At 71.0% G+C, this 114466-nt stretch carries 103 protein-coding genes, 1 tRNA gene, 3 pseudogenes and 1 riboswitch (2 of these 108 running past the window's edge); of the genes and pseudogenes, 64 read left to right on the top strand and 43 right to left on the bottom strand.

Annotated elements, in window-relative coordinates:
• The 4 genes and pseudogenes from OCT49_RS15975 to OCT49_RS15960 form a co-directional block, all read left to right on the top strand.
• Nucleotides 1-822, top strand: partial view of an IS5 family transposase gene (locus OCT49_RS15975; protein ID WP_283852558.1) — the 3' portion only. Its footprint begins 18 nt before the window's first position; only the last 822 of its 840 coding nucleotides appear in the window; the start codon falls outside the window, past its left edge; its stop codon occupies nt 820-822.
• Nucleotides 823-1200: 378 nt separating this feature from the next.
• A complete protein-coding gene (locus tag OCT49_RS15970) occupies nt 1201-2043 on the top strand; it encodes a hypothetical protein (protein WP_283852557.1) in 843 nt (280 codons plus the stop codon).
• Between the two features lie 123 nt (nt 2044-2166).
• Nucleotides 2167-3462, top strand: a complete 1296-nt coding sequence (locus OCT49_RS15965) for a DUF6602 domain-containing protein (protein ID WP_283852556.1) — start codon at nt 2167-2169, stop codon at nt 3460-3462.
• A 229-nt stretch (nt 3463-3691) separates the two neighbouring features.
• A pseudogene (locus OCT49_RS15960) lies at nt 3692-4442 on the top strand (transposase).
• A 6-nt stretch (nt 4443-4448) separates the two neighbouring features.
• Here the strand turns inward: OCT49_RS15960 and OCT49_RS15955 are convergent.
• The 3 genes from OCT49_RS15955 to OCT49_RS15945 form a co-directional block, all read right to left on the bottom strand.
• Nucleotides 4449-6305, bottom strand: coding sequence for a coiled-coil domain-containing protein (locus tag OCT49_RS15955; protein WP_283852555.1), 1857 nt, complete (start codon nt 6303-6305; stop codon nt 4449-4451).
• Nucleotides 6306-6473: 168 nt separating this feature from the next.
• Entirely contained in the window at nt 6474-7295 is an 822-nt protein-coding gene (locus OCT49_RS15950) for a hypothetical protein (protein ID WP_283852554.1), read from the bottom strand.
• A 519-nt stretch (nt 7296-7814) separates the two neighbouring features.
• Nucleotides 7815-8090, bottom strand: a complete 276-nt coding sequence (locus OCT49_RS15945) for an NUDIX hydrolase (protein ID WP_283855815.1) — start codon at nt 8088-8090, stop codon at nt 7815-7817.
• Nucleotides 8091-8156: 66 nt separating this feature from the next.
• Between OCT49_RS15945 and OCT49_RS15940 the strand changes: the two genes are divergently transcribed.
• Nucleotides 8157-9409 (top strand): IS3 family transposase gene (locus tag OCT49_RS15940; RefSeq protein WP_283852553.1). Its coding sequence is split into 2 segments (ribosomal slippage): nt 8157-8439 and nt 8439-9409, totalling 1254 coding nucleotides; the frame shifts between segments, so codons are not numbered across the junction.
• Here the strand turns inward: OCT49_RS15940 and OCT49_RS15935 are convergent.
• Entirely contained in the window at nt 9367-9621 is a 255-nt protein-coding gene (locus tag OCT49_RS15935) for an NUDIX hydrolase (protein ID WP_283852552.1), read from the bottom strand. The genes OCT49_RS15940 and OCT49_RS15935 overlap by 43 nt on opposite strands.
• Before the next feature lie 94 nt (nt 9622-9715).
• Entirely contained in the window at nt 9716-10633 is a 918-nt protein-coding gene (locus tag OCT49_RS15930) for an FkbM family methyltransferase (protein ID WP_283852551.1), read from the bottom strand.
• Nucleotides 10634-10731: 98 nt separating this feature from the next.
• Here OCT49_RS15930 and OCT49_RS15925 point away from each other — a divergent pair, with 98 nt between their 5' ends.
• Entirely contained in the window at nt 10732-11235 is a 504-nt protein-coding gene (locus tag OCT49_RS15925) for a P-loop nucleotide/nucleoside kinase family protein (RefSeq protein WP_283852550.1), read from the top strand.
• Here OCT49_RS15925 and OCT49_RS15920 read toward each other — a convergent pair.
• Genes OCT49_RS15920 through OCT49_RS15905 form a run of 4 tightly spaced genes read right to left on the bottom strand, consistent with a single transcriptional unit; the run spans nt 11193 to nt 15182 of the window.
• Nucleotides 11193-12083: a glycosyltransferase family protein gene (locus OCT49_RS15920; protein WP_283852549.1), complete on the bottom strand. Its 891-nt coding sequence runs from the start codon at nt 12081-12083 to the stop codon at nt 11193-11195. The two genes, OCT49_RS15925 and OCT49_RS15920, sit on opposite strands and share 43 nt — an antisense overlap.
• Nucleotides 12083-13324: a glycosyltransferase gene (locus tag OCT49_RS15915; RefSeq protein ID WP_283852548.1), complete on the bottom strand. Its 1242-nt coding sequence runs from the start codon at nt 13322-13324 to the stop codon at nt 12083-12085. The genes OCT49_RS15920 and OCT49_RS15915 overlap by 1 nt, the downstream gene beginning before the upstream one ends.
• Nucleotides 13321-14025 carry a hypothetical protein gene (locus OCT49_RS15910; RefSeq protein ID WP_283852547.1) on the bottom strand — a complete coding sequence of 235 codons (705 nt, stop codon included), beginning with the start codon at nt 14023-14025 and terminating at the stop codon, nt 13321-13323. The genes OCT49_RS15915 and OCT49_RS15910 overlap by 4 nt, the downstream gene beginning before the upstream one ends.
• Complete coding sequence (locus OCT49_RS15905; RefSeq protein WP_283852546.1) at nt 14022-15182, bottom strand: glycosyltransferase family protein; 1161 nt, start codon at nt 15180-15182, stop codon at nt 14022-14024. Before OCT49_RS15905 ends, OCT49_RS15910 begins: the two co-directional genes overlap by 4 nt.
• Before the next feature lie 164 nt (nt 15183-15346).
• On the opposite strand from OCT49_RS15905, the gene OCT49_RS15900 reads away from it, so the two are divergent.
• Nucleotides 15347-16297, top strand: a complete 951-nt coding sequence (locus tag OCT49_RS15900; protein WP_283852545.1) for a helix-turn-helix domain-containing protein — start codon at nt 15347-15349, stop codon at nt 16295-16297.
• Nucleotides 16294-16860, top strand: coding sequence for a peptide deformylase (locus OCT49_RS15895; protein WP_283852544.1), 567 nt, complete (start codon nt 16294-16296; stop codon nt 16858-16860). Before OCT49_RS15900 ends, OCT49_RS15895 begins: the two co-directional genes overlap by 4 nt.
• A gap of 45 nt (nt 16861-16905) precedes the next feature.
• Here OCT49_RS15895 and OCT49_RS15890 read toward each other — a convergent pair whose 3' ends face one another.
• From OCT49_RS15890 to OCT49_RS15875, 4 genes are all read right to left on the bottom strand, one after another.
• Nucleotides 16906-18573, bottom strand: coding sequence for a relaxase/mobilization nuclease domain-containing protein (locus OCT49_RS15890; protein WP_283852543.1), 1668 nt, complete (start codon nt 18571-18573; stop codon nt 16906-16908).
• A complete protein-coding gene (mobC, locus tag OCT49_RS15885) occupies nt 18574-19020 on the bottom strand; it encodes a plasmid mobilization relaxosome protein MobC (RefSeq protein WP_283852542.1) in 447 nt (148 codons plus the stop codon).
• A 269-nt stretch (nt 19021-19289) separates the two neighbouring features.
• A complete protein-coding gene (locus OCT49_RS15880) occupies nt 19290-20087 on the bottom strand; it encodes a DUF2637 domain-containing protein (protein WP_283852541.1) in 798 nt (265 codons plus the stop codon).
• 198 nt (nt 20088-20285) lie between these two features.
• Complete coding sequence (locus OCT49_RS15875) at nt 20286-21542, bottom strand: DUF3631 domain-containing protein (RefSeq protein ID WP_283852540.1); 1257 nt, start codon at nt 21540-21542, stop codon at nt 20286-20288.
• A 270-nt stretch (nt 21543-21812) separates the two neighbouring features.
• On the opposite strand from OCT49_RS15875, the gene OCT49_RS15870 reads away from it, so the two are divergent.
• From OCT49_RS15870 to OCT49_RS15860, 3 genes and pseudogenes are all read left to right on the top strand, one after another.
• Nucleotides 21813-22325 carry a helix-turn-helix domain-containing protein gene (locus OCT49_RS15870; protein WP_283852539.1) on the top strand — a complete coding sequence of 171 codons (513 nt, stop codon included), beginning with the start codon at nt 21813-21815 and terminating at the stop codon, nt 22323-22325.
• Nucleotides 22326-22474: 149 nt separating this feature from the next.
• The gene (locus OCT49_RS15865; protein ID WP_349632827.1) at nt 22475-22732 is read left to right on the top strand and encodes an excisionase family DNA-binding protein; all 258 of its coding nucleotides are present in this window, start codon (nt 22475-22477) and stop codon (nt 22730-22732) included.
• Nucleotides 22732-23918: pseudogene (locus OCT49_RS15860) on the top strand (tyrosine-type recombinase/integrase). The gene OCT49_RS15865 and the pseudogene OCT49_RS15860 overlap by 1 nt, the downstream one beginning before the upstream one ends.
• Before the next feature lie 72 nt (nt 23919-23990).
• On the opposite strand, the gene OCT49_RS15855 reads toward OCT49_RS15860, so the two are convergent.
• Entirely contained in the window at nt 23991-25646 is a 1656-nt protein-coding gene (locus tag OCT49_RS15855; protein WP_283852537.1) for a hypothetical protein, read from the bottom strand.
• Nucleotides 25647-25816: 170 nt separating this feature from the next.
• Nucleotides 25817-25890, bottom strand: a tRNA-Gly gene (locus OCT49_RS15850).
• 466 nt (nt 25891-26356) lie between these two features.
• Here OCT49_RS15850 and dcd point away from each other — a divergent pair.
• Together dcd and OCT49_RS15840 are read left to right on the top strand one after the other, a co-directional pair.
• The gene (gene dcd, locus OCT49_RS15845; RefSeq protein WP_283852536.1) at nt 26357-26932 is read left to right on the top strand and encodes a dCTP deaminase; all 576 of its coding nucleotides are present in this window, start codon (nt 26357-26359) and stop codon (nt 26930-26932) included.
• Between the two features lie 6 nt (nt 26933-26938).
• Entirely contained in the window at nt 26939-27454 is a 516-nt protein-coding gene (locus OCT49_RS15840) for a phosphoribosyltransferase (protein WP_283852535.1), read from the top strand.
• Nucleotides 27455-27575: 121 nt separating this feature from the next.
• On the opposite strand, the gene OCT49_RS15835 is transcribed toward OCT49_RS15840, so the two are convergent.
• The 3 genes from OCT49_RS15835 to OCT49_RS15825 form a co-directional block, all read right to left on the bottom strand.
• Nucleotides 27576-28553 (bottom strand): Yip1 family protein, encoded by a 978-nt coding sequence (locus OCT49_RS15835; RefSeq protein WP_283852534.1) that lies wholly within the window; start codon nt 28551-28553, stop codon nt 27576-27578.
• A 196-nt stretch (nt 28554-28749) separates the two neighbouring features.
• Complete coding sequence (locus OCT49_RS15830) at nt 28750-31017, bottom strand: (Fe-S)-binding protein (RefSeq protein WP_283852533.1); 2268 nt, start codon at nt 31015-31017, stop codon at nt 28750-28752.
• An 88-nt stretch (nt 31018-31105) separates the two neighbouring features.
• A complete protein-coding gene (locus tag OCT49_RS15825; RefSeq protein ID WP_283852532.1) occupies nt 31106-31825 on the bottom strand; it encodes a sugar transferase in 720 nt (239 codons plus the stop codon).
• A 364-nt stretch (nt 31826-32189) separates the two neighbouring features.
• On the opposite strand from OCT49_RS15825, the gene dnaK reads away from it, so the two are divergent.
• The 5 genes from dnaK to OCT49_RS15800 all read left to right on the top strand — a co-directional run bounded on the left by dnaK (nt 32190) and on the right by OCT49_RS15800 (nt 37253).
• A complete protein-coding gene (gene dnaK, locus OCT49_RS15820; RefSeq protein WP_283852531.1) occupies nt 32190-34043 on the top strand; it encodes a molecular chaperone DnaK in 1854 nt (617 codons plus the stop codon).
• Nucleotides 34040-34690, top strand: a complete 651-nt coding sequence (gene grpE, locus OCT49_RS15815; protein WP_283852530.1) for a nucleotide exchange factor GrpE — start codon at nt 34040-34042, stop codon at nt 34688-34690. The genes dnaK and grpE overlap by 4 nt, the downstream gene beginning before the upstream one ends.
• A 93-nt stretch (nt 34691-34783) precedes the next feature.
• A complete protein-coding gene (dnaJ, locus tag OCT49_RS15810) occupies nt 34784-35968 on the top strand; it encodes a molecular chaperone DnaJ (protein ID WP_283852529.1) in 1185 nt (394 codons plus the stop codon).
• Between the two features lies 1 nt (nt 35969).
• Nucleotides 35970-36416 carry a heat shock protein transcriptional repressor HspR gene (locus OCT49_RS15805; RefSeq protein ID WP_283852528.1) on the top strand — a complete coding sequence of 149 codons (447 nt, stop codon included), beginning with the start codon at nt 35970-35972 and terminating at the stop codon, nt 36414-36416.
• 345 nt (nt 36417-36761) lie between these two features.
• Nucleotides 36762-37253 carry a hypothetical protein gene (locus OCT49_RS15800; RefSeq protein WP_283852527.1) on the top strand — a complete coding sequence of 164 codons (492 nt, stop codon included), beginning with the start codon at nt 36762-36764 and terminating at the stop codon, nt 37251-37253.
• A 259-nt stretch (nt 37254-37512) separates the two neighbouring features.
• Here the strand turns inward: OCT49_RS15800 and OCT49_RS15795 are convergent, their stop codons facing one another.
• Nucleotides 37513-38529: a helix-turn-helix transcriptional regulator gene (locus OCT49_RS15795; RefSeq protein ID WP_502963383.1), complete on the bottom strand. Its 1017-nt coding sequence runs from the start codon at nt 38527-38529 to the stop codon at nt 37513-37515.
• 101 nt (nt 38530-38630) lie between these two features.
• Here OCT49_RS15795 and OCT49_RS15790 point away from each other — a divergent pair, with 101 nt between their 5' ends.
• Nucleotides 38631-38939 carry a hypothetical protein gene (locus OCT49_RS15790; protein ID WP_283852525.1) on the top strand — a complete coding sequence of 103 codons (309 nt, stop codon included), beginning with the start codon at nt 38631-38633 and terminating at the stop codon, nt 38937-38939.
• Entirely contained in the window at nt 38936-39256 is a 321-nt protein-coding gene (locus OCT49_RS15785; protein ID WP_148836352.1) for a Rieske (2Fe-2S) protein, read from the top strand. The genes OCT49_RS15790 and OCT49_RS15785 overlap by 4 nt, the downstream gene beginning before the upstream one ends.
• A gap of 124 nt (nt 39257-39380) precedes the next feature.
• Here OCT49_RS15785 and OCT49_RS15780 read toward each other — a convergent pair whose 3' ends face one another.
• Nucleotides 39381-39785 (bottom strand): pyridoxamine 5'-phosphate oxidase family protein, encoded by a 405-nt coding sequence (locus OCT49_RS15780; RefSeq protein ID WP_283852524.1) that lies wholly within the window; start codon nt 39783-39785, stop codon nt 39381-39383.
• A 218-nt stretch (nt 39786-40003) separates the two neighbouring features.
• On the opposite strand from OCT49_RS15780, the gene clpB reads away from it, so the two are divergent.
• The 3 genes from clpB to OCT49_RS15765 all read left to right on the top strand — a co-directional run bounded on the left by clpB (nt 40004) and on the right by OCT49_RS15765 (nt 45031).
• Nucleotides 40004-42625: an ATP-dependent chaperone ClpB gene (clpB, locus tag OCT49_RS15775; protein ID WP_283852523.1), complete on the top strand. Its 2622-nt coding sequence runs from the start codon at nt 40004-40006 to the stop codon at nt 42623-42625.
• Between the two features lie 496 nt (nt 42626-43121).
• Nucleotides 43122-44387, top strand: coding sequence for an MFS transporter (locus tag OCT49_RS15770; RefSeq protein ID WP_283852522.1), 1266 nt, complete (start codon nt 43122-43124; stop codon nt 44385-44387).
• An 83-nt stretch (nt 44388-44470) separates the two neighbouring features.
• A complete protein-coding gene (locus OCT49_RS15765) occupies nt 44471-45031 on the top strand; it encodes a type III secretion system chaperone family protein (RefSeq protein ID WP_283852521.1) in 561 nt (186 codons plus the stop codon).
• Between the two features lie 97 nt (nt 45032-45128).
• Here the strand turns inward: OCT49_RS15765 and OCT49_RS15760 are convergent, their stop codons facing one another.
• Complete coding sequence (locus OCT49_RS15760; protein WP_283852520.1) at nt 45129-46304, bottom strand: pyridoxal phosphate-dependent aminotransferase; 1176 nt, start codon at nt 46302-46304, stop codon at nt 45129-45131.
• Nucleotides 46305-46479: 175 nt separating this feature from the next.
• On the opposite strand from OCT49_RS15760, the gene OCT49_RS15755 reads away from it, so the two are divergent.
• From OCT49_RS15755 to OCT49_RS15680, 16 genes are all read left to right on the top strand, one after another.
• On the top strand, nt 46480-46767 hold the full coding sequence (locus OCT49_RS15755) for a hypothetical protein (protein WP_283852519.1): 288 nt from the start codon (nt 46480-46482) through the stop codon (nt 46765-46767).
• A gap of 521 nt (nt 46768-47288) precedes the next feature.
• Nucleotides 47289-47810, top strand: a complete 522-nt coding sequence (locus tag OCT49_RS15750) for a DUF2617 family protein (RefSeq protein WP_283852518.1) — start codon at nt 47289-47291, stop codon at nt 47808-47810.
• A gap of 84 nt (nt 47811-47894) precedes the next feature.
• Nucleotides 47895-49493: a polyamine aminopropyltransferase gene (locus tag OCT49_RS15745; protein ID WP_283852517.1), complete on the top strand. Its 1599-nt coding sequence runs from the start codon at nt 47895-47897 to the stop codon at nt 49491-49493.
• A 73-nt stretch (nt 49494-49566) separates the two neighbouring features.
• Nucleotides 49567-50757, top strand: a complete 1191-nt coding sequence (locus tag OCT49_RS15740; protein WP_283852516.1) for an SRPBCC family protein — start codon at nt 49567-49569, stop codon at nt 50755-50757.
• A gap of 25 nt (nt 50758-50782) precedes the next feature.
• Nucleotides 50783-51583: an aldose epimerase family protein gene (locus tag OCT49_RS15735; protein WP_283852515.1), complete on the top strand. Its 801-nt coding sequence runs from the start codon at nt 50783-50785 to the stop codon at nt 51581-51583.
• 144 nt (nt 51584-51727) lie between these two features.
• The gene (gene pyrE, locus OCT49_RS15730) at nt 51728-52267 is read left to right on the top strand and encodes an orotate phosphoribosyltransferase (protein ID WP_283852514.1); all 540 of its coding nucleotides are present in this window, start codon (nt 51728-51730) and stop codon (nt 52265-52267) included.
• A 212-nt stretch (nt 52268-52479) separates the two neighbouring features.
• Nucleotides 52480-53511: a class II fructose-bisphosphate aldolase gene (gene fbaA, locus OCT49_RS15725; protein ID WP_283852513.1), complete on the top strand. Its 1032-nt coding sequence runs from the start codon at nt 52480-52482 to the stop codon at nt 53509-53511.
• 207 nt (nt 53512-53718) lie between these two features.
• The gene (locus OCT49_RS15720; RefSeq protein WP_283852512.1) at nt 53719-54972 is read left to right on the top strand and encodes a MalY/PatB family protein; all 1254 of its coding nucleotides are present in this window, start codon (nt 53719-53721) and stop codon (nt 54970-54972) included.
• A 187-nt stretch (nt 54973-55159) separates the two neighbouring features.
• Nucleotides 55160-56767, top strand: coding sequence for an MFS transporter (locus tag OCT49_RS15715; protein ID WP_283852511.1), 1608 nt, complete (start codon nt 55160-55162; stop codon nt 56765-56767).
• A 124-nt stretch (nt 56768-56891) separates the two neighbouring features.
• Entirely contained in the window at nt 56892-57305 is a 414-nt protein-coding gene (locus OCT49_RS15710) for a DUF3151 domain-containing protein (protein ID WP_283852510.1), read from the top strand.
• A gap of 257 nt (nt 57306-57562) precedes the next feature.
• A complete protein-coding gene (locus OCT49_RS15705; protein WP_283852509.1) occupies nt 57563-58411 on the top strand; it encodes a tryptophan 2,3-dioxygenase family protein in 849 nt (282 codons plus the stop codon).
• Nucleotides 58404-59645, top strand: a complete 1242-nt coding sequence (gene kynU / locus OCT49_RS15700; RefSeq protein ID WP_283852508.1) for a kynureninase — start codon at nt 58404-58406, stop codon at nt 59643-59645. The genes OCT49_RS15705 and kynU overlap by 8 nt, the downstream gene beginning before the upstream one ends.
• Before the next feature lie 174 nt (nt 59646-59819).
• Nucleotides 59820-60743 (top strand): alpha/beta hydrolase family protein, encoded by a 924-nt coding sequence (locus OCT49_RS15695; RefSeq protein WP_283852507.1) that lies wholly within the window; start codon nt 59820-59822, stop codon nt 60741-60743.
• A 220-nt stretch (nt 60744-60963) separates the two neighbouring features.
• Nucleotides 60964-62334, top strand: coding sequence for a sensor histidine kinase (locus OCT49_RS15690; protein WP_283855814.1), 1371 nt, complete (start codon nt 60964-60966; stop codon nt 62332-62334).
• A complete protein-coding gene (locus OCT49_RS15685; protein ID WP_283852506.1) occupies nt 62331-63008 on the top strand; it encodes a response regulator in 678 nt (225 codons plus the stop codon). The genes OCT49_RS15690 and OCT49_RS15685 overlap by 4 nt, the downstream gene beginning before the upstream one ends.
• Before the next feature lie 254 nt (nt 63009-63262).
• Entirely contained in the window at nt 63263-64492 is a 1230-nt protein-coding gene (locus tag OCT49_RS15680) for a cytochrome P450 (RefSeq protein ID WP_283852505.1), read from the top strand.
• A gap of 178 nt (nt 64493-64670) precedes the next feature.
• Here the strand turns inward: OCT49_RS15680 and OCT49_RS15675 are convergent, their stop codons facing one another.
• Together OCT49_RS15675 and OCT49_RS15670 are read right to left on the bottom strand one after the other, a co-directional pair.
• Nucleotides 64671-66305 (bottom strand): ABC transporter permease, encoded by a 1635-nt coding sequence (locus OCT49_RS15675; protein ID WP_283852504.1) that lies wholly within the window; start codon nt 66303-66305, stop codon nt 64671-64673.
• Nucleotides 66302-67228, bottom strand: coding sequence for an ABC transporter ATP-binding protein (locus tag OCT49_RS15670; RefSeq protein WP_283852503.1), 927 nt, complete (start codon nt 67226-67228; stop codon nt 66302-66304). Before OCT49_RS15670 ends, OCT49_RS15675 begins: the two co-directional genes overlap by 4 nt.
• A gap of 109 nt (nt 67229-67337) precedes the next feature.
• Between OCT49_RS15670 and OCT49_RS15665 the strand changes: the two genes are divergently transcribed.
• Complete coding sequence (locus tag OCT49_RS15665) at nt 67338-67868, top strand: GbsR/MarR family transcriptional regulator (RefSeq protein WP_283852502.1); 531 nt, start codon at nt 67338-67340, stop codon at nt 67866-67868.
• A gap of 340 nt (nt 67869-68208) precedes the next feature.
• Here OCT49_RS15665 and OCT49_RS15660 read toward each other — a convergent pair whose 3' ends face one another.
• Complete coding sequence (locus OCT49_RS15660; protein ID WP_283852501.1) at nt 68209-69069, bottom strand: diacylglycerol kinase family protein; 861 nt, start codon at nt 69067-69069, stop codon at nt 68209-68211.
• Between the two features lie 187 nt (nt 69070-69256).
• Here OCT49_RS15660 and OCT49_RS15655 point away from each other — a divergent pair, with 187 nt between their 5' ends.
• From OCT49_RS15655 to OCT49_RS15645, 3 genes are all read left to right on the top strand, one after another.
• Entirely contained in the window at nt 69257-70540 is a 1284-nt protein-coding gene (locus tag OCT49_RS15655) for an adenylosuccinate synthase (protein WP_283852500.1), read from the top strand.
• A gap of 234 nt (nt 70541-70774) precedes the next feature.
• Nucleotides 70775-71650, top strand: coding sequence for a glycoside hydrolase family 19 protein (locus OCT49_RS15650; RefSeq protein ID WP_283852499.1), 876 nt, complete (start codon nt 70775-70777; stop codon nt 71648-71650).
• Nucleotides 71651-71882: 232 nt separating this feature from the next.
• Nucleotides 71883-72773, top strand: coding sequence for a glycoside hydrolase family 19 protein (locus OCT49_RS15645; RefSeq protein ID WP_283852498.1), 891 nt, complete (start codon nt 71883-71885; stop codon nt 72771-72773).
• A gap of 105 nt (nt 72774-72878) precedes the next feature.
• Here OCT49_RS15645 and OCT49_RS15640 read toward each other — a convergent pair whose 3' ends face one another.
• The 6 genes and pseudogenes from OCT49_RS15640 to OCT49_RS15615 form a co-directional block, all read right to left on the bottom strand.
• The gene (locus OCT49_RS15640) at nt 72879-74534 is read right to left on the bottom strand and encodes a PucR family transcriptional regulator (protein WP_283855813.1); all 1656 of its coding nucleotides are present in this window, start codon (nt 74532-74534) and stop codon (nt 72879-72881) included.
• Nucleotides 74535-74731: 197 nt separating this feature from the next.
• Nucleotides 74732-74878: a DUF397 domain-containing protein gene (locus OCT49_RS15635; RefSeq protein WP_283852497.1), complete on the bottom strand. Its 147-nt coding sequence runs from the start codon at nt 74876-74878 to the stop codon at nt 74732-74734.
• A pseudogene (locus OCT49_RS15630) lies at nt 74875-75039 on the bottom strand (transcriptional regulator); the annotation flags it as partial. The gene OCT49_RS15635 and the pseudogene OCT49_RS15630, both read right to left, overlap by 4 nt.
• A 29-nt stretch (nt 75040-75068) precedes the next feature.
• Nucleotides 75069-77051 carry a serine/threonine-protein kinase gene (locus OCT49_RS15625; protein ID WP_283852496.1) on the bottom strand — a complete coding sequence of 661 codons (1983 nt, stop codon included), beginning with the start codon at nt 77049-77051 and terminating at the stop codon, nt 75069-75071.
• A gap of 166 nt (nt 77052-77217) precedes the next feature.
• On the bottom strand, nt 77218-77703 hold the full coding sequence (locus OCT49_RS15620; RefSeq protein WP_283852495.1) for a MarR family winged helix-turn-helix transcriptional regulator: 486 nt from the start codon (nt 77701-77703) through the stop codon (nt 77218-77220).
• A complete protein-coding gene (locus OCT49_RS15615) occupies nt 77700-78305 on the bottom strand; it encodes a type 1 glutamine amidotransferase family protein (protein WP_283852494.1) in 606 nt (201 codons plus the stop codon). Before OCT49_RS15615 ends, OCT49_RS15620 begins: the two co-directional genes overlap by 4 nt.
• Before the next feature lie 243 nt (nt 78306-78548).
• On the opposite strand from OCT49_RS15615, the gene OCT49_RS15610 reads away from it, so the two are divergent.
• The 3 genes from OCT49_RS15610 to OCT49_RS15600 all read left to right on the top strand — a co-directional run bounded on the left by OCT49_RS15610 (nt 78549) and on the right by OCT49_RS15600 (nt 81730).
• Nucleotides 78549-79913 carry an aspartate aminotransferase family protein gene (locus OCT49_RS15610; RefSeq protein WP_283852493.1) on the top strand — a complete coding sequence of 455 codons (1365 nt, stop codon included), beginning with the start codon at nt 78549-78551 and terminating at the stop codon, nt 79911-79913.
• A 200-nt stretch (nt 79914-80113) separates the two neighbouring features.
• The gene (locus tag OCT49_RS15605; RefSeq protein WP_283852492.1) at nt 80114-80926 is read left to right on the top strand and encodes a GntR family transcriptional regulator; all 813 of its coding nucleotides are present in this window, start codon (nt 80114-80116) and stop codon (nt 80924-80926) included.
• A gap of 153 nt (nt 80927-81079) precedes the next feature.
• Nucleotides 81080-81730: a putative DNA-mimic protein gene (locus OCT49_RS15600; RefSeq protein WP_283852491.1), complete on the top strand. Its 651-nt coding sequence runs from the start codon at nt 81080-81082 to the stop codon at nt 81728-81730.
• Nucleotides 81731-82055: 325 nt separating this feature from the next.
• On the opposite strand, the gene OCT49_RS15595 is transcribed toward OCT49_RS15600, so the two are convergent.
• Entirely contained in the window at nt 82056-82844 is a 789-nt protein-coding gene (locus OCT49_RS15595) for an SLATT domain-containing protein (RefSeq protein WP_502963469.1), read from the bottom strand.
• A gap of 443 nt (nt 82845-83287) precedes the next feature.
• On the opposite strand from OCT49_RS15595, the gene OCT49_RS15590 reads away from it, so the two are divergent.
• The 4 genes from OCT49_RS15590 to OCT49_RS15575 all read left to right on the top strand — a co-directional run bounded on the left by OCT49_RS15590 (nt 83288) and on the right by OCT49_RS15575 (nt 87550).
• Complete coding sequence (locus OCT49_RS15590; protein WP_283852489.1) at nt 83288-83623, top strand: YbaB/EbfC family nucleoid-associated protein; 336 nt, start codon at nt 83288-83290, stop codon at nt 83621-83623.
• Nucleotides 83624-83876: 253 nt separating this feature from the next.
• Entirely contained in the window at nt 83877-84476 is a 600-nt protein-coding gene (recR, locus tag OCT49_RS15585; RefSeq protein ID WP_283852488.1) for a recombination mediator RecR, read from the top strand.
• A gap of 137 nt (nt 84477-84613) precedes the next feature.
• Nucleotides 84614-85273 carry a DUF5063 domain-containing protein gene (locus OCT49_RS15580; protein ID WP_283852487.1) on the top strand — a complete coding sequence of 220 codons (660 nt, stop codon included), beginning with the start codon at nt 84614-84616 and terminating at the stop codon, nt 85271-85273.
• A gap of 156 nt (nt 85274-85429) precedes the next feature.
• The gene (locus tag OCT49_RS15575) at nt 85430-87550 is read left to right on the top strand and encodes a LamG domain-containing protein (protein WP_283852486.1); all 2121 of its coding nucleotides are present in this window, start codon (nt 85430-85432) and stop codon (nt 87548-87550) included.
• Between the two features lie 75 nt (nt 87551-87625).
• Here the strand turns inward: OCT49_RS15575 and OCT49_RS15570 are convergent, their stop codons facing one another.
• Nucleotides 87626-87937, bottom strand: a complete 312-nt coding sequence (locus OCT49_RS15570; RefSeq protein WP_283852485.1) for a hypothetical protein — start codon at nt 87935-87937, stop codon at nt 87626-87628.
• Nucleotides 87938-88186: 249 nt separating this feature from the next.
• Between OCT49_RS15570 and OCT49_RS15565 the strand changes: the two genes are divergently transcribed.
• From OCT49_RS15565 to OCT49_RS15550, 4 genes are all read left to right on the top strand, one after another.
• On the top strand, nt 88187-89458 hold the full coding sequence (locus tag OCT49_RS15565; protein WP_283852484.1) for an aspartate kinase: 1272 nt from the start codon (nt 88187-88189) through the stop codon (nt 89456-89458).
• On the top strand, nt 89455-90519 hold the full coding sequence (locus tag OCT49_RS15560; RefSeq protein WP_283852483.1) for an aspartate-semialdehyde dehydrogenase: 1065 nt from the start codon (nt 89455-89457) through the stop codon (nt 90517-90519). The genes OCT49_RS15565 and OCT49_RS15560 overlap by 4 nt, the downstream gene beginning before the upstream one ends.
• Nucleotides 90520-90878: 359 nt before the next feature.
• Entirely contained in the window at nt 90879-91454 is a 576-nt protein-coding gene (locus OCT49_RS15555) for a SigE family RNA polymerase sigma factor (protein ID WP_266417417.1), read from the top strand.
• Between the two features lie 95 nt (nt 91455-91549).
• The gene (locus OCT49_RS15550; protein WP_283852481.1) at nt 91550-93055 is read left to right on the top strand and encodes a hypothetical protein; all 1506 of its coding nucleotides are present in this window, start codon (nt 91550-91552) and stop codon (nt 93053-93055) included.
• A gap of 138 nt (nt 93056-93193) precedes the next feature.
• Here the strand turns inward: OCT49_RS15550 and OCT49_RS15545 are convergent, their stop codons facing one another.
• Complete coding sequence (locus tag OCT49_RS15545; RefSeq protein WP_283852480.1) at nt 93194-94087, bottom strand: SURF1 family protein; 894 nt, start codon at nt 94085-94087, stop codon at nt 93194-93196.
• Between the two features lie 80 nt (nt 94088-94167).
• A complete protein-coding gene (locus OCT49_RS15540; protein WP_502963382.1) occupies nt 94168-96081 on the bottom strand; it encodes a prolyl oligopeptidase family serine peptidase in 1914 nt (637 codons plus the stop codon).
• Nucleotides 96082-96234: 153 nt separating this feature from the next.
• Here OCT49_RS15540 and OCT49_RS15535 point away from each other — a divergent pair, with 153 nt between their 5' ends.
• Nucleotides 96235-96381 carry a hypothetical protein gene (locus OCT49_RS15535; RefSeq protein ID WP_283852479.1) on the top strand — a complete coding sequence of 49 codons (147 nt, stop codon included), beginning with the start codon at nt 96235-96237 and terminating at the stop codon, nt 96379-96381.
• Here OCT49_RS15535 and OCT49_RS15530 read toward each other — a convergent pair.
• Entirely contained in the window at nt 96378-98006 is a 1629-nt protein-coding gene (locus tag OCT49_RS15530; protein ID WP_283852478.1) for a transposase, read from the bottom strand. The two genes, OCT49_RS15535 and OCT49_RS15530, sit on opposite strands and share 4 nt — an antisense overlap.
• On the bottom strand, nt 97999-98574 hold the full coding sequence (locus OCT49_RS15525) for an IS607 family transposase (RefSeq protein WP_283852477.1): 576 nt from the start codon (nt 98572-98574) through the stop codon (nt 97999-98001). Before OCT49_RS15525 ends, OCT49_RS15530 begins: the two co-directional genes overlap by 8 nt.
• A gap of 81 nt (nt 98575-98655) precedes the next feature.
• On the opposite strand from OCT49_RS15525, the gene OCT49_RS15520 reads away from it, so the two are divergent.
• From OCT49_RS15520 to OCT49_RS15510, 3 genes are all read left to right on the top strand, one after another.
• Complete coding sequence (locus OCT49_RS15520; protein ID WP_283852476.1) at nt 98656-98802, top strand: hypothetical protein; 147 nt, start codon at nt 98656-98658, stop codon at nt 98800-98802.
• A 399-nt stretch (nt 98803-99201) separates the two neighbouring features.
• Nucleotides 99202-100038 carry a class I SAM-dependent methyltransferase gene (locus tag OCT49_RS15515; protein WP_283852475.1) on the top strand — a complete coding sequence of 279 codons (837 nt, stop codon included), beginning with the start codon at nt 99202-99204 and terminating at the stop codon, nt 100036-100038.
• A 51-nt stretch (nt 100039-100089) separates the two neighbouring features.
• Nucleotides 100090-100479 (top strand): nuclear transport factor 2 family protein, encoded by a 390-nt coding sequence (locus OCT49_RS15510; RefSeq protein WP_283852474.1) that lies wholly within the window; start codon nt 100090-100092, stop codon nt 100477-100479.
• A gap of 201 nt (nt 100480-100680) precedes the next feature.
• Here the strand turns inward: OCT49_RS15510 and OCT49_RS15505 are convergent, their stop codons facing one another.
• From OCT49_RS15505 to OCT49_RS15495, 3 genes are all read right to left on the bottom strand, one after another.
• The gene (locus tag OCT49_RS15505; RefSeq protein WP_283852473.1) at nt 100681-101484 is read right to left on the bottom strand and encodes an SGNH/GDSL hydrolase family protein; all 804 of its coding nucleotides are present in this window, start codon (nt 101482-101484) and stop codon (nt 100681-100683) included.
• Between the two features lie 611 nt (nt 101485-102095).
• Nucleotides 102096-102263: a hypothetical protein gene (locus OCT49_RS15500; RefSeq protein ID WP_283852472.1), complete on the bottom strand. Its 168-nt coding sequence runs from the start codon at nt 102261-102263 to the stop codon at nt 102096-102098.
• Nucleotides 102264-102479: 216 nt separating this feature from the next.
• Nucleotides 102480-103160, bottom strand: a complete 681-nt coding sequence (locus OCT49_RS15495; protein ID WP_283855811.1) for a TetR/AcrR family transcriptional regulator — start codon at nt 103158-103160, stop codon at nt 102480-102482.
• 113 nt (nt 103161-103273) lie between these two features.
• Between OCT49_RS15495 and OCT49_RS15490 the strand changes: the two genes are divergently transcribed.
• From OCT49_RS15490 to cobM, 4 genes are all read left to right on the top strand, one after another.
• Entirely contained in the window at nt 103274-103444 is a 171-nt protein-coding gene (locus OCT49_RS15490; protein WP_283852471.1) for a hypothetical protein, read from the top strand.
• A 149-nt stretch (nt 103445-103593) separates the two neighbouring features.
• Nucleotides 103594-103998, top strand: coding sequence for a VOC family protein (locus tag OCT49_RS15485; RefSeq protein WP_283852470.1), 405 nt, complete (start codon nt 103594-103596; stop codon nt 103996-103998).
• A gap of 234 nt (nt 103999-104232) precedes the next feature.
• Entirely contained in the window at nt 104233-105534 is a 1302-nt protein-coding gene (gene cbiE / locus OCT49_RS15480) for a precorrin-6y C5,15-methyltransferase (decarboxylating) subunit CbiE (protein ID WP_283852469.1), read from the top strand.
• Entirely contained in the window at nt 105531-106280 is a 750-nt protein-coding gene (cobM, locus tag OCT49_RS15475; protein ID WP_283852468.1) for a precorrin-4 C(11)-methyltransferase, read from the top strand. The genes cbiE and cobM overlap by 4 nt, the downstream gene beginning before the upstream one ends.
• A gap of 83 nt (nt 106281-106363) precedes the next feature.
• Here cobM and OCT49_RS15470 read toward each other — a convergent pair whose 3' ends face one another.
• Nucleotides 106364-107479, bottom strand: coding sequence for a cobalt-precorrin-5B (C(1))-methyltransferase (locus OCT49_RS15470; RefSeq protein ID WP_283852467.1), 1116 nt, complete (start codon nt 107477-107479; stop codon nt 106364-106366).
• Between the two features lie 11 nt (nt 107480-107490).
• On the opposite strand from OCT49_RS15470, the gene OCT49_RS15465 reads away from it, so the two are divergent.
• Entirely contained in the window at nt 107491-108255 is a 765-nt protein-coding gene (locus OCT49_RS15465; protein ID WP_283852466.1) for a cobalt-precorrin-6A reductase, read from the top strand.
• 77 nt (nt 108256-108332) lie between these two features.
• On the opposite strand, the gene OCT49_RS15460 is transcribed toward OCT49_RS15465, so the two are convergent.
• The 3 genes from OCT49_RS15460 to cobG all read right to left on the bottom strand — a co-directional run bounded on the left by OCT49_RS15460 (nt 108333) and on the right by cobG (nt 112012).
• On the bottom strand, nt 108333-109856 hold the full coding sequence (locus tag OCT49_RS15460; protein ID WP_283852465.1) for a precorrin-2 C(20)-methyltransferase: 1524 nt from the start codon (nt 109854-109856) through the stop codon (nt 108333-108335).
• Complete coding sequence (locus OCT49_RS15455) at nt 109853-110479, bottom strand: precorrin-8X methylmutase (RefSeq protein ID WP_283852464.1); 627 nt, start codon at nt 110477-110479, stop codon at nt 109853-109855. The genes OCT49_RS15460 and OCT49_RS15455 overlap by 4 nt, the downstream gene beginning before the upstream one ends.
• Nucleotides 110480-110596: 117 nt before the next feature.
• Complete coding sequence (cobG, locus tag OCT49_RS15450) at nt 110597-112012, bottom strand: precorrin-3B synthase (protein ID WP_283852463.1); 1416 nt, start codon at nt 112010-112012, stop codon at nt 110597-110599.
• Between the two features lie 253 nt (nt 112013-112265).
• Nucleotides 112266-112340: riboswitch (cobalamin riboswitch) on the top strand.
• A gap of 91 nt (nt 112341-112431) precedes the next feature.
• Between cobG and cobN the strand changes: the two genes are divergently transcribed.
• A protein-coding gene (gene cobN / locus OCT49_RS15445) for a cobaltochelatase subunit CobN (protein WP_283855810.1) crosses the window boundary here: on the top strand, nt 112432-114466 show its 5' portion. Its footprint extends 1562 nt past the window's final position; only the first 2035 of its 3597 coding nucleotides appear in the window; its start codon is at nt 112432-112434; its stop codon lies beyond the right edge, outside the window.

Below are 114466 nucleotides of genomic sequence, written 5' to 3'. Positions count from 1 at the left end.
TACCCCAGCGACCTTTCCGACGCCCGGTGGGCCTTGATCGAGCCCACCCTGACGGCATGGAGGAAAGACCGGCTTGACCGCAGACCCACCGGCCAGCCGGCGAAAGTCGAACTCCGCGACGTGTTCAACGCGATCCTCTACGTGAACCGCACCGGAATTCCCTGGAAATACCTCCCGCACGACTTCCCGAATCACGGCACCGTCTACGCCTACTACGCCGCCTGGCGCGACGAGGGAATCTTCGCCCAACTCAATTACGACCTCACCGCCCTGGCCCGCGTGAAGGAAGGCCGCAAGCCCGAACCGACGGCATCAGTCATCGACACCCAGAGCATCAAGACCTCCACCAACGTGCCTGTGACCAGCCAGGGAACGGATGCCGCGAAGAAGATCGTGGGCCGGAAGCGAGGCATCCTCACCGACACAATCGGCCTGATTCTCGTCGTGACCGTCACCGCCGCGAGCCTCTCCGAGAACGCCCTGGGAATACGCCTCCTCGACCAGGCCAAGAAGACGTACCCGACCATCGCCAAGAGCTGGGTAGACACCGGCTTCAAGAAGGCCGTCGTCGAGCGCGGCGCGCAGCTCGGAATCGACGTCGAAGTCGTCAATAGAAATCCCGGGGTTCGCGGTTTTCACGTCGTGAAAAGGCGCTGGGTAGTGGAGCGGAGCATCGGTTGGATCATGATGCACCGCCGCCTCGCCCGCGACTACGAGACCCTCGCCGCCAGCTCCGAAGCCATGATCCACGTTGCATCGATCGACAACCTCGCCAAGCGCATAACGGACGAGACCACACCAACCTGGCGAGGAACCTACTAGGGCATAAGCGGCAATCCACCCACGCTAAACGCCCTCTGAGCTTGGGAATCTATGGCGCCCACAGTGCCGATACGGCCTCCGACCTGCAAGTACCGGTCACTTAGCGGATCGCTGTGAGGGCTTTCCCATGCCGGTGTTGACCGCTGTTCACCGCTGCTAAGGGCACGGATGGGGCACGCGCTCGTCGGGTGGGTCGCGAGTGCTCCAGTCGGGAACGCCACGCGACGATGTGCGCATCTGCGCTGTGGCGCCAAGCGCGCTTTACGTTAGCAAGCTGGTCGGCCTGGCGATCCCGCGCTGGCGGCCGTCCAGACCCCGTTGGTGGCTGCGCCACCAAACCGGTCGATGCGGCACCGCAGGCATTGTTAACGTCTCCGCATGGATGATTCTCTCTCATTCGAGAGCTTCCTTGAAGGTGCGAGGAAGGCTGCGCACAAAGCCATGGACGATCACGCGCGTGGCGAGTACGACGAGTTCGTTCTCCACGCGGGGGTCGCCATCGAACGGCTGGGTAAGGCGGTTTTGGTGGGGAAGAACCCCATCTATGTCGCGGAGATGCGGGGTAGCGCAGAGATGCTGTTCCACCTCGGCGGTCACCGAACAGCGAGCAAAGTGCGCACCATCGGGGCGGCCGAGACGATCAGTCGGCTGCGAACGCTGCAGATCCTGCCTGCTGATGGGCAGTTGGATCTCTTGATCGACTTACGGAACGGTGTGGCTCACTCGACCGGAGGCGAGCAGGGGAGAGCTCTGCTAGCCACTCTGGCGAAGTCCGTGCAGGCCCTACATGTAGGGCTGACCACGCCCCTCACATCCTTCTGGGGAAGATGGCACAGCGCGGTCCGTATTGCCATTGATCACCAGCGTAATCAGACCGAACGCGAGGTCCAGCTCCGAATCCGGCAAGCTCGAAATCGCTTCGATGACCGCTTTGGCAACCTTCCGGCTGAACTCCTGGAAGGTGTGCAGGCCCCACTCAGGAGCCGTCGCAGCGAATGGTTCCCTGGCGGGATACATAAGGAAACCGGCGAGCCTGGGCCCCCTATGGGTTGGTTTCCATGCCCAGCCTGTGAGAATAACGCGCTCATCGTTCTGGCGGCAGAGGACGAGGAGCCTGACAGGTACGGTGGTTTCTTCGGTTGCGCACTGTGCGGGCTCCGCCTGGAAGGGACCGAAGAGCTTCTGGCTGCGAAGCTGAGTCTCCCCGTGGGCTCCGTCTGATCCTGTCCATACGAGGAACAGGAGTGCGCTGGCGGTTTGTCTTGGTGCGCCACTGGCTAAAAGGGAATGCCTTCGATGATGTTCTCGGGATCGTAAGTTGGGTCGATTTGTGGGTGAGGTCTAGTGATTCGCACGATTGCCGACCTTCTGGCCGGCATTATTCGAGACGAGCTGCCTAAACTCGACGACGCTCCTGTAAAGCATGCTCCGACAATTGGAGACATGTATGAGGGGCTGTCTTCAGACGTATTGAATCGAGCCCTGCCAGACGGATTGGGTTTGCGGGTGGTATCCGGATTTGCTCGCGACGGTCGCGGACGCATGTCCGGCCAACTTGATTGCATGGTGGTTCGGGGTGAGGGGCAAAGGCTCCCGTATACCAACTCTTATGTGTGGCATGTTAAAGATATCATTGCCGTTGTCGAAGTTAAGAAGAATCTCCACTCGGCCGAGCTTCGTGATGCGTTTGCTCAGCTTAATTCAGTCAGCGAGATCGAGCACGCCTACCATCAAGGTGATGACGAGGTGCCGGACGACCCTGATCGAAGTATGGCTCCGTCAGTTAGAACGTTCGCGGAGATGACTGGGAAGTTGGCTTGGGATGGGGAAGGTCCTGTCGCCCTCTCGTACGAAGAGGATGCCCTGCTTCAGACCCTTCTCCTGGAGCAGATTTCTGCGGTTCGAGTAATTCTCGGGATGCATGGGTTTAAGAGCGAGCGAGCATTTCGATTGTCGATGGCGAACTACCTTGAGCGGAATATTGGGAACCACGGATTCGGTCCGGCAAATTTCCCTCAATTGATCGTTTCGGGTAGGTACTCCCTCGCTAAGGCCAACGGTCGGCCATTCATGACACCTCTGATCGATGGATGGTGGCCGTTTTACTTCTCGACGCCAGAGAACCCGCTGAGGCTGTTGCTGGAGTTCATCTGGACCCGACTGGATGAGGTGTACGGACTTGGGGGAGAGGTTTGGGGAGAGGATCTTGAGACTGAGGTCGCCAGGACTCTACTGAGCTGCCGTGCTGCCCGCATCGATGGAAGAGGCGGCTGGCAAGTTCAAGTGCATAACGCTGATGATGAAGCACTTGATGCGGCTGCAGTGACGGAGCGGTGGAGTCCGAATTTCATCGGTGAGGAGGAGTTTGTTTTGCTAACGAGGCTGTGTCAAGGGAGGGAAGTGCGTTGCGATGACCCAGAGATGATCGCGTGGCTAAAGTCGCGCGGCGTTGATTGTTGCGACGTACGCAACCGCCTGTTGGAAACCCGTCTTGTCGCCTCATCTGGGCAGAACCTGAAGCTGATCGCAAAAAAGTGCCAGTTGGCAATTCTCCCGACGGGTGAATATGTTGCTGCGGAGAATAGTACTGGCCGATTGGACCGTTGGATTTTTCGCCAGATTGAGAATTCGCGCGATTGAGCTTCCGGAGGCTAGCCTTGTGGCTCCTCAGGTTGGCATTTGGGTCTGACGTAGGCGCTGGGAAAACGTGTCGGAGGTACGCCGGGCGCTCAGCATCGGGTCAGTCGGATGACTGAGCTTCTTCGAGTTGGCCACCGATCGGGTGATGGGCCGTGAAGCGCAACGAACGAGGTTCCCGAGCTGTTGATCGAGATGTCTGACGTCTCAATCACGTTGCTCAGGGGCCTCGTTGGTCATCCATCCTGCCGCACTTGACCTGCCGCATGCGCTCGTGGAGTGGGTCACCATGCTGGTTGTCACTCGTGAGGGCGACCGGCGCTGCAAGCTCCGTCCGTCCCAGCGGGCGATGGTGGCACTGGTGTACCTACGAGAGCACACCACTCTGGCGAAGATCGCCGCCGGGTTCGGGATCAGCGAGTCCACCGCCCACGCCTACACCCGCGCGGTCGTCGACCTGCTCGCCGAACGAGCACCAGGTCTGCTCAAGACGCTGCGCGAGCACGATCCCGACTTCATCCTGCTCGACGGCACCCCTCGCCGAGTGCGACCGGGTCGGCGACGGCCGGGCCGACTACTCCCACAAACACCGGCGCCACGGCGTGAACGTGCAGGTCGTCACCGACCCCTGCGGCCGGCTGCTGTGGCTCTCGCCCGCCATGCCGGGCCGCACACACGACCTGACCGCCGCCCGCACCCACCGGATCATCCGGATCTGCGAGCGTCAGGGCGTTCCCATCCTGGCCGATCTCGCCTACCAAGGCGCAGGACCGTGGCTGACGACCGGCATCAAACGCAAGCCACTTCAGGAACTCACTCCCACCGAAAAGACCCTCAACCGGGCGCTGGCCGCAGCACGAGCGCCCGTTGAACGCGGTGTCGCGAGCCTGAAGTCCTGGCGGATCTTCCGCAGGTCCCGGTGCAGCCCCAACCGCATGACGTCAATCGCCAAGGCCATCCTCACGCTGGAGCGGCAGCGCTGAAGAAGCTCACTGTTCGGCTGCGTGCGGGTTCCTCAGCCCAGGAATCAGCGGCCGGTCGTGGTCGAAGTCATGCACCAGGACGTGGCCCCGTACGGAGGCCGGAAGATCGTTGTCCGCGACCACGACCTGGAACGGGTCGGTGGCGATGCCAGCGCCGGCCCGAGCCGTGACGAAGTCCACGAAGCTGCGGTAAATACGCTGCGCGAAGCGGGTGTCCCAGTCGTTGCGGCCGACGTTCTTGGTCGGTGAGTCGATCATCAGGAAGGTCGGCAGATCGCCGACGCGGTTGGTGAGTAGGTATCGCAGCAGGCTGACGTGGTAGCCGACGGTGACCGCGGCGCGAGTGCCTCCGCCGAGGCGTTCGACGCCCTGTCCATCCACGATGGGGAGGTACGTGGCGCGGTCGATGCGAGCGTCTCCGGCGTACCAGGGCAGGTCCATCTCGGCGACGACGTCTCCGAAGATGTCGTTGAGGCTGTCCAGGACGTCGCTGCGTCGTACGGCGTAGCTGGCGATCAGGTCCTTGCGCGCCTGAGTGAGCTCGACTCGCCGTTCCTCGGCTTCCCGTAGCTGTTCCTTCAAGGTGCGCAGCCGCTGGTGAGGCTCGACCAGGCGTTGCAGACTCTGGAGACGGGCAGCCGTCTCGGCGACAGCCACTCGGGCATCGGCGAGCTGGTCGGCATGTGGAGCGATGAGGCGGCGGGTCGCCTCGTCAAGACGCTGCTGGAGATCTCCGACCCGCGCATCGGCCGCGGCTGCTGCCTTCTCCGCCTCAGCTACTCGAGCTTGGCCCTGGACGACTCGGTCGCGGGCGGCGTCCAGCTGCCGCTGAATCAGGACGGCTGCCGTCGCAAGATCGGTATTCGTCTCGGTACACAGGGGGCACGCGTTCTCTGGCAGGGTGCGCCGACTCAGATCGGTGTGACAGTGAAGACACTGCAGTACGGGCTTGTGGGCCTTCTCCAAGCGCTTGCGCAGTTGATCCACGCTGCTCTCGCTGTCTGACAGGGCGCGGCGTGCGCTGCTGGCGCGGCGGTGTGTGGCTTCGGCCTCATCAACGGCCTGCCGCAAGGCAGCGCGCAGAGGTTCAGCGGCCCCGGTCAAGGCAGTGAGTTCGGTCTCGATGACCTTCAGTCGACTCTCTGCGGCCCCGTGTTCCTCAGTCGCGCGCGCGATGTCAGCTTGGACGGCGTCGAGGTTGGTGGCGGTCGAGGCGTTGAGAAAGGTGGAGATGCTGGCCTGGTCCTGGGTGAGCTGCCGAATTGTGTCGCTGACGCCGCGTAGCTCCGCCTCCAGGGCCGGGAGGTCCGGGGTGGACAAGCCGAAGAGCAGCTCGAGCAGGGTCTGCCTCAGCGCGCTGGGCCGGTCAGCCCTGTGGCCGGCGATCTTCTGGTCGATGGTGGACTGCCGAACGTACAAGAAGTCGAGTAGCTCATTGAAGGTGACCGGCTTCTTTCCCCGGCGTGCGGTGCCCAGCAGATTGGACAGGCCCAGTGCATCCATCAGCCACTGGGACAGGGTGGTACGGCCGTTATCGTCCGTGTCTTTGAGCGGCAGGATCTCGGCGAGTGCGCCGTCGGGTTCGAGGAGCTCGACCTGGCGGTCCGCGCCACGCACGCTGCGGCGCAGTCGCACGTGCTGTCCGCCCAGGAGGACCTCGGTTTCCACCCGGTGTACGAAGCGGTCCATGGCGACCGGCCAGACTGGTTCCGCCCCGAATGTGTAGGCGACCCCCTCGAAGAACGAGCTCTTGCCCGTATTGACCGCACCGACCAAGGCGACGAGATCGCCGTCGAGGGAGTACGAGTGCCAGCCAGCCTCGGTCTCCACTGAGTAGCGCTTCAGCCGGATGGGATGTGCCATGACCCGGTCCTTTCAGGACGTGCTGCCCGCCTGGAAGGTCGGCGAGCCATGCCCTGCGTAACGATGCAACGCCCTTAGGGAGGATCCGGCCTAGTTGAACCTGCCGGAACGAGTCCAAGGAGGCCCGCGCGTTGACGGTCCGCAGCGATGACTTCGCCAGCAGGAAGGTCACTTGCCCGGCACCAACTCCAGGAGCCGACCCACACGGTGCCAACCGCCGACGAGAATTGCCGCCAACACGGCGCATCCCACGATGAGCCACGGGCGCAGGTCGTCCTTCACGCCTAGCGTGGGCAGTGCAGCGGAAGCCCCGACGGCAGCTGCCATGGCGGCGATGATGACCACAGCCACGTGGATTGATTCCCGTACCGTTGTGCGTGCAGCGGACACGGGTACGACATTCACCAGGGACTCCGCTGGCAGCATGGACCCAACGCGGCCCTCCGCACACCGTTCGCCGATCTCCGCCAACATGGCACCCAGGCGAGGCAGCGCGATCTCTGGACGGATGTCCATCCGTAGAGACTCTGCGCGGAGCGCACCCGCGACCTGCGATGCATGCGTACGTGCTGCTGCCCTCCTGGCGGAACGGCGGGGCATGGTTCCTGCGTAGCGATGGGCACGAAGGATGGCGTCTTCGGTTGCACGGAGGCCAAGGTCGAGGACTCGGAGCTGCGAGTCGCGCTGTCCGGGTTGTCGGCTGTATGCCTCGGCGCAGAGGTTGAGCGTTTCCACGGTCTGGATAGTCACCCGGTGTCGCAAGACGGCTCCTCGTGCAGGACGCCGCTTCAGCAGCCACCAGACTGGCGTGATCAGAGCAGCCACCATAGTGATCAGGTAGATCAGTGCGTCCCACCCATGCACTGGCTGATTCGCCGCTCCGGGGCGCAGCACCCACAGGAAGTGCCTCGCAGCCCGTGAGACTGACTCGATGCCGAGTACCAAGGCAAGGTCGTGGACGACGACCGCGGAGACCTTGATCAGCCTCACGCCGAGCCAAAGGGCGAGGAGCGTCAGAGCTATGGAGCCGTAAGGGGCTGTTTCAAGGGTTGCCCGTGTGTCCTGCAGCGCCCGCCGAGTGTGGGGAAGCTTCCGCTCCGCCACTTCCAGTGCGTGGAGTGACGAGGTGAGGCTGCGGAGGCGGGTGCCGATAACCCGCCGGTTGACGCGGAGGCGCCAGGATTCAAGCCGTAACCGGGTTTGTGTGATACGCGGAACTAACTGCTGGGTGGTCGTGCGGGCCAGGCTCAAGGCGTCCCTTCCATCGGCGTGGATGAATCAATGGTGCCGGGAACGGGCGAGTGGTTGTGCCGTCTCACCTAAATGATCTCGGGGGGATGGGTCTCGAGAGGACGGAGGTGTCGCCGGCCACCATAGGTGCCTCTGTAGTGCAGAGTGCCCGCGTTAATTCGCAGGGGTGGTGCTCAGCTCTGACAAGAACCGATGTGGTCGGCCATGAGGTGTTGTGGGCTGATGCCGGGCATATGGTCCACCCTGGCGTATCTCCCATCACTCAGCGGTGGCCGGCCATCCGTAATGGGAGAAGCTGGGGCCTGCGTTCCGGTACGCGGCCAGCGCCTGCATGGTGGTCGGGAAGGCGGGCTCGGGCAGGCGGCTCACGGCGACCCATCGGGCCGCCAAGTGCTTGTCCGGTTCGGTGTTGGTCAGTTCGCCGGTCCAGGTGTCGGTGGCGAAGACGAAGACGATGAGCTGGCCGGCCTGGTCCCAGCCTTGCTCGACGTGGACGACGTGGACGAGGGAGAGATCGACCGGATCGACGAGCAGGCCGGTCTCCTCCTTGTGAACCGCCCCGGGTGAAGTGGAGGCTCGATTTCATGAAAGGATCGAGTCATGGCACGACCTTCCCGTTACCCGCTTGAGCTGCGCCGACGTGCGGTGCGCATGGTCGCCGAGGTCCGCGGCGACCACCCGACCGAGACCGCGGCCTTGCAGGCGGTGGTCGAGAAGCTGGACATCGGCTCCCGCGAGACGCTGCGGAACTGGGTCAAGCAGCACGAGATCGACGCCGGGACACGGCCGGGGACGACGACGGAGGAGTCCGCCCAGCTCAAGGCGTTGAAGAAGGAGAACGCCGAGCTGAAGCGGGCCAACGAGATCCTGAAGGCGGCGGCGTCTTTCTTCGCGGCCGAGCTCGACCGGCCACACACACGCTCGTAGCGTTCATCGACGAGCACAAGGGCCGCTTCGGCGGCGTCGAGCCGATCTGCAGGACGCTCACCGAGCACGACTGCAAGATCGCCCCTTCCACCTACTACGCCCACCACAAACGCCGGAGCACACCGTCGGCCAGGACCGTGCGCGATACCGAACTGAAGGAACGGATCAGCGAGGCCTTCCAGGCCAACTACCGTGTCTACGGGGCGAGGAAGATCTGGCGTGAGCTGAACCGGCAGGGCCACCGCGTGGCCCGCTGCACCGTCGAGCGCCTGATGCGTGAACTCGGCATCGCCGGAGCGGTCCGCGGCAAGCGCGTGATCACCACGCTGCCCGGCGGCCAGTCCGAACGGGCGCCGGATCTGCTGGACCGCGACTTCGTCGCGAGCGCCCCGAACCGCTGCTGGGTCGCGGACTTCACCCACGTCAAAACCTGGTCCGGTGTCGTCTACGTCGCCTTCGTCGTGGATACGTTTTCCCGCCGGATCGTGGGCTGGTCCGCAGCCACCGCGAAGGAAACGGTCTTCGTCCTGGGCGCCCTGGAGATGGCCGTGTGGCAACGTGACCGAGACCAACATCCGGTGCGGCCGGGCGAGTTGATCCACCACTCGGATGCCGGATCGCAATATACGAGTTTCCGGCTTGCCGAGCATCTGGACACCGCCGGCATCGCCGCCTCGATCGGATCGGTCGGTGACGCCTACGACAATGCCCTGATGGAGAGCACGATCGGCCTGTACAAAACCGAGCTGATCAAGCCCCGGCGGCCCTGGAAATCGCTCGCCCAGGTCGAGTTGGCCACCGCCGAATGGACCGACTGGTACAACCACCGCAGACTCCACGGTGAGATAGGCCACGTCCCGCCCGTCGAGTACGAAGCCAACTACTACATGGAATCCACGAAACCCCAGGTCACAACCACAATCTGAGATCTCTGCCGAACCCGGGGCGGTTCATTGAGTTCACGGATGGCGGCCTCGTCGAGGGCTTCGCCGGGTTCGGCCTTGCCGCCGGGGAGGGTCCACGCCGGCTGCGGGGACCAATTGCGGGCTGCGTAGTGCACGGCGGCGACCGTGCCGCTGTCCTTGTCGTGGACGATCACGCAGACGGCGTTGCGGCTGTTCATCACGCTGGTGTTCATCGCGGTGCCCAATCCGTGGAGACGTGCCGGAAGGTGTCAGTGGTCCGGGCAGCAGGCTCTACCTGGCCCGCCGCTCGGCATGTGGGGTCGGTGTTCAGCGCCCGGCTGCAAGGTGGTCGGCGTCGGTGCGGGAGAAGACCAGGTCGGTCATCTCCTTTGGGGGTTCGGTGCACCGGACGGGCGGCTGCGGCCGGCACATGGCTCGAGGGTAGGTGGCCGGGTCGTAGTCGTTGGTGAGCGTGTAGGCGTGGAAGCCGTGTTCGCGCAGGGTGTCGAGGATCTCGGCGGCGCTCTCGCCCTGCTTGGCCAGGAGTCTTGGGGTGACTTCCATGACTAGTTCCGCGTCGTCGCGCAGGTGCGGGAGCGCGGGCAGGAGGCCGCGGATCGCGGCTGCTTCGGCGCCTTCGACATCGATCTTGATGATCCGGGTGGCGGCAAGTTCGGTCCGGCTGACGAGGTCGGCCAGGGGCGCGGTGGGCACCTCAACGGTCTCGTGGACGCGGCGGGGGCGGATGGCGGTGGTGTGGCCGAGGTTGGCGGGGTCTTCCAGATAGAGGGTCAGGGTGCCGTGGCTCTCGGAGGCAGCGGAGCGGACGGCCCGGATGTTGGTGCGGCGGTTGGTGGTGGCCGAGGCGGTCAGGACGTCGTGGAACCGGGGGTGGGGCTCGATGGCGACTACGCGGCCGTGGGCGCCGACTGCGTGGGAGGCCAGGAGGGCGAACGCGCCTCGGTGGGCTCCGACGTCGATGAAGGTGTCCCCGGGGCGGAGCCGGTCGCGGAGGAAGGCGCTCAGGTTCGGCTCCCACTCGCCGAACAGGTACTGGTAGCGCTGGATGACGTCGCTGGTGGTGACGGTGACCATGTCGCCGGTACGCAGCCGGGCGGTGGTGTGGAGCGGGTGGGTGCGCAGGCGCTTGTCGAGGAAGCGGCCGACGAGCCGGGCCTTGCCGACGGTGCCTGGGGCGTGGCGGACGTAGGCCCGTAGCGCGTGGGCGAGGACGGAGGCGGACATGGGCGGCTCCTTCGTACGGCGGCCTGGGAACGGGGCCCGGGCCAGCCAGTGGTGACAGACTGGCGAGAGAACGCTGGTGGTGCTGAGGGGAGTTGGTCGTGGCTGTGAGCGACACTGCGGTGGTGTACCTGCTGGTCGGGCTCACCGGCTCAGGGAAGACGACCTACGCCCAGCGGGTGCTGGAGCCGCAGGGAGCGGTGCGGCTGTCGGTGGACGAGGTCGTCTACGAGCGGCACGGCCGGTATGGCGTCGACTACCCGGAGAACACGTATTTCGAGAAGGAGACTCCGGTCGTCGCCGAGCTGCACCGGCGACTGGCCGAGCTGGTCGCCGAGGGCCGTGACGTGGTCTGGGATCACGGGCTGTGGCCGCGCAAAGACCGCGAGGAGATGAAGGAACTGGTGGAGGCCGCCGGCGGCCGGTGGCGGCTGCTGTACTTCCCGGTGGAGCGCGACGAGTTGCTGCGCAGGCTCAGGGAGCGCAACGCGCGGGGAGACGCGAACGCGCTGCTCGTGACGCGGGAGGCCCTGGACGACTTCTTCGCCCGTTTCGAGGCACCTCAGGGCGAGGGCGAGGAGATCATGGAACCTGGCTGGTTCTGAGGCGCCGGAGGCCGCCAGGTGGTGGCGAGCTTGGCGGCTTCGGCGGCCCAGTCGTCCGGCAGGCGGTCGAGGGTGACGCGGCGGAAGCCCAGGCGGGGGTCGGAGACGTCGATGCGGCCGTGGTGGCGGTCGATGTGCTGCAGCAGGCGGGACGCCTCGCTGCGGACGGCCGGGGTGTGCTCGGCCCACTCGCCGGAGGTGAACCGCTCGACCCGCTGGCGCAGGTCGTCCAGGACGCCCGAATGCCACTTGAAATGGTGTACGCACGCGAGCGTGCTCGGGTCGGGCTTGTGGCCCGGTGCGCGGTGGTTTCCGGACGCGACGGTCACCGAGGAGTGGGCGAGGACGATCTTGCGCGGGTCCCCCTGGAGGAGGCGGCGGGTCAGGTGCCCGCCGAGCGGGAAGGCCCGGTCAAGGCCGGTTCCCGGGCGCCACATGGCCAGGCGGCCGTCGTTGGTGACGCGGTCGAGCATCAGGCCGCCAACCACTTTCTGCCCGGCGTCCCCGGCCTGAGCGAGCACGTCGGTCAGCGGGGCGGGATAGGTCTGGAACTCATCGGAGTCGGCGAGCAGGTGCCAGCCGTTCCCGGCCTGCTCGCGCAGGGAGTCGCGGAGCTGGGTGTTGGTGTGCTCGTGCCAGGGGCCGGTGCTGATCTGGGCGGGGGCGATGCCGAGGTCGTGGCAGGCCGCGATCAGCTGGTGCCGCCAGGCGTCCGGGACGTGGTCGGGGAAGTGGAAGGCGAGGTGGAACCGCTCGATGCCGAGCCGGCGGTAGTGGGCGGTCCAGGCGGCCAGCAGGGCCGGCTCGACCGGGCCGACGACCGCGACCAGGGCGGGAGGGACGAACATCAGCAGCGCTCCTTGGCCACACGGAGGCGGGCGTAGGTGTCGGTGAGGAAGGCGGCCTGCTCGGCCGCCGGGTGCATGTCCAGTGCCGTGGGCGCCGTCGGTCCCGGCCGGGCGGGCGCCTCGGCGGTGAGCTTGTCCAGCGTCTTGGCGAGGGCGTCCGGGTCTCCGGCCGGGAAGAGCCGGACCCACAGCTTCCCGGTCAGCCGGGCGGACAGCTCGTGGTCGTGCGCGGAGACGACTAGCGGGACACCGAGGCGGGCGGCGTCCATGACCAGCCCCGACTCCTTGCCCACCCCGGGCTTGCGGGCGACGAGGGCCGCGTCGGCGGCGGCGTAGACGAGCCGCAGGACCTCGTCGGCGACCGGGCCAGGCACCGTGTGGAGGCGGACGTGGGGCAGCCGGTGCCAGCGGTCGAGGAGGGTGTCGTCCAGCGGGGTGCCGCACACCAGGACGTGCAGTTGGGTGGTGAGGCGGGCGAGGGCCGCGTCGATGGTGGCGATGTCCTTGTACGGCCACCAGCCGCCGACCAGGCACACCGCCCTCGCGTCGGCGGGGATGGTGAAGGCGGCGCGGGCGCCGCTGCGCTCGGCGTCGGTCAGCCGCCGTCCGTCGTCGACCGCGAACGGCCGCACCTCACCGCGAAGGCGGGGGAAGGCCGCTGCGACCTGGTCGCGGACGTCGGCGGTCGGGCACAGCGCGATCACCCGCTTCTCGCCCCGGCGTGCGAGTCGGCCCAGCCACCGGACCGGACGGTCTTCGGTGGTGACCACCTCGTGGACGAACCGCAGGTGCGGGACGCCGCCCAGCAGGGTGGCGGCGCCGTGCAGGGCCTCGCTCGCGCTGAGGATCACCACGGCCGCCGCCTGCGGGGCGAGGCGGCGCGCGGTGCGAAGGCACGCGGCCTCGGTCAGACACCGGGTGAGGAGCGTGACCTGGTGCGGGAACCTGCGGACTCCCTGCGGCCAACTCCGGGAGGCGAAGGCCCGCTGACCGGCGGCCGAGACACGCTCCGCCGCCCACGCCCCGGCCAGCAGGACCCTCGCCGTCGGGCCGGCCGGCCCGACGGCGATCCGAGCCCCGGACCGCGCCAGCGGGCCCAGGTCCTCGCCCAGTCCGCCGGGGACGACAACCAGGCTCTTCGGCCGCGCGGCGGCGAGCGCCGTCAGCGTGCGCTGATGGTGCCCGCCGCCCCGGTGCGCGTACGGCTCGATTAGCACCAGCGGCCCAGGGACGGTGTTCATCCGGTGACCGCCTGCTCGCCGTACAGGGTGGTGAAGTGCCGGTGGAGCCAGGGCGGGTCGTTGAGTACCTCGAAGCGCGGAGGGCTGCTGGCGACGGTCTTGGCGAAGTCGAGCCCGTCGCGGGCACCGGCCGCAGCGTAGGTGCCGTACTCGCCGTCGCGGCTGGACGTCCAGGCGTCGATACGTTCCTGGGCGGAGGCGTCGGTCATGCCGTACTCGCTGCCGCGCGCGAGCATCGCGCACTCGCGGAAGCCTGCCTTCCACGCGTGGAACGGGCTCTGGTTGAACCGTGTGATGCCAGCGGTCTGGCGGCAGAACTCGACCCGTCCGGGTAGTGCGGCCAGCACGTCGACGGCCTGGCCCATCTCCCGCAGCGCCGAGCGGCGGATCAGCTTGAGTCCGCCGTATCCGTAGGTCAGGCCGTTGACCGGGTTCACGGCCTGCCACACCCGCATCGCCACCCCGTCGGCCAGCGGCTCCACCGCGGCGGCGGAGAACTCGGGGTCGATGGCGAAGTCGCCGTCGGCGAGGAAGAACGTCTCGGTGTCGACCAGCTCGGCGGTGAGCCGGTAGGCACGCCGCATCCCGCGGACCCCGTGCAGGCGCTTGACGCTGCCGCCCAGTACCCGGGTGAGGCGGCTGTGCAGGGAGCCGGCCAGCGGCTCGTCGTAGGAGAGCTGGACCGCGTCGAAGCCGGTCACTGGATCGCCTCCAGGTAGCGGGCGGCCACCGCGGCGGGCGCGAGGTCGGTGGTGGAGGCATGGGCGCGCTTGGCGTGCAGGAGGTAGAACTCGGGGTCCGTGGCGAGGCGGGTAACGATCCGGACGGCCTGCTCGTCGGTGTCGAACAGCAGCTCGTTGTCGATGTGCTCGGCCAGCCAGCCGGTACGCGGGCCGATCACGGGCAGGCCCATCGCCTGGCAGTCGATGACCGACATGGACCAGGGGCAGCCGGGCCGGAAGGGGGCGATGCCGAAATGGGCGCCGGCCAGCAGGTCGCGGTAGCGGACACGGTCGCCACGGTCGGAGGCGATGGCGACGCCGTCTGTGGTCGCGAGCTCTTCCAGGTGCCGTTCGGGGCTGGGGTCAAGGCGGACACGCTCGGGGCTGCGGGTGCCGAACAGGTCCATCACCGTGAGCCGCACCGGGGCGTCGGCGACGAGGTGGCGGGCGAGCCCGGTGAAGCGAGCGGTGCCGTAATGCGCGTACAGGCGGTGGTTGTAGATGCCGGTGGCCCGGCCCTCGGGCGGGGTGATGTCGGCAGGGTCGCGCACCAGCCGTACGTCCCTGGGGGCGGGGACGATGCGCAGCTTCTCGCCGAGGTCGACGCCGGCGCGGGCGGCTGCCGCCGTGGTCCAGGAGGCGGCGGTTGAGGAGTGGACCAGGACGCGGTCACAGGCTGCGAGACCGGCGGCGAAGGCCAGCAACACGCTCCGGCCGAGGCCGCCGTCGTCCATCGCCGGGTCCAGCTCTACAGTGCCCGTGCCGGTGTCGGCGAAGGAGAACGGCAGGTAGTGGCAGTAGCCCGCGACCAGCGCATCCACCCCGGCTTCCAGGAGCGCGGCCCGAATCGCGGGAGCGGCCTCGATCTGGTTGGCCACCACCACCTCGGGCCGCCGGTCACGGAACAGGGCGACCAGGGCGTCCATGCCCGGGTCGAAGCGAGCCCGGTACTTGGTGGACGGCGACGTGGTGAGCGCGAAGTGCACGCGGGCGTCGCCGACCGGGACGGGGGAAGCCACGGTCACCTCCGCCCCGGCGTCGGTCAGGGCCGGGGCGAGCAGGTCGGCGAAGGTGAAGCCGGAATCAGCAGTCAGCTGACTGCTGTTGGAGACATTGAGCAGATACAGCACGTGCATCGCTGCGACCCTCCTTCTTGGGGCCCGGGGATCGACCTGGGCCGGTGAAGGAAGGAAACGCGTGACTGCGACCGTGACAGAATGGTGAATCGAGATCACTCACGGTTCACTCATCTCATCCGGCAGCCAGGGCGGGGGCTTTGTTGGACGCGCGGGATGATGCCTTGACGGCCGAGCAAGCGGCCGAGGCGTTCGCGGCGGATGTGGCCCACTGGCGCGAGGTACGGGGCCTCGCCAAGCGGGAGTTAGCCAGAAGGATGGGCTTCGACCCGTCCTATGTCAGCCATGTCGAGTCGGGCCGGCACAAGCCGACGGAGGACTTCGCGCTGCGCGCGGAGGAGGCGCTGAACGCGGGCAAGGCCATCTGGCGGCGATGGTTGGACTACGAGGCGGCCAAGGCCCGCACCGCACCGGCGCCGCCGACGCCGACTCCCCGCAGAGCCGAGCAGCCGTACGCGACCGGCTCGGCGATCGTCGTCGAGCACGACGCGGCCCGTCTGGACTACGACGGCAGTCACTACCGGCTGACGATGCGCCGACTGCTGCGGAACACCGGCAGCGAACCCATCACCCGCTACCTGATCCGCATCAGCGTCGACCGCTACCCCGGCGAACCCGAACGCTCCAACGCCCACTACCGCGAACACCCACTGACCTGGGACGAACTCGCCCTGACCGCGACCTGCCGCGGCGAGGTGATGCACTGGCAGACCAAGCACGACCGCGACGCCTTCAAGGAGGTGTGGCTGGCGTTCGAGAACAGCGAGGGCCGCTTCCCCCTCTACCCGGGCGAGTCGGTCTGGATCGAGTACGCCTACTCGGTGGGCGACGAGAAGTGGGGCCGCTGGTTCCAGCGCGCCGTCCGCCTGCCCACCGAGCACCTGGCGGTCGAACTCGCCTTCCCCACCGCACTCGACCCCGCCGTGTGGGGCACCGAGACCTCCATGACCGCCGAGGCCGCACCGCTGCGGACGGCCCCGATACAGCGCGAGGAGAACGGGATGCGGATCTTCTCCTGGAGCACCTCCACACCCGCACTCCACGCCCGGTACCGTCTGGAATGGCGGTTCCGAGGCCGAACCGAACGGGACATGATTCAAGGGGAGTTCACGTGAACCAGGTGCGGCCCAGCGAGCAGATGCGGGACCTCGGCGTCGTGCAAGACGGGGCTCCGGTCCTCATCGAGCCCGTCCGCGCCTTCGCCCTGCCGGCCGAGCGCGAGGCGGCCGAGCAGGCCGTCGAGCAGATGTTCTCCGCCATGGAGCGGATCCGGCAGGTCCACCCGTTCGCCAAGGGCATGGGTCTCGCGGCCCCTCAGATCGGGATCGGCAGGGCCGCCGCCGTGGTCCAGCCCCCCGGAGACACCCCTGCGGTTGTCATGCTGAACCCCCGCATCACCGACTGCTCCAGTGACGCGGACGAGCAGTACGAGGGCTGCCTGTCGTTCTTCGACGTCCGCGGCCTGGTCCCCCGCCCCCTTCGGATCACGGTGGAGACCACGACCCTGGACGGACAGGTGGCGACCACCACCTACGAACGCGGACTCGCCCGCCTGATCCACCACGAGATCGACCACCTGGACGGCCTGCTCTACACCGCGCGGATGCGCACCGGCGTTACCCCCATCCCCGTCGAGCAGTACCGCCAGACCGGCCGCGCATGGGCCTACGAGCAGTGACAGTCCACCTGGCCGGCCCTGGGCGAAGCTCGGGTCGTTTCCAAGTCACCGGGGCCTTGGCCGAGCCGGCGGTACGGCTCGCGGTGTGGTAGCAGAACTGGGCTGGGCTCGCCCTTCCATCTTGTTGCGCGGGGGCTTCCTGACGACGGGTTCTCGAAGGCGGTTCAAGCGCCAGGTGAGGACTTCGCTGAGGCTGGTGGCGGTGTCGAGTTCTCGGTGGCGGGCGGCCTGGGTGAGGAGCGCGGAGGGAGCGCGGCCGGCTGCTGTGGTGTCGTTGAGGGTGGCGGCGAGGGCGGGCCAGTCGGGTTCGGCGAGGATCTGCTCGGCCAGGTCAGGCAGTGCTTGGCGCACCGTAGCGGCTTGCTGCTTCAGTAGCCATGGGGCGAGGTGCTGGCCCCGGTGGTGGAGCGCGGTCAGGGGTTCGGTGACTGCGGTCTGGTAGGCCACGCGGAGGTGCGTGGTTGCACGCTGCGCGGCCTCGGCCTGCTGGTGGTGGCCGCGGGCGCGGTGCCAGTGCTGGGCGGCGATGACCGCGAGCAGGAGAGCGTCGAGGACGATCGCGAGGAGGGCTCCGTCCTTCGGCGCGGGTTCGTGCAGGATCGCCTTCACCGCCCGGCGGATGGCCTGGGCCTGCTGGTGATGGGCGCGGACGCGGGACCGGGCGGCGCGCTCGAAGGCGGTGGCGGCCTCGACGAGCCGGGGCCGGATGGCGGCCGGAGCGAGTAGTGGGAGTGTGTCGAGGGCTTCGGCGAGGACGGTGATGTGGGCTTGTCCAGCGTCGTCCTCGCTGTGGGCGAGGCTGTCGGGGATCCCGTCGACGGCGCGGGTGAGTCGCCGCCAGACCGGGGCGTCAGCCCATTCCGCCGGCGTTGAGGCCGTGGCCATGAGGCGTTCGGCGATCTTCGGGTAGGAGAGGTCTGGGGCGAGGGTGGAGCCGGAGAACCAGACGGGCTCGCCGTGGGCGTTGGTGTCGTCGTCGAGGGCGACCTTGTAGCCGCGGACGTCCCCGGAGGGGAAGTACTGGACGTCGACGAGGGCTCCGGCCCCCTCGACGATCCGGAAGAACTCCTCGGTGTTCGTGGCCGCCGACGAGACGGCGGTGCGGACGACGGTGCGCAGGTGTTCCCGGGCGGTTCGGGCGTTGCCGGTCCGGCGGGCCTTCTCCTGCTCGGCGCGGGTCGGCCGCTTGGCAGCGGTGCGGTCACCTCGCGGCACCTGGCGGAGCCCGTACTCCTTCTCGATGGCGACGAGTTCCTTGTCGGCGCGCAGGAAGTCGTTCCAGTTCCTAGGCGGGCGGAGGTCGCCTTGAACCTTGGTGGCGACGATGTGGATGTGGTCGTCGGCGTGACGGACGGCGATCCAGCGGCAGGCGTCTGGGTCGTTAGTCGGGGCGATGCCGGTGGCGTTGAGGACGCGGCGGGCGATGGTGGCCCACTCGTTGTCGGTCAGGTGGCGGTCTTCGGGGGCGGCGCGGATCGAGCAGTGCCAGACGTGGTTCTTCGGCGCCTTGTGGCCGGCCTGCTTGACCCGCAGGTCGAGGACGGCGGCGAGCTGGGCGAGGGTGGCGTCGGGGTCGCGGCCGGGGTCAGGGGCGAAACCGTCGAAGGAGGCGGCGAGGTGGGGGTCGGTGTGTTCGTTGGCGCGGCCCGGTCCGTAGAGGTAGTTCAGGACGCCCCGTGTTTTGTGGCCGGGCTTGACGATGTTCGCGATCAATCAGACCGCCCGGTGGTTCGTGGCGGCCACATCGGCGGCGGTGTCGACCGCCGCGACCGTCTGCCTCACGGTCGTCACGAGTCGGCAGGCCTCGGCGAGGACGGCGGCGTCCACAGAGTGTGCGTCGCCGCCGGCGTTGAGGCGGTGGGCGATCTGGTTCACGTTCGTGCCGATCCTGGCGAGCTCGGTACGCAGAGCGGCGAACTCGTCGATCAGATCATCGGTGGCGGCACGCTCGGCGGGCAGGGCGAGATCGTTGTCCAGGTGGGCCATGACGATGGCGCCGACGAGGTGCGCGCTGGCCAGATTGTGACGACGAGCCTCGACGAGGATTGCCTGCTTCTCGTCGACGCTGTAGCCGACATCGACACGCTCTCGGCGCTGCACGTCCTGGCGGGCACGGCGACGGGCGACACGATGCAGCGCGGCCTCATCGGCGGCACGCACACCCCACGCCCCCGGTGCGCCCTCGCGCCGGGGACCTGCCTCCGCCACCCTAGGGGCGGAGGCTTCCGCGTTGGACCGGCCCTTGGACGGTCCAACGCCATACCTTGCTCCGCCCGGGGCTGGGTGGGTGGCCGGCTGCTGGGCGGTGTCCGGGGAGTCGGGGGCGGGCTGAGCGTGCATCGGCGGGCTCTCCAATCGGTGGGGGAGGACGAAGCGGTACTCGCCCCGAAGGAGTTCCGGGGCGAGCGGCCTGTTGGTTGGGGTCGGGGCTATGCGGCGGTCTTGGCGAGCTGCTGGTCGAGCTCGGTCTGGAGCTTGGCCCTGGCCTCTTCGAGGCGTTCGCGTCCACCGGGCCTGAGGCCCTGGGCGCGGATGGCGGTCTCCATGTGGCGGCGGGAGACCCGGCCGTCTCGTCCCAGGCGGGCGGTGCGGCCTATGGCGAGCACCTGCTCGTACGTGGCGATCGGCGCCTTGCCGTCCTCGGGGGCGGGCGGCGGTTCCGGATCAGCCACTTGCTCGTCGGCGGCGTCGCCCTCGTCAGTCTCGTCTTCGGCGGGGACCGGCTCGGTTGTGGCGGGCGGTGTGCCGGGCTCCGGAGGCGTGGTCTCGGTGGCCGCAGGTTCCGCGGGGGTGGGGCGGCGCTGGACGAGGAGGTAGAGGTGGACGGCGCCGGCAAGGGCGAGTGGGGCGATGGCGGAGATGACGCCGACGGTGATGTCGTCCAGGGCGAGCCCGCCTCGCCGCGTCTGTTGGTTGAGGCGGACGGCGTGCAGGACGTTGGCCCAGATGCTGGTGGCCGTGGCGATGCCGACCAGGGCCGAGACGTACAGGCGGGGCCGCAGGGGTGCGGTGCGCAGGACGAGGAGGGCGCCGATGCCGATGGCGATGAAGCCATCGATCACCAGCGGGAAGGCGTACGTCAGGAGTCGGTGGATGTGGCTGGCGGCGGCCATCTGGCGCAGGGCGTCGTACGAGAGCGCGAAGGCGGCCATGGCGAGGAGGGCGACGCCCGTACGGATCAGGACGGGGAGGGCGGAGGGAGGTGCGGTGGTGCTGGGGGAGGACAAGGGAGGGTGCTCCGGAAGCTCAGGGGGAGGCTGAGGTGGCCGCGCGGCCGGTGGCGGGTGGGAACCGTCCCGACTCGTCGCATGCCTGGTCAGCGCCGGTACGGGTGAGGGCCGTGACATCGGGTTGACCCGTCACGGGCGGGTGACCCGTCCCGGCCCTGACCTGCGAGGGGACGGGTGGGGACGGGTCGTTGTGGGTCAGGCGCTGGGTGCGGGGACCGGCAGGAACAGCGGCTCGGCGGCTAGGGCGGTGGCCGGTGCGGCGGGCTCGGGGCAGTAACGGGCCCAGGCGTCGGCGAACTGCTCGCGGGCGAAGCCCCTGGCCTGGAGGCCGTCGGGGAAGCGGTGGCTGGCGGCGCTGATGCCGTAGTCCTTCAGCAGGAGCTGGAGGCCGCGCGCGGTGAGGCCCTTGTCCTTGTATTCGGGCCAGGGCGATTCGGTGTCCTCGTTGAGGATGCCGAGGAGGCGGCCGGTACGGAGCAGGCCGGGGTTGCCTTCGGTGGCGAAGGCGCGGCGGATGTCGGCGAGGAGGCGGAGGTTCAGGGTGCTGTTGTCCTGGTCCTGTTCGGCCTCGTGCTTCGTCATCGCCAGGCAGGCGGCGCGGGCGGCCTCGGGCCAGGTGCCGCCGGCGAGGTCGGCGACGGCGACGAGCGGCTGCCAGGTGTCGGCGGCGCGGTCCTCGACCGGCATGGGCGGGGTGAGGTCGAGAGCGGTGTCGTGGAGCGGGCCGAGCCAGGCCACGAGCCGGTCCCGTACGGCGTGGAGGGCGGGGGTGTCCCGTACGGTGCGGAACTCGGCGACCTTCTCGCTCGGCCCCCGCCGTCGCATCCGGATCACGACCGACCGGTCCATGATCGTGTCCGGCAGATCGCCGATCCCGGCGAGGGCGGCCATGGCGAAGGCCGGGAACTTCGACACCTCGTGGTTCGGGCCGGAGACCCGCAGGGTGGGCCGGTTGCGCTGGTGGCCGGCGTTGAGCAGGCCGCGCATCTCCTCGTTCTTCTCCGCGACCTTGGCCGACCCGAAGAGGGTGTCGGCCTCGTCGACGAGCAGGGTCGGCGGGTTCTCGGTGATCGACCGGAAGACCGCGGCGGCCGAGGCGTTGACCGTGATCAGCGGGTCGTGGACGGTCTCGGTGACCACGTCGAGGAGCCGCGACTTCCCGCACCTCTTCGCGGGTCTGACGACCGCGAGGCGAGGGGCGTGCTGCCACGCGGTCTGCAGGTGCGTGGCCGCGACCCACAGCGTCACCGCCGTGAGGGCGTCCTCGCTCGGCAGGACGACGTAGCGGCGGAACTGCGCTTGGAGGTCGGACAGTGCCTGGTTGCCCTCGGAGGGCGGTACGGGACCGGGCTCGGGCGACGGCTCCGGCTCGGGTGTGGCGGGTCGGCCGGGTATGGCCACCGGAGGCCACGCGGCGCGAAGCGATGGCGCGTGGGGTGCGGCTTCGTCCATACTGAACATTGAGCTTCTCGATCTGCGGGCCATACGGGACGGCAATCCCGGCCATGCAGGTAGTCATTCAGGGATGGGTGGCGTGAGGTTTGCGCTTGAGCCCCTCGGTGTCGCTAGCACCGGGGGGCTTTTTGCATGCCGGAGCGCAGGGAACCGGCATGTTCATCACTATGCACCACGCAGCGGTGCTTTGCAAATCGCAGCATATGGTGTACTGTTTCACTGGCCCTGCAAGGTGCAGCGGCGCGCTGCGAGAGGAAGGGGGGATCGATGTCGGACGACGAGCGCGTGCAGGAGCGCGAGCAAGAGCTGGAAGGTGTCCTGCTCCAGGGCGAGGAGAACGCCGCCAAGCGCATCAAGTTCGAGCGCGAGCGGCGCGGCTGGAGCACCACGACGCTCTCCGACCGCCTCAACGAGGCCGGTTACGAGATGAACCCGTCGGGCGTCTGGCGTATCGAGAACGGCAAGCGCCGCATCAACCTCGACGAGGCCATCGGCTTCGCCGACGTCTTCGGGGTCTCTCTGTCCAACCTCGTCGGCCCGCCGGGCCTCGCTGCCGCCGGCCGTGCCGTGGAGCTGATCGACACCGTGGTGGCCGCCAACGCCGCTGCCCAGAGAGCCCAGCACGCGTACCGCAGGGCGAACAACGAGCTCATCGCCTACCTCGATGAGCACCCGGAAATCCGCCGGGAGGCCGACGTGATGGTCAGCAACGCCATCGCCGAGAACATCAACAAGATCAATATCGAGGAGTTCGGGACCCCGAACCCGCTCCTGCCGTAGCCACTTCTAGTGGCCGCCCTGGCCCGCAAACCCCAGGACCCGGCCTCATTCGCAAACCCAGCCCATCCCATCCCTGAACGACCGGCCCGGCCGGGGTTGCCGCCCCACACGCCGAGGCCAGCAGAGGACCCCGCTTGCGCCACACCGCGATACCCCACGCCTCCGCCCAGCCCCGCACGGCGGGGGAGGCGAGCACCACTGACCGCCTGCTCACGGTCGACGAAGCCGCCGCACGTCTCGGCACCGGAGTCCGCTTCGTCCGCCGGCTGATCCAGGAACGCCGGATCCGGTACGTGAAACTCGGCAAGCACGTCCGCATCGCCGACAGCGTTCTGACCGCCTACATCGTGGAACGGACCGTCGAACCCGTCCGCGCCCGGCGCTCCCGCTATGGGGTGGCCGCCTGATGCCCCCTTCCCGCAAGCGAGCCCCTCGTCGCACCTTCGGGGCGATCCGTAAACTGCCCTCGGGCCGCTGGCAGGCGCGCTACCCCGGCACCGACGGCGTCCTGCGGCCCGCCCCCGAGCCGTACGAGACGAAGCGCGAGGCCGAGGTGTTCCTCGCCCAGGTCCAGGCCGACCAGTCGCGCGGCGACTGGATCGACCCGACCGCCGGTGAAGTGCTGTTCGCCGAGTACGCCGCGCGCTGGATCGACGAGCGCGGGGTCGCGGCCACGACCGAGGAGCTGTACCGGCGGCTGCTCCGCCTCCACCTAGAGCCGACCTTCGGGGAGCAGTACGTCAACGCCGTCAGCCCTGCCAAGGTCAGGACCTGGCGCGCGGAACGGCGGAAGGCGACCGGCGCCACCACGGTCGCTAAGTCGTACCGCCTGCTCAAGTCCATCATGCAGACGGCGGTCGAGGACGACCTGCTCCGTCGGAACCCCTGCTTCATTCGCGGGGCTGGCCGCGAGGATGCGGACGAGCGGCCGGTGGCCACGGTCGAGGAGGTCTTTGCGCTCGCCGAGGCCATCGGCATCCGCTGGCGGCTGATGGTCCTTCTCGGGGCCTTCGCCTCCATGCGCCCGGAGGAACTGGCCGAGCTGCGCCGCTCGGACGTCGACCTCGACGCCGGTTCGGTACGGGTACGGCGCGCGGCCCCGGAACTGAACACGGGCCGGCGGGTCATCGGCGACCCCAAGTCCCGAGCGGGCAAACGGGAGATCATGCTCCCTTCCTTCATCCTCCTCGACATCCGCCGGCACCTGGAATGGTTCGCCCAGGACGGTCCCGACGGCCTCGTCTTCGTGGGGGAGCGGGGAGCCCCGCCCATCGGGGCACCACCTTCGGCCACAAATGGCGCAAGGCCCGCGACACGGTCGGCCTACCGAAGGAGTTCCGCTTCTACGACCTCCGGCACACCGGCAACACCCTCGCTGCCGACACCGGCGCAAAGCTGAAGGATCTGATGGTCCGCGCCGGCCAGTCCTCGGAGCGCGCCCAGCTGATCTACCAGCACTCCACCAAGGCCCACCAGCGCAAGCTCGCAGACGACATCGACGCCGACGTCCGCCGCCAGCGGGCAGAGATCAAGCGCAGTACTGCGGGCAACGCGTCTGCGCACGTGCCTCGTGGTGCGCGCCTAGAAAGGTGATGTGAGGGCTCCAGCTCGTCGGCCCGCCGTCTTGGCCGGCTTGACGAGCTGGCTGCCTGTTGGAGGCGTCGGTCAGGTACTTTCCGGTTCGGCATTGAGCAGCCGTACCGTCCTGCGTGTGCGAGAAGTGAACGGCCGTGCGGTGATGATGTCCGCACCGCCGTCCTCAGCCGGGGTGACAGCCGTGATCTGAGCAGCTGGCATTGTTACTTCAGCCGTTCCGAGAGGCACCGGCTGGCCGAAGATCTCCAGACTGAACTCGCGCTCTTGCACCGCGAACTCGAGGCGCTCACCGACCACCAAGAGCTGGTTGGCGGCCTCCGGGAGATCGGCAGGTCGTGCGAGGTTCCAATGAGCCAGGGACGGTGGCACTTCGACGCTCATCCCGCAGAGAAGCTGATGAGCTTGTCGGATGGCTGCCACGTCTGCCGGAGAGATGGATCGCGGCACGTCAAAAGGAGTGCTTGTACGCCGCTGGACCTCGCTGAGGTCCTCCATGAGTGTGATCTCCTCGTCCAGGACGTGGTCACTGATCGTGTCGTTCTTCACCTCTCCGCAGGGGACGGAAGGCCCCACGGCCTTGTTGTTCAGGTGGAGCTGGAATCGGTGTGGCGCGCGTGCCTGTCGTGCGAACCGGAGCAGAGACAACCGGTCGTGAGGCTGAAGTCCAGGCACCGGCGACATGGACAGGGAAGTCTCTGCGGTCTGATTCTGCACGTCCAGCCGCAAGACGATCTTCAGTGAGTCCGTGCGGTCGGTACCAGTGGCAACCGCGCCTCGCCTGCCTCTGTGGCGTACCTGGAGATCCACGGGCAGTGATGCCAGCCGACGCCCGTCCGCGTCCTCGATCAGAGCCCGCGCAGGGATGACCGGGCCTGATTGCTGGTTTGCTCCCAGGCGAAGGAGCGTGGAAGGGGCCGGAGGATCGCTGTGAACGCCGAGGCCGGCGGGGAGGTCAAGGACCAACCGCGAGAGGTGGTCGCCGGTGAGCTCGACAGGGTCGCCGAAATCTGTGAAGCGCTCCCACGCCTCACGCGCGTCGCGCCCAGCGGGAGTGTCAGGGAATGACGCCTGGAAACTGAGGGTTGTCGGGCGGTCTACTTCGGCGCCTCGGTAGGCGGGCTCCATAGAGATGCTCTCCCCGGTCGGTCCCGCGGTCACGGTGAACCGGTAATGCGGCTCGATTCTGTTGAGCTGCTCCACGGTTTCTCTTACGCGGGCGAGCGCGGCCGGCCCGTCTGCCACGCTGACGAGTTCCCCGTCGGCGAGGCGGCGCATGACCTCCTGCGTGGTCCAGTGGCCCTCGTGGAGGTAGTAGTGCGCGAATGCCGGCTGTTCGATCTCTCGTGCCTTCAGCCAGTTCAACCCGCACCAGGACAGCGGGAACTGGGAGCGGGAGCGAAGCCCGTCGAACCAGTCCAGTTCCTTTGGGTTGGGGTCGATCGGGACCACAAGCGTCCAGCACGTGGGCCGGTGCTGGGCGGCACGGGCCCACGATCGCTCGACCTTCGTGCGCCGGGCGGGAGTCATCCTGCCCGTAAACGACTTCATCTCGTAGATGGCCAGCGTGCTGCCGTCGCGGAAGAGAGCGTCCCTCCCGCCGTCTCCGCCGACGCCGTCGACGCGGAGCACCTCAGGGTTGAGCAGGTTGAGGAGCACGGCGACTGCTGTCTCGTAGTCGTCTGCTCGCTGTGCCACGAGCTCCCAGCGTGATGTGGCGCTTGCCATGTAGCCCTCCTCCCGCCAGTTTGTCGTGCGCGCCGTCGCAGAGGGAGGGGAATCAGGCACGGGCTCAGGCTGATGGATTCCCGAGGTCTCGAATGGCACGCGAATGGCACGCGACCCCCGACAGGTCTAAACAACAAAGAGGCCCTGGTCTCCGACCAGGGCCTTCGTCATGGAGCGGGTGACGAGAATCGAACTCGCGCTCTGAGCTTGGGAAGCTCATGTTCTACCATTAAACTACACCCGCGGAGCGAGCCGCCCGAGCAGCTCGCATCGCTCGATACTGTACCTCATGCCAGGTCCCCGGCGTTCGAGCCGTGGGACCTTTTTGCTGTGCGGAGGGGTGGACGCGGTTTCTGTGGGCGGGAGTTGAGGGCGTAGCGTGGGGGGTCGGAGTGCCGCATGGAGCGGCGTCCCGTTCATCCCCTAATGTGGCGGTCTCGTCCAAGGCTTGTTGGGGAAGGGACTTGATGGACTCCATGGAGCGCACCGTCGTCCGCTGTGCCGAAGGGCACGTTTTCGCTACCTCCTCGTTCCCGATGCAGCAGCTCGGGGCCGGGCGGATCGGGCCCGGGCGGCTCATTCGCTGTCCGCGCTGTGCGCGGTTGCGGCATGCCGTGCCGGTGGTGCTCGAGCGGCGGTAGGAGCGGGTGGCAGGCGCGCGGGCGGTCCCTGGGTGGGGAGGGCCCGCGCGTTTTGCGTATCCTCGGGACGTGCTTCTCTCAGACAAGGACATCCGGGCCGAGATCGACGCCGGACGTGTTCGCATTGATCCATTCGACGCGTCGATGGTGCAGCCCTCCAGCATCGATGTGCGGCTCGACCGCTACTTCCGGGTGTTCGAGAACCACCGCTATCCCCACATCGACCCGGCCGTCGAGCAGGCCGATCTGACCCGCATGGTCGAGCCGGACGGGGACGAGGCGTTCATTCTGCATCCCGGTGAGTTCGTGCTCGCCTCGACGTACGAGGTCATCTCGCTGCCCGACGATCTCGCGTCGCGCCTGGAGGGAAAGAGTTCGCTGGGGCGGCTCGGGCTGGTGACGCATTCGACCGCGGGGTTCATCGACCCCGGTTTCTCCGGGCACGTGACCCTGGAGCTCTCGAATCTCGCGACACTGCCGATAAAGCTGTGGCCGGGAATGAAGATCGGCCAGCTGTGCATGTTCCGGCTGAGCTCGCCCGCGGAGTTCCCGTACGGCTCCGAGCGGTACGGGTCGCGGTACCAGGGCCAGCGGGGGCCGACCGCGTCGCGGTCGTTCATGAATTTCCATCGGACTCAGGTGTGATGCCCCATGACCAGCAGCAATGACGTGGACGACGTGCGGGAGAACCTGACCTACGAGGGGTTCGGCCGTGCCGTGCGGGAGCTGGCGCAGACCGTGGCGGACGACGGGTTCGAGCCCGATGTCGTGCTGAGCATCGCCCGCGGCGGGGTGTTCGTCGCCGGTGGGCTCGCCTACGCGCTGGACTGCAAGAACATCCATCTGGTGAATGTCGAGTTCTACACCGGCGTGGGCACCACCCTGGAAATGCCGGTCATGCTGGCGCCCGTTCCGAACGCGATCGACTTCTCGGACAAGAAGGTCCTGATCGCCGACGACGTCGCCGACACCGGGAAGACGCTGAAGCTCGTGCATGATTTCTGTATCGATCATGTCGCCGAGGTGCGCAGCGCGGTCATCTACGAGAAGTCGCATTCGCTCGTGAAGTGCGAATACGTGTGGAAGAAGACCGACCGCTGGATCAATTTCCCGTGGAGCGTGGAGAAGCCCGTCGTGCGGCGCAGCGGGCAGGTTCTCGACGCCTGATCCGGCGGGGATCCGGAAGAAAAGCAGAGGGAAGAACGAGGACCCCGGCACACTTCGTGCCGGGGTCCTCTGCGGTGCCGGTGCGGCGGAATTCCGTGCGGTGCGGTGGTGACCGCGTGGGTCAGAGCGTGCCGAGCTTGAGGATCGACAGCAGGGCGATCAGCTGGATCGCGGACGCGCCCAGCGCCTTCGGCCACGGCAGGTCGTGCGACTTGCTCACCATCGTGGTGAACAGCGCGGCCGAGGCCAGCCAGGTGACCCAGCCCAGGATCTGGACCAGGGAGTTCTCGCCGCCGAGGAAGAGCGCGAATATCAGGCGGGGCGCGTCCGTGATCGACATGATCAGCATGGACAGGCCCACGGTCGGCTGCCAGGCGCCGTCGCCGCCCAGCTGGCGGGCGAGCGTGTGGGTGACCGCGCCCATGACCAGACCGCCGATGACGAAGCCGACGCCCGTGAGGACGACGTAGGGCACCGCCGTGGAGATCGTCGCGTTGATCGCGTCGTCCCGGGCCTGGTCGAAGCCGAAGAGGGCGAGCAGGCCGTACAGGAACGTGACGATCAGCGCCGGGCCCCAGACGGGGTAGTCGCGCATCTGCAGGAACGTCGGCGCCGGGCGCAGCACGAGCCCGGAGAGCAGTTCCTTCCAGGGCAGCCGCGGGCCCGTGGGCTGGGCGGGTGCCTGGCCGGCGCGGTAGGTGTCGCCGTCGTTGTAGTTGTAGGGGTCCTCGCCGATGCTGAACGCCCGGGTGTGACCGGGGGCGTCGGCGGCGAACGGGTCGCCCTGCTGGGGGGAGCCGTGGGGGTGCTGGGGCGGGTTGTACGGGTCGCCGAAGTACTCCGGCTCCCCGTGGCCGCCCGGACCGCCGTGGCCGCCGGGGCCGTGACCGGGCTGGGGAGCGCCGGGGTAGCCGTAGCCGCCGTTGCCCGGGGCGCCGTTGTTGTACGGGGGCGGGGCGGCGTTGCCTCCTGCCGGGGGCCAGGGCTGCTGCCCGTACGGCGGTGGTGCCTGTGTGCCGTACGGCTGCTGCCGCGGTTGCTGTTGCCCTTGCTGCGGGGTGCGGTTGTCCCGGCCGCGTCCGATCCTGAATCCAGCCACTCGTCGAACGTACCTGGTCCGCGTCGGCGCGGTCAGAGGGCCTGGGGCCCCTGCCCGCCATTGCGGCCGAGCTGTGACATCCCTTAGGGGGAACCCGGGGCGCCCCGGCGGGGGTTGCCGGAACGCGGAAGCGGCCGGTCCGCTCAGTGGCGGGCCGGCCGCTTCCTCCGTGCTGCGGGCGGTACTGCGGGCGGATTTACTTCGCCGGTTCGGGCTCCGGCGCGTCCTCCGCCTCGGCCTCCCCGGCCGGGTCGACCGGGGTCTTGACCGAGTCCAGCAGGAGCTGCGAGACGTCGACGACCTGGACCGACTCCTTGGCCTTGCCCTCGTTCTTCTTGCCGTTGACCGAGTCGGTCAGCATGACGAGGCAGAACGGGCAGGCGGTGGAGACGATGTCGGGGTTGAGGGAGAGGGCTTCCTCGACGCGCTCGTTGTTGATGCGCTTGCCGATCCGCTCCTCCATCCACATCCGGGCACCGCCGGCGCCGCAGCAGAAGCCGCGCTCCTTGTGGCGGTGCATCTCCTGCTGGCGCAGACCGGGGACCTTGTCCATGATCTCGCGCGGCGGGGTGTAGATCTTGTTGTGACGGCCCAGGTAGCAGGGGTCGTGGTACGTGATCAGGCCCTCGACCGGGGTCACCGGGATCAGCTTGCCCTCGTCGATGAGGTGCTGGAGCAGCTGGGTGTGGTGGATGACCTCGAACTCGCCGCCGAGCTGCGGGTACTCGTTGGCGATGGTGTTGAAGCAGTGCGGGCAGGTCGCGACGATCTTCTTGGCCGACTTGGCCTTCTTCGTGGAGTCGTCCTCGTCGTCCTCGCCGAACGCCATGTTCAGCATCGCGACGTTCTCCTGGCCGAGCTGCTGGAACAGCGGCTCGTTGCCGAGGCGGCGGGCCGAGTCACCGGTGCACTTCTCGTCGCCGCCCATGATCGCGAACTTGACGCCCGCGATGTGCAGGAGCTCCGCGAAGGCCTTGGTGGTCTTCTTGGCCCGGTCCTCCAGGGCACCGGCGCAGCCGACCCAGTAGAGGTAGTCGACCTCGGTGAGGTCCTCGACGTCCTTGCCGACGATCGGGACCTCGAAGTCGACCTCCTTGGTCCACTCCACCCGCTGCTTCTTGGCGAGGCCCCAGGGGTTGCCCTTCTTCTCCAGGTTCTTGAGCATCGTGCCCGCCTCGGACGGGAACGCGGACTCGATCATCACCTGGTAGCGGCGCATGTCGACGATGTGGTCGATGTGCTCGATGTCGACCGGGCACTGCTCGACGCAGGCGCCGCAGGTGGTGCAGGACCACAGGACGTCCGGGTCGATGACGCCGTTCTCCTCGACGGTGCCGATCAGCGGGCGCTCGGCCTCGGCCAGCGCGGCCGCGGGGACGTCCTTGAGCTGCTCCTCGGTGGCCTTCTCCTCGCCCTCCATGGTCTTGCCGCCGCCGGCCAGCAGGTACGGGGCCTTGGCGTGCGCGTGGTCGCGCAGCGACATGATCAGGAGCTTGGGGGAGAGCGGCTTGCCGGTGTTCCAGGCCGGGCACTGCGACTGGCAGCGTCCGCACTCGGTGCAGGTGGAGAAGTCGAGGAGGCCCTTCCAGGAGAACTGCTCGATCTGCGGGACGCCGAAGACGGCGTCCTCGGCCGGGTCCTCCCAGTCGATCTCCTTGCCGCCCGAGGTCATCGGCAGCAGTGCGCCGAGCGACGTCCCGCCGTCGGCGTTCCGCTTGAACCAGATGTTCGGGAAGGCCAGGAAGCGGTGCCAGGCGACGCCCATGTCCTGCTTCAGGGCGACCGTGATCATCCAGATGAAGGAGGTTGCGATCTTCAGGCCGGCGAAGAAGTAGGTGAGGTTCTGGAGGGTGGAGACGTCCATGCCCTCCAGCCAGCTGACGACCGGGTACGAGATGAAGAAGGACGCCTCGTAGCTGTCGACGTGGTGCTGGGCGCCTTCGAGGGCGTGCAGCATGAAGATGCAGACGCCGACGATGAGGATGACGGCCTCGACGAAGTACGCCTGGCCGAAGTTGGACCCGGCGAAGCGGGACTTGCGGCCCGGCTTGCGCGGATGGGCCAGCTGGCGGATGACGATCAGGGTCAGGATGCCGAGCACGGTCATCGTGCCGATGAACTCGACGAAGACGTTGTACGGCGCCCAGTCGCCGATGACCGGCAGGATCCAGTCGGCCTTGAAGAGCTGGCCGATGGCGTTGACGATCGTCAGCAGCAGCGAGAAGAAGCCCACCGCCACGAACCAGTGCGCGACACCGACGATGCCCCAGCTGTTCATCCGGGTGTGGCCGAGGAACTCCCTGACCACGGTGAGGGTGCGCTGGGCGGGCTCGTCCGTGCGGGTGCCCGCGGGCACGTTCTGGCCGAGCCGCATGAAGTTGAAGATCTGCAGGAGGGCGCGGAGGAACAGGGCCACGCCTACCACGATCAGGACCAGCGACACGATGATCGCGGCGAGTTGCATTTGGGGGCTCCTCGGGCCTGCGAGGGTGGAATCCAGTGTCAATGAGCGAGTACTGGCAATTATCTGGTCTTACTAAGCAGTAACTTAATCAGTCCGTGCTGACACTATCCACTTCTTCCGGCGGGCTGTAGCCGCACCGGCGGTGATCTGTGTCGCTCAGGCGTGCCTTGCCGCGCCGGGTCAGCGCGCGGGCCGCCCGGTGCAGTGGAGCGTGGGCGGCCCTCACCAGGATGGCCAGGTCCATTCCCACGTGGTGATGCTCGGCGTAGTACTGGTCGAGCAGGTCCGGCTCGTCCCAGGGCATTCCGGAGCGGGAGCGCACCTGCGCCAGGCCGGTGAGGCCCGGTTTCAGTTCCTGCCGCCAGTCTCTCGCGACGGGGGAGGTGCCGGGACCCGGGGTGCAGGTTCCGCCCTGTACGGGGGATCCGCTCGCAGGGGATCCGCTCACGGGAGACCCGCTTGCGGGGGATCCGCTCCCCTCGTACGGGGGCAGGGGTTCGGGGCCGACCAGGGAGAGGTCGCCCCGTACGACGTGCGGCAGCCGGGAGAGCGTGTCCAGCCGCAGTCGCCGGGTGCGCAGCGAGTACAGGACGAAGACGCGGCCGCCGGGGCCGGTCCGGGGCGAGCGGTCCAGTACGCCGCCCGGGGGCCGGCGGACCGCGAGCGCGAGGGCGCCCGCGGCGAGCAGGGGTGAGGCCAGGACCAGCAGGGCCGAGCCGAGGGTCAGGTCCAGCGCGCGCTTGGCCGAGGGGCGCTCCCGCCGCCCCCGCGGCTGCCTCTGCCTCTGCCTCTGCGTCTGCGTCTGCATCGTTCACACCTGCCTGGGATCACGGCCCTGCGGGGGCGGGGGTCACGGCGGATCGATTGCCGGTTTTGCGTGGCTCACAACATTTTGTTACAGAACGATCCCATGGGGCGATGACGGGAAGGGGTTGCGTCGCTCGGGGGACAGGGGGGTGTCGTCCCTGATCGCCCCGTATGTGCCGTTGTGGGGGTGGGGGTGCGGGGGTGGTGGGTGACTGAGTGCGGGGCGCGGAATTCGGAAGTGCGCGGGTGGCGCGAGGCGCGTGCACGATAGTTGAGCCGACCCGACTCAAGTCTGTTGACAGTGTGGCGGGGCTCGTGCATCCTTGAGCCAGATCCACTCAAGTAGTCAAGCTGGAGGAACTGAAATGGCACGTGCGGTCGGCATCGACCTGGGCACGACTAACTCCGTCGTCAGCGTTCTCGAAGGCGGCGAGCCCACCGTCATCACCAACGCAGAGGGCGCCAGGACCACGCCGTCCGTCGTCGCCTTCGCGAAGAACGGCGAGGTTCTCGTCGGAGAGGTCGCCAAGCGTCAGGCGGTCACGAACGTCGACAGGACGATCCGTTCGGTCAAGCGCCACATGGGCACGGACTGGAAGATCGAGCTCGACGGCAAGAACTTCAACCCGCAGCAGATGAGCGCCTTCATCCTGCAGAAGCTGAAGCGGGACGCCGAGTCGTACCTGGGCGAGAAGGTGACCGACGCGGTCATCACCGTCCCCGCGTACTTCAACGACTCCGAGCGCCAGGCCACCAAGGAGGCCGGCGAGATCGCGGGCCTGAACGTCCTGCGCATCGTCAACGAGCCGACCGCCGCCGCGCTGGCGTACGGGCTCGACAAGGACGACCAGACGATCCTCGTCTTCGACCTCGGTGGCGGCACCTTCGACGTGTCCCTCCTGGAGATCGGTGACGGCGTCGTCGAGGTGAAGGCCACCAACGGTGACAACCACCTCGGTGGTGACGACTGGGACCAGCGCGTCGTCGACTACCTGGTGAAGCAGTTCGCCAACGGGCACGGCGTGGACCTGTCCAAGGACAAGATGGCCCTCCAGCGTCTGCGCGAGGCCGCCGAGAAGGCGAAGATCGAGCTCTCGTCCTCGACCGAGACCACGATCAACCTGCCCTACATCACCGCCTCCGCCGAGGGCCCGCTGCACCTGGACGAGAAGCTCACGCGCTCGCAGTTCCAGCAGCTGACCGCGGACCTGCTGGAGCGGTGCAAGACCCCGTTCCACAACGTCGTCAAGGACGCGGGCATCCAGCTCTCCGAGATCGACCACGTCGTTCTCGTCGGTGGCTCGACCCGTATGCCGGCCGTCGCCGAGCTCGTCAAGGAGCTGACCGGTGGCCAGGAGGCCAACAAGGGCGTGAACCCGGACGAGGTCGTCGCCATCGGCGCCTCGCTCCAGGCCGGTGTCCTCAAGGGCGAGGTCAAGGACGTCCTGCTGCTCGACGTCACCCCGCTGTCCCTCGGCATCGAGACCAAGGGCGGCATCATGACCAAGCTCATCGAGCGCAACACCACGATCCCGACCAAGCGGTCCGAGATCTTCACGACGGCCGAGGACAACCAGCCGTCCGTGCAGATCCAGGTCTACCAGGGCGAGCGCGAGATCGCGGCGTACAACAAGAAGCTCGGCATGTTCGAGCTGACCGGTCTGCCGCCGGCCCCGCGCGGCGTCCCGCAGATCGAGGTCGCCTTCGACATCGACGCCAACGGCATCATGCACGTCGCGGCCAAGGACCTCGGCACCGGCAAGGAGCAGAAGATGACCGTCACCGGCGGCTCCTCGCTGCCGAAGGACGAGGTCAACCGGATGCGCGAGGAGGCCGAGAAGTACGCGGAGGAGGACCACGCCCGCCGCGAGGCCGCCGAGTCCCGCAACCAGGGCGAGCAGCTCGTCTACCAGACGGAGAAGTTCCTGTCCGACAACGCGGACAAGGTCCCCGGCGACGTGAAGACGGAGGTGGAGACCGCGCTCACCGAGCTGAAGGAGAAGCTCAAGGGCGAGGACACCGCCGAGATCCGTACCGCCACGGAGAAGGTCGCGGCCGTCTCCCAGAAGCTCGGCCAGGCGATGTACGCCAACGCCCAGGCCGACGGCGCCCCGCAGGACGCCCCGCAGGCGGGTGCCCAGCAGGCCAAGGCCGATGACGACGTCGTCGACGCCGAGATCGTGGACGACGAGAAGGACACCAAGGGCGGTGCGGTGTGACCGAGGAGACCCCGGGTTTCGAGGAGAAGCCCGACGTCCCCTCCGACACCACCCCTGACGGAGCTGAGCCGAAGGACGCCCCCTCCTCCCCGGAGAAGGAGGCGCCCCCGGCCGGGGACGCAGCACAGAACGTCGGCCTGACGGCCCAGCTGGACCAGGCACGCAGCGCGCTCGAGGAGCGCACCGGCGACCTCCAGCGGCTCCAGGCCGAGTACCAGAACTACCGCCGTCGCGTCGAGCGGGACCGGGCCACGGTCAAGGAGATCGCAGTCGCGGGTCTCCTGTCCGAGCTCCTGCCCGTGCTCGACGACGTCGGCCGGGCCAGGGAACACGGCGAGCTCGTGGGCGGGTTCAAGTCGGTGGCCGAGTCCCTGGAGACGGTTGTCGCCAAGCTGGGCCTGCAGCAGTTCGGCAAGGAGGGCGAGCCCTTCGACCCGACGATCCACGAGGCCCTGATGCACTCGTACGCGCCGGACGTCACGGAGACGACCTGCGTGGCGATCCTGCAGCCGGGGTATCGGATCGGCGAGCGCACCATCCGCCCCGCGCGGGTGGCGGTGGCCGAACCGCAGCCGGGGGCGACCCCGGCCGCGGCCAAGGAAGAGAAGGCAACCGACGAGGAGAGCGGTGGCACCGAGGAGGTCTGACAAAGCGTCTGACCACCTCGCGGCCCACCGCCCGGCCGTGCGGAGGGCCCACGGGCCGGCCGCACGGCCGATCGTCCGGAAGGAGGGACGTCGATGAGCACGAAGGACTTCGTCGAGAAGGACTACTACAAGGTTCTCGGCGTCCCCAAGGACGCCACCGACGCCGAGATCAAGAAGGCGTACCGGAAGCTCGCCCGCGAGTTCCACCCGGACGCCAACAAGGGCGACGACAAGGCGGAGGCGCGCTTCAAGGAGATCTCCGAGGCGAACGACGTCCTCGGTGACGCCAAGAAGCGCAAGGAGTACGACGAGGCGCGCGCCCTCTTCGGCAACGGCGGCTTCCGGGCCGGACCCGGGGGCGCCGGGGGCAACTTCAACTTCGACCTGGGCGACCTCTTCGGGGGCGGCCAGGGCGGGGGCCAGGGCGGCGCCGGCGGATTCGGCGGCGGTGGTGGCCTGGGCGATGTCTTCGGCGGCCTGTTCAACCGGGGCGGTGCGGGGACGAGGGTCCAGCCGCGGCGCGGTCAGGACATCGAGTCCGAGGTGACGCTCAGCTTCATCGAGGCGGTCGAGGGGGCCACGGTCCCGCTGCGGATGTCCAGCCAGGCGCCCTGCAAGACGTGTTCCGGCACCGGCGACAAGAACGGCACCCCCAGGGTCTGCCAGACCTGTCTCGGCACCGGCCAGGTGTCGCGCGGCACCGGCGGCGGCTTCTCGCTCACCGACCCGTGCGTGGACTGCAAGGGCCGGGGCCTGATCGCCCAGGACCCCTGCGACGTCTGCAAGGGCAGCGGGCGGGCGAAGTCCTCCCGGACCATGCAGGTCAGGATTCCGGCGGGCGTCTCGGACGGCCAGCGGATCCGGCTGCGCGGCAAGGGCGGACCGGGCGAGCGGGGCGGCCCGGCCGGCGACCTGTACGTCGTCGTCCACGTCGACGCCCACCCGGTCTTCGGCCGCAGGGACGACAACCTCACGGTCACCGTGCCCGTCGACTTCACGGAGGCGGCCCTCGGCGGCGAGGTGAAGGTCCCCACGCTCGGCGGGCCCCCGGTCACGCTGAAGCTGCCGGCCGGCACGCCCAACGGGCGCACGATGCGCGCCCGGGGCAAGGGCGCCGTGCGCAAGGACGGCACCCGGGGCGACCTGCTGGTCACCGTCGAGGTGGTGGTGCCCAAGGAGCTCGGCGACGAGGCCAGGGAAGCCCTGGAGGCCTACCGCAAGGCGACCGCGGGCCACGACCCGCGGGCGGCACTGTTCCAGGCGGCGAAGGGAGCTTGAGGTGGACGGCCGACGACGCAATCCGTACGAACTGACCGATGAGACACCGGTGTACGTGATCTCGATCGCGGCCCAGCTCTCGGGTCTCCATCCGCAGACACTGCGCCAGTACGACCGGCTCGGCCTGGTCTCGCCGGACCGCACGGCCGGGCGCGGCAGGCGCTACTCGGCCCGCGACATCGAGCTCCTGCGCACCGTGCAGCAGCTGTCGCAGGACGAGGGCATCAACCTCGCCGGCATCAAGCGCATCATCGAGCTGGAGAACCAGGTCGCCGCGCTCCAGCAGCGCGTCGCCGAACTCTCGGCGGCCGTGGACGGCGCGGCGCAGGCGATGCAGCAGCGCGAGGCGCAGGTGCATGCCTCGTACCGGCGCGACCTGGTGCCGTACCAGGACATGCAGCAGACCAGTGCACTGGTGGTCTGGCGGCCGAAGCGGTCCAAGGACTGAACCGGCGGGGGCCGGAGCGGCGCCCGGTGTGCGGCGCCGGGCCGGGCCCGACGGACGAAGGGGCGGGGAACGAACCACGGTTCGTTCCCCGCCCCTTCGGCGTGGTCTCGGCCCTTGGGTGCTTCCTGTCCTTCCGGCGCCTGCTGTGGCTTCGGTGGCGGCACGGACGGTCGGCACGGGTGTCGGTACGCGCGTTGCCGGGATTTCGGCCGAAATCGGATTACTGGTCCGATCATGTCTCGCCACAATGGGCAGGGGCCGTCGGCGTCCCGTTTCGTCCATCACCACCGCCGCCACCACCGGTGCCGGGCCCGTGCCGCCCGGCGGCAGAGTCGGGAGTCACGCATGTCCATGGTCGGCCTCTTCTGGATCACCGGATCGACGGTCCACATAGGTGCCCCGCCGAACGAGCCCCGCGCCGGTGTCCTGGTCACCGAGGAGGGGCTGACGGGGATCGGCGAGGAGCAGCGCGGCCAGTGGGCGTGGGAGGACATCCGGAACATCGAGGTCCTGGCCGCGCCCGTGCGTTCCACGGTGGGAAAGACGGCCGGAATTCTTCTGGACATGGTGACCACATCGGCGTTCGGAGGGGTCGACGACGGCCCCACGATGTTCGTGCACTTCGAAACCCCTGAGGGGAAGGTGGAGTTGACCGCCTTCGCCGCCGCCCTCTCCTACGGCGCCGAGGAGTTCGGCCTGTCGAGCGCCCTCCTCGAAGCCTTCGCCGACGGCCGGGCCACCCCCGCCGCCCTGTTCGCCTGGGGACGCGACCACCAGGACGGCACCCCCAGGCGCGCGGAGCGCGAGAGGCTGCTGGCGGAGTGGGGCGGGGCGTGAAGAGGGCGTGAGGGGCCCGTGGAGCGCGTCGAGGGGGTGCTGCCGCCTCCCGGGGCGGGAAGCGCGGGAAACGGGCGACTGACGGGCGCACAGGGCCGAAACGGGCGACGCGCGGCTTGCGGGGCCGAGGAGAGGGGTGTGTGGGCCGTCGGGGTCGAGGTGGGCAACGCACGGGCCCGTGGGGTCGGTTGTCCCTCCGTCAGGTCGGATCCGGTACGCCGTCCCGGGCACTCTCCGCAGTGCTGCGGCCGTGGCCCGGTCAGTCCTGCCCGTCCTCCTCCAGGATTCCCGACCGGGCTATCAGATAGCCGAGCTGGGCCCGGCTGTTGCTGCCGAGGGCGGCGGCGAGTTTGGCGACGTGGGCCCGGCAGGTGCGGACGTTCATGCCGAGGCGGCGGGCGATGGAGTCGTCCACGTGCCCCTCCACGAGGAGTTGGGCGATGGAGCGCTGGACGCCGCTGATGCCCAGGGAGGTCGGTTCGTACTTGACCTCCTCGCGCAGCGGGGCCGCTCTGCTCCAGAGCTGTTCGAAGACGTTGACCAGGTACTGGACCAGCCCGGGGTGGCGGAGTTCCAGGGCGACCTGCCGGTCGTCCTGGGCGGGGATGAAGGCGACGGTCCGGTCGAACACGATCAGGCGCTCGATGAGCTCCTCGAGGGTGCGTATCTCCACATTTCCGTCGGCCATGCGCTCCGCGTACGCGAGGGTGCTGGGGCTGTGGCGCACGGTGTGCTGGTAGAGGGTGCGGATGCTGACGCCGCGGTGGACCACGGACAGTCCGCGCTCCAGGGATTTGCTGAGGCGATCCTCGATTCGGCCTCCACCGGGCTGGACGGTGAGCACTTCGGTGCGGCACTCTGCGGTGGCGAGATCGAGGGCGGCGTTGATCCGGTTCACGCCCTCCAGCACGGTGATGGCGTGCGTGGTCGGCGGTCCCAGGGTGCTGATGTCCATGAACGGCTCGAACGATTCCGTCAGCTCGACCGAGTGCCGGCGGCGTTCCAGGATCTCGCGCTCGATGGGGTGCAGGTGTTGCGCAAGGGCGGTGGACGGCGGAACGGGCCGGAGCCAGGCCGGGTCGTCGGGGTCGGGATGCAGCAGCGCGAACTCCATCAGGCAGGGCGCAGGTTCCACCTCGGTGCGGGCGATGCGTCCCATGCGCAATGCGCTGGCGTAAAGACGTCCTCCTGCCTCACACAGCTCCGTGATCCCATGAGAATGTGTCGGATTTGTGTTGCTTATGGTCATATCGTCACCCCCCAGGTTCCTGCACATGCAAGAACATGATGCATCTACGCGGTGGTGTTCGCGTGCTTCGGTGGGACATCGTCTTAGGTGCGGGGGAGAAGAATCCACAAGTGAGGACGAAGCCGACTATGTATAAGCGAATGCTTCGCTCGGCGCTTGCCGTCTCATTCGTCGCGGCCCTGGGTGTCGGGCTGCTGGGCGGCAGCGACATTGGCTGGAGCGAGGATGCTGTCGCCGGTGGTGACATCGGCTGGAACATCCGGGCCGGGGCTACCGACGACATCGGCTGGACGGTTGCGCCCGCCAAGTCGTCCGACATCGGTTGGACCGTCCAGGCCTCGGCCGAGGGCGACATCGACTGGGGCGTGCCCGGCAAGTCGTCCGACATTGGCTGGGTCTCGCCCGCCGGCTCCGCCACGGCCCGCACAAGCGCATGACCATCCCGCCGGACGACCGGACCTTCCGGCGTGAGATGGCTACGGCCTACCGATCAGGCTGGCATTTCATCGATCTCGTCACCGCCCTTCCCCGCCGTGGCGACTCGCTGATGGTCACTCTGTTCGGCGACCCCATCGTTGTTGCACGTGAAGAAGACGACGAAGTACGCGCCTACCGGTGCCTCCGCAAGCCGCGTGGAGCTCCGCAGCCCGTCCGCTGCGCGATCCGGTACGACATGATCTTCGTCAACCTCGACCGGCGGGACCACCAGCTGTTCGAGCCAGAGACTATTTCCGCCACCCCCCGCAGTGCCTGAGCGATCCCCCGTCGTTCCATGTCGCTCAGTCACTCCCCCACACAACGGCGCCATCGTGACCTGAACACGATGGCGCCGTTGTGCTTTTCCCGGCCGGGTGCCCCAAGGCGCCCGGCCGGCCCGGTCAGGCCCTGCCGAGCGCCCGGTCCACGGCGATCTCGATGACGATCCGGTCCGGGTTCGGCCGCGGCGTGCGCCCGTAGCGTTCCGCGTAGCGGCGTACGGCTTCGGCCACCGCCTCCGGTTCCGTGCGCACCGTCGCACGCCCCTCCAGCGTCGCCCAGTGGCGCCCGTCGATCTGGCACACGGCGACCCGTGCCCCCTCCGGCCCGGCGGCCAGGATGTTGAGGGCCTTGCGGGTGTTCTTGCCGGTGATGACCCGCGCCAGCCGCGTCTCCGGGTCGTACGTCACGCCCACCGGCACCACGTGCGGAGTGCCGTCGGGGCGGGGCGTGGTCAGGGTGCACACGTGCCGCGCGCGCCAGAAGGCGAGGTACTCGGGGCCGGGGTTCGTCACGTCGACTGCCATGGGGACAGCGTAGGCAGTGCGCGCCCGGTTCACTCGACTTGTCGGACCGGGGTGCGCGGGGCGCGGGAGGGCGGTGCGGGAGGCCGCTGCGGGAGGGCGGCAACAAGTTGAGTGGAGTGGACTCAACATTGCCATGAGTGGGTTAGACTCAACTTTGTACACGTTGACTAAGTCAGTGTTGTGGAGAGGGCAGTCACCGCAAGGAGGAGAAAGCGCACGTGGACGCCGAGCTGACCAACAAGAGCCGGGACGCCATCAACGCGGCCACCAACAGGGCCGTGAAGGACGGGCACCCCGACCTGACCCCCGGGCACCTGCTGCTCGCGCTGCTCGCGGGCGAGGACAACGAGAACATCACCGATCTGCTCGCCGCCGTGGAGGCCGACCAGGCCGCCGTGCGCGCCGAGACCGAACGACTCCTGGGCGCGGAGCCCAGCGTCACGGGCTCGACGGTCGCCCCGCCGCAGCCCAACCGCGAGCTGCTCGCCGTCATCGCGGACGCCGCCCGGCGCGCGAAGGAGCTCGGCGACGACTACCTCTCCACCGAGCACCTGCTGATCGGCATCGCCGCCGAGGGCGGTCGCGCCGGTGAGATCCTCGGCAGGCAGGGCGCCAGTGCGAAGAAGCTGCTGGACGCGTTCGAGAAGAGCAGGGGAGGACGCCGGGTGACCACACCGGACCCGGAGGGCCAGTACAAGGCGCTGGAGAAGTTCGGCACGGACTTCACGGCCGCCGCGCGCGAGGGCAAGCTCGACCCGGTCATCGGCCGCGACCAGGAGATCCGCCGGGTCGTTCAGGTCCTGTCCCGCCGCACCAAGAACAACCCCGTGCTCATCGGCGAGCCCGGCGTCGGCAAGACCGCCGTCGTCGAGGGCCTCGCCCAGCGCATCGTCAAGGGCGACGTCCCCGAGTCCCTGAAGAACAAGCGGCTCGTCGCGCTCGACCTCGGCGCGATGGTCGCGGGCGCCAAGTACCGCGGCGAGTTCGAGGAGCGGCTGAAGACCGTGCTCTCCGAGATCAAGGAGAGCGACGGGCAGATCATCACCTTCATCGACGAGCTGCACACCGTCGTCGGCGCGGGCGCCGGGGGCGACTCCGCCATGGACGCCGGCAACATGCTCAAGCCGATGCTGGCCCGCGGCGAGCTGCGCATGGTCGGCGCGACGACGCTCGACGAGTACCGCGAGCGCATCGAGAAGGACCCCGCCCTGGAGCGCCGGTTCCAGCAGGTGCTGGTGGCCGAGCCGAGCGTCGAGGACACCATCGCGATCCTGCGCGGGCTCAAGGGCCGGTACGAGGCGCACCACAAGGTCTCCATCGCGGACTCCGCGCTGGTGGCCGCCGCGACCCTGTCCGACCGCTACATCACCTCCCGCTTCCTGCCCGACAAGGCCATCGACCTGGTCGACGAGGCGGCATCCCGGCTGCGCATGGAGATCGACTCCTCGCCCGTGGAGATCGACGAGCTCCAGCGCGCCGTCGACCGCCTCCACATGGAGGAGCTGGCGCTCAGGAACGAGACCGACCCGGCCTCCAGGGAGCGGCTGGAGCGGCTCCGCCGCGACCTCGCCGACAAGGAGGAGGAGCTGCGCGGCCTCAACGCCCGCTGGGAGAAGGAGAAGCAGGGCCTCAACCGGGTCGGTGAGCTGAAGGAACGCCTCGACGAACTGCACGGCCAGGCCGAGCGGGCCCAGCGCGACGGCGACTTCGACACCGCGTCCAAGCTGCTCTACGGGGAGATCCCCGGCGTGGAACGGGAGCTCGCGGAGGCCAGCGCGGCCGAGCAGGAGGCCGCGAAGGAACCCAAGGAGACGCTGGTCAAGGAGGAGGTCGGCCCGGACGACATCGCCGACGTCGTCGGCTCCTGGACCGGCATCCCGGCCGGACGCCTGCTGGAGGGCGAGACCCAGAAACTGCTGCGCATGGAGGACGAGCTCGGCAAGCGGCTCATCGGACAGGCGGAGGCCGTGCGGGCGGTGTCGGACGCGGTGCGCCGCACCCGCGCCGGGATCGCCGACCCCGACCGGCCCACCGGATCGTTCCTCTTCCTCGGCCCGACCGGGGTCGGCAAGACGGAGCTGGCGAAGGCGCTCGCCGACTTCCTGTTCGACGACGAGCGGGCCATGGTCCGCATCGACATGAGCGAGTACGGCGAGAAGCACAGCGTGGCGCGGCTCGTCGGCGCCCCGCCCGGCTACGTCGGCTACGAGGAGGGCGGCCAGCTCACCGAGGCGGTCCGCCGCCGCCCGTACAGCGTCGTGCTGCTGGACGAGGTCGAGAAGGCCCACCCCGAGGTCTTCGACATCCTGCTCCAGGTCCTCGACGACGGCCGGCTCACCGACGGACAGGGCCGGACGGTGGACTTCCGCAACACCATCCTGATCCTGACCTCCAACCTCGGCAGCCAGTTCCTGATGGACCCGCTGACCAAGCCCGAGGTGAAGAAGGAGCAGGTCCTGGAGGTCGTGCGGGCCTCGTTCAAGCCGGAGTTCCTCAACCGGCTCGACGACCTGGTGGTCTTCTCCGCGCTGTCAGGCGACGAGCTGGCGCACATCGCGCGGCTCCAGATCGACCGGCTCGCCAAGCGGCTGGCCGACCGCCGGCTCACCCTCGACGTCACGCCCGAGGCCCTGGCCTGGCTGGCCGAGGAGGGCAACGACCCGGCGTACGGGGCACGGCCGCTGCGCCGCCTCATCCAGACGTCCATCGGCGACCGGCTGGCGAAGGAGATCCTCGCGGGCGAGGTCAGGGACGGGGACACCGTCCGGGTGGACCGGGTCGGGGACGAGCTGCTCGTCGGGCCCGCTACCTCGGGCGGGGCGTCGGGCGCGACCGCGTAGGAGGGGCGCGACCACGTAGTCGGGCGCGACCGCTTGAGAGGGGCGTGACCGCGTAGGAGTCGGGCGCGAGCGCGTAAGAGGGGCGCACGGCCTGCCGATGACGGGCCCCGGCCCGAGAACCGCACGGTTCTCGGGCCGGGGCCCGTCGTTCGCGCCGACCGTCCTCCGCGGGTCCGCCGCCATTCCCCCCTTCCCCGGGCAAGGGGCGGGGAATTGAGGCGATGTCAGGAGAAAGGCGAAAACGGTCACCGTCATCGGTGATCCCTCGTCCAACATCGATATCGCGCCAAACGCCTTGCTCCGTGCCGATGGGCGGGATCTCCCGGCCCACCCCCGTTCCCGGCCGCATCCCCGGCCCCTGACAAGGGACTTCTGTTCGGGCGCGGACGGATTCCGTTCGGTGTCGCGCGAATAATCAGGACACCCTGCGGCGTCCGTCGTGGCCTGCTCACAGACGCGGTTAGGGGCCGAATTCGGCAGTCGGTAGCGTGCCCGCATGAACGAGCGGATAGGCGATGAGATAAATTCGGGGCCCAAAAAACCCAGATCTGACAATCTCTTTCACCTTGGCGAATTCCGTACTCTTTGGACTGCCTATGCCCAGTCGATCCTGGGGGATCAGCTGGCGCGCGTGGCCCTGTCGTTGCTCGTGTTCGAGCGCACCGACTCGCCGGGGTGGACCGCGGCGACGTATGCGCTGACGACCCTGCCCGCGCTGCTGTCCGGGGTGTTCCTGTCCGGCCTGGCGGACCGGTTCCCGCGGCGTACGGTCATGATCAGCTGCGACCTCGTGCGGATGGTGCTGGTCGGGCTGATGGCTCTGCCCGGGATGCCCTTGCCGCTGCTCGCGGGGCTGCTGGTGCTGGCGCAGCTGGCCGAGGCGCCCTTCGGCGCCGCCCAGGGCGCGCTGCTGCCCACCGTGCTCGGCGCCGAGCGGTACGAACGCGGCCAGCGGGTCATGCAGATCACCCACCAGACCGGACAGCTGGTCGGCTTCGCCGGCGGAGGTCTGCTGGCCGCGTGGCTGGGCAGCAACCTCTCGCTGGGCGTGAACGCGTTGACCTTCCTCCTCTCGGCGATGCTGATCAGGGTCGGCGTGAAGACCCGTCCCGCGGCGAGTGCGGATGCCCGCAAGAAGCGGCTCGGCGCACAGGTCGGCGGCGCGGCGGGGCTGATCTGGTCGGACCGCAGACTCCGGTCGCTGATCGCGCTGGGGTGGCTCGCGGGATTCGTCGTCCTGCCGGAGGGGCTGGCCGCCCCGTTCGCGGACGAGGCCGGCGGCGGCGCGTACTCGGTGGGACTCCTGCTCGCCTCGCATCCGGCGGGAATGGTGCTGGGGGCGGCCCTGCTGGGGCGGGCCGGGGTCGGCGACGAGTCGCGGCGCCGGCTGCTCGGGCCGCTGGCGATCGGTGCGAATCTGCCGCTGGTCGCCTACTGGCTCGATCCCGGCGTCGGCACGGCCATGTTCCTGCTGATGGTGGCCGGGGTGTGCTCCGCCTACCAGATCACCGCCGGGGCCACCTTCGTACTCCTGACACCGGTCGACCAGCGCGGCCAGGCGCTGGGGCTGGCCAGGTCGGGGGTGACCGCCATGCAGGGGATCGGCGTCGCCCTCGGGGGTGTCGCGACGGAGCTGACCGGCTCGTCGGCGAACACCATCGGAGCGTCCGGACTCCTCGGGGTGCTCTGCGCGGTCCTTGCCGCCGCCGCCTGGTCACGGGCGCGGACGAGTGATGCGCAGATGATTCCCCGGAAGGCATAGGCAGACCCTGGACCCCCCTGGCGGCGAAACGCGGCTAGGGTCGTCGGCAGGAAACCGCGAGCGATTCACAGGAGTACCCAGCGATGTCTATCGACCCGTCCTCGATTCCTAATTTCGGGGGCCAGCCCGAACCGCAGGCCGCAGGACCGGAGGGCCCCGTCGTCCCCGACCAGGACCTCGTCAAGCAGCTCCTGGACCAGATGGAACTGAAGTACGTCGTCGACGACGAGGGCGACCTCGCGGCGCCGTGGGAGGACTTCCGCACGTACTTCATGTTCCGCGGCGAAGACGAGCAGCAGGTCTTCTCGGTCCGTACGTTCTACGACTTCCCGCACGCCGCGGACCAGCGCCCGGTCCTGCTCGACGCGATCGACGACTGGAACCGCCGCACCCTGTGGCCCAAGGTCTACACGCACACCCACGAGCCCGAGGAGGGCGCCGAGGACACCGAGGTCTCGGTCCGCCTGATCGGCGAGGCGCAGATGCTCATCGGTACGGGCGTCAGCCTGGAGCACTTCGTCTCGTCGACGGTCAGCTGGGTACGCGCCTCGATCGAGTTCGACAAGTGGCTGAAGGACCGGCTCGGCCTGACGCCGGCCGAGGAGAAGACGGACGGCACGGAGCAGGCCGCTCCCGACGCCTGAGCCCGGCCCGGCCCGGCCCACGAGAGCCCGGTCCGGACGGCGGTCCCCGCGACCACCGCCCGGACCGGGCCTTGTGCGTCGCGGGACTACTGCACCGCTACAGCCGCTTGAGGCGGTCCACCGCCTCCTCCAGCACGCCCTTCCGCTTGCAGAAGGCGAACCGTACGAACGGTGCGCCCTGGTCCCGGTGGTCGTAGAAGACCGCGTTCGGGATGGCGACGACCCCGCAGCGTTCGGGCAGCGCCCGGCAGAAGGCGAAGCCGTCGCTCTCGCCGAGCGGGCGGATGTCGGTGGTGACGAAGTACGTCCCGGCCGGGCGGTACACCTCGAAGCCCGCCTCGGTGAGCCCGTCGCTCAGCAGGTCCCGTCCGGCGCGCAGCCCGGCGCGCAGCGTGTCGTAGTAGCTGTCGGGCAGGCGCAGGGCCTCGGCGACCGCGTACTGGAACGGACCGGCCGACACGTACGTCAGGAACTGCTTCGCCGAGCGGACCGCGCTCACCAGTCCGGGGCTCGCGGTGATCCAGCCGACCTTCCAGCCGGTGAACGAATAGGTCTTGCCGGCCGAGCCGATGGTGACGGTGCGCTCGCGCATGCCGGGGAACGAGGCGAGCGGGAGGTGTTCGCCCTCGAAGACCAGGTGTTCGTAGACCTCGTCGGTGACCACGAGGAGGTCGCGCTCGTGGGCGAGTGCGGCGATCGCGCCGAGTTCCTCGCGGGTGAGGACGGTGCCGGTGGGGTTGTGCGGGGTGTTGAGCAGGATCAGCCGGGTGCGGGGGGTGACGGCGGCGCGCAGCTCGTCGAGGTCGAGCCGGTAGGTGCGCGTGGACGGCTCGGGGCGCAGGGTCACGGGGACGCGGGTGGCGCCCGCCATGGCGATGCAGGCGGCGTACGAGTCGTAGTACGGCTCCAGGGCGATGACCTCGTCCCCGGGCTCCAGCAGGGCCAGCAGGGAGGCGGCGATGGCCTCGGTGGCACCGGCGGTGACCAGGACCTCGGTGTCGGGGTCGTGGGTCAGGCCGTAGCGCCGCTGCTGGTGCTCGGCGATCGCGGTGCGCAGCTCGGGGATGCCGGGGCCGGGCGGGTACTGGTTGCCGCGCCCGTCGCGCAGGGCCCGGACCGCGGCCTCCCGGACCTCCTCCGGGCCGTCGGTGTCGGGGAAGCCCTGGCCGAGGTTGATGGAACCGGTCCGTACGGCGAGCGCCGACATCTCCGCGAAGATCGTCGTACCGAACTCCGCGAGGCGGCGGTTGAGCAGCGGTCGTCCCTGTGTCATGGCGGTCATCCTGCGCGCAAGCTCTGGAGTTGCTCAAGTCTGCTTTGGCCGTTCGGGGACGGGGGAATCCCCCGGACGCACAGGAAGCGAAGAACGCGCGTGCGAGCGTGCGGAAGCGGGGGGACCTCGCTTCGGGGGAATGAAGGGCGTGGGGTCGGTGAAGGAATTCGTCCAAATGATCATCATGGTCGCTCTGCTCGGGGTGATCGTCTCGGTCGTGGTGGTGCGGCCGATGAAGAAGGCGAAGGCGGCCGCCCGGTCGGGTGCGCGGGGGCGCGGCGGGGCCGGGAGGCGTAATACGCGGCGGGGGTCGGACGGGGGCAGCTGGTGGGTCGGCGGGGACAGCGGGGACTCGTCCTCCGGGAGCGGCGACTCCTCGGGCGGTGGCTCGTCGTGCGGCGGTGGCGGTTCCTCGTGCGGTGGTGGCGGTGGCGGCGGGGGTGGCTGCGGCGGCGGCAGCTGACCGGGCCGGTCGGGGGCGTTCTCCGGTGCAGGGCCGTTCTCCGGTACGGGGTGCTTTTCGGTACGGGGGTGCTTTTCGGTACGGGTCGGCTCTCCGGTACGGGCCGGTGTCACCCCTGGGGTAGAGGAACGTCCAGGGGGTTGACGTCGAGAAGTTGACGTCGGGAAGTTGACATCGGGGGCCGGGCGGCGGGGTCGGACGGTCCGGGCCCGCGCGGTCGGCGTGTGGCGGGTGTTCGAGGTGTGACAGGTGTCCGGTGGGTGAACTCCCGCCGGACACCTTTTTGTTGGGCTTTTCGCGGGTCATCGGTGAACACGTATCCGAAGGGCCCCCGAGGGGAGGGAAACCGCAGCAAGTTGGGTAAAAGCGCTGTGCATGCGGCTTATCCGTGATTCCCTCGTTTGAGAGAACATCCAGCCCTCGGACCCCAGTTGGACCTGATCGGGCGCTATAAACCCCGCGTGCATCGCGTCGAGGCGTCCCCTGTCCATGTGTCCATGCCTGCTTTGCGGAGCCGACCCATGCTCACGACCCTCCAGACGGCTTACTCCGACACCCGTGCTGCCGACCTGGCCTGGGCGCTGGGGCGCGAACCGCTCCCCGCCCTGGCGGTGCTCGACCTCGAACTCGCGGGCGCCAGGTTGCAGATGCGCCTGCTCGGCGCCTCCCACCAGGTGCTTCTCGAGGAGAAGAGCGGTGCCTGTTCCGAAACCGTGGCGTGCATCCCCGGCAGCAGGACCCCGCTGCCGCTCGGGGTGTCCAAACGCCTCGGCGAGTGGGAGTACGAATTCGCGGCGCGCGTCGAGACGCTCTCGGAGGGCTCGTTCGCCGGGCGTGCGCAGGAGCTCCTCGCGCTGGTGGCCGACCACCCCCACGGCCTCGCCGGTACGTTCCCCGGCAGCCCGCACGCCTTCACCGCCATGCTCGCCCAGCGGACGGAGGGGCAGGTGCGGTGGCACACCTGGCACGCGTACCCCCAGGAGGGGCAACTGGTGGTGACGCGCACCAGGATGGGCCTGCGGAAGCCCGCCGCGGCGCTCTGAAACGCCCCGACTCCGTTACGGGCAGGCCACTTGCACCCTTGTGGGTGACAGGCTGCCACGCTCTCGTGACGTAGCGTTCGCATCATGATCGACCAGCAGGTTGTGCTGCGAGGGGGCGCGGCATGTCTTCCCGTGCGACCGAGAACCGGTCGGCTTCTCGTGCTGGCCGCCGTCTTCGTCTGTGCGGCCTGCGGTCTGGTGTACGAACTCGAACTGGTGGCGCTCGCCTCCTACTTGATCGGTGACTCGGTCACCCAGGCCTCCATCGTGCTCTCCGTGATGGTGTTCGCGATGGGGGTCGGCTCGCTTCTCGCGAAACGTTTACGCAGTCATGCCGCGGTGGGGTTCGGGCTGATCGAGACGGCCCTCGCGCTCATCGGCGGCTCCTCGGCGCTCGTGCTGTACGCCTCGTTCGCCTGGATCGGGGAGTCGCGGCCGGCCCTGGTCGGTTTCTCGTTCACGATCGGCGTCCTGATCGGTGCGGAGATCCCGCTGCTGATGACCCTGATCCAGCGCGTCGACCGGCAGGACGCGGGCGGCGCCGTGGCGGACCTGTTCGCCGCCGACTACGTGGGCGCGCTGGTCGGCGGGCTCGCCTTCCCCTTCCTGCTCCTGCCGATGCTGGGCCAGCTGACCGGGGCGCTGCTCACCGGCGCGATCAACGCGGCGGCGGGCGGGGCCCTGGTGCTGTGGGTGTTCCGGCGGGACCTCACCCCGGGCTCCCGGCTGCTGCTGGTCGTGGCCAATGGGGTGGTGATCGTCGTCCTGGCCCTCACCGCCGCGCTGGTCGACGACTTCGAGCGGGCGGCGCGGCGCGCGGTGTACGGGGACGGGGTGCGGGTCGCGGTGCAGACCGGGGTGCAGGAGGTCGTGCTGACGGGGTCGGACCGCGGTTCCCTGCACCTGTACCTGGACGGGCGGTTGCGGGTCAGCGCGCACGACGAGCACCGCTACCACGAGGCGCTGGTCCACCCGGCGATGAACGGGCCGCACGCCCGGGTCCTGATCCTGGGCGGGGGCGACGGCCTCGCCGCCCGGGAGGTGCTGCGCCACCCGGACGTGCGCGGCGTCACCCTGGTCGAGCTCGATCCCGGCGTCACCCGGTTGGCCCGGACCGACCCGGCGCTCTCGGAGCTGAACGGCCACGCGGACCGCGATCCGCGGCTCACGGTCGTCACCGACGACGCCTTCACCTGGCTGCGGGCGGCGCGCGGCAGCTACGACGTGGTGGTCTCGGACCTGCCCGACCCCGGGATCTCCGCCAGCACGAAGCTGTACTCGGCGGAGTTCTACGGCCTGGTCGAGAGGGTCCTCGCGCCCGGCGGCCGGGTGGTGGTGCACGGCGGCCCGGCGGTGTCCCGGCCCCGCACGTACTGGACGGTGGAGGCGTCGATGCGGGAGGCGGGCCTGCACACCCGCCCGTACCTGATCGGCGGCCGGCTCTCCGATTTCGCCGACGGCCCCGACCGGGCCACCCGCCGGACCCGGGCCGTGCGCGACTGGGGCTTCGTCCTCGCCGGGGCGGGGCGCGCACCGGAGCTGGGCCTGGCCCCGGGGGCGCCGGAGCCGCAGTCGTTGACGGCGCGGGCGCTGACGGAGGCGGGACGGGGGGCCGAGGACGCACGGCTCCCGGGCCTGCCGCCGTCGACGCTGGTGCACCCGAGGTACTGGGAGAACCGGTGAGGGCGGGGCGGAGGGCCGTCCCGCGGGGTGGAACCGCTGACGTGAGGGCCGGGGCTGAGTAGGCTCGGTTTTCATGGAGCATGAGGTGTTCGTTCCGGTTCCGGCCCCGTCCCTCCGGCGGACGCTGGGCGATCCCGCCCGCGTCGCGCGCTGCGTGCCGGGATTCCAGCAGGACGCCGAGGCGTCCGCGGATCCGCTGTCCGGCCGGCTCAAGGTCCGGGTCGACGGCCACACGATCACGTACCGCGGCACCCTGAGACTCACCGACGCCCCGCGGGACGGCGGTTCGGGGAGTGCGCACGGGGCCGCCGAGATCCTGGTGACGGGCGAGGGCTCCGAGGCCAGGGGCGGCGGCTCGGCGAAGCTGACCCTGACGATCGACCTGACCGAACGGGACGGCGGCACGGCGATCGGCTTCACGGGCACGGTCGGCGGCGACGGCCGGCTCCTGGACCTGGACGCGGCGGCGGCGCTCGCCGCGGGCCGCCGCCTGCTGGACCGGTTCGTCCAGCAGCTCGTGACGGAGACGCTGGCGTCCGGGGAGCCGGACGGCGGAGAAGGACCTGCCGGGGCCGGGGAGGCCCCCGGCGGAGAGGCGCTCGATGATCGGGCGTCCGGCGGTACGCGGGGCGAGGAGCTCGGGGGACTCGGGGAGATCGAGCGGTCCGTCGGCGAAGCCGTCGAGCAGGCCATCGAGGAGGGGGCCGAGGAGGCCGACACGACCGGGGCCGGCCTCGCCCGGGACATCGTGCCCGAGGTCGACGACGACATCCCGCCCACGCACGACGCCACCGCGGACGAGGCGCCCTCGACCGGGAGTTCCGAGAACGCCGGAGGGCCCGGGAACACCGGGAGCACCGAGGACATCGAGAGCACCAGGGGCGCGGAGAGCCCGGAGAGCGCGGAGAACGCAGGGGACACGGGAGAGACAGGGGACGAGGGGGGCGCCGGTGGCGCGGGGAATCCGCCGGGCACCGGTTCGGTCTTCGACGCACCCGTCCCCCCGCCCTCGCTCGACCCCGACGCGGAGGTGGAGTTCCCCGAACCCGAGGCTCCCTCGGCGGAGGCCGCGCACGCCAGGCGCACGATGATCGGCCGCAGCGCCGAGGAGGTCGACCACGCGCCGCCGCGCGGCCGGTACGCCCCCGTGCCGTCACCCGATTCGACCACCAGGGGCGCCACGCTCCGCTGGGTCGCCCCGGCCGCCGCGCTCGCGCTGGCGTCCGCCGTGGTGGTCGGCCGTGCGCTGCGGCGGCGGAGGTAGCCGCCGCGCCAGTAATCTCGGGCGGGTGAGTAGCAGCGAGAAGGACGTCCGGCTGTCCGTCGGCGACGCAGAGTTGACCGTGAATCCCGCCAACGGCTGTCGTATCGACAGCCTGCGCATCGGCGGCGCCGAACTGCTGCGGCAGGGGGAGCGGTACGGCTGCTTCCCGATGGTGCCGTGGTGCGGGCGCACCGGGTACGGCCTGTTCCACAACGGCGACGTCCCGCACCGGCTGCCGCTGAACTCCCCGCCGCACGCCATCCACGGCACCGGCCGGGACACCGCCTGGCGCACCGCCCGGATCGGCGAGCGGGACGCCTCGTTCTACTACGACCTCGCCGACCCCTGGCCGTATCCGGGCCGGGTGACCCAGACCTTCGAACTGGCCGAGGACTCCCTCACGCTGGCCTTCGGCATCGAGACGTACGGGGACTCCTTCCCGGCGCAGGCCGGCTGGCACCCCTGGTTCCTGCGCAACCTCGGCGGCGGGGGCGAGGACGTGCGGCTGAGCTTCGACGCGCAGTGGCAGGAGGAGCGGGGCGACGACCACCTGCCGACCGGCCGCCGCATCCCGCCCCTGTCCGGCCCGTGGGACGACTGCTTCGGGATGCCGGACGGCGTCGAGGTGACGCTCACCTGGCCGGAGCAGCTGGAGCTGACCGTGAAGAGCCGGTCCGAGTGGGTCGTGGTCTACGACGAGCAGGACGAGGCGGTCTGCGTGGAACCGCAGTCCGGACCGCCGAACGGGCTGAACACCATGCCCCGCCTCGTCACCCCGATCGACCCGCTGGAGATCGCGACGACCTGGAGCTGGCGCAGGCTCTGACCCGGTACGGCGGTCGCGGTGCCGGGTGCGGTGGTGTGACGGCGCGGTGGTGCGACGGAGTGACGGCGCGGTGGCGCGGTCGCGGTGCCGGCCCGGTACGGCGGTGGGCGTGGGGTGCGACAGGGGCGGCTTAAGCTCGTAGCCATGACTGACGTACGTGCTGAGCTGCTCCAGCAGATCAAGGAAAAGGCCGTGGTACACGGCAAGGTGACCCTCTCCTCGGGTCTTGAGGCCGACTGGTACATCGACCTGCGCCGCATCACGCTGGACGGCAAGGCCGCTCCGATGGTCGGTCAGGTCATGCTCGACGCCACCGCCCACCTGGACTACGACTGCGTGGGCGGGCTGACGCTGGGCGCCGACCCGGTCGCCACGTCGATGCTGCACGCCTCCGCCGCGCGCGGGCAGGAGCTGGACGCGTTCGTCGTCCGCAAGGCGCAGAAGGCGCACGGGATGCAGCGCCGCATCGAGGGCACGGACGTGAAGGGCCGCCGCTGCCTGGTGGTCGAGGACACCTCGACCACCGGTGGTTCCCCGCTGACCGCCGTCGAGGCGGTGCGCGAGGCCGGCGGTGAGGTCGTCGCCGTCGCCGTGATCGTGGAGCGGGGCGCGGCCCCGGCCATCGCCGAGGCGGGTCTCCCGTATGTCCACGTCTACTCGGTGGCCGACCTCGATCTCGCCTGACACCTGGCTTGACCTGCGGCTTCTTCCGGGGGTGGGCGGTTTCACGTGAAACCGCCCACCCCTTTCGCATGCCCCTCGCACGCCCGCCGGAGCAGTTGGGGGACGGGCCGGGTGGAGCCGCGACGAGAGTCTGGGAAGATGGGGGCGACGATGATGTCGCCCCCAGGTCAGGGAACCAGCACGCACACCCGCACATCCCAAGGAGCGGACACATGCCCATCGCAACCCCCGAGGTCTACGCCGAGATGCTCGACCGGGCGAAGGCAGGGAAGTTCGCCTACCCGGCCATCAACGTGACGTCGACCCAGACCCTGCACGCTGCACTGCGCGGCTTCGCGGAGGCGGAGAGCGACGGCATCGTCCAGATCTCCACCGGCGGTGCGGAATTCCTGGGCGGCCAGTACAACAAGGACATGGTCACGGGCGCCGTCGCCCTGGCCGAGTTCGCGCACATCGTCGCCGCCAAGTACGACATCTCGGTCGCGCTGCACACCGACCACTGCCCGAAGGACAAGCTGGACGGCTACGTCCGTCCGCTGCTCGACATCTCCGCCGAGCGCGTCGCCCGCGGCGAGAACCCGCTGTTCCAGTCCCACATGTGGGACGGTTCGGCCGAGACCCTCGCCGACAACCTGGCCATCGGTCAGGAGCTGCTGGCCAAGGCCGCCGCCGCCAAGATCATCCTTGAGGTCGAGATCACCCCGACCGGCGGCGAGGAGGACGGCGTCTCGCACGAGATCAACGACGAGCTGTACACCACCGTCGACGACGCGCTGCGCACCGCCGAGGCGCTCGGCCTGGGCGAGAAGGGCCGCTACCTGCTGGCCGCCTCCTTCGGCAACGTCCACGGCGTCTACAAGCCGGGCAACGTCGTGCTCCGCCCCGAGCTGCTGAAGGACCTCCAGGAGGGCGTCGCCGACAAGTACGGCAAGCCCGCCGGCAGTCACCCCTTCGATTTCGTCTTCCACGGCGGTTCCGGCTCCACCGAGCAGGAGATCGCCACCGCGCTGGAGAACGGCGTCGTGAAGATGAACCTCGACACCGACACCCAGTACGCCTTCACCCGCCCGATCGTGGACCACGTGTTCCGCAACTACGACGGTGTGCTGAAGGTCGACGGCGAGGTCGGCAACAAGAAGGTCTACGACCCGCGCAGCTGGGGCAAGTCCGCCGAGGCGGGCATGGCCAAGCGCGTCACGGAGGCCTGCGCCAACCTGCGTTCCACCGGCACCCGGCTGAAGTAGGCACGACCGGTACGAGGCGTGGCCGCGGGCCCGGTACTCCCCTCGGGGTGCCGGGCCCGCGGTGTGTTTCCGGGAAGGTGTTCCCGGGGATCCGACCGGTCCGGGGGCCGCCGGAACCGACAGGACCGACAGGACCGAGAGATCCGACCGGTCCGGGGGCCGTGTTCCGAATGAGTGAGTGTGTGAGGGAGTGCTGTGAGTTCCGGTGTGCGCCATGACCATGACCGCCACGACGACGATGACGACTTCGGCGACTACGACTTCGACACCGTCGTCGACCGCAGGGGCACCTGGTGCGTCCAGTGGGACGGGGTCGCGGACCGTTTCGGGGTGGACGGGCTGCTGCCGTTCACCATCTCCGACATGGACTTCGGGACCGCCCCGGAGGTGCTGGGCGCGCTGCGGGACCGCATCGACCACGGGGTCTTCGGCTACACGGACTGGCGGCTGGGCGACTTCCGCGCGGCGATAGCCCACTGGTACGCGACCCGGCACGGGACGGAGGTGGACACCGGCCTGCTGGTGTACGGGCCCTCCGTGCTCAGCCAGCTCTCGCAGCTGCTCCAGATGTGGTCGGCCGAGGGCGACGGCGTGATCGTCCACACCCCCACGTACGACGGTTTCCGCAAGGCGATCACCGGGCTCGGCCGGGAGCTGCGGGGCGTGCCGGTGGGGGACCGGGCCGCGCTGGAACGCGAACTGGCCCGCCCCGACAGCAAGGTCCTGGTCCTGTGCTCGCCGCACAACCCGACGGGCCGGGTGTGGACCGAGGACGAGCTGGGCGGGATGGCCTCGCTCGCCGCGCGGCACGGCGTCGCGGTGATCAGCGACGAGATACACGCCGACTTCGTGCACGAGGGGCATGTGCACGTGCCGTGGACGAGGGTGGCCGGTGAGGGCCGCTGGGCGCTGGTCACCTCCGCGTCGAAGGCGTTCAACTTCCCGGCGCTGACCGGTTCGTACGGGCTGATCGGCGATCCCGCCGACCGCGCGGAGTTCCTGCGCCGGATGGAGACGGCCGAGGGGCTCGCCTCCCCGGCGGTGCTGTCGCTGACCGCGCACATAGCCGCCTACCGGGAGGGCGGGGCGTGGCTGGACGCGGCCCGCGCCTATGCCGCGGGGAACCTGGCGATGATCGCGCGGCGGCTGAACGAGGCGTTTCCGGAGCTGGGCTGGGAGCCGCCGCAGGCCGGCTACCTGGCGTGGATCGACCTGCGGCCCGCGGGCATCGACGGGGACGAGGAGTTGCAGCGGGTGCTGATCGAGCAGGAGAAGGTCGCGGTGATGCCGGGCGGGGTGTACGGGGCGGAGGGCTTCGTACGACTGAACGTGGGCTGCCCCCGGTCCAAGGCGGAGGCCGGGGTGGAGGCCCTGATCCGCGGCGTCCGCCGGGTGCGCGAGAACGCGGCGCGAGAACGCGGCGGGGGGCCGCTGAGGAGGGCCGCTGGAGAGGCCCGCTGAAGGGGGCCGCTGAGAGGGGCCGCTGAGGGGGCCGCTGAGGGGGCCGCTGAGGGGCGGGCGCTGAGGGGCGGGCGGGTGCCGGAAGACTGAACCCTTGATGGGGGACGGGGCGCCGGGGGAGGGAAGCCGGACGAAGGGACGCGGTTCTCCGATGGCCCTTCCGGCGCGGAGCGGCGATGCTGCTCGTATGCCCGACGCAGCAGGGACAGGAGCCATCCGGGTCGCCTCCGCCACCGGACGCCGGGTCGTCCTCACGACCGTCCTCGGGTCCAGCATGGCCATGCTGGACTCCACCGTCATCAACGTCGCCCTGCCCCGCATCGGCGAGGACCTCGGCACCGGTCTGGCCGCGCTCCAATGGACCGTCAACGCCTACATGCTGACCCTCGCCGGGCTGATCCTGCTCGGCGGCGCCCTCGGCGACCGGTACGGGCGGCGGCGGGTGTTCGTCGTCGGGGTGGTCTGGTTCGCCGCCGCGTCCGTGCTCTGCGGGCTCGCGCCGAACTCCGCCGTCCTGATCGCGTCCCGGGCCCTCCAGGGCGTCGGCGGGGCCCTGCTCACCCCCGGCTCGCTGGCCCTGATCCAGGCGAGTTTCCACCCCGACGACCGGGCCCGCGCGGTCGGCCTGTGGTCGGGGTTCGGCGGGGTCGGGGCGGCGGTCGGGCCGTTCGTCGGCGGCTGGCTCGTCGACGGGCCCGGCTGGCGGTGGGTGTTCCTGCTCAACGTGCCGATCGCCGCGATCTGCGTGCCGGTGGCGCTGCGCCACGTACCGGAATCCCGGGACCCGGACGCCCACGGGCGGTTCGACGTGCTGGGGGCGGTGCTCGGGGCCCTGGCCCTCGCCCTGGTCACGTACGCGCTGATCGAGGCGCCGGGGCAGGGGGCGTCCGGCGCGGTGGTCGGGGCGGCCGTCGGCGGGGTCCTGCTCGGGGCGCTGTTCGTACGGGTGGAACGCGGGCGTGAGGCCCCGATGCTGCCGGCGTCGGTGTTCGCGTCCCGGCAGTTCACCGCCGTCAACGTCATCACCCTCTGCGTGTACGCGGCGCTCGGCGGGTTCTTCTTCCTCTCCGCGATCCAGCTCCAGGTGGTCGCCGGGTACTCGGCGCTCGGCGCGGGCACGGCACTGCTGCCGACGACCGTGCTGATGCTGCTCTTCTCGGCCGCCTCGGGAGAGCTGGGCCGGCGCATCGGGCCCCGGATCCCGCTCACCGTCGGCCCGCTGGTCGCCGCCGCCGGGATGCTGCTGATGATCCGGGTCGGGCCGGGGTCGGCCTCCGTCTCCGGCTACCTCACCGAGGTGCTTCCCGCCGTCGCCCTGCTCGGCGTCGGACTCGTCACCCTGGTCGCGCCGCTCACCGCGACGGTCCTGGCCTCCGTGGACACCGCACGGGCCGGTCTCGCCAGCGGGATCAACAACGCGGCCGCCCGCGCCGCCGGGCTGATCGCGGTGGCCGCGCTGCCGCTGCTCACCGGCATGGGGCCGGAGGCGTACCGGGACGCCGACGAGTTCGCCGCGACCTTCCGCCGGGCCATGCCGATGTGCGCCGGGCTGCTCGTGCTGGGCGCGGTGATCGCCTGGGCGGCGGTGAGTGGGGCGCCGGCCCCGACCGACGAGGAGGAACACGCACGACCCGAGTGCACGGTGCACTGCGGCGTCACCGCCCCGCCACTGGAACCCGAACGGGAAGGGGCCGAGCGGGAAGGAGCCGAGCGGGAGGGAGCCGGGGAGCCGCATACGGACGGGAAGGGAGAAGACGGGAGCGGTGGGGGCGGGAACGGCGGGGGCAGGGTGTGAACCGGCCGGTGGTGTGCGGGGCCGTCCCCGTGCCCGTACCGCCGGCGCGGGCGGGGTGCGAGCGACGGCCCGGGCGCGTTGCCCGGCTACCCCCGGCACCCATGCGCCAGGCACACTTGAACCCATGTCGATCCACGAGAATCTGCTCGGGGGCCCGCCCCCGACCCACCTGCCCGACGACCCGGAGCCGCGCGAGCTGCTCGCGAACGGCACGGCCCCCGCCGACGTCGCCGCGAAGTACCCGACCTCCTCCCTGGCCTGGGCACAGCTCGCCGACGAGGCGTTCGAGGGCGGTCGCACCATCGAGTCGTACGCCTACGCCCGCACCGGCTACCACCGCGGCCTCGACGCGCTGCGCAGGGCCGGCTGGAAGGGCCACGGCCCCGTGCCGTTCGAGCACGAGCCGAACCGCGGCTTCCTGCGCGCCCTGCACGCCCTGGCGCGGGCCGCCCGGGAGATCGGCGAGCAGGACGAGTACGAGCGCTGCTCGACGTTCCTGCGCGACTCCTCGCCGACCGCCGCCGAAACCCTCGGCTAGCCGGACAGGGCAGGACAGGAGCGGACAGGCCCGGGGCGTCCCCGTCCCGGGCCGCGATCGCTCCGGGACGTACCTCCAGGACGTACCCGTACGTACAAGGACGGTCCGGACCCCGCGACGTGCCTCCCGGAAGGGGCGCGTCCGCGGGGTCCGCGTGCTTTTCGGGCTCCGTTTAGTATGCGAGCAGGGGACCGGAGCTCCATCACCTCACGGAAGGGGCGGACCGCTACCCGGAAGCTCGTGTCGAGGAGACAGCGATGTCGACGATCCACCCCGACCCCGAAGCCACCGGTGCGCAGACCCCGCACCTCGACTTCGCGGGAACGACCCCGTACGAGGACTACGTCCAGGCGGACGTCCTGACCCACCTCCAGCACCCTCTCTCCGACGATCCGGGCGAGATGGTCTTCCTGGTCACCACCCAGGTCATGGAGCTGTGGTTCACCGTCATCGTCCACGAGTGGGAAACCGCCGCGCACGCCCTGCGCGGGGACCGGCTGACCGTCGCGCGCGACGCGCTCAAGCGGTCGGTGCGCGAACTGGAGGCGCTCAACGCCTCCTGGAACCCGCTCTCCCAGCTCACCCCCGCCCAGTTCAACTCCTACCGGTCCGCCCTCGGCGAGGGTTCCGGTTTCCAGTCGGCGATGTACCGGCGGATGGAATTCCTGCTGGGCGAGAAGTCCGCGTCCATGCTCGTGCCGCACAAGGGCGCGCCCCGTGTCCACGCCGAGCTGGAGAAGGCGCTCGCCGAACCGGGGCTGTACGACGAGACGCTCGCCCTGCTCGCCCGGCGCGGCCACGCCGTGCCGCAGTCCGTCCTCGACCGGGACCTGACGCAGAAGTACGAGCCGTCCCCCGAGGTCGAGGCCGTCTGGGCGGAGATATACGCCGACCCCGACCGGTACGAGGACCTGGTCCGGCTCGGCGAGGCGCTCACCGACGTCGGCGAGCTGGTCTGGCGCTGGCGCAACGACCACCTCGTCGCCACCCGGCGCGCGATGGGCTCGAAGACCGGCACCGGCGGTTCCGCCGGGGTCGCCTGGCTGGAGAAGCGGGCCACGAAGAACGTCTTCCCCGAGCTGTGGACGGCGCGCAGCCATGTCTGAGACCTTCGCGACCACTCCCGAGGGGCTCGACGCGCGTGCCGCGGAGCTCGATGCCGCCGACCCGCTCGCGGAACGGCGGAAGCTGTTCGTCCTCGACGACACCGTCTACCTCGACGGCAACTCGCTCGGTGCGCTGCCCGCGCACGTGCCCGCCCGGGTGCAGGAGGTCCTCACCCGCGAGTGGGGCGAGCTGCGCATCCGGTCCTGGGACGAGAGCGGCTGGTGGACCGCGCCGGAACGGATCGGCGACCGGATCGCCCCGCTGGTCGGGGCCGCCGCGGGCCAGATCGTCGTCGGCGACTCCACCAGCGTGAACGTCTTCAAGGCCGTCGTCGCCGCGACCCGGCTGGCGCCGGAGGGACGGGACGAGATCCTGGTCGACGCGACGACGTTCCCGACGGACGGGTACATCGCCGCGTCCGCGGCCCGGATGACCGGCCACCGGCTCGTCCCGGTCGCTCCCGCCGAGGTGCCCGGCGCGCTGGGCCCCCGTACCGCGGCCGTGCTGCTCAACCACGTCGACTACCGCACCGGCAGGCTCCACGACCTGCCCGCACTCACCGCCGCCGTGCGCGGGGCGGGCGCCGTCGCGGTCTGGGACCTGTGCCACAGCGCGGGCGCCCTGCCCGTGGGCCTCGACGAGCACGGCGTGGACCTGGCGGTCGGCTGCACGTACAAGTACCTGAACGGCGGTCCGGGTTCGCCCGCCTACCTGTACGTCGCCGAACGCCACCAGGGGGTCTTCGACTCGCCCCTGCCGGGGTGGACGTCGCACGCCGACCCGTTCGGCATGACCCCCGGCTACACCCCGGCGGACGGTGCCGTGCGGGGCCGGGTCGGCACCCCCGACATCCTGTCCATGCTGGCGCTCGAGGCGTCGCTGGACGTGTGGGACGGGGTGTCGGTCGACGAGGTGCGGGCCAAGTCCCTGGCGCTGACGGACTTCTTCCTGGAGTGCGTCGCCGCGTACGTGCCGGAGGGCCGGGTCACCTCGGTCACCCCGGCCGCGCACGCCGAACGCGGCAGCCAGGTCGCGCTGCGCTGCGCGGACGCGGAACGGGTGATGGGCGCGCTCATCGCCCGGGGCGTCGTCGGCGACCTGCGCCGGCCGGACGTGCTGCGGTTCGGATTCACGCCGCTGTACGTCGGGTTCGCGGACGTGGCGCGGGCGGCGCGGGTGCTGGGCGAGGTACTGGACGAGAGTCCGGACGAGGCTCTGGCGGAGAAGGGCTGAGGCCCGGGGGCGGGGGCGGGGCCGAGACGGTTCCCGCACCCCGCCCCGTGCTTTTCCGCTGTGGCTCCTCGGTCGGGACAGGGGTCGGCCGTGCTGGTACCGTCCCCGCAGATCAGGCCGGTCGAGCCCGGCGCCGGACCCGGGCCCCCGCACAGGACGGACGGTTGGAGCACCATGTCGGATTCTGCTGTTTCTGCCGCATCCGCCGCTGCTTCTGTGGATTCCGCCGGTTCGGTCGCGCGGGCCCGGGAGGCGGCCGAGATCGAGTCGGTCTTCTCGCATCCGCCCGTTGCCCCCGACGCATCCGCCGCCTACGGGGACCACCCCGACCAGCTGGTCGACTTCTACGCCCCGCGCGACGGCCGGGCCGGTGCGCCGGTCGTGGTCGTCCTGCACGGCGGGGCGTGGCGGGCGCCGTACGACCGGCAGCACGTGTCGCCGTTCGCGGACTTCCTGGCCCGGCGCGGGTTCGCCGTGGCCAGCGTCGAGTACCGGCGCGGCGGCGGGACACCGGGGCAGGGGGCGGACGGCCCGGTCGCGGGCCGCTGGCCGGACACCTTCGACGACGTCGCCGCCGCGATGGACGCGCTGCCCGGACTGCTGGCCCGGGAACTCCCGGCGGCCGACACCCGGCGGATCGTCCTCACCGGGCACTCCGCCGGCGGGCACCTGGCCCTGTGGGCCGCCGCCCGTCACGTACTGCCCGGGGACTCGCCGTGGCGGCTGCCCGAACCGCCGCCGCTGCGGGGGGTCGTGGCCCTCGCGCCGATCGCCGACTTCGCCACCGCCGTGCGGCTGGACGTGTGCTCGGGGGCGGTCGGCCAGCTCCTGGGCCGTGCGGAGGACCACGAGGAGCGGGCGCCGCTCACCGACCCGGCCGTACTGCTGCCCACCGGCATCGCGACCACCGTGGTGCAGGGCACCGCCGACCCGGACGTGCCGCAGGCGGTCGCGGAGGCATTCGTCGACGCGGCGGCGAGGGCGGGCGAGACGGTGGGGCTGACCCTGCTGTCCGACATCGGCCACTTCCCCCTCATCGACCCGGCGGCGGACGCGTGCGCGGTCGTGGCGGAGGAGCTCGCACAGCTGGCCTGGTGAGTGAGCGGGGGAGCACGGGCAGGCGGGGCACGGGCGGCGCGGCGCGACGGTGGGTGGCGCGGCGGTGCGGCAGGGCGGCGCGGAGGAGCGTGTAGTACTTGCGACGGACGGCGCGGAATCCGTATCACTGCTGACGACCGGGCCCGGGGCCGCCCCCTACCGTGGTGGCGTGACCGAGACCAAGAGCAGGAGCCCGGAGTACCGGATGGCTGCGGGGGCGATGAGCGGCCTCCGGCAGGCCCTTTTCCACGACGCGTTCGCCTATCGTCCGATGCCGCCGCTGCGGACCGGCGGGCCGATGGCCCGACTGCTGCCGAAGCGGATGCGGCCACGTGCCGTGTGGGCACTGCACGCGGTGGTGCTGTTCGCCGCGCTCATCACCTTCCTGTTGGGGGTCGCCGGTTCGGATCACCCCATCGAGAAGATGGTCTCGGTGATTCCGGCCATCTGCGTCGCGATGACGCTGGTCAGGCCGGTCGGCGCGTTCTGGATATCGTTCGCGACGAGCCCGGCGACCGCGATACTCGGCGAGCAGGGATGGCCGTGGGGGGCGAGCACCTTCCTCGGGCACCTGGTCGTGCTGATCGTCGTCGCGGCCAGGACCCGGCCGCGCACCGCCGCCTGGATGTGGGTCCTCACCGTGCTCCTCGGCACGTTCATGGACAACCTGGCCGGGCATTCCACGTCGAGCACCGTGGGCATGGCCGTGGTCTCCGCGTTCGCCCTGCTCGTGGTCGCCATGGTGCAGATCCGGCGCGACGCCGAGCGCGAGGTGACCGTGCAGCGCACCGTGACCGCCGTCGAACGCGACCGGCGCACGCTGCTGGAGGAGCGCACCAACATCGCCCGCGAGCTGCACGACGTGGTCGCGCACCACATGTCGGTCGTCGCGATCCAGGCCGAGGCCGCCCCGTACCGGGTGGAGAACCCGCCGCCCGAGCTGGAGCAGGCGTTCGCCACGATCCGGGAGAACGCCGTCGCCGCCCTCACCGAACTGCGCCGGGTCCTCGGTGTCGTACGGGCCGAGGACTACCAGGCGCCGGATGCTCCGCAGCCCACCCTCGCCCAGCTCGACGGACTCCTCGCCAATGTGCGCGAGGCGGGGCTGGAGACGGAGAAGACGGTGACCGGTGCGGTGCGGGAGCTGCCGCAGGGCGTCGAGCTGTCGGCGTACCGGATCATCCAGGAGGCCCTCAGCAACACGCTGCGGCATGCGCCGGGCGCCACCGCCGGGGTGGAGATCAGCTATGTGCTGGGCGGGCTCGGCCTGCGGATCGTCAACGGGCCGCCGACCGGTCCGGTGAAGCCCTCGCCGGGTGCCGGACACGGCATCACGGGGATGCGGGAGCGGGTCGCGATGCTGGACGGCGCCATGACGGCCGAGGCCACGGACGAGGGCGGTTACGAGATCACCGCCTTCATTCCCGTGCAGCCCGCCGAACCCCGGGACCGGGAACAGGCCGGGACACGCGGTTCCGGTTCCGGTTCCGAGTCCGGGTCCGGTTCCGGGAAGACGAAACTCACGAAGGCCCCGGGGCAGCCGGAGCACCTGGAACGCACGGAACGCACGGAGCAGGCGGAACGCACATGAGCATCCCCACCATCCCGGCCATCCGGGTGCTGATCGTCGACGACCAGATGATGGTCCGCGAGGGCTTCTCGGTACTGCTCAACGCCATGCCGGGCATCGAGGTCGTCGGCGAGGCCGTCGACGGCAGGCAGGCCATCGCGCAGGTCGCGGCCCTGCGTCCCGACGTGGTCCTGATGGACATCCGCATGCCGGAACTCAACGGCATCGAGGCGACCCGCGAGATCGTGGCCGCCGACGCGGACGCCAAGGTGCTGGTGCTGACCACCTTCGACCTCGACGAGTACGTGTACCAGGCGCTGCGCGCCGGGGCGTCCGGCTTCCTCCTCAAGGACGCCTCCGCCCGCCAGCTCGCCGACGGGGTGCGGGTGGTGGCCGCCGGTGAGGCGTTGCTCGCCCCGACCGTCACCAAGCGGCTGATCAACGAGTTCTCGAAGATCGCGGAGAGCCCGCGCCCGCCCGCCCTCGCCCGGATCGGCGACCTCACCGAGCGCGAGACGGAAGTGCTGGTGCTCATCGCGCAGGGCCGGTCCAACGCCGAGATCGCCTCGCACCTGGTCGTTGCCGAGTCCACCATCAAGACGCACGTCAGCCGCATCCTGGTGAAACTGGGCCTGCGCGACCGCACCCAGGCAGCCGTCTTCGCGTACGAGGCCCGCCTGGTCACCCCCTCCTGAACCGGCAGCCGGCCAGCCGGAGGCCGGAGGGAGGACCGGGGCAGGGTACGGAGAGGCACGGCCTGGTCCAGTGGGTACGGCCCGGCCCGGGCAGGAGCCAGCCGGACGCGGGCAGGAGCCAGCCGGACGCGGGCAGGTACGGCTCGACCCGGGGAGTTACGGCCCGGCCCGGGCGGGAGTCGGCCGGGTGCGGACAGCGGTCGGCAGGGGTGGGCGGGTGGTCGGCGGGTGCCGGGGCCGGTTAGCGTCCGACCATGCACCAGTCCTCCCCCTCTGCGGCCGATGCCCGCTTCGACCCCTGGTCCCCGGCCTTCGTCGCCGACCCGTACCCCGCCTACGCCGCGCTGCGGACCGCCGGCCGGGTGCACCGCTTCGAGCCGACCGACCAGTGGCTCGTCCCGCACCACGCCGATGTCTCCGCGCTGCTGCGCGACCGTCGGCTGGGTCGCACGTACCTGCACCGCTTCACCCACGAGGAGTTCGGCCGCACCCCGCCGCCCGCCGAGCACGAGCCGTTCCACACCCTCAACGGGCAGGGGCTCCTCGATCTGGAGGCCCCCGACCACACCCGCATCCGGCGACTGGTCTCCAAGGCGTTCACCCCGCGCACGGTCGAGCAACTCGTCCCGACCGTGCGGCGGCTGGCCGCCGAACTGGTCGACTCCTTCGTCGAGGCGGGCGGCGGCGACCTGCTCACGGCCGTCGCCGAACCGCTGCCCGTGGCCGTCATCGCCGAGATGCTCGGCATCCCGGAATCCGACCGGGCCCCGCTGCGGCCCTGGTCCGCGGCGATCTGCGGGATGTTCGAACTGAACCCGTCCGACGAGACCGCGCGGGCCGCCGTCCGCGCCTCGCTCGACTTCTCCGCGTACCTGCGCGAACTGATCGAGGAGCGGCGCAAGAACCCCGGTACGGACCTGATCTCCGCGCTCATCGCCGCCCACGACGAGGGGGAGCGGCTGAGCGAGCAGGAAATGATCTCCACCTGCGTGCTCCTGCTGAACGCCGGTCACGAGGCGACCGTCAACACCACGGTGAACGGCTGGTGGACGCTGCTGCGCCACCCCGAGCAGCTGGCCGCCCTGCGCGCCGACCACGGGCTGCTGCCGACGGCGATCGAGGAACTGATGCGGTACGACACCCCTCTGCAGATGTTCGAGCGCTGGGTCCTCGACGACATCGAGATCGACGGCACGGTCATTCCGCGCGGCTCGGAGGTCGCCCTGCTCTTCGGCTCCGCGAACCGCGACCCGGCCCGCTTCACCGACCCCGACACCCTGGACCTGGCCCGCCGGGACAACCCGCACACCACCTTCGGCGCGGGCATCCACTTCTGCCTGGGAGCCCCGTTGGCCCGCGTCGAACTCGCCGCCTCCTTCGGCGAACTGCTGCGCCGCGCCCCGGACATGCGGCTGGTGACCGAACCGGAGTGGAACCCGGGTTACGTGATCAGGGGCCTGAAGGAACTCCGCGTGGAGCTGTGACAGGGGGAGGGGAGGGAGAGGGAGGGCAGGGCCGGGAACACCCCGCTCCGCCCCGCCCCGGCTCCTCCCTCCCTGCTCCCTCTTCCCTGCGCCCTGCTCCCTCCCGGCTTCCCGTCCCCGGCTCCGCGCCTCCATGGAGCCCCGGCCCCTTGGAGCTTCGGCCCCGCCCCGCCCCGGCTCAGCTCAGCACGTCACGTCGTCTCAGCGCGCCCAGCCCCGCCCCGGTCAGCACCACCGCGGCCGCGGTGAGCGCGAACACCGGGCCCCACTCCATTCCTGTGCCCCCCGGCAGCTTGGGCAGGTGCGTGAACGGCGACACGTTCATCACCGCCTGCGGAACATCGATGGCCGGGCCGAGCCACCCCAGCGCCAGACAGACCCCGGCCACACCCCAGGCCGCCGCTGCCGCCTTCGGGAGCACCCCGTACAGCAGGACCGTCACCCCGCCCAGCAGCCAGACCGCCGGGAGCTGGACCAGCGCCGCCCCCAGCACGGCCGGGAGGTCGTGCCCGTAACCGGCGGCCAGGCCGAGGCCGCCGACCACCATGAGCAGGGCGGCGCCGCCGAACGCGATGACCAGATGGCCGGCCGCCCACCCGATCCGCCCCACCCCGGCCGCCAGCACCGGTTCGGCGCGGCCGGTGGTCTCCTCGCCGTGCGGTCTCAGCGCCGACGCGACGATGTACAGCGCCGCGACCATTCCCAGCATCGAGACCATCGCGGCGAGGAACGCGTCGGTCAGACCGGCCTGCCCGCCCATCCGCTCGAAGATATCCCTCGTCTTCTCGTTGTCCCCGACGAGATCGGCCGCCCCGCCGGTCAGCCCGCCGAAGACGACCCCGACCGCGGCGAAGGACAGCGTCCACCCGGTCAGCGCACCGCGCTGGAGCCGCAGCGCGAGGCCGAACGCCGTGGAGATCCGGCCCTCCGCGGGCCCCGGCCGGGTTGCCAGGAAGCTCATGCCGACATCCCGCCGCCCGGTCAGGGCGTACGCGACGGCGGCCTGGACCGCGATCGCCGCCGCGACGACGAGCAGCACCCACCAGCGCTCGTCCGCGTAGGCGCGCACGTTCTCCGCCCAGCCGATGGGGGAGAGCCAGGTCAGCACGGACGAACCGTCGTCCGTCGCCGAGTCGCCCGCCGCCTTCAGCACGAACGCGGCACCGATCACCGCGGCCGTGAGCCCCTTCGCGAGCCGCGCGCTCTCGGTGAACTGCGCGGCGATCGCGGCGGTACAGGCGAACAGCGCCCCGACGCCGGCGACCGCCAGGGCCAGCGCCACCGCCCCCGCGCCGCCCGCACCGGACCCGGCCATGCCCGCCACGATCACCAGCGCCAGCCCCGCGTCGGCGATCACTGCGGCGAGGAGCGCGGCGGTCAGCGGGGCGAGGCGTCCCACCATCGCGGAGGAGAGCATCTCCTGGCGGCCGGTCTCCTCTTCCTCCCGGGTGTGCCGGACGACGACGATCAGATTCATCACGGCCGCCAGCGCGGCGCCGAAGGCGACCATCCGCCAGCTGACGAGCCCGCCGACGGAGTCGTCGAAGACCGGCCCGTACATCGCCCGGAGCGAGCTGTTGCCGTTCATCGAAGCGGCGAGCTCGGCACGTCGGCCGGCGGTGTCGTACAGCGAGGCGAGGGACTTCCCGACGGACGGGAAGGAGCCGCCGAGCACGAGCACCCAGAGCGGCATGATGATCCGGTCGCGGCGCAGGGCGAGCCGCAGCAGCGCCCCCGTGCCGGCCAGCCGCCCGCTCCCGGCCCGGGTCCGGGGCCGGGCGCCGGCCGGGGACGTCATGGTTACGGCAGTCATCGCGCCGCCACCCCCGCACCCTCGCCGCCGCGGTCCGGGTCCGCCGTCGCGTAGTGACGCAGGAACAGCTCCTCCAGCGTCGGCGGGGTACTGGTCAGCGTCCGCACCCCCGACGCGGAGAGCGATCCGAGGACGGCGTCCAGCTTGTCCGTGTCGACCTGGAGCGTGACCCGCAGGCCCTGGACGTCGAGGTCGTGGACCCCGGGCAGCTGCGCGAGCCCGTTCGGCGGGCCGGCCAGCTCGGCGCTGATGTTCGTGCGCGTCAGGTGGCGCATGTCCGCCAGCGAACCCGACTCCACCGTCCGGCCCTGCCGGATGATGCTCACCCGGTCGCAGAGCGACTCGACCTCGCTGAGGATGTGGCTGGACAGCAGGACCGTCCGTCCGCGCGCCCGCTCCTCGGCGACGCAGTCCTGGAAGACCTCCTCCATCAGCGGATCGAGACCGCTGGTCGGCTCGTCCAGGATCAGCAGGTCCACGTCGGAGGCGAACGCGGCGACGAGGGCGACCTTCTGCCGGTTCCCCTTGGAGTACGTTCGCCCCTTCTTGGTCGGGTCCAGCTCGAACCGCTCGACGAGGTCGGCGCGCCGGGTCCGGTCGAGACCGCCGCGCAGCCGCCCGTACAGGTCGATGACCTCGCCCCCGGAGAGGTTGCGCCACAGCGTGACGTCACCCGGGACGTACGCCACTCTCCGGTGCAGTTCGACCGCGTCGGCCCACGGGTCGCGGCCGAGGAGCCGGGCGGTGCCCGAGTCTGCCCGCAGCAGGCCCAGCAGCACCCGGATGGTGGTGGACTTCCCCGACCCGTTGGGCCCGAGGAAGCCGTGGACCTCGCCGGTCTCGACCGTGAGGTCGAGGCCGTCCAGTGCGTGTGTCCGACCGAACGACTTGTGCAGCCCGGCCACCGTGATTGCCTTCGTCATGTTTTGAACGTACGCTACTTTCATGAATTTGTGAAGCTAAGGAAACATATAAAGTTGGGGGCGTGGCGGGGGTCGGCAAGAGCACAAGAGCAGGGGAGACGATCGGACGATGACCAGCGAGACCGAGCAGGACGTGCGCTCCGGGCGTGATGCGGAGGCCGTGTCGCGGTTCGTCGAGCGGTTCGCGTCCGAGATGACCGAGGCCGGGATGCAGCGGATGGCGGCCCGGGTGTTCACCGCGCTCCTCGCGGACGACGACGGTTCCATGACCTCCGCCGAGCTCGCCATGGCGTTGCAGATCAGCCCGGCGGCCGTGTCCGGTGCGATCAGCTACCTCACGCAGGTCAGCATGGTCGGCCGCGAACGCGATCCCGGCTCGCGCCGTGACCGCTACCGCGTGCACGACGAGGTCTGGTACACCACCTTCGCCAGACGCGACCAGGTGCTGACCCGGTGGGAGAACACCCTCAGGGAAGGCGTCCGCACCCTGGGCGAGGACACCCCGGCCGGCGTCCGCCTCGCCGAGACGGTGGCGTTCTTCGAGTTCCTGCAGGCGGAGCTGAGCGGGATGATGGAGCGCTGGCGCGAGCACCGCAAGACGCTCGACCTCCCGGGCCGCGACAGCCTTCCCCAGTCCTGATCCCCAGCCCTGATCCCGAGCCCGAGCCCGGGCCCGGGCCCGACCCCGGCCCCGGGCCCGAAGCCTGAGCCCGGCCCCGGACTTCGTCCGCGCCCCCCGGGTCGCCCGAACGGCCGTACCGGCGGGCCCGCGCCCGATTCCGCTCCAATGGGCGAGCCCGAGCCAGAGTCCGGGCCCGAGCCAGAGTCCGGGCCCGAGCCAGAGTCCGGGCCCGAGCCAGAGTCCGGGCCCGGGTCCGAGTGCGGGCCCGACCCCGAGGCCGGGCCCGTCCCTGCCCCGGCTTCGCCCCTGCCCCGTGTTCGTTCCTGATCCCGCGGCCGTTCTGCTCCGCGCCCGGCGCCTATCCCTCGCTCGTGGGCGGCAGCATCAGGCCCCAGGCCCCCGCCCGCACCGTCCAGGTCCTCGTCCGGACCGGGCCACCCACCTGTATGTCCGCCCGGTAGCGGAAGTCCGCGCCCGAGACCGTGACCGCCTTCGCCTCCGCCGTCACCGGCGCGGCGGCCGGGGGACGGACCACCACCTCGGCGAGGCCGCCGCCGCAGCCCCGCGAGGTCACGGTCACCGATTCGACCGGGTGGTCCAGGTCGTTCAGCAGGACCCCGTCGGCCTCGACCCGCAGCCGGTGCGTGGCCACCGGCCCGGCGGGCGTCGGCGGGGCGGGGCGCACCAGGGTGCGGACCAGGGACCGGCAGGTGTCCCAGACCGCCGTGGCCCCCGTCCGGGCCGCCGCCGCGCCCGGCAGCGTGCCCAGGGCCGGGAGGTGCAGCGCGCCCAGGACCACCCCGTCGCTGTCGTCGACCAGCAGGTCGAGCCTGCGCACGGCGCCGTCCAGCGCGGTGCGCGCCGCCGCCACCGCGCCCCGGGGCACGCCGAGCGAATGGGCGAGTTCCAGCGCGGCCGCGGCACCGACCGGGATCAGCGCGAGGGCGTTCTCGGCCGGTTCCCGTTCCCGGTGCAGCTGGATCACCGCCCGCCGCAGCGCCCGGTCGTCGCCGACCACCACCGGCCGCCGACTGCCCCGGCGGGACAGGGCCCGGGCGAATTCCTCGGGCCCGTCCGGCAGGCAGATCTTGGCGTGCGAACCGGCGCTCAGCACGTCCTTCGCGATACGGACGGACTCGCCGTCGGTCCGGCGGGCGACCGGGTCGATGACCACCAGCAGCTGGTGCGCACCGTCGCCGGGGGGCTGGGCAGCCGACACCTCGGTCCTTCCTCGGGTAGCATCTTGGTGCAAGAGCCCCTTGCGCTATTGCGCCAGGGGCTTCGTCTATATCCGGGGCACCCGGTTCGACGGTTCAGGTCTTGTCGTACATCGTCGTACGGCATGTACGACGTTTACGTACGCCCCCTGACCTTGGACATGCCCCGCCCGGAAGGGGTGTACGCCTGTGCCCGCACTTGTGCTGCTCGGTGCTCAGTGGGGTGACGAGGGCAAGGGAAAGGCCACCGACCTCCTCGGTGGATCCGTGGACTATGTGGTGCGCTACCAGGGCGGCAACAACGCCGGTCACACGGTGGTCGTCGGAGACCAGAAGTACGCACTGCATCTCCTCCCCTCCGGAATCCTTTCGCCGGGGTGCACCCCGGTCATCGGAAACGGTGTCGTCGTCGACCCGGCCGTCCTGCTCTCCGAGCTGAGTGGGCTGAACGAGCGCGGCGTGGACACGTCCAAGCTGCTGATCAGCGGTAACGCCCATTTGATCACCCCGTACAACGTCACCGTCGACAAGGTGACGGAACGGTTCCTCGGGAAGCGCAAGATCGGCACGACCGGTCGCGGCATCGGCCCGACGTACGCCGACAAGATCAACCGGGTGGGCATCCGCGTCCAGGACCTCTACGACGAGTCGATCCTGGCGCAGAAGGTCGAGGCGGCCCTGGAGCAGAAGAACCAGCTCCTCGCCAAGGTCTTCAACCGCCGGGCGATCGAGGCCGACAAGATCGTCGAGGAGATGCTCCAGTACGCGGAGCAGATCAAGCCGTACGTCGCCGACACGACGCTCGTCCTGAACAACGCCATCGACGAGGGCAAGGTCGTCCTCTTCGAGGGCGGCCAGGGCACGCTGCTCGACGTGGACCACGGCACGTACCCCTTCGTCACCTCCTCGAACCCGACCGCGGGCGGCGCCTGCACCGGTGCCGGTGTGGGTCCGACGAAGATCACCCGGGTCATCGGCATCCTCAAGGCGTACACCACCCGCGTCGGCGCCGGCCCGTTCCCGACGGAGCTGTTCGACGAGGACGGCGAGGCGCTGCGCCGGATCGGTGGCGAGCGCGGTGTCACCACCGGCCGCGACCGTCGCTGCGGCTGGTTCGACGCGGTGATCGCGCGGTACGCGACCCGGGTCAACGGCCTCACCGACTTCTTCCTCACCAAGCTGGACGTGCTGACCGGCTGGGAGCAGATCCCGGTGTGCGTCGCGTACGAGATCGACGGCAAGCGCGTCGAGGAACTCCCGTACAGCCAGACCGACTTCCACCACGCGAAGCCGGTCTACGAGATGCTGCCGGGCTGGTCCGAGGACATCACGAAGGCCAAGACCTTCGGTGACCTGCCGAAGAACGCGCAGGCGTACGTGAAGGCGCTGGAGGACATGTCCGGCGCCCCGATCTCCGCGATCGGCGTCGGCCCCGGCCGCACCGAGACCATCGAGATCAACTCCTTCCTCTGAGGGGCACGGCTTCCTCCAGGGGCACGGACCTGAACGGGGGTGGGCCGGGGCCGCGCGTCCCGGCCCACCCCCGTTCCGCTCGTGGCCGGGGAACTTCCGTCCGTTGGACCAGACCTTGACAGGTCCAGACCAATGCGACTTGAGTGGCGGGACGTTCCGACGGCCCGCTGAGGTGTTCGGCGTGCCCTTCCGAAGGAGTGAGCAGCGCTGAAACGCATCAAGAGCCTTCTGTCCGTGTCGGGTGCCCTCGCCGCCGTCCTCGCGACGGCCGTGTTCCTCCCCGCCCCCGCCGCGTCCGCCGCGGCCCCGGCTCCGGAGGCCCCCGGGGCGGTCCGGTGCGCGCCCCTCTGGAGTTCCTCCACGGCCTACTCGGCGGGCGGCACCGTCTCGCACCACGGCCGCAACTGGACGGCCAAGTGGTGGACGCTGAACGAGAACCCGGGTGCCACGGGCGCCTGGGAGGACCGGGGCGCCTGCACGGGCGGGGTCTCCGACTTCGTCATCAGCGAGGCGCAGTTCGACGAGATCTTCCCGGACCGCGACCCCTTCTACACGTACCAGGGCCTGATCGACGCCCTGAGCGCCTACCCGGGTTTCGCGAACACCGGAACACCGGCCACACGGGCCCGGGAGGCGGCGGCGTTCCTGACCCACGCCGACTTCGAGTCGGTCGGACTGCGGTACGTGAAGGAGATCAACGAGGCCAACTACTGGCGCAAGTGCGACTACAGCCGGCCGTACGGCTGCCCGGCCGGGCAAACCGCGTACTACGGGCGCGGCCCGATCATGTTCAGCTGGAACTTCAACTACAAGACCGCCGGTGACGCCCTCGGCCTCGACCTCCTCCACAACCCCTGGCTGGTCGAGCAGGATCCGTCCGTCGCCTGGCAGACGGCGCTCTGGTACTGGAACACCCAGAACGGCCCCGGCACCATGACCTCGCACGAGGCGATGGTCGGCGGCGCGGGCTTCGGCGAGACGATCCGTTCGCTCAATGGCGCCCTGGAGTGCGACGGCGGCAATCCCGAATCGGTCGCGGCCCGGGTCGCCAAGTACGAACGGATCACCGGCATCCTCGGCGTGGCGCCGGGTTCCCGGCTGGGCTGCTGACCGCTGACCTCAATGGCCTGCTGATCTGCTGACTTCTCTTCAACATGTGGTTCTGGTAGGGGAGTTCGCTGGCTGGTTTCATCGGCCGGTCCGCCGTGTGCGGCGGGCTCGGAAGAATATTCGGTGATGGTCCATACCTTGACAGGTCCAGACCATCGACGCTTGAGTGACGGTCAACCCCCCATGGCGGCGCACCGCCCAGCCCGGTGCGCCGCATCGAAGGAGTGATCACATGGTCAGGCGTGTCATGGGTCTGCTGACCGCGCTCGGTGCGCTCGTCGCGCTGCTCGTCGTCCTTCCCGCCTCCACCGCGGCCGCGGCGGAGTGCGCGGCTCCCTGGAACTCCTCGTCCGTCTACACGGGGGGCAAGACGGCCTCCCACAACGGCCACAACTGGACCGCCAAGTGGTGGACCCAGAACGAGACTCCCGGCAGCTCCGACGTCTGGGCGGACCAGGGCAGTTGTGGTGACGGTGGTACGGACCCGGGTGGGCCGGACCCGTCCGGCTTCGTCGTCAGCGAGGCCCAGTTCAACCAGATGTTCCCGAACCGGAATTCCTTCTACACGTACCAGGGCCTGACCGATGCCCTGAGCGCCTACCCGGGCTTCGCGAACACCGGCAGCGACACCGTCAAGCGCCAGGAGGCAGCGGCGTTCCTCGCCAACGTCAGCCACGAGACGGGCGGTCTGGTGTACGTGGTCGAGCAGAACACGTCCAACTACCCGCACTACTGCGACAGCAGCCAGCCGTACGGTTGCCCGGCCGGCCAGGCCGCGTACTACGGGCGCGGTCCGATCCAGCTCAGCTGGAACTTCAACTACAAGGCCGCCGGTGACGCGCTCGGCATCGACCTGCTGGGCAACCCGTACCTGGTGGAGCAGAACGCCTCGATCGCCTGGCGGACCGGCCTCTGGTACTGGAACACGCAGAACGGCCCCGGCACCATGACGGCCCACCAGGCCATGGTGAACGGCGCCGGCTTCGGCGAGACCATCCGCTCGATCAACGGCTCCCTGGAGTGCAACGGCGGCAACCCCGCCCAGGTCCAGAGCCGCATCGACCGCTACAAGGCGTTCACCGCCATCCTCGGCACCACCCCCGGCTCCAACCTGAGCTGCTGACCGGCCTCTGTCGGCCCTGCTGACTCCGCTGACCCTGCTCGAACTGCTGACCCCGCTGACCCGCACCGGCCGTCCCGACCCACCCGTCGGGGCGGCCGGTGCGGTTCAACGGGCCGTTCGGGCTGTTCCGGCTGTTCGGGCCGTTCGGGCCGTTCCGGCCTCCGCCAGGTCCAGGGCGCGGAAGGCCAGCCACAGGTCGTAGCGGGCGCTCGGAGCCTGGAGCAGGGAGCGCCCGAGTGCCGATTCGAGCCGGGTGAGCCGCTTGCGGACCCCGGGTACGGAGATGCCCAGCGCGTCCGCGGTCGCGGCCGTCCGGGCCTCGCACTCCAGCCAGGTGCGGAGCGTCTCCCGCGGATCGGCGGCGTTCTTGGAAGTGGTTCCGGAAGTGGTCCTGGAAGTGTTCCCGGGACTGTCGGAACCGGTCAGCGGGCGCAGTTGCTGAGCCGCCCATTCCTGCATGGCCGGGGTGCGCAGGATGTCGTCCAGGCGGTGGAGCGCCGGGGACTCCGGGGATTCCGGGGGCTCCTGGGATTCCGGCCCGTCGGCGGCGGCCGTCGGGAGAGTGGTGGGGGTGGCGCGGATGCGCAGGGCCAGGTCGAGGGCGGCCTGGTCGCCGACCCGGCTCAGATCGAGCCCGAGCAGTTCGCCGATCAGCCGGAGCCGGGCGGCCAGGGTGTTGCGGTGGATCTTCAGGTGCTGGGTCGCGTGCGAGGAGAACGCGAGCCAGGAGGCGAGGGTCGCCGCGAGTTCCTGGCTGCCCGGGTCGTGGCTGCGCCGCGGTACATGGGTGAGCAGCGGGTTCAGCAGCGCCTTCGCCCAACGGGCCCCGGCCTCCCCGGCGACCACGGCGGGCTCCTGCGCCGAACCGAAGCGGGCGTGCCGGGCGGGCAGCCCACGGGCCACGGCCAGCGCGTGGAACGCCTGCCGGTACCCGGTCGCGGTGTCGGACAGCGGTACGTCCTCGCTGGCCCCGACCACGCACTCGGCCACCGCGTCGGCGACCCGGATGCCCAGCCACTGTTCGGCCCCGGCCCCGGCCCCCTCCCCGTCCGTGCCCGCACCTGTGCCTGTGCCTGTGCCTGTGCCTGTGCCCGCACCGGTGTAGGTGCCGGTGTCCGCCGGTACGACGAGGATCACGTGGCGCGAGTACACCGGGCACCGCACGATCCAGGACCGGCCGCCGGACAGCCGCGTGCAGATCCGCATCACCTCGTCCCGGCTGCCGACCGGGCACTCCACGACGTACACCCGGACGGGGTCGGGCAACGTGGGCTTCAGCGCCCCCGCCACCTGGTGCGCGATGGACAGCTGACCTGTCATCAGCAGGTGCAGCACCGCCTCCCGGCCCCGGGACTCCGCGAGGTCGACGCGTCGCCGCCTGCGTTCCACCGACTCCGCCGCCCAGCACATGGTCAGCGGCATCGTCACGTCGGCGAGCAGGGTGGGGAGCCCTTCGGGCAGCGGGCGCGGCGCGACCACGACCAGGGTCGGGGCGGCGGAGTCCGGCGGTCCGTCCAGCGGGAACAGCAGCACGGTGTGCGCTCCCCGGTCGCACGAGAAGGAGTGCGCGTCGATCCCCGCCATCTCCCGCACGTACTCGCCCGCCAGCGCGGCGGACTCGGCGCCCATGCCGTCCGCGCTCCGGACCACGCAGTGCAGAACGGTGCCGTCGCCGTCGACCAGCCCGGCCCAGCCCGCGGCCCGGCCGGACACCCAGCGCAGGAGCTCCCGGGACCCGCCCGACCGGGCCAGCCGGTACATCCGCAGTACGTCGTCGGCCCGTTCCCGCGCGCGCACGCATCCTCCGCTTCCACCGAAAAAACCGGAGTGCAGAGTACCGGTTTGACTGTGCGGGTTGTTACCCGAGAGGGCTCACACAGTGCGAAGTGAAGCTTTTGGGCTTCCGGGACAGCACCTAAAATTTCGAACACGGTTGCGGAAGCCCCTGGGGGAGAGTGTTACGGGGGCATGGGGGGCGACGGCGGCAGCTCACGGGGGTGGCTGTTGCCGTCGTCCGCAACCGTTGCCCTTTCGAAGGCCACCTCGATGCAGTTGCCGCCGCTGGCGCTGTAGCTGGATTTGAACCACCGAAAGGTGTTGCTCATTCCTCTACTCCTGCCAACTGCTCGATGAAGCCCAGCGATTCACGAGGCCCCATGGTCTGTGACCGGATCTCCGCATGGCGCTGGGCATACGTGCTCACCTTCCCGGGAGCGCTGATCAGCAGACTTTCGTCCTGGGGTTCCAGGTGGGCGAGGCGTTCGTGGCCCAGGCGGCCGGGCGGCCGGGGCGCGGTCAGTCGTCCTTCGTGTACGTGAGCTTCTCGCCGCTCTCGGTGTTCTCGCGGCGCAGGCTCCCGTCCGGGAGCAGGGTGAGCGTGGTGGCCTTGCCCGCGGTGCAGGACGTCATGGGTTCGCCCACCGTGACCGTGGAGGGGCCGATCTCGACGGGGCCGCCCGGGGCCGGTTCGGAGGCCAGCTCGGCCTGGAAGACGCAGTGGTAGGAGTCGCCGGTGTCGAGCGGGCCGTCCGCGGTGAGGTTGAGGACGGTGTCGCCGACCTCGCCCTGCTGGATGACGAGCTTGCGGGTGGAGCGCCCCGTGTCGTTGTCGATGGAGCTCGACCAGGAGCCGAGGTAGCCGGAAGGGATGGGGCCGTCGCCGTTCTTCACGTCGTCGGTGGGGGTGGGGGCCGCGGTGGACGGGCCGCCGGAGCCGGGGGAGCCCGACGAGGTGCCGGTGGGGGACGGGGAACCGGTGGGAGACGCCGTGGTTCCCTTCCCCTTCTCGTTCATGAGGGCGTAGACGGAACCGCCCGCGCCTATGGCGACCAGCACGGCGACGAGGATGAGGGCCACGGTCGAGCCCCGGCCGCGGCGTTCCGGTTCGGGACCGGGCTGCGGGGTGGCGGCGGGGTACGGCGGACCGAACGGGGGCGTCCCGTTCGGGGGCACGGCGCCGAAACCGTAGTGCTGCTGCTGCTGCTGCTGCGGAGGCGGAGGAGGCGGTGAGGTCTGCGGATAGCCGTACCCGGGGCCGAAGCCCTGGGCGGGGTGCGGCTGGGCGGGCTGTTGCTGCGGGTAGCCGTACGCGGGGGAGTGGGCCGGTGCGGGCGTGGAAGGAGACGGGGCCGGAGTCCCGGGCGCGGTGGGAAACGCGTGAACGGGGCGGTCCGCGGGAGGTGCGGGAGGTGTGTGAGGCACGGGGGCCGTGGGAGGCGTCGGGGGCGTGACTGCCGCAGCGGCTGCGGCTGCGGCTGCGGCGGCCGGGGGGCCCTTGTCCGGTACGGGTTCGGGCCCGTCCGCGTCCTCGGGAGCCTCGGGGTCTTCGGGGTCCTCGGGCTCCGCAGGGTCCTCGTAGTCCAGCAATTCGACGGCATGGCGCCCGAGTTGGGCGATGAGCGCGCCGGGGAGCCAGGGCTCGGCGGTGTCGCCGTCGGCCAGGCGGTCCAGGATCGCGTCCGTCGTGGGGCGGGCGGCGGGGTCCTTGTGCAGGCAGTCCCCGATCAGTTCGACGAGGTCCACGGGGACGCCGGTCAGGTCCGGGTCCTCCTGTGCGATCCGGAACATCTGGGCGTGCGCGCCGCTGTCGGAGGTGCCGAAGGGGAGCCGGCCGGTCGAGGCGTACGCCAGTACCGAGCCGAGGCAGAAGACATCGCACGCCGGGGTGACCCGTTCGCCCCGCACCTGCTCGGGCGCCATGAAACCGGGTGAGCCGATCAGGGCCCCGGTGCGGGTGACGCCGCCGTCGGTGACGGTGTGCAGGGCCCTGGCTATGCCGAAGTCGATGACGCGCGGCCCGTCGATCGTCAGCAGGATGTTGGAGGGCTTGAGGTCCCGGTGGACGATCCCGGCGGCGTGGATGTCCTGGAGGGCGTGGGCGAGGCCCGCGCCCAGGATGTGGACCGAGCGCTCGGTCAGGGGGCCGTACGCGTCGGACGGGGTGCCCGGGGCGGAGCGGGGCCGACCGGTGACGGTGGCGTGGAGGGACGGCCCGGCGACGTAGCCGGTCGCGACCCAGGGCACGTCCGCCTCCGTGTCCGCGTCCAGCACGGGGGCGGTCCAGGCGGAGCCGACCTGGCGGGCGGCCCGCACCTCGTGGCGGAACCGGTCGCGGAACTCCTGCCGGGCGGCCAGCTCGGGGCGGACGAGTTTCACCGCGACCGTGCGGCCGTTCGCCGACCTGGCGAGGAACACCTGCCCCATGCCGCCTTCGCCGAGCCGGGCGAGCAGCCGGTACGCACCGATGGCGCGCGGATCCTGTGGCGTCAGGCTCTGCATGGCGCTGGACGTCCTTCCCCCGGGGTCGAGCTGTTTTTGTAGCGGTGCCTGGCATGGCTCGCTCGATCATAGGGACCCACGCACGGCGTGGGCGGGACGGTTGCGAAGTGCGCCCCCGTCCCGAAGTGCGTCCGGCACGGGTCCGGTTCCCGCCGGGCGGGGCGCTCTACGGTTCGTCGGCAAGGGTTTCCATGGCGGCGGACAGTCGTTCCAGTACCCGTACGGTCTCCGCGAACCGTTCCTCGCCCAGCTCGGCGGCGAGCCGGGCGGCGAGGTCGGCGTGGCCGGGGTCGATGCGCCGGACCGCGGCGCGCCCCTCGTCGGTGGGGCGCAGCAGCTTGGCGCGGCGGTGGGCGGGGTTGGGCACGTACTCGGCGAGGCCCTTGCCGACCAGCAGATCGGCGACGCGCTGCACGCTCTGCCGGGTGATGCCCATGGCGCGGGCGATCCCGGAGACGGGCAGGGGCTCGCGGAGCACGGCCCCGAGGACCTGCCACCAGGAGGCGGTGAGTCCGGCGGGCCCGGCCAACTGCTCGGAGACCGTGAGGAACTGGCCGTTCAGCCGGAAGACGCCGAGCGCGGTACGGCTCAGCAGTTCCTGGGGCGAGGGGGCCTGGGGCGAGGGCTTCCGGTCCGTCGGCTCCCGGCTCATGAGGCGGCGTTCAGGGTCTCGTAGGCGGCCGCGTCCGAGTCGTGGAACAGCCGGTACCAGGCGTCGAGCTTCTCGCCCTCGTACACGCCGAGCCGCGCGAAGACCTCGCGGGCGAACGCGACGGGCTCGGTCGGGCCGGCCGTGATGAGGTCGCCGTCGGTCACCGCGTCCGCCTCGACGTACCGCTCACCCCCCGCGTACCCCGTGGCCGCGAGGTAGAAGGAGACCGCGCTCGTGTGCGCGCGGTCGTCGAGCAGGCCCTCGCGGGCCAGGCCCGCCGTCGCCCCGCAGATCGCGGCGACCGGCACCCCGGCGTCCAGGAAGCCGCGCGCCGCGCGGGCGAAGGGGGCGAGTGCGTCGCCGGAGTCCCAGAGGTCGGCGCCGGGAAGCACCAGGAGCGCGCTGTCCTCGGGGCGCAGGTCCGCGAGCGCGAGATCGGGCAGGACGCGCATTCCGCCCAGGGTGGTGACGGGGTCGGTGGTGGGGCCGACCGTCCGCACGGTGAAGCCCGCCCGGGCGAGATGGACGGTGGTGTGCCCCGTCTCCCAGTCGGCAAGGGTGTCGTACACGGCCAGGTGCACGGACTTTCGGATGTCGTTCATGACGCCTCCTCCGGCGGGACGCCCCGGCGGCGCGGACCCGGTGCCGGCCGTCGCGATGCGATGACAGCATGCTGTCGGTTCGACAGCGTGCTGTCAAATGGTTGGATGATGCGAGGGGCGGCGCGTCGGCAAGGTGCCGAGCAACGTGCCGTCGGACCCCCGACACCCTGCCGACCCGGGAGGGCCCCACGTCATACAAGGTGGCCATGTCCGGCCGCTCCCCGCGCGACCTACGCTCGCCGCATGACCCCTCATGCCCCTCATGTCGACCCCGCCGCCGGCGCGGCCGTGAAGGCCGCCGACCGTGCGCACGTGTTCCACTCCTGGTCCGCCCAGGGCCTGATCGACCCGCTCGCCGTCGCCGGCGCCGAGGGGTCGTACTTCTGGGACTACGACGGCAACCGCTACCTCGACTTCACCAGCGGCCTCGTCTACACCAACATCGGCTACCAGCACCCCACCGTCGTCGCCGCGATCCAGGAGCAGGCGGGCAAGCTCGCCACCTTCGCCCCCGCGTTCGCGATCGAGGCGCGGTCCGAGGCCGCCCGCCTCATCGCCGAGCGCACCCCCGGCGACCTGGACAAGATCTTCTTCACCAACGGCGGTGCCGAGGCCGTCGAGAACGCCGTCCGCATGGCCCGGCTGCACACCGGCCGCACGAAGGTGCTCTCCGTCTACCGCTCGTACCACGGCGCCACCTCCACCGCGATCAACCTGACCGGCGACCCGCGCCGCTGGCCGTCCGACAACGGCTCGGCGGGCGTCGTCCGCTTCTGGGCGCCGTTCCTCTACCGCTCGCCGTTCCACGCCGAGAACGAGGCCGAGGAGTGCGCCCGCGCGCTCCAGCACCTGGAGGACACCCTCGCCTTCGAGGGCGTCGCCAACGTCGCCGCGATCATCCTGGAGACCATCCCCGGCACGGCGGGCATCATGACGCCGCCGCCCGGCTACCTCGCGGGCGTGCGCGAGATCTGCGACCGGTACGGCATCGTCTTCATCCTCGACGAGGTGATGGCCGGATTCGGCCGTACCGGCACGTGGTTCGCCGCCGACCACTTCGACGTGGTGCCGGACCTGATGACCTTCGCCAAGGGCGTCAACTCCGGTTACGTGCCGCTCGGCGGGGTCGCCATCTCGGCCGAGATCGCCGCGACCTTCGACACCCGCCCCTACCCGGGCGGACTGACCTACTCCGGCCACCCGCTGGCCTGCGCGGCGGCCGTCGCCACCATCCACGTGATGGAGGACGAGAAAGTCATCGAGAACGCCGCCCGCATCGGCGAGACGGTCCTCGGCCCCGGCCTGCGCGAACTCGCCGAGAACCACCCGTCGGTCGGCGAGGTGCGCGGTCTCGGCGCGTTCTGGGCGCTGGACCTGGTGCGCAACAAGGAGACCCGCGAACCGCTCGTCCCGTACAACGCCACGGGCGAGGCCAACGCGCCGATGGCGGCCTTCGGCGCGGCGGCGAAGAAGAACGGCCTGTGGCCCTTCGTCAACATGAACCGCACGCACGCGGTTCCTGCCTGCAACATCACCGAGGCCGAGGCCCGGGAAGGGCTCGCGGCCCTCGACGCGGCGCTGTCGGTGGCCGACGAACACACGGTGTGACCGGGGTGCGCGCGGCCCGGTAGCGGGGCGCCGCCCCTCCGTGCGGTGTGCCGCTCCTCCGCGTGGCGCGGCGCCCTCCGTGTGGCACGGGGCTCCGCAGCGTGGCGCGGCGCCCCTCCCCCGCCCGGATCCGCTGCCCGGATCCGGGCACGGCGAGCCTGGCTTAAGGTGACCGGAGCCGAAGAACGGGGAGGGGCGCCATGGGCGCGAGCGGAGCTGTGACCCGCAGTACGCTGCGGCAACAGATCGCGGACGCGCTGAGTGACGAGGTGCTCGCCGGACGTCTGCGACAGGGACGGGAATTCACCGTCAAGCAGATCGCCGAACAGTACGGCGTTTCGGCGACGCCGGTGCGCGAGGCGCTCTTCGACCTCTCCGCGCAGGGGCTGCTGGAGTCGGACCAGCACCGGGGCTTCCGGGTGCGCGAGTTCAGCGTCGCCGACTACCGGTCGATGGTCGAGGCCCGGACCCTGGTCATCGACGGCGTCATCCGCGACATCTTCTTCGCCCCGAGGCCCTCGGCGGCGCACATGGCGGCGTACCGGGACTGCGTCGTCTCCGTGCGCCGCCGGGCCCAGGAGGCGGCGCGGGCGGCGCTGAGCGGCGACCTCGACATCCTCATCGGGTACGACCTGCGGTTCTGGCGCGAACTGGGCGCGATCGCGGGCAACCCGTACATCAACGACTTCCTGCACCGGCTGCGCGTCCAGGCCTGGGTGTTCGCGGTGCCGTACCTGCGCCACGACGCACGGGCCAGGGACTGGCTCTGGAACCGGCACCAGGACCTGGTCGCGGCGATCACCGCCGGGGACCGCGAAGGGGTGCGCGCGGTGATGGACGACTACAGCACGCACGCCCTGACCTGGGCGGACCGGCTCGCGGCCGGGGAACTCGAACACCCCGGCCAAGCCGCGTCCCCGGCCGCGCACGAGCCGGGCGACGGGCCGGGTGATGGACCGGGCGACGGGTCGGGCGGCGGACCGTCCGGCAAACCGGCCCCGCCGCGCCCCTGACGACGGGCCGGTCACGCACGGGGACACACCCCGGGGCGAGGGGCCGGGCATGTTCCCCGGGCGAGGGGCCACTGTGCGCGACGCGCCCCTCGCATTACGCTGTCCCGACCATCCCGAACATTCCGATGTGCACCCGTGGGAGAGCGAGACTTCGTGGCTTGTGACCTGTGGCTGGTCCCCCTCGTCGACGTGCTGTGCCACAGCCCCGACAACCCGTTCGCCGAAGAGATAGCCGTCTACGACAAGGCGTTGGGCGAGGCGGGACTGCCGCCCGTACCGGTGTACGCCTACATGCCGGGCCTCACGGGCGACGTCGCCCCGGTCGCGGGATTCGACTACGAGGCCCTGCACTTCCTGCGCCGCGCCTACCTGCTCCAGCTCAGCGGCCTCGCGGTCACGCCGGTCGACGAACTGGGCGGGGACTACGAGCAGTTGCTGGAGATGTTCGAGGCGACGGCCCAGCAGTCCCACCTGGTCTGGCACTACGACCACGCCGGGGCGTACGTCCCGCTGGACTTCGCCACCCCGCTCTCCAACGACGACCTGCTCCAGGGCGGCGGGCCGCTCGGCTCCTCGCACGGCCTGCTGCGGGAACTCCAGTACATGGCCCCGTCGATCGGCATCGACCCGGCGAACCCGCCGGCCGCCCCGCTGCCGCCGATCGCGCCGACCGCCCTGGAGGAACGGGCGGACCCGGTGCCGTACGACACCAGTCCGTTCGCCCGCGAGCGGCACGTCTGGCTGGGCCTGCACGCGGCGGCCACCCGCAGCCTCGCCCAGGGCTCGATGATCATCTTCAGCTAGAGCGCGCGGGGCGACTCCGGGAGCACGCCGTGCGTCGTGGCCTCGGGTCGTGCGCCCCGCGTCTCGCCCCGTGCGCCGCATGGCCCCGGTCCGGGAACGGGTCGGGGCCGAGGCGCGCATCGAACCGGACCGCACCGCATCGGACCGCACCGGACCGGACCGCATCGGACCGCACCGGACCGGACCGCATCGGACCGCACCGGACCGGACCGCACCGGACCGGACCGCACCGCACCGGACCGGACGGAACCGGACGGAACCGGACGGAACCGGACTGAACCTGACCGGACCGGGCCCCGGCCCGATCCGATCCGAACGAAAGACCCTAGCGGGGGGACTCCGGGGGCCGTTGGCGCGGCATGTTCGGCCGGGCCATTGTCTGTAACGGGAACCGCCCCGGCAGCACGCCCTGATCCGCGCGCCCGCCGTTACCGGCCACCGAGGCGAGCGCCTGCATCCCCATCGGGGCGGGCCCGGAGCGGAACTCCACCATCCAGTCCGCGGTCTCGGTGCGCACCAGATCCGTGACGTCCTCCGAGAACCGCCGCAGTACCCCGAGGCACCGCTCGGCCGCCTCGCTGGCCGTACCCTCCGCCGGGCCGAGCACTTCCCGCACGCACTCCGACGCCCAGTCGAACTGCAGCACCTGGAGGCGCCGTTGCACGGCCTGGGCGGTGGCGAGATTCCTTATCCAGCCCGAGGTCAGGCCGAAGTACCGGTCGCACGCCATGCACGCCGCGCCCAGCAGCAACGACAGGTAGCCCCAGCCCGCCGCCCCGGCCAGCGCCCCGGTCAGATCGAGCAGCGGCAGCGCGGCGCCCGCGACCGCCCCGAGCGCGGTGCCGATCCGCAGTGCCCGGGCCCCGCGCCGCTTCCACACCCGGTCGTTCAGATACCAGTCGGCGGTGCGCAACGCGTCGGCCTCGACCCAGCGGTACAGCTCGTCGAGGCGGTCGGCGGGTTCGCCCCAGTCACCGAGCGGAAACGGCGTACCGGTCAGATCCCTGCCCCGGGCGTCCCGGGGGTCCAGGGCCTCCCGGGCGGCCCGGTCGTGCGCGCCGGAGCCCGAGCCGGCCGGACCGGGCTCCTTGCGGGACGGCCCCTCGGGCTGCATCTCCGGCTGGCTCACCGGGTACTCCTCTGTGTTCTGCGGGGCGGCGCCTGATGTGCGGCGGTGCGTTCCGGCGGTGGTCGTTCCGACGGCGGTGCGTTCCGACGGCGGGGCTCGTGGGTGCTGCGGGTGGTGCGGGGCCGCCGTGCGGCACGCCTGCCGCTCTGCGGAGTGACCGGACGCCCCGAATACGTAACCTTGCGTGACGATCCGTGTACTCGTACGTACCGATGTGCATGCTCTTCCTACCGCCGAATGGTGGGCCATGGGGTAGAAATCCCGGTATTCCCGGGTGCGCGGGGCCTGTGATCAGGTATAGGACTCTTTCTGGCGTTGCCTGAAACTCACTCGAAAGAGTTGCTCGCCAGTGGGTGGGGCGCACTGCCCGGTGACCACGTAGGCTCGGCGTACCGAAACATTTTGTCGTCGAATTGCCAGGAGCAACCGTGATTCCCGGTGGTGGTCAGCCCAACATGCAGCAGCTGCTGCAGCAGGCTCAGAAGATGCAGCAGGACCTCGCCGCGGCCCAGGAGGAACTGGCCGGGACCGAGGTCGAGGGCCAGGCGGGTGGCGGTCTCGTGAAGGCGACCGTGACCGGTTCCGGCGAGCTCCGCAACCTGGTGATCGACCCGAAGGCCGTCGACCCGGAGGACACCGAGACGCTCGCGGACCTCGTCGTCGCCGCGGTCCAGGCGGCGAACGAGAACGCGCAGCAGCTCCAGCAGCAGAAGCTGGGCCCGCTCGCCCAGGGCCTGGGCGGCATGCCCGGCCTCCCCTTCTGACGCCCGGTCCCGGCCCCGGGCGGAACAACAGAACACCCGGCCCCGGGCGGAACAACAGAACACCCGGCCCCGGGCGGAACAACAGAACACCCGGCCCCGGGCGGAACAACAGAACACCCGGCCCCGGGCGGAAGGGCAGAACACCCGGCCCCCGGGCGGTACAACAGAGCAGAACAACAGAACAAAACAACAGAACAGAACGACCGAAGAGAACGACAGAACAGAAGCAGGGCCGGAAAGGAAGGCGTTCCCGTTGTACGAAGGCGTGGTTCAGGACCTCATCGACGAACTGGGCAGGCTGCCCGGTGTCGGTCCCAAGAGCGCCCAGCGGATCGCCTTCCACGTCCTGCAGGCCGAACCGACCGATGTGCGTCGCCTCGCCCATGCCCTCCTGGAGGTCAAGGACAAGGTGCGGTTCTGCACGGTCTGCGGCAACGTCGCCCAGCAGGAGCAGTGCAACATCTGCCGCGACACCCGCCGGGACCCGTCGGTGATCTGCGTGGTCGAGGAGCCGAAGGACGTCGTCGCGATCGAGCGGACCCGTGAGTTCCGCGGCCGGTACCACGTCCTGGGCGGCGCGATCAGCCCGATCGAGGGCGTCGGCCCGGACGACCTGCGCATCCGGGAACTGCTCGCCCGGCTCGCCGACGGCTCGATCACGGAGCTGATCCTGGCGACCGACCCCAACCTGGAGGGCGAGGCCACCGCCACGTACCTGGCGCGGATGGTCAAGCCGATGGGCCTCCGCGTCACCAGGCTGGCCAGCGGTCTGCCGGTGGGCGGCGACCTGGAGTACGCGGACGAGGTGACCCTGGGCCGCGCCTTCGAGGGGAGGCGGCTGCTCGATGTGTGACATGCGCCCGATGTGTGACGCCTTCATGTCGTCCGGTGTTCGGTCGATGACCATTCCCGCGACTCACGACGGCTTTACGTTCAGCGCCGATATGTTCTTCTCACCGTTCGCGACCGTGCCCACGGGAGGTCCCCTCGATGTCTGACGCCACGCTGAACTCCGTCACGCAGGACCCGGACGACTTCGCCGTCCAGATCGCCGACCAGATCAAGACGTTCATCGTCGCGGTCACCGAGGTGTCCAAGGTCGAGGAGCCCGAGGAGGCCGTCCCCGTCCTGCTGCTCCAGGTCTCCCAGCTCCTGCTGGCCGGCGGCCGGCTGGGCGCGTACGAGGACATCGTCCCCGACGAGCGCTACGAGCCGGACCTCGGCGCGGAACCGGACGCGGACCGGCTGCGCGAGCGGTTCGCCACCCTGCTGGAGCCGATCGACGTCTACTCCGAGGTCTTCGACCCGTACGAGCCCCGCAAGGCCCCCGTCCCGGCCCGGATCTCCGACGACCTGGCCGACCTGATCACCGACCTGCGCCACGGTCTGGCCCACTACGAGGAGGACCGCACGACCGAGGCCCTGTGGTGGTGGCAGTTCTCCTACTTCTCCAACTGGGGCTCCACCGCCTCCGCCGCCCTGCGCGCCCTCCAGTCCCTGATCGCCCACATCCGCCTCAACCAGCCCCTCCAGGAGCTGGACGGCCTGGACACGGACTCGGAGACCCTCGACGACGACCTCGCCGAGGAGGCGGGCCGCGTGATGGCCGAGGAGATCGCGGGCCCCCTGGGACTGCGCCCGGTGCAGTAGCGGCGCGCCGCTGGATCCGCCGGGGCCGATCCGGCAACCCCGATCCGACAGCGGGGCCTTCCCGCCACCCGCGCGAAACTGCCGTGCCGTTGAGGGCGCGCGTTGCTAGCCTCCCGATGATCTGTGGCACTCACAGACGGTAATGGGGAGGGACGCATGCGTGAAGTCAGTGGTGCGGGCCGTCGAAGAACGGCGCGGCTCGGGGCGTTGTCGCTGGTCACAGCGGCCATGCTGGCGGCGCAGGGGGTGACGGTCGCGGTTGCCGATCCGACTCCGGACGAGTCGTGGGCCTCGGGGCTGGAGACCGGCGGCCGGGCGTGTGGGGCGGGGGAGGCCAAGGCGTATGTCCGCACCCTGCCGCCGTTGCGTGCCGTGCTGTCGGACCCGGGGCACGGCGGACAGCCGGACGCGCCTTCGATCGTGGCCGAGTTCGAGCTGTGGTGGGCGGCCGACGGTGGCATCGAGCGGCGGCAGTTGACCACACTCGCCAAGCCCCAGGGCTCGGGGTTCTCCTGGCATCTGCCCGAGGAGATCGCGATCCCGACCGACACCGTGGTCTCGTGGCATGTGCGTGCCCTCAGCGGGGGAAAGGTCTCGCCCTGGAGCTCCGACGGGTCGGGCACGGCCTGCGAGTTCGTGTACGACAGGGAAGCACCCGAGCAGCCCGTGGTGTCGTCGGACGACTACCCGGACAACGACGCATGGACGGACGGGGTCGGTGTCCACGGGACCTTCCATCTCGATTCGCCGTCCGACGACGTCGTTTTCTACCGTTACATCTTCGGGGGCGGTCGACAGCTGACCGTCCCGGCATCCGGGCCGGACGGCGCTGCCGACATCGACTACCTTCCGGAGTCGCCGGGGCTGCACACCCTGGAGGTCCAGGCGTTCGACCGCGCGGGCAACGGCAGCGCACCGGTGAACTACCAGTTCCGGGTGGGTTCCGGGCGGGCGCCGGCCGCGCACTGGAAGCTGGCCGACGCGGCCGGCTCACGAACCGCAGCCGCCGAGGCCGGCCCAGCGGCCCGCGTCGGCGCCGGGGCCACGTTCGGCGCGGCCGCTCCGTCCGGTACGGACGTGACGTCCACGGTGGCGCTGGACGGCACGGGGCACGGCTTCGTGACGCCGGACACCACGATTGTCGCGACGGACCGGACGTTCTCGGTGGGCGCCTGGGTACGGCCGACCGCGGTGGACGGCACGCGGACCGTCGTCAGCCAGGACACCGGGCAGGGGCCGGCGTTCACGCTGGGGCTGGGGCAGGCCGACGGCAAGCCCGTCTGGTCGTTCGGCCTCGGCGGCACGCGGCTGACCGGTGGTGAGCCCGAGGCGGGGCAGTGGGCGCATGTGCTCGGCCGGTACGACGCCCGGACGGGCACGGCCCGGCTGTACGTCAACGGCAGGGCCGTGGGCGAGGAACAGCCCGTGACCCCGGCCTCGGGGGACGGAGACTTCCAGATCGGCCGGGCGCAGGGCGCGGCCGGATACCGGGACCGCTGGCAGGGCGAGGTCGGTGACGTGCGGGTCCATGACCGGGTGGTGGTGCCGGCCGAGGTCGCGGAACTCGCAGCCCGGAAGGCGCAGCTGCTGGGCCACTGGGGACTGGAGACGGCCCCCGGGGGCGTCAGCGCGGAGTCGAACGGCGGGCAGCCGCTGAAGCTCGGTCCGGGCGCCTCGGTCCGCCGGTTCGACGAGCCCTGCGACCCGCTGGACCCCGACTGCGATCCCGGGGACTGGCCGCTCGAGGGCGAGGGACATCTGCTGCTGGACGGGGTCTCCGGACACGCGGCCACGGAGAATCCGGTCGTGGACACCGGTGGCAGCTTCAGCGTGAGCGCGACCGTGCGGCTGGCCGACCAGGAGCCGGCCCGCCTCATGACCGTCCTCTCCCAGGGAGGGGCGCACGGCGACGCCTTCAAGGTGCGTTACCGGCCGTCGACCCGCAGCTGGGAACTGGTGATGTCCCACGCGGACGAGCCGGGGGCCGCCGAGACGGTGGTCGCCCAGTACACGGAGCCGGACGGCGGTTTCGGCGCGGGGCACCGCATCGCCGTCGTCCACGACGACGCGATGAACCGGATCACGCTCTACGTGGACGGCTACGCCGAGACGGCGGGCACCGCCGAGTTCCGTGACGGCTGGACGAGCAGTGGCGGCCTCCAGGTCGGCCGGGGGCGTACGGCCGAGGGATGGGGCGAGTACCTGCACGGCGCCGTCGACCAGGTCCGGGCCTTCTCCGGTGCGCTCACGGCCGCCGAGGTCGCCATGCTGAGGTAGGGACGTCCGGCGGGGATGCCCGCGGGGGTGGGGGCCGGTCGGGTGCGGTCCCCACCCTGGCTGCCGACGCCGTCCTCACCCCCCGTCGCACCGCAGGTCGCCCGCGCGCATGAAGCCCAGGGGCGCGCCGTCGTCGGTGCGCGAGACGCGCCACAGCTCGTCCGCGCCCTGGCGGGTGGCGTTCACCGGAATGCCCGGGTCCAGGTAACCGACGATCTCGGTCCAGGGGTTGGCGCCCGCGTAGATCGGGGCGTCGGGGCGGGTGGCGGTGCAGGTGCCGCCCGCGTGGGCGGGGGACGCGGTCAGGGGGAGGGCGGCCAGGGCCAGGAGCACGGGAAGCGCGCGGAGCGGATTGCGCACGGTGGGGGCCTCCGAAGAGCGGATCATGGGGTTCCGGTCCACGCTAGAGGTGCGGGGCCGCCGGATCCGGGATCCGGCCCGCCGGGCGTGTGGGCTGGGACACATGGGGAGTGCGGGCCCGATCGGCGGGCAACAGACCCTGTGCGAGCGGCCCGGAACGAAATGCCGAAGATCACGTGTTGAGCGGGACATCTCACCATGTGGTAAGGACGGGGCGTTTTCGGGCTGCTCGTTAAACTGAGCCGACCGCAGTAACGGACTGAGCGAGGAGCGCACGTGGGCCTTGTCGTGCAGAAGTACGGAGGCTCCTCCGTAGCCGATGCCGAGGGCATCAAGCGCGTCGCCAAGCGAATCGTCGATGCCAAGAAGAGCGGCAACCAGGTGGTTGTCGTGGTGTCCGCGATGGGCGACACGACGGACGAGTTGATCGATCTCGCCGAGCAGGTATCGCCGATACCCGCGGGGCGTGAGTTCGACATGCTGCTGACCGCCGGAGAGCGGATCTCCATGGCCCTGCTGGCGATGGCGATCAAAAACCTGGGCCACGAGGCCCAGTCGTTCACCGGCAGCCAGGCGGGCGTCATCACCGACTCGGTCCACAACAAGGCGCGCATCATCGATGTGACGCCGGGCCGTATCCGTACGGCGCTGGACGAGGGGAACATCGCGATCGTCGCGGGGTTCCAGGGCGTGTCCCAGGACAAGAAGGACATCACCACCCTCGGCCGGGGCGGATCCGACACCACCGCGGTCGCGCTCGCCGCCGCGCTGGACGCCGAGGTCTGCGAGATCTACACCGATGTGGACGGGGTCTTCACCGCCGACCCGCGGGTCGTGAAGAAGGCCCGGAAGATCGACTGGATCTCCTTCGAGGACATGCTGGAGCTGGCCGCGTCCGGCTCCAAGGTGCTGCTGCACCGGTGCGTGGAGTACGCACGCCGCTACAACATCCCGATCCACGTCCGCTCCTCCTTCTCCGGACTGCGCGGAACCTGGGTCAGCAACGAACCGCAAGGGGACCAGAAGGTGGAGCACGCGATCATCTCCGGAGTCGCCCATGACGTCTCCGAGGCCAAGATCACCGTCGTCGGCGTGCCGGACAAGCCGGGCGAGGCCGCCGCGATCTTCCGCACGATCGCGAACGCGGAGATCAACATCGACATGGTGGTGCAGAACGTCTCCGCCGCGTCGACCGGTCTGACCGACATCTCGTTCACGCTGCCCAAGGCCGAGGGCCGCAAGGCCATCGACGCCCTGGAGCGCAACCGCGGCGGCATCGGTTTCGAGTCGCTGCGCTACGACGACCAGATCGCGAAGATCTCCCTGGTCGGCGCCGGCATGAAGACCAACCCGGGGGTCACGGCGGGCTTCTTCGAGGCGCTGTCGGACGCCGGCGTGAACATCGAGCTGATCTCGACGTCCGAGATCCGCATCTCGGTGGTCACCCGTGCCGACGACGTCACCGAGGCCGTGCGCGCCGTGCACACCGCCTTCGGCCTGGACAGCGACTCCGACGAGGCCGTCGTCTACGGAGGCACCGGCCGATGACCGCGCGCCGCCCTTCGCTCGCGGTCGTCGGGGCGACCGGGGCGGCCGGCGGCGTCATGCTCCAGATCCTTTCGCAGCACGCGGACGTCTGGGGCGAGGTGAAGCTGATCGCCTCGCCGCGCTCGGCCGGTCGCAAGCTGGTCGTGCGCGGCGAGGAGAGCGAGGTCCTCGAACTCTCCGAGGACGTCTTCGACGGTGTGGACGTGGCGCTGTTCCTGGTGCCGGGCGACGTCGCCGAGCGGTGGGCGCCGATCGCCGCCGCCAAGGGCGCGGTCGTCGTCGACGACTCCGCCGCCTTCCGGATGGCCTCCGACGTCCCGCTGGTCGTGCCCGAGGTCAACCCGCACGCCGTACGGATCAGGCCGCGCGGCATCGTCGCGAGCCCGAACTGCACCACGCTCTCGCTGATCGTCGCGATCGGCGCGCTGCACGCCGAGTTCGGGGTGCGGGAGCTGATCGTCTCCTCGTACCAGGCGGTGAGCGCGGCGGGACGCGACGGCGTCGCCACGTTGCGCGAGCAGCTGGCGACGGTCGCGGGTACGGAACTGGGCACGAGGCCCGGGGACGTGCGCCGGGCGCTGGGCGACGCGGGAAACGGCCCCTTCGCCGCCCCGGTGGCCCTCAACGTGGTGCCCTGGGCGGGCACCGGGGCAGGGGACGGCTGGTCGTCGGAGGAACTGGCGATCCGCGAGGAGTGCCGCAAGATCCTGGACCTGCCGACCCTCCGGGTGGCGGCGACCTGTGTGTACGTACCCGTCGTCGCGACGCACTCGATGTCCGTCCACGCCAGGTTCGAGAGCGAGGTCGAGGTCGACCGGGCCCACGAGATCCTGGCGACGGCGCCGGGCGTGGTGCTGTACGACAACCCGGCGGCGGGGGACTTCCCGACGCCGTCCGACGTCGTCGGTACCGATCCCACCTGGGTCGGACGAGTGCGCAGGTCGATGGACGATCCCCGGTGCCTGGAACTGTTCGTCTGCGGCGACAACCTCCGCAAGGGAGCCGCGCTGAACGTGGCCCAGATCGCCGAGTCGGTGGCCGCGGAGTTCCCCCGTGTCTGATCGAACCCGTTTTGTGGTTTCTGTGAATAGCCTGTGAGTAAGTTGAAGGTCTGAACATCTTGAGATGGGGTGCCGGGGTATCCGACGATGACCGTCCGGCCTGCTGCAACCACCGGCCGGGGAATGCGCGTCTATGCCGTCACCTTCGGCGCGGCGGGGCGCTCATTCGGGGCACTTGGGGAAGAGCAGGTACGTATGAGGGCATGTCGCACAGCGCCGAACGCGGTGGCGCGCGCGTACAACCCTGACGGGGGGAAACGTGTCCAACTGGCGTGGCAGAGGTTCTCGACATCACAGTGGTGGGTCCCTTGCGGGGCGCTTCGGTGCGCCCCCTCCGACGGCCCCGCGCGCCCGGCGGCATGCCGGTGATCGCGCCCATGCCCGCCGCACGTCCCGCGCGGTTGCCCTCGCAGCGCGAGGGCGCTGAGGAAGGCGTGGCTGCCGGAACCACGGTCGACCACCTCACCGAGACCTATCGCGCCCACTACCGGTCGCTGCTCGGGCTCGCGGCGCTGCTCCTGGACGACACGGCCTCGTGCGAGGACGTGGTGCAGGAGGCGTTCATCCGCGTCCACTCGGCGCGCAACCGGGTGCGGGACCCCGAGAAGACGCTCGCGTACCTGCGCCAGACGGTGGTCAACCTCTCGCGTTCCGCGCTGCGCCGCCGCATCCTCGGGCTGAAGCTGCTCTCCAAGCCGATGCCGGACATGGCGAGCGCCGAGGAGGGCGCGTACGACCAGCTGGAGCGGGACGCGCTGATCAAGGCGATGCGGGGGCTCCAGCGGCGGCAGCGGGAAGTGCTGGTGCTGCGCTACTTCGCGGACATGACGGAGGTACAGGTGGCCGAGACGCTGGGGATATCCCTGGGCTCGGTCAAGGCCTACGGCTCCCGGGGGATCGCGGCGCTGCGCGTCGTGATGGAGGCGCAGGGATGAGCCGGCGCGACCGCACGTACGAGAACGGGCCGGGGCGTGAACAGCGCGACGGCGCCGGGCGTGAGCATCGGACTGACCGGACTGGAAACGGGATTGTGAACCACGACGGGGCGGAGAACGCCCTGCCTGCGAACCGGGACGCGGACGCCGACCCGGCCGGCTCGGCGGAGGCCGCCGAAGCCGAGGCCCCCGGGGCCGAAGCCGAGAACGCCGGGGACGGCGCGGACGGTGCGGATGGTGCGGATGGCGGGAAGGCCGGGAACGGCGCGGACGGCGCGAACGACACCGACAGCGGGAAGGCCGTGGGCGGCGTAGCCGGTGGAGAGGCCGGGGCGTCGGAAGCGGGAGGGGCTGCGGCTGCGGATGTGGCGGGTGCGTCCGGTGTGGCCGAGGCATCCGAGGCGTCCAAGTCATCCGAGGCATCCGGCGGCGCAGGGGCGGCGGGGTCGGTCGGGACGGTTGGCTTCGGCAGTCTGAGCAGCCTCTTCGGCCCGGATTCCGGTGCGGGCAGCGCCCTGAACGGCGACGGGCTGAACGGCGACGGATTGAGCAGCGACGGGCTGAACGGCGGTGACGCGGATCTCGACGAGGTCGCGCTGCGCCGCATGCTGCACGGCGCCGTCCGGAACATCGAGCCCCGTGACGGCACGCTCGACCGGTTGCAGCGCGCGGTTCCCGTCCGGCGTGCCAAGCGACGGCAGGCCGTCGTCGGGCTGGCCGCGGCGGCGCTGCTCATCGGCACCGCGGTGCCCGCCTTCGTCCACGTCGCGAACTCCGACGGTTCGAGCGCGGCCAACCCCGCGATAGCCGGGCACGGCGAGCAGGCGCAGGGCGGCAACGGCACCGGGGCCGGTTCGGAGCACGCGGGCAAGGACAGCGGCGGCCACGCCGACGGGCGGACCGACGGCGACCCGGACCACCCCGAGAGCACCAGCAGCCCCTCCGACAGCCGGGGCCGGGGCGAGGACGGCGACCTGACGGGCGGCACCGCCGACCCGGACCGGACCGAGGTGGCCGCCATGGCGGCCTGCGGACCGGGTCAGCTCGGGGTCGCCTCGGCCGAGACCGGCGCGCCCGGGGCCGACGGCACGGTCTACGGAACCTTCCGCATCGCCAACGTCTCCGGCACGGAGTGCGCGGTGAACAACGGGGGCAGCGTGGGCTTCCAGACGATGGGCGCGGCCGACGAGACCAGGATCATGGTCGTCCACCACACCGCGGGCGACGCGGCACCCGGGCTGCCCGACCCCTCGCAGGAGCAGCGGGCGGTGTTGCTGAAGCCGTCCATGGCGTACGAGGTGAAGTTCGCCTGGGTGCCGAAGGAGACCTGCCCGACCGCCGGGGGCTCGCCGAGCCCGACTCCGACGGAGGGCGGCGGCAGCGGGGGCAGCGGGGGCGGTTCCACGGTCTCCGGTGTCGGCAGCGGCGAGGGGACGACGGACATGGACGCCCAGCTCCTCGGCGAGGACGGCGGCATCCAGGACGGCAGCGTCTCCGTGATGCACACGCCGGAGGCCGGGGCACCGGTCGCGGCGGCGACGATCCCCAACGCCTGCTCGGGCACGATCTACCGGACCGGGGTACTGGCCCCCACGACGTGACGCGCACGCGGCGCGGACGAGACGGGTGAGGGCCCGCCGGACCGATCCGGCGGGCCCTCACCCGTCTCCCGCGCATGTGTACGTCCGGGGCCGGGGCGGTACCGGACGGGCCGCCCCGGGACCGGGGCGACTCAGGTCTCAGACGGCCCCGCTGCCCACGGCGGGACTGGCGCCCTCGTCCTCGCCCTTCTTCCCGCCGCTGCCGTCGGTGTCGGCGGCAGGGGCGGTGTCGGTACTGGTGGCGGCCCCGTCCTCCGGGACGAGGCCCAGGCGCAGGTCGCGCGCGGCCTCGGCCTCGCGGCGGACCAGGCGGAACCACATGAAGAGCACGAAGCCGGCGAAGACGAACCACTCACCGGTGTAACCGAGGTTCTGGAACGCCTTCAGGTCGAGCCCGGTGCCCTGCGCGGCGGCGGCCGGGACGGGGCGCAGCGCGCCGCCCGCCCCGTCACCCGTGCCGGAGCCCGTGTCCTGGACCGTCACCCAGGCGTCGTAGACGTCGTACGGGACGAGGTTGATCAGCGACGCGGCGCTGATGATGCCCAGCTGCCCGTCGGGGAGCCCGCCCCGCGTGTGGGCCCCCGCCGTGCCGGCGTTCTCGGACGCCTGGAGGTCGCCGGTCACCGTGACCCTGCCGGTCGGCGCGGCGGGCACGGGGGTGGTGCCGGGCTCGCCGGGCAGCCAGCCCCGTACCACCGGCAGGGCCTTGCCGGTGTCCGTGCGAAGCATGTTCAGGACGTAGAAGCCGCTCTTGTCGTCCAGCTCCCGCCCGGGCACCAGGAACTGGTCGGCGTACCGGCCGGTGGCGGTGGCGGGGCGGCCGGAGGTCACCTTGTCGACGGGCAGGAGGTCGTCGAGCGGCTCGGCGGCCCTCGTGCCGGGGGCGGGCTGCTCCGTGGCGGCGTCGTGCGTCTGCACGCGGTCCTCGAAGCGGCCGAGCTGCCAGGTGCCCATGACCAGGCAGAACGGGATGGCCAGCACGACGAAGAGGTTGATCCCCCACCATCGCGGGGTCAGCAGGAACCGGTACACCCCTCCACGGTACGGCCCCCCGCTCCGGCGGCCCGGCGCGGGGGGCCGCCCGGCGGGCCGCCCGCGCCGCGCGAAGTCCCCTACTCGCCGGACGGAATCGGCTGCGAGGTCGGCTGCGAGGCGGACTGAGGGGCCGGCTGCGGGACGGACTGAGCGGCCGGCTGCGGGGTCAGGTGGCGGCGGGCGAAGTCCAGCTCCAGACGGACCTGCTTGATGCGCTCCTCCACGACGAGCGAGCCGTGCCCCGCGTCGTACCGGTACACCTCGTGCACCGCGTTCCGCTCCTTCAGCCGGTCCACGTAGTTCTCGATCTGGCGGATCGGGCAGCGCGGGTCGTTGACGCCCGCCGAGATGTAGACGGGGGCCCGGACCTCGTCGATGTACGTCAGCGGGGACGAGGCCGCGAAGCGCTCGGGCACCTCCTCCGGCGTGCCGCCCAGCAGCGTGCGGTCCATCGCCTTCAGGTCCTCCATCTCGTCGTGGTACGCCGTGACGTAGTCGGCCACGGGCACCGCCGCCAGGCCCAGCGCCCAGTCGTCCGGCTGCGTGCCGAGCCCGAGCAGGGTCAGGTAGCCGCCCCAGGAGCCCCCGGCCAGGACCAGCTTCTCCGGGTCGGAGAGGCCGGACTTCACCGCCCACTCCCGGACCGCCGCGATGTCCTCCAGCTCGATCAGGCCCACCCGGTGCTTGAGCGCGTCCGTCCAGGCGCGGCCGTATCCGGTGGAACCGCGGTAGTTGACCCGGACGACCGCGTAGCCGTGGTCCACCCAGGCGGCGGGGCCGGAGGCGAAGGCGTCGCTGTCGTGCCAGGTCGGGCCGCCGTGGATCTCGAAGACCGTCGGGAACGGGCCCTCGGCCGGGGCGGCGGGCCGCTGGACGAGCGCGTGGACACGGCCGCCGGGCCCGTCCACCCACACGTCCTCCACCGGCACCGAGGCCGGGGCCTTCGGACCGGGCGGGTCGAGCACCACGGCCCCCGAGGTGGACCTGATGACGGGCGGCTGCGCGGCCGAGGACCACAGGTACTCCACCGTGCCGTCGGGCCGGGCCGTGGCGCCCGACACCGAACCCGCCGGGGTCTCCAGCCGGACGGGGGCGTCCGCGCCCGGCTCGTACCGCCACAGGTCGTTGCGGGCCTCGAAGCCGTGCGCGACCAGCAGCGCGGAGGCGTCCGGATACCACTCGGCGCTCACGTCGCCGGGCAGGCCGAGCACGAGGTCCGTCTCCTCGCCCGTCGTCGGATCCCAGATCATCGGCTCCCAGCGGCCCCGCCGCTGGTGCCCGACCAGCAGTCTGGTGTCCCCGGCCACGGGGGCGAAGCCCAGCACGGACAGGCCCAGCTCCTTGGTGCCGCCCTCGGTGTCGTCCAGCTCGGCGACCGTCGTGCCGTCCGGCCGCACCACGCGCAGCGCGGAGTGCATCGCGTCGCCGTGCTCGGTGTGCTCCAGGGCGATCAGCGTCCCGTCGTGGCTGAGATCGCCGACGCCCGCCGACTCGTGGTGGCGGTAGATCTCCACGGGGGCGGCCCCGGGACGCACGACGTGGACCGTCGTCCCCTCCTCGTCGGTCGAGCGGCCGATCACCGCCGTGCCGTCCCGCCCGAGCGCGAGCCCCGCCGGGTACGAGGGGGCGAGGCCGGGCACCGCCGGTTCGTCGCCCGACCCGGCCTCCCCGCCGTGGAACGGACGGCGCATCCACACCCCGAACTCGTCCCCATACGACGGCAAGTCTGGAACGGAGGAACCCATGCCGTCGTCGAACCACCAGATCCACTCACCATCGGGGGAGAGCACCCCGTCCGTGGTGCCGTCCGGCCTGTCGGTGACCTGCCGCTGGTGACCGGTCGCCCGGTCCCAGGCGTAGATCTCATACGTGCCGGTCGCGTTCGACACGAACAACGAACGGTCGGGGGCGTCTTCCGCCCAGTCGGGGAGGGAGACGCGCGGGGCTCGGAACCGCTTCTCCCAGTCGGGCATGGCTTCTGCGTCGCTCATGCCTCCATGTAACCCGATCAGCACTGGGTCGTTTTACGGATCACCAGATGGTTCTACGACGCGATTCCCCTTCGCTCCGGCTTTAGTGCAGAACGAGGTGCGATCAAAGTAATGCAAACGAACGTTCGAGTAGTGGGCTGTGGCCGACAGTCGGTGACCCGCACGGAAGACGAGAACTCCCTCTCCATCGGAGCCCAGAAGCGCGACCTCCAGTACTGGGTCGACACGCCCGGACAGGGGCGCCTCATAGTCGGCTGGGCACTCGACACCAACACATCCGGGACGACAAACCGTTCCTAATCAGTGAGCAGGAGTGAGTCTTGGACCCATACCTGGTCACTGCGGACACCCCGAACGGTTTTGGATGTCCTGGTTGCCCGCGTACTCGCCGCGTCCGGCGGCACGGATCGTGTCCGTGGTCCGGGGATGCGGGGGCGGGGTCCCTCACGCCCAGGGGCACACCGGTCGGCCTGGATGGTCCGATGCCCGTGCACATCGCTCTGGTGTGCACGGGGCGGTGTCGTCCGTCGCCGGATCGGGTGTCCCTGGGCGCGTCGTCCGATCGCGATGCTCGCTGCATCGTGCCGGGTGGTCTTACGGGTGGGGCCGGCCATCGGCTTTTGCCAGTGCTGGGCGCCCCACTTGCTGGTGTAGGCCGGGTCCACGGCGATGATCGCGATGCCTGTGGCGTCGGCCATGGAGGTCAGCCGGGCGCGGAGCTTGCCCGTCGGCATGCCGGAGATGAGTTGCCGGAATCGGCGCTTGCGCCCGTGCTTCTCTCTGGTCTTCTCGGTCTGGAAGTCGAGGTCTTCGACCGCGATGGCCTTGACGCCGCAGGCTTTGGCCCAGTTCAGCAGCCGTGTGAGGGCGTGCCGTACCTGGGCGTCGCGGTGCTGGGCGCCTTGAGACAGGTCGTAGAAGAACCGGCGCGGCCGGCCGATCGGGTTGCCGTGGGTGTCCAGGCGCCATGCGGCGAGGTGGTCGGCGTTGGTGTCCACGCCGATCACGCCGCCCGCGAGGGCGGCTTGGAGTGGGATGGTCGCGGTGGGTGGGATCTGCCAGGAGGCGTCCACGTACCAGCGGCCGCGCCCGGTGTCGTAGTGGATGCGGTAGGCCACGGCCCGGTTGGCCTCCACGCGGTCGGCCCACTCCTGCTCCCGGTAAGGGAACCGCAGCTTGGCAGCGAGTACGTACCGGCCGTGCCGGGCGTTCGCCAGGTCGGCGAGCGGGGCCGGGAGCTTGATCGACACTTCGCCCTCGGGCGTGATGCGGATCGTCTCGTTGCCGAACCTTTTCCCCGACTCGCCGTCCGCCTTGAGGAACCAGCGCCCCGCTTCCCCCCGCTCACGCCACTGGGACGCGGTGAGCTGCGCCCTGTCGAGGTTGTGACGGGTGCCCAGCAGACGGTTACCGCCACGCACGACGTGCACCCGACCCGCTTCCCGGCCGGCCCGAACCTTCTCGAGCCGGTCCTCCAGCACGTGCAGGCGGCGCGCTTTGTTAAACCACTCGTGCGTGGAGCGGTAGCCGCCCGGAGTCTGCTTGGTGCCCTTCCGGCCGACCGGCAGCGACAGCCGGTGCCGGATCGTCGCGATACCGGCTTCGAGGCCCTGCACGTGCGCGGCCTGGCCGCGCCGGGCGAGCGCCCACTGGTCATGCGTGGCCTTCGTGATCGCCCCGGCCCACCTGGACGACGACTGGGCCGTCAGGTCCCGCTTACGGACCGCCCATGACTCGGCGGAGTGCTCCAAGCCGTCGGTGCAACGCGCTTTGAGGTCCTTCGAGGCGAGCGAGCCCAGGTGCGCCCCCACCAGGCGCAGAACCTTCTCATCCGCGGGCGTGAGGTCCCCCAGCCGGGTACGCACCGCCACACCGGACGGGCCGAGAGCGACGAACGGCGCGGCGATCGGGCGGAGGTCAGCCATGTTCGGCCGCTTCCAGTGCCTTGCGGGCACGGTTCCTCGCCGACCTGCGCCCGTACAGACGGGCGCAGAACGACGTCAGTACCTCCACCATGTCCCGCACCAGGTCGTCTGCGACCTCGCCGTCGTCCACCACCAGCAGGCGACGGCCCGTCGCCGACAAGGCGGCCTCGACAAGCTCGACGTTCATCCGGCCGAGCCGGTCCTCATGCTCCACCACCACGGTGGTCACGTTCGGGTCGGCCAGCAGACGCCGGGCCTTCGAACGGCAGCCGTTCATCCCCGAAGCGATCTCCGCCTCGACACGAACGACCCGGTGACCGGCGTTCACCGCCCACGCCGACAGCCGCGCGACCTGGCGTTCCAGATCGGTCTTCTGATCGTGCGAGGACACACGGGCATACAGGCCCAGACCACCGATGGCCTCAGGCGTAGTGTTCGCGTCGATGTTCACCAGGATCGTGCGCGGTCCGACCCGCTGAGCCGGTACCGGCAACACCCCCTCACGGAACCAGCGATACGCGGTCTGCGGATGCACACCCTGCGTCTTCGCCCATTCCGTCAGATTCACACCCCGACAACGACACTCACTCACACATGGTTACGCTCACTTACCCGACTTCGCGGACCAGCAGGTGCAGACCCCACTCCCGTGCGGGACGCGGAGCAGCGGGCGGCCCTCGTCGCGGCGCACGGGACGGCCGAACTCCCCGAGGCCCTGGTCAAGGTGAGAGCCAAGACCGTGGAGACCTTCCCCGAAGCGGCATCCGTCTTCGTCTCCACACTGCGCGTGGCATGACCGCAGACGCGCACTGAACACCCTTGCAGCCCCCGGCCCAGGCCCTTCCCCTCGGTCAGGGGCTCTTCCCGCCTCAGGGCGCCGCACACAGCTTCCTGCCTGCGGCTTCCCTGTGGCGCGGATCATCGCAACCCCGGGAGTGGTGACGGAGTCCGACACGCTGGGTACCGCTGTACCTCCGTACGCCTTCGGCCCTCGGCCAGTCGGACTGCGCACGCCTACCAGAAGGGAGCACATGACCCCTGCCTCGACGGGGACCCATCGGCGCTCACTGCGCCGCGCAGGAAGGAACCACCTTTGCCTATCAAGCTCAAGGAGTGGGCCGCCATGCCCCCCAATCTGCGTCGGGCGTCGATAATTCGTTCGCTCCGTCCCCAGCCTGTGGATAACCTGCCCGACATGCATGCACCCACCCCTGACGACTGGCACGAGGCGAACCGCGCGTTCTGGGACGAGCGGGTGCCGATCCACGTCGGCAGCGACTACTACGACCTCGCGGCCTTCCGCGCCGGGGAGGACGCCCTGCGCGACTTCGAACCCGTCGAGGTCGGGGACGTCGAGGGGAAGTCGCTGCTGCACCTCCAGTGCCACATCGGGGTCGACACCCTCTCCTGGGCGCGGCACGGTGCCGGGCCCGTCGTCGGCCTGGACCTCTCCGAACCGGCCGTCGAGGCGGCGCGCGGTCTGGCCCGCGAGCTCGGGTTCGACCAGGACCGGGCGGCGTTCGTCGTCGCGGACGTCCACGACGCCGCGGAAGCCGTGCCCGACACCTCGTACGACATCGTCTACACCGGGATCGGCGCGCTGAACTGGCTGCCGGACATGCGGCGCTGGGCCGAGGTCGTCGCGTCGCTCGTGGCGCCCGGCGGCTTCCTCTACCTCGTGGAGTTCCACCCGGTGACGGACTGCTTCGACGACGCCACGGGCACGAAGGTCGAGTACGACTACTTCACCCGCGACGCGTGGGTGGACGACACGCCGGGCACGTACGCGGACCGGGACGTGCCCACCGTCCACAACCGCACCGTCGAGTGGCAGCACCCGATCGGCGAGGTGGTGTCGGCGCTGGCCGCCGCCGGGCTGCGGATCGACTTCCTGAACGAGCACGACGTCTCGCTCGTCTCCCGCTTCGAGGCGCTGGAGCGGCAGGACGACGGCTACTACCGGTTCCCCGAGGGCCGGCCGCGCATCCCGCTGATGTACTCGCTCAAGGCGTCGAAGCCGGCCGGTTCCTGAGGAAACGCCAGGTCGGGGCGATTGTCAGTGGTGGGGTGCAGACTCGAACCCATGACTACGACTGCCGAGCTGCGTGTCGCCGTGGAGACGTACTGGAGTGCGGCCGACTCACGGGACTGGGACGCCTTCGCCGCCACGCTGGCCGACGACGTGCTGTACGACCTCCCGCAGACCCGGGAACGGATCCGCGGCAAGGAGCGGTACCTGCAGTTCAACCGCGAGTACCCGGCGGACTGGCAGGTCCGTGTCGAGCGGATCGTGGCCGACCACGAGGGGCACCAGGCCGCCGCCCGGACACTGGTGACGACCGGCGCCGAGGAGTCGCACGCCATCCACTTCTTCACGTTCGACGGGGCGGGGCGGATCAACGGGATAACGGACTTCTGGCCCGAGGCGTACGAACCCCCGTCGGGCCGGGAGCACTTGGTGGAGCGGTACTGAGCCCGGGGGCCGAAGGGTCCGGGACCGGCCGGGGGGAAAGCCGGGTCCGTTCGGGGGCGGGCCGGTTCGGGGCTGGTTGGTTCGGGGCGGGGAGGGTCCGGCCGGGGTGGGGGGTGTGCCCGGCCGGGACGTGCATGAGTGCGGCGGGCCTTCGGAAGTGATTCCTTGGCCCGCCGCCCCTGCACCCTCGTCGTCCGCGTCCTACGCGGCCGAGCGGAAGGCCGGAAGGTAACCGCCGGACTGGCCGGCGGCCTTGGGGTGGTACGAGTTGTAGACCGGGAGGGTCACACTGTGGAGCCACGCGCTGCCGGAGCACAGTTCGTGCCCGCTGAACTCGTCCACCACGCTGGAGAACGTGAACCCGGCGTTGGCCGCCTGCTTGGCGATGACGCCGTTCAGCACGTCGGACGCGTTGTTTATCGCCGCCCGCTCCTTCTCGGAGAGACCCGCGATGCAGCTGCCGCTCAGCTGGTAGAAGCGCGGGTAGCCGAGCACCACGACATGGGCCTGGGGAGCCCGTGACCGGATGGAGGTGTAGAGCGAACTCAGCTTGGAGGGAAGCGAGTTCTGCGCCTGCGAGACGGCCGTGCCGACCCTGCTGAGGCAGGTGGCCTCGCCGGACAGCACACAGGCCTGCATGACATCGGCGAAGCCGACGTCGTTGCCGCCCGCGGTGACGCTGACCAGGCCGGTGGAGGAGCTCAGTGCCCCCAGCTGGGTGCCGGCCACCGAGCTGGTCGTGGCGCCCGAACAGGCCACGAAGGCAAAGGAGGAGGGCGAGTTCGCAGCCGCCCAGAGGTAGGGGTAGGACTTGGTGCTGCGACGGCAGTCGCCGCTGTCGGACAGGTAACTTCCCGCCCCGACACCGGACGAGTACGAGTCACCGAGAGCGACGTAACCGCTCGCGGCCGTCGAGTTCGCGAAGGCCGGCTGGGCAAAGCCCAGGGCGGCCACGGCGGCGAGCGCCAGGGTGGATGCGGACGCCCAGAATCTCCGTACCGACATGGCTGTCAGCCCTCCGAAGTGTGGGGGGTGGATGGGGGGTTGGGTTGAGCGCCATGTTTCTAGCAGCTGTCGGTACCAGCCGGTAATAGTCGCGGAAAAACTGGTCTGATATGCCCCAATGGCCGTTCGGTGGCTGAGCTCCGCGCGTAGATAAACCTCCGGGGGCGGCCCGAATGGACGTTATTCGGCCATGCGTTGGGGCCGTGCGGGAGCGGTGCGCGGAAGGCTCGCGAGCGATGCGCGGGCGGCGCGGCAGAGGTGCGCTTCGTCGGGCGCGGTGGCTCGCGGGAAGTTCGCGAAGGGCTCGTCGAGGAGCCGGGAAGGCCGCCGGGGAGCTGTGGGCCCCGGTCCGGAATGGTGGCAAACGGTGCGGGGCGGCGGGGGCGGGCGGCGCGGAAGGTTACGCGGAGTGATGCCCGTCGGGTGTGGACCGGGGCGCGGGCGGGGGTCCGGGCGCGGGCGGGGCTGGGGGTGCGGGTCCGGGCGCGAATCCGGGTGCGGAGGTGGGGGCGGGCGCGGGGCGGGGGTTGTCTCAACGAAAAACGCCCTCTGCGGTGGCGTTCCCCTTGGGGGTGCCACCGCAGAGGGCGGTTGTCGTACTGCCGGGAGGGTCAGTTGTGGCCGAACCTCCGCTGCTTCCGGTGGGAGACCTGTTCTGAGATCGAGCGCACCGGGTCCGGGGTGGTCGGCTGCGTCCGTTCCTTCGTCTCCGGAGGGGCGCTGCGTTCGTGGCCGCCGGTGCGGGCGCCGCGGTTCTGCCGACTCTGCTTCTTGCCCACGATCGTGCCTCCTGTTGCGGATCTCGGACGATGGGCCATGACCAGACTCGCACGCAGGCATAAAAGGTGCATTTCGTATCACGGTCGCCGAGTGCGGCTACCTCCGGGCCGTCCGGTGCGCGGGATGGCGTGCCGCCCCGGCCGGGCGGTCCGCAGGGTGGTGCGCCGCCCGGCTTCTTCGGTTCGCGGGGCGGCGGGCCGGCCGGGTTCTCCGGTTCACGATGCGGGACCGGCCGTGGCGTAGTCCGCGAGCGCCGGTTCGAGCAGGCCGAAGGCGCGGTCCCCTTCCGCCGCGACGATCTCGGCGATCTCCGGGTTGGTGAGACCGGTGAGGGTGAGTTCCTGGACGCGCTGGAACAGGGTGCGCTGCACCGCGCCGAGCAGGGCCGCCGCCGTGCGCACGGTGATGTCGTCGGGGGTGGAGCCGGTGGCCTCGGCGAGGGTGGCGGCCAACGCCTCCTCGCGCTGGTCGTGCAGGCCGCGCAGGCAGGCCGAGAGGGTGGGGCTGTCGGCGATCATGCGCGAGAACTCCGGTCCCGCGAAGCCCTGGACCGGGTTCTGTGCCGCCACCGCCGCCCCGAAGTCCCGGCGCAGGGCGGCCAGGGCGGACTCGCCCTCCTCGCGGGAGGCCACGACCTGGGCCGAGCTGTCGATGAACGCCTCCTGGTGGTCGAGGGCCAGGTCCTCCTTGCGCGGGAAGTAGTTGGTCACCGTCTTCTTGGCCACGCGTGCCGCGACGGCGATCTCCGCGATGGTCGTCCGCTCGAAGCCCTGCTCGATGAAGAGCCTGGTGGCGTGGTCGGAGATCAGCTGTCGGGTCTCCCGCTTCTTGGTCTCCCGCAGGCCCGGTGCGCCCGGCGTTCCGGGGGGTGGGGTGGTGTCCGTCTTCGGTTCCATGTCGATGCTCACGAGGGAATCTTACCTCCATGGCATTTTTATGTTGACACCCTGATGAGGCTCGCTCTAAGTTTACCTCCGTCGCAAATTTCCCCCGACGGAAAGGAATGGTCATGCGGAAGACCGACCTCGTCACGTTCCTCGCGAACCAGGCGGCAGAGCAGGCCAACCAGCCCGACAACAAGGGGAATCGTCGATCCCGGTTCGTCGCCCCGCCCTCCGCCGGACGCATCCCGGGCAACGCCCGCCCCCTGCGCAACATCCCGCGCCGCCGCTCCTACTGACGTCCCGGCCCCGACCGAAGCCCCGCCCCTGTACGGGCACTTGGCCCCGTACGGCCACCCGGCCCCACGCGGCCACCCGGCCACCCGGCCCCACGCGGGCATCCAGCCCCGTACGGACCGTTCATCCCTCCCACGGACAGGAAGCCGCCTTGCAGATCACCGCCACCACCGTCTCGCTCACCGTCGACGACGTCGCCGCGTCCCAGGACTTCTTCACCACGCACCTCGCCTACCAGGTGCGGGTCGCGGCGGACGGATTCGCCTCGCTCACCCGCCAGGACGCCGCCGCCGACATCGTCCTGCTGCAGCGCGGCACCGAGGTCCTGCCGGCCGACCAGCGCGACCGGCACGCCTCGGGCCTGATCCTCGCCCTCACCCTCACCGGCATCGAGGCGGAGGAGAAGCGGCTGCGCGCCGAGGGCGTCGAGATCACCATGCCGCTGCGCGAGGAGCCCTGGGGCGAGCGCCTGTTCCAGGTCCAGGACCCCAACGGGGTCGTCGTCCAGTTCGTCGAATGGGCCGACGCCGCGGCCACCGGACCGGACGGATCATGAGGCCCGTCGGGGAGCGATCCCCACGGCCGTACGGGGGTTCCGGCCCGTGCGCCGGACCGGGCCCCCGTACCGCACCGAGCCCCGGCAGCCCGGGCGGCACGCTCCGCAGACCTCCCCGACCTCCCCGGAGCGTGCCGCCCGGACGGCATCGGCGGAGGTCACCTGGCCGGTGCGTGATCGGGGCCGGACAGTAGAGTTCGGCTGCGTCAGCCCCCGAGCACCGAGGTACCGGCCGTGACCCTCGCCCCACCCGAACCCCCCGCCCCACCTGCGGTGACCGTCGTAGGGATCGGTGCCGACGGCTGGCCGGGACTGTCCGGGCCGGCCCGCGAGGCGCTGACCGCCGCGCAGGTGCTGATCGGCGGCGGACGGCAGCTCGACCTGCTCCCGCCGTCGTGCGCGGGACGCCGGGTGCCGTGGCCGTCACCGCTGAGGCCCGCCGTCCCCGGTCTGCTCGCCGAGCACGCGGGCAGCAGGATCGCCGTCCTGGCCAGCGGCGACCCCATGTTCTACGGGATCGGCCGGGCCCTGACCGAAGTGCTGGGCGCCGCCGCGCTGCACGTCGTGCCGCACCCCTCGTCCGTCTCCTACGCCTGCGCCCGCATCGGCTGGCCGCTGGAGGACACCGAGGTCGTCACCCTGGTCGGCCGCCCCGCCGCCCGGCTGGCCGCCGCCCTCCACGACGGCCGACGGCTGCTGGTCCTCAGCGCGGACGCCACCACCCCCGCCGAGGTGGCCGGCCTGCTGCGCGAACGGGGCTTCGGCCCGAGCCGGCTGCGGGTGCTCGAACAGCTCGGCGGCACGGACGAGTCCTGCACGGAGGGCACCGCGGACCACTGGCCGCACCCGCCGGGCGACCCGTTGAACATCGTCGCGGTCGAATGCCGCCGCGCCCCCGAAGCCCTGCGCCTGGGCGCCGTACCGGGCCTGCCCGACGAGGCGTACGAGCACGACGGGCAGCTCACCAAGCGCCATGTGCGGGCCACCACCCTCGGCGTGCTCGCGCCCGCCCCCGGCGAACTCCTGTGGGACATCGGCGGCGGCTCGGGGTCCATCGCGATCGAGTGGATGCGGACCCACCCGTCCTGCCGCGCGATCTGCGTGGAACGCGACCCGGCGCGGGCGGAACGCATCGCGCGCAACGCCGACCGCCTCGGGGTGCCCGCACTGCGCGTCGTCACCGGCCGGGCCCCGGACGGACTGGCCGGACTGCCCGCGCCCGACGCCGTGTTCATCGGCGGCGGACTGACCGCGCCCGGCCTCCTCGACGCCTGCTGGGAGGCGCTGCCCGGCGGCGGCCGGCTGGTCGCCAACACGGTCACGCTGGAGTCCGAGGCCCTGCTCGCCGGGGCGCACCGGCGGTACGGCGGCGAACTGGTCCGGCTCGCCGTCGCGCACGCCGTGCCGGTCGGCGGCTTCACCGGCTGGCGGCAGGCCATGCCGGTCACCCAGTGGTCCGTGCGCAGAACCTCGACCACCCCCGTCGCGGAACGCCCCGCACGGGTGTCCGCGGAAGATCCAGGAGACAACAGATGACCGTGTACTTCATCGGCGCGGGCCCGGGTGCGGCCGACCTGATCACGGTGCGCGGCGCCCGCACGCTCGCCGCCTGCGGGGTGTGCCTGTACGCGGGCAGCCTGGTGCCCCGCGAACTGCTCGCCGAATGCCCGCCGGACGCCCGCCTGGTGGACACCGCCCAGCTCGACATCGACCAGATCACCGCCGAACTCCTGGCCGCGCACGAGGCCGGCCAGGACGTGGCCCGGCTGCACTCGGGCGACCCGTCGGTGTTCAGCGCGGTCAACGAGCAGATGCGGCGGCTCGACGAGGCCGGGGTGCCCTACGAGGTGGTGCCGGGCGTCCCCGCGTTCGCGGCCGCCGCCGCGGCGCTCAAGCGGGAACTGACCGTGCCGACCGTCGGCCAGACCGTCATCCTCACCCGGATCGCCCAGCGCGCCACCGCCATGCCCGAGGGCGAGGACCTGGCCACGCTGGGCCGCAGCGGGGCACTGATCGTGCTGCACCTCGCCGCCCGGTACGTCGACCGCGTCGTGGCGGAACTGCTGCCGCACTACGGGGCCGACTGCCCGGCCGCCGTCGTGGCACTGGCCTCCCGCCCGGACGAGCTGATCCTGCGCGGGACCCTCGACGACATCGCGGAGCAGGTGAAGTCGGCGGGAGTGATCCGTACCGCCGTCATCATGGTCGGCCGCACGCTCGGCGCCGAGCAGTTCCGCGACAGCCACCTCTACTCGCCGCAGCGGGAACGGCACGTCTGCTGACGGGCGGTCGGACGCCGGTACGAGGGGTGGGGAGCCCTCCGTACCGGTCACCGGTCACCGGCCGGTGACCGGTACGGAAGCCGTCAGCGCACCTCGCTGCGCCCGACGACCGTGCCCGCCCGGTCGATGCAGATGACGTCCACCGCCACCGGGGCGCCCCGCAGGACCGAGAGCGCCTGGTCCCGGGCCGCCACGGCCACCAGGTCCCCGAGCGGGACGCCCCGCGCCTGGCACGAACGGAGCGCGGCCAGGCCCGTGTTCGCGGTCGCCACCTCGGCCGCCAGCGCCTCGTCCGCACCCCCGCGCCGGGCCAGTCCGGCCAGGAACGCCTTGTCGACCTGGGACCGGGCCGAGTGCAGGTCGAGGTGGCCGGCGGCCAGCTTCGACAGCTTGGCGAACCCGCCGCAGACGGTGAGCCGGTCCACCGGATGACGGCGCACGTACTTGAGCACCGCGCCCGCGAAGTCGCCCATGTCGAGCAGCGCGATCTCCGGCAGCCCGTACTCGGCCACCACGGTCCGCTCCGAGGTGGAACCCGTGCAGCCGGCCACATGGGTGTGCCCGGCGGCCCGGGCCACGTCCACGCCGCGCCGGATCGAGTCGATCCACGCCGAGCAGGAGTACGGCACCACCACGCCCGTCGTGCCCAGGATCGACAGGCCGCCCAGGATGCCGAGGCGCGGGTTCCAGGTGGAGCGGGCGAGCTCCTCCCCGTCGTCCACGGAGACGGTGACCTCGACGTCCCCCGAACCCCGGTGCTCCGCCGCGACCAGGGCGATGTGGTCGCGGATCATCTGCCGAGGCACGGGGTTGACCGCCGGCTCCCCGACGTCGAGCGGCAGGCCGGGCAGGGTGACCGTGCCCACGCCCGGACCGGCCCGGAACACCACGCCCGCGCCCGGCCCCAGCCGCCGCACGGTGACCCGGACGAGGGCGCCGTGCGTCACGTCGGGATCGTCGCCCGCGTCCTTCACCACCCCGGCCGTCGCCCGGTCCGCCGCCAGCTCCTCCACCGCGAGCGCGAAGGCGGGCGTCTGCCCCTTGGGCAGGGTGATCGTCACCGGGTCGGGGAAGTCACCGGTCAGCAGGGCCGTGTACGCGGCGGTGGCCGCCGCGGTCGCACAGGCCCCGGTGGTCCAGCCGGGCCGCAGACCGGTGTGCTTCAGTTGGGCGCTGCGCCCGCCCTTCGCCTCACTCATGGATGGATCCGATGCACGTACTCGTTCTCGGCGGGACCACGGAGGCCCGCCGCCTCGCCGGACTGCTGGTGGGGACGGCCCCGGCGGGGGCCCGGGTGACCAGTTCGCTCGCCGGCCGGGTGGCCGGTCCGAGGCTTCCGCCGGGGGAGGTCCGCATCGGCGGTTTCGGCGGGGTCGACGGCCTCGCCGCGTGGCTGCGCACGCACCGGGTGGACGCGCTCATCGATGCCACCCATCCTTTCGCCGGGACGATCAGTTTCAACGCGGCCGCTGCCGCCGCCGCGACCCATGTTCCCCTGCTGGCGCTGCGCCGCCCCGGCTGGGTGCCCGGTGACGGCGACCACTGGCACCAGGTCGACTCGCTGGCCGGGGCCGCGGCGGCCCTGCCCGCGCTGGGGCGGCGGGTCTTCCTCACGACCGGGCGGATGGGGATCGCCGCCTTCGCCGGGTCGGACCCGCTGTGGTTCCTGATGCGCTCGGTGGACGCCCCCGACCCCGGCACGCCGTGCCCCGCGCGGATGGAGGTCCTGCTCGACCGGGGCCCGTTCACGCTCGAAGGGGAACGCCGGCTGATCGACCGTCACCGCATCGACGTCCTCGTCACGAAGGACAGCGGGGGCGGGGCCACGGCACCCAAGCTCACCGCGGCCCGCGAGGCGGGCATCCCCGTCGTGGTGGTGCGCAGGCCGCCCGTGCCACCGGGCGTGCCCGTCGTCGAGGCCCCGGAACCGGCCGTCGCCTGGCTGCGCGAACAGCCGACGATCCACTGGCCCTGACCGGCCGTCGTACGGGGCCGGTCGTCGTATGGGTATCGGGTACCGGGTCCCGGCCGTCCGCCGGGACCCGTACGCGCTCAGCCCTCCGGGTAGCGGCGGGGCGTCCAGACGATCTGCTCGCCGTCGCCCCCGCCGTCACCACGCCGTACCCACCGGGTCTGCGAGGAGCCGACGAGCAGGATCGTCCGCATGTCCACCTCGGCGGGGTCGAGATCGGCCAGGCGCACCGTCCGTACGCTCTCGGCCGGCCCGCCCACGTCCCGGCCCAGGACCACGGGCGTGTCCGGCGAGCGGTGTTCGAGCAGCAGGTCGCGGGCCTTGCCGACCTGCCAGGTCCGGCTGCGCGAACCGGGGTTGTACAGCGCGAGCACCAGGTCCGCCGAGGCCGCCGCGCGCAGCCGCTCCGCGATCACCTCCCACGGCTTGAGCCGGTCGGAGAGCGATATCGTCGCGTAGTCGTGGCCCAGCGGCGCACCCGCCCGCGCGGCGGCGGCGTTGGCCGCCGTCACCCCCGGCAGCACCCGCACCGGCACCTGGGCGTACTCCTCCTGCGACGCCGCTTCGAGGACGGCCGTCGCCATGGCGAAGACCCCCGGGTCGCCGCCGGACACCACGGCCACCCGCCGGCCGCGCCGGGCCAGGTCGAGGGCGAACTCGGCGCGCTCCGACTCGACCTTGTTGTCCGAGCCGTGCCGCACCTGCCCCGGACGGACCGGCACCCGGTCCAGATAGGTGGTGTAGCCGACCAGGTCGTCGGCGGCGGCCAGGGCCCCGCGGCTCTCGGGCGTCAGCCACAGCGGCCCGGCGGGCCCGGTGCCGACGACGACCACCTCGCCGCCGCCCGGCGCGTTCCCCGGACGCGGCGCGTCGACCCCGCTCGGCAGGACCGCGACCGCGAAGTACGGCACCGACTCGGGGTCGACCCCGGCCAGTTCGGCCCGGCGTTCCCCGGCCATCGTGGCGCGCTCGACGTAATGCGCCTCGGACAGCCGCCCGGACGCCTCGAAGGCCCGGCGCACGGCGGGGAAGGTGCGCCCCAGCTTCATGACCACGGCCGCGTCGGTGGCGGCGAGCCGGGCCGTCAGCTCCTCCTCCGGCAGGGTGCCGGGCAGGATCGTCAGCACCTCCTCGCCCTCGGCGAGCGGGGTGCCGAGCCGGGCCGCGGCGGCGCTGACCGAGGTCACCCCCGGGATCACCTCGGTGGGGTAGCGGTCGGCGAGCCGCTTGTGCATGTGCATGTACGAGCCGTAGAAGAGCGGGTCGCCCTCGGCGAGCACCGCGACCGTGCGACCGGCGTCCAGGTGCTCCGCCAGCCGCGCCGCCGCCTGCGCGTAGAACTCCTCCATCGCGCCCCGGTAGCCCCCCGGGTGGTCCGTGGTCTCCGTCGTGACGGGGTAGACCAGCGGTTCCTCGATGTGGTCGGCGCGGATGTGCGCCGCCGCGATGGACCGGGCGATGGACCGCCCGTGCCGGGCGCTGTGGTACGCGACGACGTCCGCCCCGGCGATGATCTCCACCGCGCGCACGGTCATCAGGGCCGGGTCGCCGGGGCCAAGCCCGACCCCGTACAGCCGGCCGGTCTGCTGCTCGCTCACGGTCACTCTTCCTCGCTGGCGATGGCGTTGAGCGCGGCCGCCGCCATGGCGCTGCCGCCGCGCCGGCCGCGCACGATCAGGTGGTCCAGGGCGGACGGGTGCGCGGCCAGGGCCTCCTTGGACTCGGCCGCGCCGATGAAGCCGACGGGCACCCCGATGACGGCCGCCGGGCGGGGCGCGCCCTCCTCGATCATCTCCAGCAGCCGGAACAGGGCGGTCGGCGCGTTCCCGACGGCGACCACCGAACCCTCCAGCCGGTCGCGCCACAGCTCCAGGGCCGCGGCGCTGCGGGTGGTGCCCAGCTCCGCCGCGAGGCCGGGCACCGCCGGGTCGGACAGGGTGCACACCACCTCGTTCGCCGCGGGCAGCCGCTTGCGGGTGACGCCGCTGGCGACCATGGCCACGTCGCACAGGATGGGCGCACCGGCCCGCAGCGCCGCCCGGGCACGGGCCACCACGTCCGGGCTGAAAGCGAGATCGCGTACGAGGTCGACCATGCCGCAGGCGTGGATCATGCGGACCGCGACCTGACCGACATCGGCGGGCAGACCGGACAGGTCCGCCTCTGCGCGGATCGTGGCGAAGGACTGGCGGTAGATCGCCGGTCCGTCCTTCTCGTACTCGTGCACGGCTTCTTCGCTCTCTTCAGGGGGTCATGGGATCGGGGAGTCACGGGTCACGGGGCAGGAAGTCGTGGGGGCACGGGGGCGTGGAGCGGTCGGGTCCGGAGGCCGCGAGGTCGTCGGTCAGATGGGCAGGCCGCGCGTGCCACGGGCCGCCGCCACCGCGGCGGCGAGCCGGTCGGAGCCACCTGAGTCGCCGGAACGGCCTGAGCCGCTGGGGTTTTCGGGGTTCTCCGGGTTCTCTGGGACATCGTCCGGTACGAGAGAGTCCCGTACGAGGGAGACCCGGTACCCGTCGGGGCCGGCGACGACGTCGACCCACTCGCCCCGGGGGTGCCCGCACCGGCGTTCGCACCCGGACCAGTACACCGGCAGGGCCCCCACGGGCCCCAGCGCTGCCGCCGCGTCGGCCCGCACGTCGGCCAGCGACTTCGCGCAGCCCGGCCGTCCGATGCAGGCGCCCACCCCGGTCCAGGGGGAGTCGGGGCCGGTGACGAGGCCGGTGGCGCCCAGCTCGTCCAGCAGTTCCGGGGCCCGCGGCCGGGCCACCCCGGGGACGACGATCCCGCGCCACGGCGTCAGGCGCAGTTCGCCGTCGCCCCGGCGGGCCGTGTCCGTCAGCGTCCGCCACTGCTCGGCGGTGATGCGGCCCAGGGGCACGCCCACGGACAACGCGGCGGTGCCGTGGGGGGAGTTCACGATGCCCGGCGCGGGGCCGGTGCGACTGGTGCGATTGGTGGGGACGTCAGGGGCGTCAGGGGTGTCGGGGGCGCCGGGGGTGCCAGAGGTCTCCGGGGCGGTGACGAGCCCCGCCCGGCGCAGTCGGTCGGCGACTTCGGCGTGGAGGCGCTCGGCCCCGCCGGGCAGGTCCGCCACCCGCCACGCGCCGTGGTCGCGCGCCCGTTCCAGGAACGTCCCGGCGGTGAGGAGGGCGGCCTGCGGCGCCCGTTCGCCGGGGATCCGGACGGTGGCCCGTGCCGTGCCGATCCGCAGCAGCGCGGCCCCGTCCCGCTGTGCGACCAGGGTCACATCGGCGCCGAGCGCCGCCACGTCGCCGCGCCCGTCGTCGAGGGCGAAGAGGAACCGGCCGGACAGGCCCGCCGTCCCGTCGTCGGCGCACAGCAGCGCGTCCAGCCCGGACAGCCAGGGACGGACGTCCCCCGCCCCCGATCCGTCGAGCCCCGAGAGCGGGGACGCCACCACGTTGCGTATCCGTTCGTGGCGGGCGGAGGGCAGCAGCCCCGCCCCGCCCAGCCGACGGGCCAACTCGGCGCCGCAGTCCGGGCCCAGGCCGCGCAGCTGCACGTTGCCGCGCGAAGTGAGATGCAACTCACCGTCGCCCAGCTCCTCGGCGGCCCTGCCCAGCGCGTCCGCCTGCGCCGCGTCCAGCACGCCGCCGGGAACCCGGACCCGGGCCAGCGCGCCGTCGTCCGCGCCGTGCAGCCGCAGCGTGCCGGGGCAGGCGTCGTCGCGGTCCCGGGGAGACGGGTCTCCCGGGGGCGGGGACGGAGCGACCGGCGAAGACATGGCGGCGAGCATACCGACCGCCCCATCGGAACCGTATGTCCCCCAATGGTTGGCCCCCCGCTCCCGCTCCCCGGCCCCCGCCCCCTCGTCCCGCCCCGCCAGGTGAACCGGCCCCCGCCCCTCACCCCCGCTCCCCCTCACCCCCGCTCCCCGACCCCCGGCCACCGGTCGGCCGTACTATGCCCCGGGGGTGTTCGTGGTGCCCCGCCCCGCGGCGGGGCACCACGAACACCCCACCGACGGGCCATCCGGCACGTCGACAGGGGAGGAAGCCCGGTGAGAATCCGGCGCGGTCCCGCCACTGTGAGCCCGGCCCACCGGCCGGGCGAGTCAGGAACTCCCTTCCCCGAGCGCTCGGTCCGTGCCGAGCAGGGGAGACCCATTCCGACACCGCCCGGGGCGTGGACACCCCGAGGAAGGCCAGACGCCGCATGATCCTGCTCCTGTCGACGTCCGACACCGACCTGCTCAGCGCCCGCGCCTCCGACGGCCCGGTCCCCTACCGCTTCGCCAACCCCTCCCGGCTCCCGCTCCAGGACCTGCCGGAACTCCTGGAGGGCGCCGAACTGGTCGTCGTCCGTCTCCTCGGCGGGGTACGCGCCTGGCAGGACGGCCTCGACCAAGTCCTCGCCACCGGACGCCCCGTGGTCGTCCTCACCGGCGAACAGGCCCCCGACGCCCAGCTGATGGCCGCCTCGACGGTGCCCATCGGCATCGCCGCCGAGGCCCACGCCTACCTGGCCCACGGCGGGCCGGCCAACCTGGACCAGCTCGCCCGCTTCCTCTCCGACACCGTCCTGCTCACCGGTCACGGCTTCGCGCCGCCCGCCCCGGCCCCCTCCTGGGGACCGCTGGAGCGCACGCCCCGGCGCACGGACGGCCCGACGGTCGCCGTCCTCTACTACCGCGCCCACCACATGAGCGGCAACACCGCGTTCGTCGACACCCTGTGCCGCGCCGTCGAGGACGCGGGCGGCCGGCCCCTGCCGCTGTACGTCGCCTCGCTGCGCACCCCCGAACCCGAACTCGTCGAAGCCCTGCGCGACGCCGACGCGATCGTGACCACCGTGCTCGCCGCGGGCGGCACCCGGCCCGCCGAGGCATCGGCCGGCGGCGACGACGAGTCCTGGGACGCGGGCGCCCTCACCGGCCTCGACGTGCCCGTGCTCCAGGCGCTCTGCCTCACCGGCTCGCGCGCCGACTGGGAGGGCAACGACGAGGGCGTCTCCCCGCTGGACGCCGCGAGCCAGATCGCCGTCCCCGAGTTCGACGGCCGCCTGATCACGGTGCCGTTCTCGTTCAAGGAGATCGACGCGGACGGCCTGCCCGTGTACGTCGCCGATGCCGAACGCGCCGCCCGCGTCGCCGGGATCGCCGTACGGCACGCCCGGCTGCGCCACATCCCGGCCGCCGAGAAGCGGATCGCGCTCGTCCTGTCCGCGTACCCGACCAAGCACTCCCGGATCGGCAACGCCGTCGGCCTCGACACCCCCGCCAGCGCCGTCGCCCTGCTGCGCCGCCTCCGGGCGGAGGGCTACGACTTCGGCACGGAGGAGGTCCCCGGGCTCGCGTCGGGCGACGGCGACGAGCTGATCCGCGCGCTGATCGAGGCGGGCGGCCACGACCAGGAATGGCTCACCGAGGAGCAGCTGGCCCGCAACCCGGTCCGCATCCCGGCCGCCGACTACCGGCGCTGGTACGCGACCCTGCCGGCCGAGCTCCGCGAGGCCGTCGAGGAGCACTGGGGGCCCGCCCCCGGCGAAATGTTCGTCGACCGGTCCCGCAACCCGGAGGGCGACATCGTCCTCGCCGCCCTGCGCCGCGGCAACCTGCTGATCCTCATCCAGCCGCCGCGCGGCTTCGGCGAGAACCCGATCGCGATCTACCACGACCCGGACCTGCCGCCCTCGCACCACTACCTGGCCGCCTACCGCTGGATCGCCGCCCCGGCCGACGACAACGGCTTCGGCGCCGACGCGATGATCCACCTCGGCAAGCACGGCAACCTGGAATGGCTGCCCGGCAAGAACGCCGGGCTCTCCGCCGCCTGCGGCCCCGACGCCGCGCTCGGCGACCTCCCGCTGATCTACCCGTTCCTGGTCAACGACCCGGGCGAGGGAACCCAGGCCAAGCGTCGCGTGCACGCCACCCTCGTCGACCACCTCGTACCGCCGATGGCGCGCGCCGACAGCTACGGGGACATCGCCCGCCTCGAACAACTCCTGGACGAGCACGCCCAGATCGCCGCGATGGACCCGGCGAAGCTCCCGGCGATCCGGGCCCAGATCTGGACCCTGATCCAGGCCGCCAAGCTCGACCACGACCTGGGCATCGAGGACCGTCCCGAGGACGAGGGCTTCGACGACTTCATCATGCATCTCGACGGCTGGCTCTGCGAGATCAAGGACGTCCAGATCCGCGACGGCCTGCACGTCCTGGGCGGCGCCCCCGCCGGTGCCGACCGGG

The sequence above is a fragment of the Streptomyces sp. ML-6 genome (assembly GCF_030116705.1).
Taxonomy (GTDB): domain Bacteria; phylum Actinomycetota; class Actinomycetes; order Streptomycetales; family Streptomycetaceae; genus Streptomyces.
The sequence above is the reverse complement of the archived record's forward strand: the minus strand, read 5'-3'. Positions and strand labels throughout refer to the sequence as shown.

Excerpts from the sequence above, each read along its gene's own strand:
- OCT49_RS15970 (WP_283852557.1), top strand. The coding sequence starts at position 1,201 with ATGGATGATTCTCTCTCATTCGAGAGCTTCCTTGAAGGTGCGAGGAAG.
- OCT49_RS15955 (WP_283852555.1), bottom strand. The coding sequence starts at position 6,305 with ATGGCACATCCCATCCGGCTGAAGCGCTACTCAGTGGAGACCGAGGCT.
- OCT49_RS15935 (WP_283852552.1), bottom strand. The coding sequence starts at position 9,621 with ATGAACACCAGCGTGATGAACAGCCGCAACGCCGTCTGCGTGATCGTC.
- OCT49_RS15930 (WP_283852551.1), bottom strand. The coding sequence starts at position 10,633 with ATGTCCGCCTCCGTCCTCGCCCACGCGCTACGGGCCTACGTCCGCCAC.
- OCT49_RS15920 (WP_283852549.1), bottom strand. The coding sequence starts at position 12,083 with ATGTTCGTCCCTCCCGCCCTGGTCGCGGTCGTCGGCCCGGTCGAGCCG.
- OCT49_RS15915 (WP_283852548.1), bottom strand. The coding sequence starts at position 13,324 with ATGAACACCGTCCCTGGGCCGCTGGTGCTAATCGAGCCGTACGCGCAC.
- OCT49_RS15905 (WP_283852546.1), bottom strand. The coding sequence starts at position 15,182 with ATGCACGTGCTGTATCTGCTCAATGTCTCCAACAGCAGTCAGCTGACT.
- OCT49_RS15875 (WP_283852540.1), bottom strand. The coding sequence starts at position 21,542 with ATGGACGAAGCCGCACCCCACGCGCCATCGCTTCGCGCCGCGTGGCCT.
- OCT49_RS15870 (WP_283852539.1), top strand. The coding sequence starts at position 21,813 with ATGTCGGACGACGAGCGCGTGCAGGAGCGCGAGCAAGAGCTGGAAGGT.
- OCT49_RS15855 (WP_283852537.1), bottom strand. The coding sequence starts at position 25,646 with ATGGCAAGCGCCACATCACGCTGGGAGCTCGTGGCACAGCGAGCAGAC.
- OCT49_RS15840 (WP_283852535.1), top strand. The coding sequence starts at position 26,939 with ATGACCAGCAGCAATGACGTGGACGACGTGCGGGAGAACCTGACCTAC.
- OCT49_RS15830 (WP_283852533.1), bottom strand. The coding sequence starts at position 31,017 with ATGCAACTCGCCGCGATCATCGTGTCGCTGGTCCTGATCGTGGTAGGC.
- OCT49_RS15825 (WP_283852532.1), bottom strand. The coding sequence starts at position 31,825 with ATGCAGACGCAGACGCAGAGGCAGAGGCAGAGGCAGCCGCGGGGGCGG.
- dnaK (WP_283852531.1), top strand. The coding sequence starts at position 32,190 with ATGGCACGTGCGGTCGGCATCGACCTGGGCACGACTAACTCCGTCGTC.
- dnaJ (WP_283852529.1), top strand. The coding sequence starts at position 34,784 with ATGAGCACGAAGGACTTCGTCGAGAAGGACTACTACAAGGTTCTCGGC.
- OCT49_RS15800 (WP_283852527.1), top strand. The coding sequence starts at position 36,762 with ATGTCCATGGTCGGCCTCTTCTGGATCACCGGATCGACGGTCCACATA.
- OCT49_RS15795 (WP_502963383.1), bottom strand. The coding sequence starts at position 38,529 with ATGTGCAGGAACCTGGGGGGTGACGATATGACCATAAGCAACACAAAT.
- OCT49_RS15790 (WP_283852525.1), top strand. The coding sequence starts at position 38,631 with ATGTATAAGCGAATGCTTCGCTCGGCGCTTGCCGTCTCATTCGTCGCG.
- OCT49_RS15785 (WP_148836352.1), top strand. The coding sequence starts at position 38,936 with ATGACCATCCCGCCGGACGACCGGACCTTCCGGCGTGAGATGGCTACG.
- OCT49_RS15780 (WP_283852524.1), bottom strand. The coding sequence starts at position 39,785 with ATGGCAGTCGACGTGACGAACCCCGGCCCCGAGTACCTCGCCTTCTGG.
- OCT49_RS15770 (WP_283852522.1), top strand. The coding sequence starts at position 43,122 with ATGAACGAGCGGATAGGCGATGAGATAAATTCGGGGCCCAAAAAACCC.
- OCT49_RS15765 (WP_283852521.1), top strand. The coding sequence starts at position 44,471 with ATGTCTATCGACCCGTCCTCGATTCCTAATTTCGGGGGCCAGCCCGAA.
- OCT49_RS15760 (WP_283852520.1), bottom strand. The coding sequence starts at position 46,304 with ATGACACAGGGACGACCGCTGCTCAACCGCCGCCTCGCGGAGTTCGGT.
- OCT49_RS15755 (WP_283852519.1), top strand. The coding sequence starts at position 46,480 with ATGATCATCATGGTCGCTCTGCTCGGGGTGATCGTCTCGGTCGTGGTG.
- OCT49_RS15750 (WP_283852518.1), top strand. The coding sequence starts at position 47,289 with ATGCTCACGACCCTCCAGACGGCTTACTCCGACACCCGTGCTGCCGAC.
- OCT49_RS15745 (WP_283852517.1), top strand. The coding sequence starts at position 47,895 with ATGATCGACCAGCAGGTTGTGCTGCGAGGGGGCGCGGCATGTCTTCCC.
- OCT49_RS15740 (WP_283852516.1), top strand. The coding sequence starts at position 49,567 with ATGGAGCATGAGGTGTTCGTTCCGGTTCCGGCCCCGTCCCTCCGGCGG.
- pyrE (WP_283852514.1), top strand. The coding sequence starts at position 51,728 with ATGACTGACGTACGTGCTGAGCTGCTCCAGCAGATCAAGGAAAAGGCC.
- fbaA (WP_283852513.1), top strand. The coding sequence starts at position 52,480 with ATGCCCATCGCAACCCCCGAGGTCTACGCCGAGATGCTCGACCGGGCG.
- OCT49_RS15715 (WP_283852511.1), top strand. The coding sequence starts at position 55,160 with ATGCCCGACGCAGCAGGGACAGGAGCCATCCGGGTCGCCTCCGCCACC.
- OCT49_RS15710 (WP_283852510.1), top strand. The coding sequence starts at position 56,892 with ATGTCGATCCACGAGAATCTGCTCGGGGGCCCGCCCCCGACCCACCTG.
- OCT49_RS15705 (WP_283852509.1), top strand. The coding sequence starts at position 57,563 with ATGTCGACGATCCACCCCGACCCCGAAGCCACCGGTGCGCAGACCCCG.
- kynU (WP_283852508.1), top strand. The coding sequence starts at position 58,404 with ATGTCTGAGACCTTCGCGACCACTCCCGAGGGGCTCGACGCGCGTGCC.
- OCT49_RS15695 (WP_283852507.1), top strand. The coding sequence starts at position 59,820 with ATGTCGGATTCTGCTGTTTCTGCCGCATCCGCCGCTGCTTCTGTGGAT.
- OCT49_RS15690 (WP_283855814.1), top strand. The coding sequence starts at position 60,964 with ATGAGCGGCCTCCGGCAGGCCCTTTTCCACGACGCGTTCGCCTATCGT.
- OCT49_RS15685 (WP_283852506.1), top strand. The coding sequence starts at position 62,331 with ATGAGCATCCCCACCATCCCGGCCATCCGGGTGCTGATCGTCGACGAC.
- OCT49_RS15680 (WP_283852505.1), top strand. The coding sequence starts at position 63,263 with ATGCACCAGTCCTCCCCCTCTGCGGCCGATGCCCGCTTCGACCCCTGG.
- OCT49_RS15675 (WP_283852504.1), bottom strand. The coding sequence starts at position 66,305 with ATGACTGCCGTAACCATGACGTCCCCGGCCGGCGCCCGGCCCCGGACC.
- OCT49_RS15670 (WP_283852503.1), bottom strand. The coding sequence starts at position 67,228 with ATGACGAAGGCAATCACGGTGGCCGGGCTGCACAAGTCGTTCGGTCGG.
- OCT49_RS15665 (WP_283852502.1), top strand. The coding sequence starts at position 67,338 with ATGACCAGCGAGACCGAGCAGGACGTGCGCTCCGGGCGTGATGCGGAG.
- OCT49_RS15645 (WP_283852498.1), top strand. The coding sequence starts at position 71,883 with ATGGTCAGGCGTGTCATGGGTCTGCTGACCGCGCTCGGTGCGCTCGTC.
- OCT49_RS15640 (WP_283855813.1), bottom strand. The coding sequence starts at position 74,534 with ATGTACCGGCTGGCCCGGTCGGGCGGGTCCCGGGAGCTCCTGCGCTGG.
- OCT49_RS15635 (WP_283852497.1), bottom strand. The coding sequence starts at position 74,878 with ATGAGCAACACCTTTCGGTGGTTCAAATCCAGCTACAGCGCCAGCGGC.
- OCT49_RS15625 (WP_283852496.1), bottom strand. The coding sequence starts at position 77,051 with ATGCAGAGCCTGACGCCACAGGATCCGCGCGCCATCGGTGCGTACCGG.
- OCT49_RS15620 (WP_283852495.1), bottom strand. The coding sequence starts at position 77,703 with ATGAGCCGGGAGCCGACGGACCGGAAGCCCTCGCCCCAGGCCCCCTCG.
- OCT49_RS15615 (WP_283852494.1), bottom strand. The coding sequence starts at position 78,305 with ATGAACGACATCCGAAAGTCCGTGCACCTGGCCGTGTACGACACCCTT.
- OCT49_RS15610 (WP_283852493.1), top strand. The coding sequence starts at position 78,549 with ATGACCCCTCATGCCCCTCATGTCGACCCCGCCGCCGGCGCGGCCGTG.
- OCT49_RS15605 (WP_283852492.1), top strand. The coding sequence starts at position 80,114 with ATGGGCGCGAGCGGAGCTGTGACCCGCAGTACGCTGCGGCAACAGATC.
- OCT49_RS15595 (WP_502963469.1), bottom strand. The coding sequence starts at position 82,844 with ATGCAGCCCGAGGGGCCGTCCCGCAAGGAGCCCGGTCCGGCCGGCTCG.
- OCT49_RS15580 (WP_283852487.1), top strand. The coding sequence starts at position 84,614 with ATGTCTGACGCCACGCTGAACTCCGTCACGCAGGACCCGGACGACTTC.
- OCT49_RS15575 (WP_283852486.1), top strand. The coding sequence starts at position 85,430 with ATGCGTGAAGTCAGTGGTGCGGGCCGTCGAAGAACGGCGCGGCTCGGG.
- OCT49_RS15570 (WP_283852485.1), bottom strand. The coding sequence starts at position 87,937 with ATGATCCGCTCTTCGGAGGCCCCCACCGTGCGCAATCCGCTCCGCGCG.
- OCT49_RS15560 (WP_283852483.1), top strand. The coding sequence starts at position 89,455 with ATGACCGCGCGCCGCCCTTCGCTCGCGGTCGTCGGGGCGACCGGGGCG.
- OCT49_RS15555 (WP_266417417.1), top strand. The coding sequence starts at position 90,879 with ATGCCGGTGATCGCGCCCATGCCCGCCGCACGTCCCGCGCGGTTGCCC.
- OCT49_RS15540 (WP_502963382.1), bottom strand. The coding sequence starts at position 96,081 with ATGAGCGACGCAGAAGCCATGCCCGACTGGGAGAAGCGGTTCCGAGCC.
- OCT49_RS15530 (WP_283852478.1), bottom strand. The coding sequence starts at position 98,006 with ATGGCTGACCTCCGCCCGATCGCCGCGCCGTTCGTCGCTCTCGGCCCG.
- OCT49_RS15515 (WP_283852475.1), top strand. The coding sequence starts at position 99,202 with ATGCATGCACCCACCCCTGACGACTGGCACGAGGCGAACCGCGCGTTC.
- OCT49_RS15510 (WP_283852474.1), top strand. The coding sequence starts at position 100,090 with ATGACTACGACTGCCGAGCTGCGTGTCGCCGTGGAGACGTACTGGAGT.
- OCT49_RS15505 (WP_283852473.1), bottom strand. The coding sequence starts at position 101,484 with ATGTCGGTACGGAGATTCTGGGCGTCCGCATCCACCCTGGCGCTCGCC.
- OCT49_RS15495 (WP_283855811.1), bottom strand. The coding sequence starts at position 103,160 with ATGGAACCGAAGACGGACACCACCCCACCCCCCGGAACGCCGGGCGCA.
- OCT49_RS15490 (WP_283852471.1), top strand. The coding sequence starts at position 103,274 with ATGCGGAAGACCGACCTCGTCACGTTCCTCGCGAACCAGGCGGCAGAG.
- cobM (WP_283852468.1), top strand. The coding sequence starts at position 105,531 with ATGACCGTGTACTTCATCGGCGCGGGCCCGGGTGCGGCCGACCTGATC.
- OCT49_RS15470 (WP_283852467.1), bottom strand. The coding sequence starts at position 107,479 with ATGAGTGAGGCGAAGGGCGGGCGCAGCGCCCAACTGAAGCACACCGGT.
- OCT49_RS15465 (WP_283852466.1), top strand. The coding sequence starts at position 107,491 with ATGCACGTACTCGTTCTCGGCGGGACCACGGAGGCCCGCCGCCTCGCC.
- cobG (WP_283852463.1), bottom strand. The coding sequence starts at position 112,012 with ATGCTCGCCGCCATGTCTTCGCCGGTCGCTCCGTCCCCGCCCCCGGGA.